Below are 81,939 nucleotides of genomic sequence, written 5' to 3'. Positions count from 1 at the left end.
CAGCAACTCTCCTGCAACTCAAGAGAATTGAATCAGCAGCCAAAGCATCGCTCAAGCAGAGTTTTTCAACAGTATCTCCGCTCAGCGGACCCCCATGAGATTAACAGAGAATGCCCGGTTCGAACCCATTCGGACTTTACTATGTTTCTGTGCTAGTTTGGAAATGTTGTGCGCGCCGTCGCATTGGAGGTTATCCACATGGCACACATTGCGCTGCTGCGGTCCATGTATTCGATGAAGGGTCGCCCAGTTGTTGATATCGGAGCGGGGGATGGCGTGTACTCAAAGCAACTTCATGCGGAGGGTGCACATGTAACCGCCATCGAAGTTGACCCCGCCAAAGTATCGAATGCGAAATCAAACTTGCCACCCGACGTTGATGTTCGACTAGGAACGGCAGAAAACTTGCCTTTGGAAACAAACTCACAGCAGTTGGCCTGTTTCTTCTTTTCTCTACATCACGTGCCAGCCAATCTGCACGAAGCCGCCTTCGATGAAGTTCGCCGGGTTTTGAGGCAAAACGGTCGATTGCATGTGGTCGAACCTTATCCGTATGGAACAATGTTTGACGTAGTTCGGATGGTCGAAGACGAGACGTCTGTGCGTACAAACTCCCACAACGTTTTGAATCGACTCGATAAAGACCAAAGCTACAGCTTGTTGGCCAAAAATGAGTATGTTTTGACCCGGGAGTACCCAACTTTTGAGTACTTTTTGGATAAGATCGTGCGACCTGATCCTGACAGGTATTCACAGTACGAAGCAGTGGCTTCTGATATGCGGCAAACTTTTGAAAGCGTCATCGAAAGCGTCGATGGCAAGCGCGTCCTACATCAACCGTGCGCATCATATCACTACCAAGTTTTCACCTAGAGTTTTGACGGCCCAGTGTCCTAATTGTCCGCAAAGTTGACGCTCCGAACTAAAACACCCTCGCAGCATTCAGCGAGGGTGTTTTCTTTGTAAGAGCTCGTTACGTCTTGCGTCGTTCTTGACTATGCAACGCCTCCGGTAAGAGGCGTGGCGAAACGCCTGCGCCCTTTTCACGTTCCATAGACAAGATTTAGGTTCTTGTGTTCGCAATTACCGCCGCCGGTCGCGGCGCGAGCTCATGGGTTGGAAGGCCACGCCCACATGCGCCTCGCAATAGGGTTTGCCTGCCTCAACCGGCAGTCCGCAGAACCAGAAATCCTCGGTCGCGGGGTCGCCCACGGGCCACTTGCAGGTTTTCTCGGTCAGTTCCATCAGCGTCAGCTTCTTGGCCTTCTTCTCGATCTCGTTGACCTTGGCCAGCGCCTCGGGGCTGATCTCGTTGGCCGAGGGCTGCGGCGGCAGCGGCTGACCGGCCGGGATGATCTGGCGGCGGGCCGGAACGGCGGGTTTCGCCTCGGCAGCAGCAGCCGGGCGCGCCGGTTCTGTCTTTGGCATGGGTCTGGGCTTGGCTTCGGCCTTGGGCGCGGGTGCCGGTTTCTCTTTCGGTTCGGACTTGGCCGGGGCTGCGCCTGCTGTCCGGTTGGACAGGCCGAGGCGGTGGACCTTGCCAATCACCGCGTTGCGGGTCACGCCACCCAGTTCCTTGGCGATCTGGCTGGCCGACTGGCCTTCGCCCCACATCTTCTTCAGCAGTTCTACGCGCTCGTCTGTCCAGGACATCGTCAGCCTTTCAAAAGCGGAAAGCGGCCCCGGATTCGGGCCGCCTTGGGAATTCGTCTCAGCCCCCTATTCTAAACACTGCGGCCCGAGTTACAAGCTGTCTTCGAATCAGGTTGAGGGCAAAGCATGCAGAATCCCGCAGAACAGACCGCACGCAGCTTTGGAGCGGTCAACTGGATGGGGCTTTACACGCTGGCGCAGCGCGAAATCCGGCGCTTTCTTTCGGTCTGGACCCAGACCGTTCTGGCGCCTCTGGTCACGGCTGGCCTGTTCCTGCTGATCTTCACAATCGCCATTGGGCCCAGCCGCCCTGACGTCATGGGCGTGCCGTTTGTGGTGTTTCTGGCACCGGGGATCCTGATGATGACGGTGATCCAGAACGCCTTTGCCAATACCTCCTCTTCGATGGTGATTGCAAAGGTGCAGGGCAATATCGTCGACACGCTGATGCCGCCGCTGTCCCCGCTCGAGATCCTGCTGGGGTATCTTGCCGGTGGCATCGCCCGTGGCCTGATGATCGCGCTGGTGATTTCGATTGCTTTGCTGGTTTTGCTGTCCATCGCGCCCCAGCACCCGTTGATTGCGCTGATCTTTGTTGTTCTGGGGGGCGCATTCATGGGCGCGCTGGGCCTCTTTGCCGGGATCTTTGCGAACAAGTTCGACCAGATGGCCGCGATCACCAACTTCATCGTCACACCTCTGGCCTTCCTGTCGGGCACCTTCTATTCGGTCGAGGCGCTGCCTTCTGTCCTGAACCGCCTGACCCACCTGAACCCGGTCTTCTACCTGATCGATGGGCTGCGTTACGGCATGATCGGCGTGTCCGACAGCTCTCCGTGGTTGGGCATGGCGGTTTGTGGTTTTGCCACGCTGGCCATCGGGCTGATCACCTGGCAGATGCTGCGTACCGGCTATCGGCTTAAGGCTTAACCGGGCTCTGCCAGCCTATCGGGCGACAGGGCAGGCTTGGGTTCGCCCAGCCGCGGATGCAAGCGGGCCGAGACAGCCCATGCCCCAAACAAAGCAATCCCGCCTGCCGCGAACACACCGGCCACCGGTGCCGCCAGCAAGACCAGAGCTGCAATACCGGGCGTCAGAATGCCCGAGACATCGCGGTAACTGGAATAAATCGCCGACATCTCGGTTCGCTCAGACGGTTTCACGGCCATTAGGAAGGGCAATCCGGCGCAGATATCCAGAACGATCAGCCAGACAGACCCCAGAACCAGCGCAGCGACCGAGGCGACCGGCCATCCCGCGACCAATCCGGCTGCGAAGAAGCAGCCCCCCGCGGCGGCAAACCCGATGCGAACAGCAGACCTGAGCGACCGCGTCTGGACCCAGCGCAGGATCAACGGGGCGGCCAGCAGCATGGCGTTTGTGCACGACAGAAGGATGCCGCCCAGTTGTTCTCCCAGCCCGTTTTGGATGGCGAAAATGGGCAGGTAGACCACATATATCCACCACCCGCAGGACCGGATCATTGCAAACAGATATCCGGCAACCAATCTGGGTTGAACAAAGAACCGGGGAAGAAAGGCCAACGGGTTGTTGGCCGGACCACGGGCCTTGGTGATCAGCTTGCCATTGCCCAGACGCATGCGCCAGAACTGCGCCAGCATGACCAGCGCTGCACCGGCACTGATGACAAACGGGGCAGGGTGCCACAGCTCCATCAGCAGGACACCGGCCATTGGGCCGCCCGTCCATCCCAAAGCGCTGTAGAACATGCGGCTGGTCTCGCACCGGCCAAGTTCGATCTTGCTGATGTAATCCAGCACATAGGTGTTGAAGCAGATGAAAGTGACAACCGTGGCCATGGTATTTAGGGCCAATGCGCCGACCACGGCCTCGGGGCTGCCCTCGATCGCCAGCGATGCACCACAGATGAACATGACACAACCGGTGGAATAGGCCCATCTGCGCGGTACAAAACGGATCAGGAACGGCACCATCAACCCGACCAGCAGGGACAGGATGCCAATCAGGAAATACAGGAATGACACGGACGAGGCATCGCCCAGCGCCCGGTACATCGCCAGCGGAAAGACTGAAATCAGGATGCCACGCACGATGGCTTCAATCCCGGCCAGAATCCCAAAATCGCGAACTGATGCGGCAGGCGCGTGGCGGACCCATTCAGGTATTCGGCGTTCATGCATGACAAACTCGCAAATCAACTCAGCCCAGAATGCGCCTGCTGCTTTGCCGTTCATGGGGGTTTGCGACACAAAGGTCGCCCCTGAACCGCAAGGACGGTTTTTTCTGTCAGGTCCGGCGGTTTACTGCCTCGCGCCAGACCAGGATCAGCCCTCCGGTCAGAATCGTGACCGCGCCAATCAGACTGATCCGGTCGGGGATCACATCAAACACCGCAAAATCGTACAGCGCGGCGAAAATCAACGTGGCATAGCTGATCGGGGCCACGAATGACGCGTCCGCCCGTGCCATGCCGTTGATGAAACAAACCTGCGCGCAGGCCATCAGCAGGCCGATCCCCACCAGTGCAACCCATTGCTGCGGCGTAGGCATTTGAAACACAAAGCTGACCGCGACCGTAGCGATCACCAGCCCCATCGTGTTGTTGATCAGCAGAATCTGGATCGGAGCCTCGCGCCCCGACAGTTTCTTGATAAAGATCAGCTCCATCCCGATAAACGCCGCCGCAGCCAGCGCCAGAAGGGCGGCGGGCTGAAAACTTGCAGGTGTCGGGCGCAGCAGGATCACCGCACCCACAAGGGCCACGGCCGCCGCCAGCCAACGCCACCGGCCGACCCGCTCCCCCAATAGCGGAATGGCCAGTACCATACCAAAGACAGGGTTCAGAAAGGAAATCGCCGTCGCATCCGCCATCGGAATGAACGCAACAGACGCGAACATCAACGTCACCCCGGCCCAGCCAAAGCTGGTTCGCCCGACATGCAGCCCCCAATGGGGCCGTCCCAGCCGGGGGCGAAGCACTGCGACCGCCGACAGGATGGCAAACAGAGCAAACAGAAACCGCCCGTGACTGATCTGCATCGCGTGCAAGGGAGGCCCGAGTGTCTCCGTCCCCAACGCCTTGGCCAACAGCGTCGTCGCCGCGATAAAGGCGGTCGCGACAAAGATCAGCCCTGCGGCCACAGCAGGATTTTGCGCCTTCGGGGTGAACATGGGCGAAAGCGGTGCGCCAAAACGTGTGCCTTGGCAAGACGCAAATCTGCGCTCAGCGCAAAACCGGAGGGGCAGCCAGCGCCGCCTTGGCTTGTTTGAGGCTGTTCAAAAACCGCTCTGCCCGTGCGATCCGTGCTTCGACCTCGTCAATCCGGTCCTGCAAAAACGCCTCGCCGTCAAAGCTGTCGGGATCGGCGGCTTCCAACTGCCCCAGCAACATGACCAGCTCTGCAATGCTGATGCCTGCCGCCTGTGCATCTGCAACTTGCTCCAGCGTGATCAGCGCTTCTTCGGGATAGTCGCGATAGCTGTTGGTGTTGTCCGGCCCCGGAGCTGACCGGATCAGCCCTTGGCGTTCATAAAACCTCAGCGTGTCACGGCTCAGCCCGCTGCGCCGCGCAAGTTCCCCGATCCGCATGTTTCAAAACCGTTGACTCAACTCCATGGTTTTGATCCTATGTCAGACAGTTATTCTCTGCAAGGACAAGCACCATGGGTCCCAAATGCCAAAGTTGCGGCATGCCGCTGTCAAAAGACCCCCAGGGCGGCGGGTCCGAAGCTGGCGGCGGGCGCAGCACGCGTTACTGCTCGCTGTGTTACGAAAACGGTGCGTTCCGCCATCCCGACGCATCGCTGGAAGAGTTTCAGTCTCACTGCGTCGATGCCCTTGTCGCCAAAGGCATGCCCCGCATCCTTGCCTGGGCTTTCACCCGCGGCATGGGCAAGCTCGACCGCTGGCGCTCGGCGTAATGATCCGGTGGCAATTTTGACCCTGCGGCAATAATGGGGTTTTCAGGCTGTCTTTTCACGTCTATAGAGCGGCCATGATCAAACGCGCACATATCCAGTTGCTCCGACGCCGACGCCGCTCTGCGTAATCGGCCTGTTTGATCCCATGTGCCTGCCAAATTGGCACAATTCTCACCAAATCTGTTGACGAAGCGGGCCTTCGTGTATCACTCACGAGGCTCAAACGACCCGAAAAGGATGATCCCATGATCCCGTCCGTTCTGCCGACCTATAACCGCGCGCCCTTGTCATTTGTAAAGGGCGAAGGCGCCTGGCTGACTGAAGCGGATGGCCGACGTTTTCTGGACCTCGGCGCAGGGATCGCAGTGAACGCGCTGGGCCATGCCCATCCGGCGCTGGTGGCCGCCCTGACGGAACAGGCCCACGCGCTGTGGCATGTCTCGAACCTCTACAACATCCCGCAACAGCAGGCACTGGCAGACAAGCTGGTCGAACACACCTTTGCGGATACGGTATTCTTCACGAATTCCGGCACCGAAGCCTGTGAACTGGCCGTGAAGATGGCCCGCAAGTATTTCTATGACAAAGGCCAGCCCGAACGGGTTGAGATCATCACCTTCGACGGCTCGTTCCATGGCCGGTCGTCGGCGGGCATCGCAGCGGCCGGGTCCGAGAAGATGACCAAAGGCTTTGGCCCGCTTTTGCCGGGCTTTGTCCACGTCACCTTTGGCGATCTCGACGGTGTCACCAACGCCATCACCGAAAATACCACAGCCATCCTGATCGAACCGATTCAGGGCGAGGGCGGCATCCGCCCCGTGCCCGATGCCGAGCTCAAGGCCCTGCGCGCCATTTGCGACGAACACGGTCTGCTGCTGATCCTGGACGAGGTGCAATGCGGCGTCGGTCGTACCGGCAGGCTCTTCGCACATGAATGGGCGGGGATCACCCCGGATATCATGATGGTCGCCAAAGGCATCGGCGGTGGTTTCCCCCTCGGCGCCGTGCTGGCAACCGAAGACGCGGCGTCTGGCATGACCGCAGGCACGCATGGCTCCACCTATGGCGGCAACCCGCTGGGCTGTGCCGTGGGCTGTGCGGTGATCGATCAGGTCGCCACACCCGCCTTCCTCGAAGGTGTCAACCGCAAGGCTGGTCTGTTGCGCCAGAAACTCGAAGGTCTGGTTGCCGATCACCCCGAGGTTTTCGAAGAGGTGCGCGGATCGGGCCTGATGCTCGGCCTGAAATGCAAGGCGCCAAATATCGACGTGGTCAATGCGGGCTATGACAATCTGGTCATCACCGTCCCTGCCGCCGACAACGTCATCCGCCTGCTGCCGCCCCTGACCCTGACCGAGGATGACATCGCCCAGGCCATGATCCGCCTCGAAAAGGCCGCCAATCAGATCGAAACCCAGCTCGCAACTGCCTGAGCTTCATCTTTTCCCAAATACTCCGGGGGTGTGGGGGCTGGCCCCCACCGCCCGACCAGCCAAAAGCGAAGCGATATGAATCACTTTCTCGACATCCACAAAACCGATGCCACCGCGTTGCGGTCCATGATCGATCAGGCGGGCGCGATGAAACAGGCGCGTCTGGGCCGTCCCAAGGCCGCCCCTGACGACGAACAGCCGCTGAAAGACCGCATGGTCGCGCTGATCTTCGAAAAGCCCTCGACCCGGACGCGCGTGTCCTTTGACGTCGGTGTACGCCAAATGGGCGGCCAGACCATGGTGCTGTCGGGCAAGGACATGCAGCTGGGTCACGGCGAAACTATTGCCGATACCGCCCGTGTGCTGTCGCGTTATGTCGACATGATCATGATCCGCACCTTCGATGAGACCATCCTGACCGAAATGGCCGAGTATTCCGACGTGCCCGTCATCAACGGTCTGACCGATCGTACCCATCCCTGCCAGATCATGGCCGACGTGCTGACGTTCGAGGAACACCGCGGCCCCATCGCCGGCAAGAAAGTGGTCTGGACCGGTGATGGCAACAATGTCTGCGCCTCGTTCCTGCACGCGGCGGGTCAATTCGGCTTCGATCTGACCTTCAGTGGCCCGGCCCAGCTTGATCCGGAAGAAGAATTCTTGGGGTTTGCCCGCCAGAAGGGTTCCAGAGTCGTCATCGAACGGGACCCACACAAAGCGGTCGAGGGCGCGGATCTGGTGGTTGCCGACACCTGGGTTTCGATGCATGACAGCCAATCCGCCAAGGAACGTCGCCACAACATGCTGCGCCCCTATCAGGTCAACGCTGAACTCATGTCACATGCCAAACCCGACGCGCTGTTCATGCACTGCCTGCCCGCGCATCGTGAGGAAGAAGCAACCTCCGAGGTCATGGACGGCCCGAACTCGGTCATCTTCGATGAGGCCGAAAACCGCCTGCACGCACAAAAGGCCGTAATACGCTGGTGTCTGGGCGTTTAAGATCAACTTGCAGTTTCGAGAGGGCCATCAGGCTCTCTCATGACCCCCGGAGCATTCAATGCCTCACGTTACCCTGGAATTCTCCAAATCTCTGGACGACACCCATGATTTCCAGATGATTTGCGAGCGGCTGCATACCGTTCTCGCAAAACATGATGAAATCGACGCCTCAGCGCTCAAGATCCGCGCCGCGCCGATTGCCTATTCCTACGTCGGAACGCAACCGCAGACCTTCGTGCATGCCACGCTGCTGTTGATGCGCGGACGGGATGAGGCCACGCGGGCCGAGCTTAACGCGATCATTCTGGAAGTTCTGGCCCAGACCATGCCCGAGGTCGGCAGCATCACCGTGCAGGATGTCGAGATGACCCGCGCCACCTATGCAAAGCGGCTGGCAGGTTGACGCGGACCCGGTAGCGTGCCTCGGGGGTTTAACGCCGATGCACCTCCCAAATCCGCAACTTGGCGAGTGTTCCCACGCTCACCAATACCACCAGCGCGCACAGAGCGACCTTGGTCATCGTCTCCATCGTACCTTCGATCAACAGTGCGTGAATGACGCTACCCAGAATGGTTACCATGGCCAGTCCTGCATGGCCCAGGCGCCAGACGCGAAACCGCAAGTTTAGTCGCTGCCAAAAATTCCCATTGCCGCCGCCGCAAAACCCGCCCACATGGCGATGACCCCCCATGTCGAAAAAGGTGTTGCAGACACGAAAAGCAATGCGTCCGCCACATCAGGCGGGCTTGTGATCCACAAGCCGGTCACATGGATCATAATGCTTGCAGCAAGGGCCAAGCCACACCGCCTGTGCCAATGGCGGCTGTTGACCGGAGAAAGTCCGGGCAACCAACGCCCGGCCAGCAAGGGTTGCAGCAGAAGAAGACACATCCCGATGATACCTGCGAAACCGGCGACGATGTAAACCGGCTCTCGCCACGCCAGATAGGGGCTGAAAGCCGCTGCTACGACCGGTACCAGAAGTGCGGCGATCAATGCCGCCCAGATCGCAACGCGCTTTAACACCTGTCAGACAGGTTGCAGCACGAAATGTGCAGCAAGGGTTTTGTCCTTCGCACTCGACATCACAGGGCGCAGGAACACAGTCTCAAATTCACCGCTGTCATAGGCCAGATGCCCGTGCGGTTGACCAAAAGCAGGCACAATCTGAGGCATTTCCAACCGGAATTCTCCGTTCGCATCGGTTAGTGTCGCCCCATGGCTGCGCTGGTCACGTTCATGCCCCTCGGTCGTGTGGGCCCATATCTGGATGCGCTGGCCGGGCAGGGGGGCTCCGTCGCCCGCGCGCCGCACAGTGCCGGTCATCCAGAACCCGCCGCCGCCGATGCGCTTCACGATCGGCGCACCGGGCCTGTAATTGTTCGACCCGCCCCGCATCGACGGTGTCGGCGCAAGACCGGCGGCGTGCGCAGGTGTGAAAATGCCGGTCATACCGGCTGCAAGTGTACCAATCCCTGTCGCAACAAACTTGCGGCGGTTGATTTCGAGTCGGGCCATTGCATCCACTCCTGTCGGTTGAATCCCATCTTCGACTGGCTTCCCTGAACCGGCGACACCCGATGTCCAAAGATAGCACGATTGTTCATGATTCCGAGAGTCGCGAAGGAGCGTGCCAAAATACGCCATTCCACGCCTTTGTGAGTATCTGCAAATCGTTCCAGGGGCTTCACGATCATTGTGCAAAAATGCACTTTTCATGCGATACTTTCCCAATACCTTCAGCATGGGCGAACATGAAGCCGTCTCGCAGGACCAAAAAAGGAGATCAGGATTGAGTTGGAACCCCACCCATGACCCCGAATGCGCCTCCGAAAAAAACGCGCTGGAAACACTCATCATTCCTCGCGCCCGCGATCTGGGCGGGTTCGAGGTGCGCCGCGCGCTGCCCTCGGTCAAACGCCAACTGGTTGGCCCATTCATCTTCTTCGATCAGGTCGGCCCGGCAGAATTCGTCACCGAAGGCGGCATTGACGTGCGTCCGCACCCCCATATCGGGCTGGGAACCGTCACTTACCTCTATCAGGGCGAATTCGAACATCGCGACAGCCTCGGCACTCACCAGATGATTTACCCCGGCGAGGTCAACTGGATGGTTGCAGGCCGTGGCGTGACCCATTCCGAGCGCACCAGCGAAGAAACGCGCGGTAAAGGCCACAAGCTTTTCGGCATTCAGACCTGGCTTGCCCTGCCCGAAACGCAGGAGGATATGGCCCCCGAGTTCGAACACCACAAGCAAGGTGCGCTGCCCCATATCCAAGACAGGGGCGTCAGCGCACGGCTGATCCTCGGCACTGCTTATGGCGAATCCAGCCCCGTGACGATGCTGTCCGAGACCTTTTATCTGGATGTTGAACTCGCCCCCGGCGCGACTTTCCCGCTGCCCGACGACCATGAGGATCGCGGTGTCTATGTCACGCAAGGATCAATCGAGATTGCTGGCGACACATTCGACGAAGGCCGCATGATGGTGTTCCGCCCCGGTGACAGGTTGTCGGCCCGAGCGGGTCCGCAGGGTGCGCGGCTGATGCTGCTGGGCGGCGCTACCCTGAATAAGGATCGCTATATCTGGTGGAATTTCGTGTCATCCTCGAAAGAAAAGATCGAGACGGCGATTCATGAGTGGAAAAGCGCCGATTGGGTCAGTGGCGCGTTCCACCTTCCGGCAGGGGATAACCGCGAATTTATTGCCATTTCGGAACAGCTTGAGCGCACAAAGCCCCGGCTGGCCCGCCCGCGAGCGGCGTCAGGGGCGGGTGGGCTTGTGTAACCGTCCGTTTGCGGTGATCCTTTCTGGTATACCAGAGGGGGTATCATGAAACTTGTCATCGCAGGCGCGGGCAGCATCGGCTGCTACTGCGGCGGTTTACTGGCCCGCTCGGGGCATGCGGTGACCTTGCTGGGCCGTGCCCGTGTACTGGACCCCATCCGCGAACATGGGCTGACGGTCACGAATTACGATGGCCTCAATTACCATGTTGCGGCGGAAGCCCTGACACTCAGCACGGATCCCGCCTGCCTGGATCAGGCCGAGCTGGTCATTGTCACCGTCAAATCCGGGGCAACGGCGGATATGGCCGGTCATATCGCGGACGCCGCCTGTCGGGATGCGCCCGTCCTGTCCTGGCAAAACGGGATCGAGAATGCGGCGACCCTGCGCAAGGCGCTGCCCGGTCGCGATGTGCGCGCGGGAATGGTCCCCTTCAACGTGGTCCCGAACGGCCCCGCCACCTATCACCGGGCCACATCAGGCGAAATTGTGATCCAGAACGGCCCCGGCGACCTGGCCACCGCCCTCAGCAGCCCGGACCTGCCCGTTATCGCAAGTGACCGGATCGAGGCGGTGCAATGGGGCAAGCTGGTGATCAACCTGAACAACGCGCTGAACGCGCTGTCAGGCCTGCCGCTTGTGGATCAGCTGCTCAGCCGTGACTGGCGCAACCTCATGGCCGACCAGATGGCCGAGGCGCTGTCCGTTCTCAAGGCGGCCGGGCATCCGGTGGCCTCGACAACGCCGCTTCCGGCGTGGCTGACGCCGCATATCCTGCGCCTGCCGACACCTTTGTTCAGCCGGATCGCGGCGCGGATGCTCACCATCGACCCCACCGCCCGGACCTCGATGGCCTACGACCTGATGGCCGAGCGGCAAACGGAAATCGACAGCCTTCAGGGCCATATCATTCGGCTGGGACATGAAACCGGGGTGCCCACCCCCCTGTGCACAAAAGTGTCAGACCTGATCAAACACGCGCCTGATCATCCGCTGTCCCCGGAACAGATCAGGCTCTGATCCCGGTCGTCAGACGAGGCCGGTCAGTATCCAGAAAATCATGGCCGACATGGCGGCGGCGGCGGGCACGGTCACGACCCAGGCTGCAATGATCGTCATGAAATGCGACCGCCGCACCAGCTTGCGCCGCCGGAATTCTTCCGGGGCCAGCTTCTGCGCTGTCGCGTTTCTCCCATTGTTCTGTTTCCGCCTGCGATCCGCCTGCCATTCGCGATAGAACCCGACGCCAAAGATTGCGCCAACGGCGATATGCGTGGAACTGACCGGCAGGCCCAGCCAGCTGGCCACAATGACAGTGATCGCCGCCGACAGTGCGACGCAAAAGGCCCGCATCGGGTTCAGCTTGGTGATCTGGCTGCCGACCATCCGGATCAGCTTAGGCCCGAACAGAAACAGGCCGAACGATATCCCGAACGCGCCGATGATCATCACCCATAACGGGATCGAAACCTTTTGGGCGAAATCTCCGAACTCAGCCGCGTGTACAATCGCCGCCAGAGGGCCGACCGCGTTGGCCACATCATTGGCGCCGTGGGCAAAACTCAGAAACGCGGCCGATATCACCAATGGCAGGCCGAACAGGGTTTTCAGCGACCGGGTCCGGTTCTCCATCCCCTCGGATTTGCGGCGTACCCAGGGAACCGTCAGCGCCCAGACCAGCACGCCGCTGCCCAGACCGATCAGCAGCGCCACCTCCAGTTCGATCTTCACGATCCGCTTCAGACCCTTGACCGACAGATAGGTGGCAAACGCTGCCGCCATCACCGCCACAAGGATCGGCACCCAACGCCGCGCGGCGGCGATCTTGTCGTCCTGATACTGGATCTTGGTCTTGATCAGCGCCAGGAACCCAGCCGCGATCACGCCGCCAAGAACCGGAGAGATCACCCAGCTGGCCGCAATCGCGCCCATCGTGCCCCAGCTCACCGCGCTCAGACCGGCAGCGGCAATCCCCGCGCCCATGACCCCGCCCACAACCGAATGCGTTGTCGACACCGGCGCACCGATCCAGGTCGCCAGATTGACCCACATGGCGGACGAGATCAGCGCCGCCATCATGGCCCAGATGAACACATTGGTGTTCTGCACCGAGGCCGGGTCGATGATCCCCTTCGAGATGGTCGAGACGACGTCGCCTCCCGCAAGCAAAGCGCCCGCGCTTTCGGCAACGGCGGCGATCACGATGGCACCGCCCATGGTCAGCGCGTTCGCACCCACCGCGGGACCCATGTTGTTGGCCACGTCATTGGCACCGATGTTGATCGCCATATAGGCTCCGAACGCGGCGGCAGCCACGACGATATAGGTGCCGTCGGCCCGACCGAACAGCACCGCCGCCATCAATCCGGCAAGCACCATGAACGCCAGTGCAATTCCCGGCGCCAGCAGCGGGCGGGCGACATGAAGATTGGCGATTTCTACGCGCGAGATGCGTTGCAGGTCGCTGTCAAGCGACTGCCAGCGCGGTTTTGAATTTGTGTCAGACATGGGCTTGGTCAAAGTTTCGCAGATCGCCCGCAGCTAACGGTTTCCCGGTTCAGGGGCAAGCGCGCAGCCATCAAATTGTTGCGAAACGGCTACATCTGTCGCAGCAGCGCCTGCAACTCGAGCTCCTGCACCCGTTTGGCGGCTTCTGCCGGTGAAAACCACTGACGTTTGCGCTTATCCACTTCGGGAAAATCATCGGCAAGTTCTCGCACGGAAACCCGGTAGACGCGAGTCAGGACCGACTGTGCTGATCCCCCCTTGAAGATCTTGTCATAGGTGAATTGGCCGATGGGCTCCTTGTCGACCGCTTCTGCACGCACGCCAGCCTCTTCCCACGCCTCCAGCAGGGCCGTCTCCAACCCGTCCAGACCATTGACAGGCCAGCCCTTCGGGATGATCCAGCGCCCGGTTTCGCGGCTGGTGATCAGCAGAACCTCGTCCTGATCCTCGTGCTTGCGCGTGCACAGGGCCGCAAACTGCACCCTTTGGGGACGCAGGAATAAGGGGCGTCCGACCTCTTCCCAGATATTTTGCAGCCAAGCACTCATGATATGTTCTTCAAATCCTGTTTCTGTCTTCGAAACCTGTGTGACGTAACAACAATAATGCCAGACTTCAATGAAATGTCCGCTTATTTCTGATTATGACCGGTTCTTCGGTCAATCTACTGTGATTTGTGAGATTTCGTGCAACAGCCCCGAAAGCCTGAGCCGCTTGCCGGAAGCAACGCGGCAATGGGTCTATTCCTGCCTGCGTTTGGCCCTCAGCGTCGGGTCGGCCTGTGTCGGGTCTTCGGGCCATGGATGTTTGGGGTATTGCGCCCGCATATCCTTGCGCACATCCGCATAAGACCCGGCCCAGAACCCCGGCAGATCGCGGGTAATCTGGATCGGGCGCTGCGCCGGGGACAGCAGCGTAATCTTCAGGGGCTGTCCGCCAACCACCGGATGCCGGGTCACTCCGAACAGCTCCTGCAACCGAACCGAGATTTCGGGGACCGCCGCGCCATAATCGATTGGTACCTTGCGCCCCAGGGGTGTTTCAAACGATCCCGGCGCGCGCCGGTCCAGTTCCTGGGTCTGGACCCAGTCCAGCCGCGCGCGCAAGGCGGGCAGCGGGTCGAACCGTTTCCAGTCCTCCGCGCTTTTGACACCGGACAGCATCGGCAACAGCCAGTCGTCCAGCTCGGCCATCAGACCCTCGACCGAAAAGTCGGGCAGGTCCACCCCGTCGGCGCGCACCAGTTCCACCCGCGCGGCCAGCCGTGCGGCGGCCCCGTCCAGCCGCAATCCCAGATCGCGCACCCCGTCCAGCATCGCACGCGCCACGGCGGCGTCCGGGACATCCTTCCAGATGCGGTCGTCCAGCGTGATCGCCCCAAACCGCTCCTGCTGTCGTGACACAACTCGCCGCTCACGTTTTGACCAGGCGCAAACCTCGGCCCAATGGATCTGGTCCGCGAACAGTTCGCGGATCTCGCGTTCCGAAATCTGGGTGGCCATCCGCACTTTTGCCTCGCGCGGGTTTCCATCGGTGTCGGTGACAACCAGAAAAGGCGCCGCCGCCAGCGAATCGCCGCTGTCCAGCACGACACCTTTGCCCCCCGACAACACATAACGCGGCGCATCGCCCTTGCGCCGCTGCCCGATACGGTCGGGATAGGCGAGGGCGGCCATGGCAGCAGCGCTCAGATCATCCGTCTTGCTTCCGGCCTGTTTCCTCAACCGCTTGGCCTCGGCATTGATCCGATCCACGGCGCCCATGTTCACCTGCCAGACCCGGTTGCGCTGAAAGGTGCGCACATCCCGCAGTGCCTCTTGCCGCAAGGCGATATCCACCGGCGCGCCGCGCAGGGGGTCGCGCTCGGCCATCAAGGCGGCCAAAGGCGCGGCACTCGGTCCGGCCCGCACCAGCATATGCCCCAGCCGGGGATGCAACGGCAGCGCCGCCAGCGCCCGCCCGTGTTCGGTGATCCGCCCCTTGCCGTCCAGCGCGCCCAGCATCGCCAGAAGGGCGCGCGCCTCGGCCATCGCGCCTTCGGGTGGCGGGGTCAGAAAGGCCAGATCGGCGGCATCCGCGCCCCACAGCGCCAGCTCCAGCGCCAGCCCGGTCAGATCGGCGGCTTCAATCTCGGCAGGCGGGTACGCGGCCAGCGCGCCATCCTCCCCCTTTGACCACAGCCGGTAACACAGCCCCTCTGCCACACGGCCCGCACGACCCGCGCGTTGCGTGGCCTCGGCCCGTGTCACCCGCTCGGTCACCAGTCGGGACATGCCCGAGCCCGGATCAAACCGTGCCCGCCGCGCTTGCCCCATATCCACCACCACCCGGATATCGGGGATCGTCAGCGAGGTTTCGGCAATCGACGTCGCCAGCACCACCTTGCGCCCGGTCTCAACCGGGGAAATCGCTGCGCGCTGGGCCGCAAAGGGCATGGCTCCGAACAGCGGGCGCACCGTGCAACTGGCGGGCAGGCGTCCGGTCAGGGCTGCTTCAGCCCGCCGGATTTCACCTTCACCGGGCAGAAACACCAAGATCCCGCCACCGGTGGCGCGGGTCTCGCGCTCGGCCTCAACGACCAGATCGACCAATGCATCCAGCCGCCGTGCCTGAGGCCCCAATGGCCGGTCCAGCCAGCGCATCTCGACAGGAAAACTCCGCCCTTCCGACGTAACCAGCGGCGCGGCCATCAGGCGCCCCACCGGGTCCGCGTCCAATGTGGCCGACATGGCCAGCAGAATCAGATCGTCCCGCAGCGCGCCCGTGACCTCAAGGCACAGGGCCAACCCCAGATCCGCGTTTAATGAACGTTCGTGGAATTCATCAAAGATCACCGCCCCGATGCCCGGCAGGTCAGGGTCCGATTGCAGCATTCGGGTCAGAATGCCCTCGGTCACCACCTCGATCCTTGTGTCTTTTGACACTTTCGCATCGCCCCGCACGCGGTAGCCAACACTCTGGCCCGCGCGCTCTCCCAGCGTCTCTGCCATCCGCTCTGCCGCGGCCCGTGCCGCCAGCCGCCGCGGCTCCAGCATCACGATCCTGCCGCCGCACAGACCCGCCTCCAGCATCGCCAGCGGAACCCGCGTGGTCTTGCCCGCACCGGGCGGTGCTTGCAGCACGGCCCGCCCCTGCGTCCGCAGGGCGTCCAGCAGGCCGGGTATGGCATCGTCTATAGGCAGGCGTAGGGTCATCCGGCCCTTATCCGCGATCCCGCAGGTGGCGTCCAGTTTCCGCGCGCACATCAGCAAATCGCCCCGCACGAAATGACGCAGGCTGCGCGATCTTCGCACTTCCTGCCGCCTCCGGTCTGGACAAACGCCCCCCAAGCACGGCAACTGTTCCTGCCTCTAGGAACGGGACAAGAATGCAGACAGACAGCCTGAGCGACAGAATTCTGAAGGGCGAGCGCCGGGCGCTGGCGCGTGCGATCACCCTTGTTGAAAGCAATCGCGCCGATCACCGGGCACAGGCCAGCGACCTTCTGGCACAGCTTGCCGGTTCGGGGCGTCAGGCGCTGCGCATCGGTCTGTCTGGCACACCCGGCGTGGGCAAGTCCACCTTCATCGAAAGCTTTGGCATGATGCTGACAGGGCAGGGGCTGCGCGTTGCGGTTCTGGCGGTCGATCCCAGCTCGGCCCGCTCGGGCGGCTCGATCCTGGGCGACAAGACCCGGATGGAACGCCTGAGCCGCGAGCACAACGCCTTCATCCGGCCCTCTCCCAGCCAGAGCCACCTTGGCGGCGTCGCCCGCCGCACCCGCGAGGCCATCGCCCTGTGCGAGGCCGCAGGCTATGACGTGGTGTTGATCGAAACCGTGGGCGTGGGACAGTCGGAAACTGTGGTGTCCGAACTGTCAGACCTGTTCCTGCTGCTGCTGGCCCCGGCGGGTGGGGACGAGTTGCAGGGCGTCAAGCGCGGCATCATGGAAATGGCGGACATCATTCTGGTCAACAAGGCCGATGGCGACCTGAAAGCCACCGCCACCCGCACCTGCGCGGATTATGCCGGCGCACTGCGGCTGCTGCGCAAACGCCCGCAGGACCCCGAAGGCTTCCCCAAGGCAATGACCGTTTCCGCCGTCGAAGAACACGGGCTGGAACAGGCCTGGGACGAAATGCAAACCCTGACCCAATGGCGCCGCGACACCGGTATCTGGGAGGCAAACCGCGCTGCCCAGGCCCGCTACTGGTTCGATCAGGAGGTCCGCCACGCCCTTCTCGCCCGTCTCGATACACCGCAGGCCCGCGCCGAGATGGAGCGCCTGAATGACGAAGTCTCGCAGGGACGACTCAGCCCGGCGGTTGCTGCCGGACAACTTCTGGACACGCTCGGCTGAAGGGCCGTCATGGCCGCTTCACCTTTTGCCAAATACTCTCGCCAACGGCATGGCCCGTCCGGGCCATTCCTGCATGGCAGGCAAAATGAAAGATTTCGCGCGGCCCGTCTTGACCCTCCGCGCGATTCCCACTACACGCATCCAACCAGTTTTCGGGCGCGACTTCGGGTTGCGCCCCTTGTGATTTGGCCGCGGGTACCTAGCCCGGCCTCCAGAAACAAAGGAAGAAACCATGTCGCGCCGTTGCGAACTGACCGGAAAAGGCCCGATGACTGGCAACAATGTCAGCCACGCCAAAAACAGAACTCGTCGTCGTTTTCTGCCGAACCTGAACGACGTTACCCTGCAGTCCGAAACTCTGGGCCGTGGCGTCAAGCTGCGCATCTCGGCGGCTGCGCTGCGTTCGGTTGACCACCGCGGTGGTCTGGACGCGTTCCTGGCCAAAGCCAAGGACGATGAGCTGTCGGCAAATGCTCTGAAAGTGAAGAAAGAAATCGCCAAGGCGCAAGCTTCGGCCTAAGGTCTTTCACTTAACAGTTTTTCAGGCCCTGCACCATATCGGTGCGGGGCCTTTTCTGTTGGGCCAGTCCCTTTCGGCCTCCATTGTTTTCAATATGGAACTAATTTTTCGCCATTGGTGAACTTCTTCACATACAGGTTTCCGAATCTGACCTAACGTCACTGTCATCCATCAGGCGGGGGCCAAATTATGACGTTAAAAAGTTTTTATCTTTTCCTGTTTCTGGCCGCGGTATTCCGCAAGGCGATTACAACCTGCACACGGATGCAGCGCTGGGTGAACCGGTCCCATACCAGCTTCACCACAGACAGGGTGAAAAGACCCGGACTGGATTATTGAAAAACAGCTTCAAGCGCGACCCTTTGGCGCTTGAAGCTTTTCCCGTTGCTGACCTATAGCTGGGTCAGAATGAGACCTTCTGTTACCAGATTTCTGCCTTATGTGCTAACCCTTCTGCTGGTTCTGACCGGGCAGGGGCTGGCCATGTCGCGCGGTATGGACAAGGCGGTGGGTCAGATGGTGCTGTGTACGGGCACCGGCCCGGTTGTCGTCTATATGGACGAAAACGGGCAACCGACCGCCCCGCCGCATTACTGCCCGGACTACGCAATATCCTTGCTGGGGGCCGTTGCGGTTGCCGAACAGGCACTGCCAGCCGCGCCGGAACAGGCGCAACCAGCACCGCTGCGGCATCTGGGCAACCAGATCGCCCTTCCGGTTCCCGCAACCCCGGCCCGCGCGCCTCCTGTCAGCGTTTGAAACCCACCCTTTTCAAACCTTTATACAGGAGAGGCACGATGTCCCTCAAAACCACTCTGCTCGCAACCCTGGCCTCCGTGTCGCTGGCCATCCCCGCCTTTGCCGAAGGCACCATCACGGTTGACGACGCCTATGCCCGGTCCTCGGGCAAGACCGCCATCGCCGGTGCTGCGTTCATGATGATCCATAATCAGGGTGACGCGGATGACCGGCTGATCGGTGTAACCTCGGACGCGGCAGCGCGTGTTGAATTGCACACGCACCAGGTCGATGAAAACGGCGTGGCCAAGATGGTGCATGTCGAAGAAGGATTTGCCATTCCAGCCGGTGAAACCCACATGCTGAAACGCGGCGGCGACCATGTGATGTTCATGGGGCTGACGGCCCCGTTCGAACAGGACGCCAAGGTGCAGGTCACGCTGATCTTTGAAAAGGCAGGCGAGGTTGAGATCGAGATTCCCGTGGATCTGGAGCGTCAGGACAAAGGCGGCCACGGATCACATTCGAACTAAGGCAACGCCTGTCTTCGGGCCGCGCGGCAGCCCTCATCCATGCGTCAGGCCGGGCTTTGCCCGGCCTGTTTTCCATGCGGCCGCGGATGGCGTTATTTGTTGATGGTTTTCAGGCCGACACGGTCGCCCGCCTGATGGAATCGCGAGGCCAGCCAGAACATGACAGCGGCCATGGCCAGCGCCGAGAATGCGATACCCCAGCCCAGCGCAACCAGCGCCACCGCAGGCCAGATCATCAGGACAAGCCCGACGACAAGCGCGACAAATCCCGAAACGCGCATGGAACCGCGTTGCGGGTCACTTGGATGCATCTGCCCGGCAGCCGCCAAGGATCCGATCCCGATGATCAGCGCCCATGCGCCCAACAGGAAAAACGCCAGTTTCACCGTGCCTTCCGGCCAGATCAGCAGGACAAGCCCGATCAGAAGCGCGCCGATCGCAGCACCTCCCAGCACCCCGCGACGGCCAACACCCAAAAGCGTCAGCCCACCGTCGAGGATCAGCAACACACCGACCAGCCGCAGCAGCAGCGCGATGCTGCCCGATGGCCAGAACAGGGCCGCGATGCCCACAAGCCCGGCCAGCACCCCGCGCAGCAGAAAAGTCCACCACAGGCTGGACAGCTGTTCCCCCAGCATGTCACGCCCGGCCATGCTGCTGTCATCCAGGATTTCACCGGTGCGGGGGTCTTGATCAGTCATGGCACATCCTCCAGTCGCTATTGCAGATAGTGTACACAAATTAAGCCAGCGTTGTCTGTAGCTTAAGAATTTCCCGCAAGAAGCTGCCCGACCCATCGCGGAACCGTTTCGGATGCCCTGCCGACAATGCGCTCGTCAAAGCCCGACGGCCCGGGCGTCGGCTCCAGATTGATCTCGACCGTCCGCGCACCCGCCGCCTGCGCCTCGTGAACAAAGGCCGCCGCCGGATAGACCTGACCCGAGGTGCCGATGGCGGCAAAGATCGACGCGCTGGCAAGGTGGTCGTAGATGTCGTCCATGTAATAAGGCATCTCGCCGAACCAGACCACATCGGGCCGGGCGGTGGGCTGGCCGCAGGCGGGGCACGGCTCGGCGACGGCCATCTCGGGCGGGGCGGGCCAGCGATGATCGCACCCGGAACACAGGGCACCCGCCAATGTGCCATGCATGTGGATGACACCCGTCGCACCGCCTGCTTCATGCAGGCTGTCTACGTTCTGGGTTACGATCACGACCTCTGCGTGCCAGCCCTGCTGCAACCGGGCCAGCGCCATGTGGGCCGCGTTGGGCTGCACGGCGGCGGCCTGAACGCGGCGTGCATTGTAAAACCCCTGCACCAAGGCGGGATCGCGGACAAAGCCCTCGGGTGTGGCCACATCCTCAATCCGGTGCTGTGCCCACAGCCCGCCTTCGTCGCGGAAGGTGCTCAGCCCGCTTTCAGCAGAAATCCCGGCCCCGGTCAGAATGACGATCTTTCCCATATCCCCTCCGCGCGTTACACCTTGGCCATGACACACCGTATCCTCTTTGTCTGCCTGGGCAATATCTGCCGCTCTCCCGCGGCCGAGGGCGTCTTTCGCGCCCGCGCACCGCATCATGCAACCGACAGTGCCGGAACCATGGGCTGGCACGCGGGCAATCCGCCCTATGGCCCAATGCAGAAGGCTGCAAACTGCAGAGGCATTGACCTCGGCGACCTGCGCGCGCGCCAGTTCACCGTTGCTGATTTCGACCGGTTCGACCTGATCATCGGTATGGATGCCCAAAACATCGCCGATATCGAAGACCTGCGCCCGTCGGGCAACGGCACGCCGGTTCGCCTGCTAACGGATTTCGCCCCTCAGACCGGTGCCGATCACGTACCCGATCCGTATTACACGCGGGATTTCGACGGCGCGCTGGACCTGATCGAAGCGGCGGTTGACGGGCTTGCCGCCCATCTGGACACCTAGCCGCCGGTCACCCGCAACTGGCCGCTCAGCCAGGGCAGCTTGGCAACCGCCGGGTCCACGATCTGGTTCTGCATCAGACGCCGGGTCATGCCCGCAACCTCCTGCGGGACCTGATCGGACCACTCGGTGCGCGCCAGCAGCGATATGTTGCGCGAGAATTCCCCGAACGGGGCAGGGTGCGCCTCCAGCCCCTCATGGAACCGCGCCGCGCGCATAAAGCCCAGCGGCGTGGTGATTGCCCAGCCCAGACCCCGCGCCACCATGGCCATCAGCGCCATGTGCGAGCCGATCTCGAACCGTTCCTCGAACACCTGCGACCGGCGCGCCAGATGCGCCTCGATCTGGCGGCTGATCAGCTGCTCGCGGGCATAGCGCAGAAACGGCAGCCGCTCCTGCACGGCCTCGACCCCGCCCGATCCCTGCGGCGCCACCAGAATGAACGGATCATGGACCAGCGGGTATTCGACCACCCCCTCCAGCACTTCGCCGCTATGGGCGGTGACCGCCATGTGCAGGCGCTGCTCGGCCAGCGCCTCGAACAGATCAAGGCTCGACAGGGTGATCAGCTTGAATTTCGACCGCGTCAGGCTGTCGGCCAGCAGGGTGGCCAGCCGGGGCGTCAGGTCATTGTCGAAATCGTCGATCAGCCCGATCGACAGCGTGGTCAGATGCCCCAGATCCATGACCGACAGCTCGCTCTGGGCCATGTGCAGCTCGGCCAGAACCGCCTCGGCCCGTGCAAGGAAACTGCGCCCGGCCTGCGTCAGCCGCATCGGCCGCCGCCCGTGATCGACCAATTCGGTCCCCAGCGCGTTTTCCAGATTGCGCAATTGCTGCGAAACGGATGGCTGGCTGAGTCCCGTGATCTCGGCGGCCTGCGCCACCGATCCCGTCCGCGCCAAAGCCTCGAACACTTCAAGGCCCCGCAGAGTCAGCCCTTTCATTACCATACAATACACCTTTCGCTGCGCCTTTCTGGGGCGCAGCGTGGATCAGGTCAAGCATTCTGAACGGGTTAGCTGCAGATCGCCTGCGCCATCTGGCCAAAGTTCTGGTACCGGTCCCACAGCGCATCATCGCGCGCGGATTTCGACATCTTCAGCACCTGCGCCTGATGGGGGTCCTTGAACCATTTCGCCACGGTCTTCTGATCGCTGCGCGTCAACGCCTGATCCGCCACGCGCTGAATGCAGCTGCACCGGTCCCGCGTCGCGGCCGAGCGGTCCGACGCCATGCACGCCTGCCTGATCTGCGCCGCATCCGCGACCTGAGCCACCGCCGTCAGCGATGCCGCACAAAATGCGATAATGAGGAACTGTTTCATACTCGAGCCTCGTTTTTGCCTGCCCGGACGGGTCTGACGCCCCTCTCGGTCTGCGGCGGAGTATGAATCAAACGGGCGCGCGGATCAATCATACGTTGCGAAAAAGTGATTACACGGTCCGGAAACGATACATCCCCACCACCCCCGTAGGCCGGGCTTCAGCCCGGCACCGGTCAGGACAGGAACGGCAGCCAGTCTTCGATGGCTTTGATCAACGCTTCAATTTTCTCTGGATAATTTGCAGCATACCCTGCTCCTGTCGCAGGAATACCCCACTTGATCAAAGTATCTACCGTAAGATCGCCTTTGCCTGCACACCATTTTAGGAATCCTGCCAATCCAGCTTTGAGTTTGCCCAGAATTGCTTCAATCCACTCACGAGCAGGGCATTCCTCTTCCAAAGCCGTCGAGAGTTCTTCGGCAGCTTCCCAGATCAAGGTTATAGCGCCGGACAAACGTTCATCTTCGATGCTCTCAGGAGGGTTGTTCCCTCCGATACCGTGGCGTGCTGAGGTTCGAACCGTCAGGCTGCCTTTGATGTCCGATAAGGCTTTCTCGACTTCCCATCGCGCCCGAATTTTTTCGATTTCGTCTGAAACCGCTTTAGGTCCGTCTTTCCAAATTGTATCGTGAATCTGAGCTACTCTCCGCTGGAGTTCCAAATCAACTGGCGAGCCATCCACAAATCCTCGATACCAAGTTTGCCAAAATGCCCATTCTGGTTCGTCGTAACTCCAGTAGCTTAATAGCGGTAGATATTCGGGCTGATTGGAGAGTACCCATTGATCAGGCTCTTCTGCTGTAGCGTCATTGTTGGCCCAAAGCGGCACATTGAAGTCGAGGTCAGCTTCCGGCACAAAATGGATAAGTTCGTTGTTGCTATAGCGGAGAGATTCCCAACCAGAAGAACCGGTTAAGATTAATGAAATCCCGTCTGCAAGTGCAGCCACCGCATCATCTTGATCGGAAATAATGCTGAAACCCGGGGCGCAGATACCAAGTAACACTTCTTCTGAAAATCGGGCTAAGGAATCCATGTCGGCCAAAGGCCCTGTGCTCGATGTGTTCTTACTGGCTTTTTTTGCCACCTCACATGCTCCAAAGCGAAGAAACTTGAGTCTTCATCTCCAGCTACGCAATTGACCAGTGCACGTAGAACAACAAGCAACCACTCATCGAATTCTTTTTCGCTGACAACACTCGATCGAACCGGTGTTCTGGATAGACCTAAAGCGCGCAAGCTCTCTCTACTTGCGACCGTTCTTGCTTGCTGAAAAACTAGATCGTCAAATGCAATCATCGGACCCCCATTTTATACGAATAACTTGCTAGGCTGCGGCTAACATGATGCCTTGACCAACCCACGATTCCTCTACATATCCCCAACCCATGACAGACCTCGCTCATATCCGCAATTTCTCCATCGTCGCGCATATCGACCATGGCAAATCCACCCTTGCTGACCGGCTCATCCAGGAGACCGGGACAGTGCAGGATCGTGACATGAAGGAACAGCTGCTCGACAGCATGGATATCGAGCGCGAGCGTGGCATCACCATCAAGGCCAACACGGTTCGCATCGACTATACCGCCGATAATGGCGAGACATATGTGCTGAACCTGATCGACACCCCCGGCCACGTGGATTTCGCCTATGAGGTCAGCCGGTCGATGCGCGCGGTCGAAGGCTCGCTGCTGGTCGTTGACAGCACCCAGGGGGTCGAGGCGCAGACGCTGGCCAACGTCTATCAGGCCATCGACGCCGATCATGAGATCGTGCCGGTCCTGAACAAGATCGACCTGCCCGCGTCCGATTGTGACCGCGTGGCCGAACAGATCGAGGATGTGATCGGCATCGACGCAAGCGACGCCATCCGGGTCAGCGCCAAGACCGGGCAGGGCATCCACGAGACGCTGGAAGCGATCGTGCACAAACTGCCCGCGCCGCAGGGCAATCTGGACGCGCCGCTCAAGGCGATGCTGGTGGATTCGTGGTACGACGCCTATCTGGGCGTCATCGTTCTGGTCCGGATCATGGACGGCACGCTGAAAAAGGGGATGCGGGTCAAGTTCATGTCGAACGGCACTCTGCACCATGTCGACCGCGTCGGTGTCTTCCGCCCGGAAATGCAGATGATCGACAGCCTCGGCCCGGGTGAGATCGGGTTTCTCACCGCCTCGATCAAGCAGGTCCGCGACACCCGTGTGGGCGACACCATCACCAATGACCGGGGTGGCGCCGAAGTCGCCCTGCCGGGCTTCAAACCCGCACAGCCGGTGGTGTTCTGTGGCCTCTTCCCGGTGGATTCATCCGAATTCGAAGACCTGCGCGACGCGATCGAGAAGCTCGCGCTGAACGACGCCTCATTCTCGTATGAGATGGAAACCTCGGCCGCGCTTGGCTTTGGCTTCCGCTGCGGCTTCCTTGGCCTGTTGCACCTCGAGGTCATCCGCGACCGGATCGAGCGTGAATACGATATCGACCTCATCACCACCGCGCCCAGCGTGATCTATCACGTCTACATGAAAGACGGCGTGATGATCGAGCTGCACAACCCCGCCGACATGCCCGACCTGTCCAAGGTCGACCATCTTGAGGAACCGCGCATCAAGGCGACCATTCTGGTGCCCGACGAATATCTCGGCGACGTGCTGAAACTCTGCCAGGACCGCCGCGGCATCCAGATAGACCTGACCTATGCGGGCCAGCGCGCCATGGTCGTCTACGACCTGCCCCTGAACGAGGTCGTCTTTGACTTCTACGACCGCCTGAAATCGGTGACCAAGGGCTATGCCAGCTTCGACTACCAGATGACCGGCTACCGTCAGGACGCGCTGGTCAAGATGTCGATCCTTGTGAATGACGAACCGGTCGATGCGCTGTCGACCATGGTTCACCGCGACCGGGCCGAGATGCGGGGCCGCGCGATGTGCGAAAAGCTCAAGGACCTGATCCCGCGCCACATGTTCAAAATCCCGATCCAGGCCGCCATCGGCGGCAAGGTCATCGCCCGCGAGACCCTGTCCGCCCTGCGCAAGGACGTGACCGCCAAATGCTACGGCGGCGACGCCACCCGGAAACGCAAACTGCTGGACAAGCAGAAGGCGGGGAAAAAGAAGATGCGCCAGTTCGGAAAGGTGGATATCCCGCAGGAGGCGTTTATTTCCGCACTAAAAATGGACAGCTAAGGCTGTCCATTTTTTCTCGTTTGATGCCTTTAGAAATTACAGCTTAGTTACCATTCTCAGAATCGTTTAACGCCATTTCGATTTCTTCAACCTTGGATGGGTCGATTGGTATAGGGCCGACGGTTTTTTCGTATCTTTCAAGGGCTTTCGAGATCGTAACCGCTAGTAGTTTTAGTGTTCGATGCGTCATGAATACGCCAACTTGAGGGTGTTGTTGGCCATCGGTTCCTTCTAACGAGAACACCATCTTACAGCTGTTGTCGTTTAAGTTGAATCCGACTCCGTCAGTCGGATGAAAGCGAAAGTCGGGGTTTTGGTTTTCAGTGGACATATATTTGTTTTGCCTCGGTTGAAGACATTGTTGCGGAGATTGTTGACTGGTTTGGCTTAGTCTTGGGACGACCCGAATCAAGGTAAAACATCTTAGTACGTTGTACGGGGGTCGCAGTGCTAATCTGAATCTTTTGGTCGAGTTTCAGGTTGTCATCAGGGAATGAAGAAACTTTTTTATCCAGACGTTCCGTGCGCACTTCTTCTACCAGCTCGCTAAAGCTGACTAGCTTGATGCTTACCGCCACGTCCAATGCTGACGCGATACGCCGCAATGAGCTTATTGATACGTTTGTGCACGAGTTCTCCAAGACCGATATTCGCGCTTGCTTCATGTCTGCGGCTTCCGCTAGTTGAGACTGCGTCCAACCTTTTTGATTGCGCAACGCGTTGATTTGTGCTGCGAGCCGATTGCCAATTGTGTTTTCGACGTATGCGTCTCTGTAGGCTTTGGATCTAAGGCGTTTCCAGATCACCTTCATCCGGCCAATAGTCTTTTGTTGATCCATAGCCGTCCTCAAAATCCTTCTTTCGCTGTTCTGCACTTTTTATGTCTCCCTTAGGTATCTGCCCGCCTTTTTCTATAGCGCCAACTAGAAGAATTATTCGTTTTTCTCGTTCTATAACGCAGAGAGGTCTGAGTTGCTTTTTCTGGCCTCTGACTTTCAATTCGCGAACTGATGAGGTTTTGTATTTTTTGACCCATTCAGGTGGTAGTGCGTCTTGAATAGCTTCGATTGCTTCGATTTTCGCGTCCAGCGCGGCTCGGTCGCTGTCAGTCAATTTGTTTGACGCTGCCCATTCGTCAAACGGGCATTTGCCGTTAGGCAGTACATACTTTTCAACCCTCCAAGTTGTCATCTTCGCCTGTATATTATGGGTTCAGCTGCCTATTGTGAAGGGATTATAATAATAAAGTGATAATGTAAAGGTCGTGCTGTGCTGCCTAAGTAAGGTGAAAAAGTAGAACTGACGCGCCAATCCACCACTCCCCAATTTCCCGACCCCAAACAAACACGCATGGACAGGCTGTGTCCGGTGGCGGGCTGAAGCCCGCCCTACGGGGTGGGGCTGGTTGGGCGGTTGTACCTGCGCTTGCGCCGTTAGGGTTCTGGCCGTTTGGGGCCCTCAAGTCTGCGGGTCAACCGTCGGACCCACACCTCACCCGCGCGGCACCAGATGCAACCACTGCATCGGAAAACCGCGTCCCTCGGACAGGATCGGCCATTTGAAATCATCCCCCAACCGGATGATTTCATCCATCTCGGACGTGTCGCGCACGCTTCCGTCCACATAGGCGACATCAAAATACCCGGCGCAGAACGCTTCGATCGCTTTCAGTTTCGCATCGCCATCCTCGACCATCTGGGGGTGCAGTTCGATCAGGAATTCCGATCTGCGGAAATGCGTCAGAAAATCTTCGGTCAACAGGCGGAATTCAACGCCCTCGATATCGATCAGAAAGAAGATGTCCGCCGGGTCGGGGGCCACGCTTGCGATATTTTCAACCGTGTCCGTCAGCGCATCCCCAAACACCGTCACGCGGTCGCCCACGCCGTTATGTTCCGCCGTTTCCCGGATCACATCCCGGCCTTTTGCTGAAACCTCAAAGCACACGCTTTTTTCAAACTGCCCGGCGGCCACCAGCCCGACGCCCCAAAAGCCGTCCGCCGCCCCGATATCCACCAGCACCGGCTTGTCCGAGTTGCTCAGCACCTTCAGGTTCTGCTGCTCATACAGGCCAAAGATTTTAGTGGCCGTATCCGAATGCCCGCCCCAGAATGCGTTTTCGACAAAGCGAAACCCCTTCATCGGCCCGCACAGCACCTGTCCGCGGCTTTGTTCCAGCACGAACAGCGAAAACTCGTTGCGGAACCTGCGCACAATGCTCTTGAACTCTCGATGTTGTCGCTTTGGAAATCGCATCTTGTGTTTAGGGCTTTTCATGTTGGATCGGGCGCCCCGGATGAGGGCAGTTGCCTGAAATCCCTGTTTAAGTTGTGGCGGGCGGTGTTGGAAGGAAAAACGCAATGCGCAATACCGGGCAGGATGGGGATTTCTTCTTGTCCACCTTTCCCGCGCATAAACCCTTGATGAAGTTTCCTTCACGCAGGTTGCAACCGCCGCGCGCGCATCCAATCTCAATAACAGGCCAGCACGGCCTGCACCCCAAAGAAGGGTGCCGATCATCAGATCAGAGAATTCCGTAGCCTGCGCACCGGGACTGTTTTCGACCCCGTTCCGGCCCGTCAGGTGAACCGAAGCGTTTCCGGCCCGGTCGGGTTGTTAAGGGGTATGAGCCGCGGTTGCTCACGGATTGCGGCGGAGGGGGTGTTGGTACCACCGCCGGGCCGGAACGCTTCTCAGAAACGGAACCAGCGTCTCCATCGTGCGGAGGCAGGCCGGGCGGCCAGTTCACCGCCTGCGACAGGATCCAGACCGCCCCGCGCCAGAATGCGGCGTTCCTCGGCGCGGGTCATCTGGATCTCGCGGACCTTCAGCGCGGCCTCGCGCGCGGTGACATAGCGGCCGTCCGGTCCCGGTTCCATACCGGGGATGTTGCGCCCCTTCGACCACATCCCGCGCAGCCCCGACAGCGGGTGTTTCCATCCGATCTCCTCATCATCCTGCAACTGCCAGATCCGGTTGGCCTCGGTCATCGAGACCAGCGCGGCCAGCGGCTTGCCGTGTCGGGTCAGGATGATCACCTCGCGCGGGTCCTGGGCGCGGGTGATCAGCGGCCCCAGATGGGCGCGGGCATAGGAAATGGTGCAGCGCATCGGCGAATCTCCGTCTGTACGATTCGTAAGATTGGGGGTCCGAGCGTTGTACAAATCGCACAATTTTGGCCTAACGGGCCGCGCGGAGCGTTTTGCACCCGCAGCATCGCCCGGATTTCGGGGATGAGGGTTATGTCCGGATTTTTCCGCCCTCAACCCTTCGCGGGATGGGCATTTCTCAGGTTATCCACAAAATTCTCCCGCCGGATATCAACATCTTATCCCCGTCTAATTTTCATGCTGCAGTGCTATTTTCTTGTCCGATGCAGGGCGTGGTGCAACAGTCATCTCACCGCACAGGGTCTTCGGAACCGGGGCGGGACGCAAAGGCCAAGGGGGTCTGGGCAGAGGAAGGCGGATCTTAGGATTTGCGTTTAACTGCAAAGGCTTACCGGTGGGTGATCAGCCAGATATGGGTCTCAGACCCAGGTCGGGTGGCCATCTTCTCAGACGGCCAATGCATGTCGCGATGAACCTTAGGGGACAAAGCGGCGGCTACAGCCTCTCAGGGGGCTGGGGCGACTGGATCGGAGTGCTCCTCGGGGTACGTCGACCCGGTAAGGCGTCAGGGCGTATCCGAAAGGGTACATGCAAAGACCGCGTCTGCGCACCTGACGCCTTTTCCTTTGCCGAAATTCGGTTTCATACAGGCTACCACTCACCCCTGCCGAATGGGAACGGGGCTCTCCTGCGTGCGCGAAAGAGCCCCGATTTTGTGTCAGATATGCAATGCCGCGTCTATGCACCTGTAGGGCTAGACTACTGCGTATGGGCGCACTCTTCAACCATATATTGCGTTAATGTTCGGCCCGCCCGCAAGATAAGCGTGTATTACAGGCTTTCCTGCACGTCCGAAGCTGCGTTCTGGATTGCATCCCCGGCCTTTTCGATATCTTTGCCCGCGCCTTTGGCGGTTTCGCAGGCGGTCAGTGCAAACAGGCTCAGGCCAATCAGAATTACGCGGATCATGTGTGTCTCCTCAGTGCTCGATACGGATTCGGTAGCACCTTTCTCGACACCAAGCCAGAGCTAGCCTTTGTCCTCACCGCAGAACAGCTCGTACACCACCTCAAGCATCCGGCGCGGGCGGTCATCGGCCAACCGGTAGAAGATGGTTTTGCCCTCTCTGCGCGGTATCACAAGCCCCTCCAGACGCAGGCGGGAAAGCTGTTGCGAAACAGCGGCTTGTCTGGCGGACAACAGCTCCTCCAGCTCGGTAACCGACTTCTCACCGGATACCAGGTGGCACAGGATCATCAGCCGGCCTTCGTGACTGATTGCCTTGAGGAAGTTGGACGCGCGTGTCGCATTATCGACCATACGATCCAGGTCGTGTTGCGACATGTCCTGAGACAGCTGTGGAAGTGCCATCGAAAGTGTTCCTTGTGAACCCGTTGACCGGGCGTAGTTTCCGTAACGTAAAGTTCGTCGCCTGCGAGCCACTTCAGTACATGTTTCGATCAATTATTGCTATATGTATGAATCAAAAAACCGTGATTAAAAAAGGGGAACCCGCAGCCGTTTTCCCCGCAGCCCCTTTAGCGGGCGCAATCATGGATAGGGTACTGCTGCGGGACAGCGGCAGGTGTGACAATCTTATTGACGGCGATCCACATTCATTCCGCGTTCTCACCGACACCCCCTTGCAGCCCCCCGGAGCCAACACTAAGACTCAGGTAACACTTGTTGGGATAATGTCCCGATCCACAGCAAAACAGGCAGGTTACGAATGTTCGATCCCGTAGATACCTACATGAATACGCTTGTCCCCATGGTCGTTGAACAGACCAGCCGGGGCGAGCGCGCGTATGATATTTTCTCCCGCCTGCTGAAAGAGCGGATCATCTTCATCAACGGCCCGATTCACGATGGCATGAGCCATCTGATTGTGGCGCAGCTGCTGCACCTTGAGGCGGAAAACCCCAACAAGGAAATCTCGATCTACATCAACTCGCCCGGTGGCGTGGTGACCAGCGGTTTGTCGATTTACGATACAATGCAGTATATCAAGCCGAAATGTTCCACATTGGTGATCGGTCAGGCGGCCTCGATGGGATCGGTTCTGCTGGCCGGTGGCGAGAAAGGGATGCGCTTTTCGCTGCCCAACAGCCGGATCATGGTGCACCAGCCCAGCGGCGGATATCAGGGCCAGGCCAGTGATATCATGATCCACGCGGCCGAGACGCAAAAACTCAAGGATCGCCTTTATGATATCTATGTACGTCATACCGGGCAGACGAAAAAAGCAGTTGAAAAAGCGCTGGACCGTGACAATTTCATGAGCCCGGAAGAGGCCAAGGAATGGGGCCACATCGACGAGATCGTGGAAAACCGCGCAAAAACGGACGCGGATGAGGTCTGAGTTCCGGAGCCTGCGTTACCGGCGCAGGAACCATTTTGAGATTGTAGCGGCCAAAACGCTGGCCTAAGCTGCACGAACAGGCGAAAACGCATCCCCGCCGGGGGTGCTGGGATGAGGCCCGAAAGGTAGATCATGGCGACGAATTCAGGCGGTGACGGGAAAAACACGCTCTACTGCAGCTTCTGCGGCAAAAGCCAGCATGAGGTGCGCAAGCTGATCGCAGGCCCGACCGTTTTCATCTGTGATGAATGTGTCGAACTTTGCATGGACATCATCCGCGAAGAGACCAAAGCCAGCGGGCTGAAGTCTTCGGACGGCGTTCCGACGCCCAAGGATATCTGTGAGGTGCTGGACGATTACGTGATCGGCCAGTCCACCGCAAAACGCGTCCTGTCGGTTGCGGTCCACAACCACTACAAACGTCTGAACCACGCCCAGAAGGCGGGCAATGATATCGAACTGGCGAAATCCAATATTCTGCTGATCGGCCCCACCGGCTGTGGCAAGACGCTGCTTGCGCAGACACTGGCCCGGATACTGGATGTTCCCTTTACCATGGCCGATGCCACCACGCTGACCGAAGCCGGTTACGTGGGCGAGGATGTTGAAAACATCATTCTCAAGCTGTTGCAGGCCAGCGAATACAATGTCGAACGCGCGCAGCGCGGCATCGTCTATATCGACGAAGTCGACAAGATCACCCGCAAATCCGAGAATCCGTCGATCACGCGCGACGTGTCCGGTGAGGGCGTGCAGCAGGCTCTGCTGAAACTGATGGAAGGCACCGTGGCCAGCGTTCCGCCGCAGGGCGGCCGCAAACACCCGCAGCAGGAGTTCCTGCAGGTGGACACCACGAATATCCTGTTCATCTGTGGCGGTGCTTTTGCGGGTCTGGACAGGATCATTGCACAACGCGGCAAGGGCTCGGCCATGGGCTTTGGTGCCGATGTGCGTGACAATGACGAGCGCGGCGTGGGTGAGATCTTCAAGGATCTGGAACCCGAAGATTTGCTGAAATTCGGCCTGATCCCCGAATTCGTGGGCCGTCTGCCGGTTCTGGCAACGCTTGAGGATCTGGACGAAGAAGCGCTGGTCACCATCCTGACCAAGCCAAAGAACGCCTTGGTCAAGCAATACCAGCGCCTGTTTGAGCTGGAAGATGTTGAGTTGGGCTTCACCGATGACGCGCTGAAGGCAATTGCCAAGAAGGCCATCGAGCGCAAGACCGGTGCACGCGGCCTGCGATCTATTCTCGAGGATATCCTGCTGGACACCATGTTCGAACTGCCGGGCATGAAAAATGTCAGCGAGGTTGTGGTGAACGAAGAGGCGGTGATGTCCGACGCGCAGCCGCTGTTCATCTATGCCGATGCGGCCAAGGAATCGGCCTCGGCGGGTTGAGGCCGGGCTTTTTGCCGCGACGGTGGGACTTCAGTTGAACCGGTTCAGGGGGCTCTGCCCCCGCCGCCCTTCGGGCATCTCCCCCGGGATATTTATAGCCAGATGAAGCTGGGGATCCGTCGCTCGCACGCGAAGGCATGCGCGGTCAGGCGGCGGGAGCTTAAGCAAGTTTTCGAACGACAAAGGTGACAGGTTATGACTGTGAAACGCATTTCTTCGGGCGGTGAGTTTGAGGCGAAAGTCGGCTATTGCCGCGCGGTGGTTGCGGGTGGCTGGGTTCATGTCGCCGGGACCGTCGGGCAGGGCGACGACGTGGTGGCGCAATGCCGGTCTGCGCTGGATGTCATAGGTAAGGCGCTGGCTGAGGCAGGCGCGGGTTTCGAAGATGTGGTTCGGGTCACCTACATGTTGCCGGATCGCAATGAGTTCGCGCCGTGCTGGCCGGTTCTGGCCGAGACGTTTGGCGCCAATCCACCGGCCGTGACGATGATCGAATGCGGTTTGATTGATCCGAAGTACCGGATCGAGATCGAAGTGACCGCCTTCCTGCCGGAGTAACACTGGAAGCCCAAGGGGCACTGGACCTTGGCGAGCCTTTGGTCCATACCTTCTCTCGACCGAAATGCCGGAGGCAGCCGATGGGAATCCTGAACAGTCTTTTACGAGCCGTGACCTGGTGGAACGGGTCAACACTGAACACGCAGCTTTATACGGCGCGCAAGGGTGTGAAAGTGGGCGAAGACAATGAAGGCAATGTGTTTTATCGCACCGCCGACGACAGCAGGCGCTGGGTGATTTTCAATGGCGAGGCCGAAGCCAGCCGGATTGACCCGGAATGGCACGGCTGGATGCATCGCACCTGGGATGAACCCCCGACCGACAAGCCGCTGCCGCACAAAGCCTGGGAAAAACCGCATCAGGAGAACCTGACAGGTACGGCACTGGCCTATGCGCCTGCCGGGTCGCTGCGTCGGGCCAAGCCGGTTGAGCGCAGGGATTACGAGGCCTGGAGCCCGGAATAAACGAGGCGAAGATGTCGACCCATAACTGGACCGAAGTTCTTGTCGGAGGCGTCGTATTGGCCGGTGCCATCGCGTTTGGCGTCTATGCCAGCCAATCGACCGGCCTGTCGCAAGGTGCTGCGGGCTATGAGTTGGGCGCCTCGTTCCGGTCGCTGGAAGGGGTGGGCGTCGGCACCGATGTCCGTCTTGCCGGTGTGAAAATCGGCACTGTTACCGGGGTCAAGCTGAACCCGGACACCTATCGTGCTGACACGACTTTCTCTGTTGCGGAAGGCGTTCTTGTGCCCGATGACAGCGCCATCGTGATCTCGTCCGAAGGGCTGCTGGGTGGAAACTTTGTCGAAGTCATGCCCGGCGGTTCGCCCTTCTTTTTTGAACCCGGAGATGAGATTCAGGATACCCAGGGTGCGGTCAGCCTGATCTCGCTGCTGGTCAAGTTCGTGGCCGGAGATGGCGGCGAATGATGCGCGCCGGCCTGATTGCCCTGTTGCTGGCTGGAACCGGCGCCGCCGCGCAGCAGAAAGTCAACTCTGGCCCCGGCGCCATGCTGCGGGGGCTCGACAAGGTTAGTGGCCAGACGGTTGATATCGAATTGCAGACAGGTCAGACCGAACCTGTGTTCGGGCTGGATGTGGCGCTGGGGGATTGCCGGTATCCGGTGGACAACCCGACAGGCGATGCCTTCGCCTATCTGACCATTTGGGAAACGGGCAAGGCGGATCAGCTGTTTGACGGCTGGATGATCGCGACCTCTCCGGCGCTGAATGCGCTGGATCACGCGCGGTATGACGTTTGGGTCATCCGCTGTATCACACCTTCTGCGGACTGAGTGATCGGCGCGGCAAAGTCGGCGCTCTGGTTCAGGGCTTCTTCCAGTTCTTTCTTGTAAGCACCACGCGGGATTTCGATCGCCCCAAGGGACGCCAGATGCGCGGTCAGGAACTGCGTGTCAAACAGGTGAAAGCCGGTTTGCCGCAGCCGGTCCACAAGATAGGCGAGCGCGATTTTCGAGGCATCCGTGCGACGCGAAAACATGCTTTCGCCAAAGAACGCGGCCCCCAGCGTCACGCCATATACGCCGCCCACCAGCGCCGCTCCGTCCCAGACTTCCAGTGAATGCGCATAGCCTGATTGATGCAGCTGGCGATAAAGGGCGTGCAGTTCCGCGTTGATCCAGGTGTCGGACCGGTCAGCGCACCCGTCGACGACGCCGGAAAAATCCCGGTTGATTGAAATCCCGAACCCGCAGTTCCGGATGCGGCGGGCCAGACTGCGCGAGATGTGGAACCCGTCCAGCGGAAATATCCCGCGAAACTTGGGGTCAACCCAGAACAGTTCAGGATCGTCGCGGTGTTCGGCCATCGGGAAAATACCGATGGAATACCCGTGCAACAGCAGTTCGGGGGTCAGGCTCATGCCGGTGATAGGGCGACCAGAGGGCGCGGGCCCTCTGGCACATGGCCCTTATTTTTCCATGTTCTCCGCAAGCCAGCGCTCCAGCCAGTGGATGTTGTACGCGCCGCTGTGCAGATCGGGCTCCTGCAACAGGGCGTGGAACAGGGGCACGGTGGTGTCGATGCCGTCTACGATCAGCTCTCCCAAAGCCCGCTTCAGGCGCGCCAGCGCTTCGTTGCGGTCGCGGCCGTGCACGATCAGCTTGGCAATCAGCGAGTCGTAATAAGGCGGGATCGAATAGCCGTCATAAAGCGCCGAATCCATCCGCACGCCCAGACCGCCCGGCGCGTGATAGGCCGTGATCTTGCCCGGGCAGGGCGAAAACTTCGGCAGCTTCTCTGCGTTGATCCGGACCTCGATGGCGTGACCGTTGATCTTCAGATCGTCCTGACCGAATGACATCGGCTCACCTGCGGCAACAAGAATTTGTTCGCGCACCAGATCGACGTCAAAGATGCCCTCGGTCACCGGGTGTTCCACCTGCAGGCGGGTGTTCATCTCGATGAAATAGAACTCGCCCTTTTCATACAGGAACTCGATGGTGCCCGCGCCGATATAGTTGATCTTGGCCACCGCGTCGGCGCAGATCTTGCCGATCCGGGCACGCTCTTCGGCGGTGATGCAGGGGCCGGGGGCCTCTTCAAAGACCTTCTGGTGACGGCGCTGCAACGAACAATCGCGCTCGCCCAGATGCACCGCATTGCCCTTGCCGTCGCCAAAGACCTGAATCTCGATATGGCGCGGCGTGGTCAGGTATTTCTCGATATAGACCTCGTCATTGCCAAAGGCGGCCTTGCCTTCGGCGCGTGCGGTCATAAAGGCGCTTTCCATCTCGTCCGCGTTCATCGCGACTTTCATGCCGCGCCCACCGCCGCCAGCGGTGGCTTTGATGATGACGGGATAGCCGAATTCCTCACCGATGCGTTTGGCGTCGGCCAGCGTGGGAACGCCACCGTCCGAGCCGGGAACACAAGGCACACCCAGCGCCTTCATTGTGTCCTTGGCGGTGATCTTGTCGCCCATGACGCGGATATGTTCCGCGGTGGGACCGATGAACGTGATGCCATGATCTTCGACGATCTGCACGAACTCGGCGTTTTCGGACAAAAAGCCATAGCCGGGATGGATCGCCTGCGCGCCGGTAATCTCACAGGCCGAGATGATGGCGGGCACCGACAGATAGCTTTGCGGGCTGGGCGGGGGGCCGATGCACACCGATTCGTCCGCCATGCGCACATGCATCGCGTCGCTGTCGGCGGTGGAGTGGACGGCAACCGTCTTTATCCCCATCTCGCGTGCGGCGCGGATGACGCGCAGGGCGATCTCGCCTCGGTTGGCTATCAGGATCTTGTCGAACATGGGCCCGCCTTACTCGATGATGACCAGAGGGGTGCCGAACTCAACAGCGTCGCCATCGCCCACCAGCACGCGCTTGATGGTGCCTGATTTGGGGGCGTGGATGTGGTTCATGGTCTTCATCGCTTCGACGATCAGCAGCGTGTCGCCTTCGGACACTGTCGCGCCGACGGAAATGAAAGCGGGCGCTCCGGGTTCCGGCTGCATATAGACCGTGCCCACCATAGGCGAGGTGACAGCGCCGGGATGGCTGGCCGGATCTTCGGCGGCAGCAGGGGCCGCCGCGGGGGCCGCAGCCGGTGCCGCTACGGGGGCGGGCGCTGCTGCAGGAACAGCCATCTGAACCGGAGCGGCCACGGTCTGTGTCATACGGCTGACGCGCACGTTCAGACTGTCTTCTTCGCCATATTCGCGTTTGACCTGCAACTCGGTCAGATCGTTTTCGCGCAGCAACTCGGCCAGAGCCTTGATGAATGCCACATCCGCTTCGTGTTTAGTGTCTGTCATGAGTATCCTCGACGGTTCCCCTTTGGCCCGTCTGTTTCTTGCGGGCTCTGATCAAATTACGCAGGGTTATAGGCTAAGCGGCGGTGCATGAAAAGCGCCGACTCGCACCATCTGGCATGCGTTTCACGCGTAATTTAAAGGGTCGGACAGCTCACAGGGGCATCCCCGATAATTTGGCGACCAGTTCAGACAGCTTTCGCGCGCCGAATTTTTCAAGCAAACGGGCGCGGTAAGCTTCGATTGTGCGATAACTCAGTCCCAGCTCTGCTCCGATTTCCTTGGCCGATAGGCCACGGCAGGACAGGATGGCCACTTCGCGTTCACGGATGGTCAGTTCAACCAGCGGTCGTTCCTCGGATATGTCGGAAAAGCTCCAGATGCCGTGGCGGAACGGGTCGTCCGGCGTCAGCGACCGGCCCCGGGCGCGGCACCAGAACAGGTCCCCGCTGCGGCGGCGCATGACGCGCTCATCCGTGTAATACCCGGTGCCGCGCATCACCTGCAGGCTGCGCTCACCGATCCTCTCCCAATCAGCGACCGAAGGGTAAAGGTGCAACAGTGGCATGTTGCGATAGTCGTTTTCTTCTCCGCCAAAGGTGCGGGCAAATTGCAGGTTGCAGCGCCGGATGATCCGGTTTTCCAGCTCAACAAGCCCGATCGGCGCATATTCAAAGGCGGGGTCGCTCATGCGTGTATGGTGCCGGGAAAGCGCGCGGAAATGAAGGGGGGATGCGATGTCTTGCGCCAGATTGACGCCCGAAACAGATGCTGTGGTCTGCGCCAGTTTGTGAAAGTTGTAAATGCCGGTTGAAAAGAAATGATTAACCTACAGAAACAGATGTTATAATCTGAAAACGAATGTGAATTCCGCCGGATCTGAATTCAGGGAAAGTAGACATGCGCGACACGTTGACAGGCAGCCGCATTCGCGAAAGACGCCAGATTGCCGGACTGCGGCAGGCGGAACTGGCGCGGCAGGCCGGCGTATCGGCGTCTTATCTGAACCTGATCGAACATAATCGCCGCAGGATCGGGGGCAAGTTGCTGGTCGATATCGCGGCGGCGCTGGGCGTTGAACCTTCGGTCCTGACACAAGGGATCGAGGCAACTTTGGTTTCCGCCCTGCGTGAAGCGGCCGAAGAAGCGGTCGGGCAACAGGCCGAGGTTGACGGGCTTGAGGAGTTTGCCGGTCGTTTTCCCGGCTGGGCCGGTGTTCTGGCGCAGATGCATCGCCGTGTCGTGTCTTTGGAGCGGAACGTCGAAACCCTGTCCGACCGCCTTACGCACGACCCGCAACTGGCCGCGTCGATGCACGAGGTTCTGTCAACCGCCGCGGCCATACGCTCGACCGCCGCGATCCTTGCGGATACGCAAGATATCGAGGCCGAATGGCGCGAGCGTTTCCACAAGAACCTGCATCAGGATGCCGAACGGCTGGCAGGCAGTTCCAAGGCGCTGGTGACCTTCCTCGACGAAAGCGACTCGGCGGTTGATCCACGTGCCGTTCCCCTGGAAGAGGTCGAAGCCTTCTTTGAAACCCGCGGCTACACGATTTCCGAACTGGAAGACGGTGGCGATGTGGACGCGGTTGACCTGAGCGGGCTCAATACCTCGGCGGCGCGCGCAGTTGCGCGCGAAGTTCTCAGAATCTATCGCGCAGACGCGCAGGCCCTGCCGCTGGAGGCCGTCAAAGCGGTTGTTCAACAGGGTGATCCGAACCCCATCGAACTGGCGCAGCGGTTCTCGGTTGATTTTGCCACCGTCCTCAGGCGGCTGGCCTTTCTGCCGGATGGCATCCTGTCACAACCGGTTGGCATGGTGCTGTGCGACGCGTCCGGAAGTATCCTGTTTCTCAAACCGATTCAGGGGTTTACCTTGCCCCGGCATGGCGATGTCTGCCCGCTTTGGCCGCTGTTCACAGCCCTCAGCCGTCCGCTGGTGCCGGTGCGCAAGCAGGTCGTCCTGACCGGCAGGTCCTCGGCCCTTTTCGACTGCGTTGCCTATGCCTGGCCGCATGCAGTGTCGGGATACGATCAGGACCCGGCCTATCGCTCGGTCATGGTGGTGCGCCCGGTCAGGGACCCGTCAGACGCGGTGCCGGTCACTCAGGTGGGGCCGAATTGCCGTGTCTGCCCAAACCGCGATTGCAAAGCGCGGCGCGAGCCGTCGATTTTGAGCGAAGGTTTTTGACACGTTCATGACAGACCGCTTAATCTGGCGGGAACCGGTCCCGGGATGGAAGGCCGGTTATGGGAGGAATTGAACATATGAGCCGAAAGGTTCTGCTGATTGAGGACGAACCGAACATCGCCGAGGCTATCCGGTTCCTGCTGTCGCGCGAGGGATGGCAGGTCGAAACGCATGGCGATGGAACGGATGCGGTTCAGGTGATCCAGGGGGCGCAGCCCGATCTGGTCATTCTGGATGTCATGCTGCCGGGCAAGAACGGTATGGATATCCTTCGGGAACTCAGAAAAATGGAGGAACTGGCAGGCTTGCCGGTTCTGATGCTGACCGCACGGGGTCAGTCGCGCGACCGGGAAATGGCCGAAAACGCAGGCGTCAGCCGCTTCATGACTAAACCGTTTTCCAATGCCGAAGTTCTGACAGCCGTGCGTGATCTTCACGCGCAGGCGACGCGCATTTGATGTCCGGCGAGGGCAACAAGACCAAACCACCGGGCGCACGCCCTTCGCTTTTTCTGGAACGTCAAAGCTATCGCCGTCACAGGTTGACGGATGCTGCCCGGATTTTGCCCTTTCTGGGCGCGGCGCTGCTGGCCCTTCCGTTGCTGTGGCCGGATCGGTCTGGCGGGGATGCGGCTGTGCCCTTGTCTTCGGCGATGTATTACATATTCCTCTGCTGGGGCGCGCTGATCCTGGCCGGGTTTGTCTTTGGGCTGGCCGCCCGCCGCATGGCCGCGCGTGAAGGATCGGACACGGGCGCTGAGTGATGGCCACCATAAATATTCTGATTCTGGTTTGCCTTGGCTATGTCGTGTTCCTGTTCGCGGTGGCCTTCGCCGCGGATCGCATGGCTGCGGCCGGGCGTGGCAAATGGTTGCGTTCGCCCGTGATCTACACGCTGTCCCTGTCGATCTATTGCACTGCCTGGACGTTTTATGGCGCGGTGGGCAACGCCGCGCGGTCGGGGCTGGAGTTTGTCACCATCTACCTCGGTCCGACGCTGGTGATGGTCGGCTGGTGGTGGGGGCTGCGCAAGCTGGTGCGCGTCGGGCGCAGCCAGCGGGTCACCTCGATCGCCGACCTGCTGTCGTCCCGGTATGGCAAGTCGAACACGCTGGCGGTCTGCGTGACCATTCTGGCGGTGCTGGGCGGCACGCCCTATATCGCACTGCAACTGCAATCGATTACCCTGTCCTTCTCGATCTTTGCCGAGGCTGACCCGTCAGGCCTCTACCGTGAAGGGTCCAGCGTGTTTTGGGTCGCGGCTGGTCTGGCCGTGTTTGCCATCCTGTTCGGCACCCGCAATCTGGACGTGAACGAACGTCATCATGGCGTGGTCACGGCCATCGCGGTCGAGGCCGTTGTCAAACTGTTTGCGCTGATCGCCGTGGGCGTTTTCGTGGTGTGGGGGATCGCGGGCGGCATTGGCCCGATGATGGACCGGATCGACGCCTCGGAAATCGGCCAGTGGAATGTCGATGCCGGGCGTTGGACGACGTTCATCTTTCTGTCCGCCGCCGCCTTTATCTGCCTGCCCCGGATGTTTCAGGTGATGGTGGTGGAAAACGATGACGAAGGCCATCTCAGAACCGCTGCCTGGGCCTTCCCGCTCTACCTGCTGTTCATGAGCCTGTTTGTCGTGCCCATCGCCGTAGTCGGTCTCGACCTGCTGCCCCAGGGCGCCAACCCGGACCTGTTCGTGCTGACCGTGCCGCTGTCCCAGGGCAATGACTGGCTGGCAATGCTGTCCTTCATCGGCGGGTTTTCCTCGGCAACCTCGATGGTCATCGTCAGTGCGATGGCCCTGTCGACAATGGTGTCAAACCATGTGGTCATGCCCATCTGGCTGAACACGCAGGAAGGCACCGGCTCGGTATCGGGCGATGTGCGCAACATTGTCCTGATGGCACGCCGTGTTTCCATTGCCGCCATCATTGCGCTGGGCTTTTTCTACTACCGGCTGTCCGGGGGCGGTGCGGCGCTGGCCTCGATCGGGTTGATCGCCTTTGCCGGTATCTCGCAGATTCTGCCGGCGTTGGTCGGGGGGCTGTTCTGGCGCAGGGCGACCCGGACCGGGGCGCTGGTCGGGCTGACCGTCGGCTTTGTGCTGTGGATTTACACCCTGCTGCTGCCGGGAATGGGCGGGGCGTGGATGCCCGAAACCGTGCTGCAAAACGGCTTGTTCGGTCTCGGCTGGCTGCGCCCTCATGCCCTGTTCGGGATCGAGGGGATCGATCCGATGGTGCATACGGTGATGTGGTCCTTGTCCCTGAACACGCTTGCCTTCTGCGTCGCGTCCCTGCTCAGCTTTCCCAGCCCGTTGGAACGGTTGCAAGGGGCGCAGTTCGTCAACGTCTTCGATCACTCGGTCGCGCCGCGCGGTTGGTCCGGGTCAGTGGCGCAAAGCGAAGACCTGATGATCATGACGCAGCGCATTCTGGGCACCGGCCCCACACAGGAATTCTTTCAGGCCGAGGCGCAAAAACAGGGTGGCCGTTCGCACCTGCCGGAACCGACGCCGGGCTTTCTCAACCGTCTGGAACGCGAGCTCAGCGGCTCGGTCGGCGCGGCCATGGCCCATGCGATGATCGGCCAGATCGTGGGCGGATCGTCGGTCTCGGTCGAGGATCTGCTGGCCGTGGCCGACGAATCCGCGCAGTTGCTGGAATATTCCGGCCAGCTCGAGGAAAAGTCCTCCGAACTCAGCCGAACCGCACGCCAGCTGCGCGAGGCTAACGCCAAGCTCACCCAGATTTCCCAACAGAAGGACAGCTTTCTGAGTCAGGTCAGTCATGAATTGCGCACGCCGATGACCTCGATCCGGGCGTTTTCGGAAATCATGCGCGACACCGATGGCCTCAGCCGCCAGGAGCAGACCCGCTATGCCGCGATCATTCATGACGAAGCCCTGCGCCTGACCCGGCTGCTCGATGATCTGCTGGATCTGAGCGTGCTTGAAAACGGGCAGGTCAGCCTCAATCTCAGTGATGACAGCCTGCGCTCGGTTCTGGACCGCGCCGTGCCCAGCGCTCTGGCCGGGGCGGACCGAAAGATCACCGTCCGCCGGACCCGCACGGCCGAACGTATCTTTCTGCATACGGATCTGGATCGGTTGGGGCAGGTGTTCATCAACCTGATCTCGAACGCGCAGAAATACTGTGACGCGGACGATCCGGTGCTGGTCATTTCCGCCCATGATGTCGGCGGGCGGGTCATCGTCGACTTCATCGACAATGGCAGCGGCATCCCACCGGGTGCGCGCTCGATGGTGTTTGAAAAATTTGCCCGCGTGGGCGGCGACAAGGCTGGCGGAGCGGGGCTTGGTCTGGCCATCTGCCGCGAAATCATGCAGCGGCTGGGGGGAGAGATCACCTATCTGCCGGGGCAGGGCGGCGCGGCCTTCCGGATCAGCCTGCCACAGGCCTATCAGCAGGCGGCGCAGTGACGCGGCCATAAAGGACTTGGTAACGCCCGCGGGTGTAAACCGGTTGCCAGGTGCTGGAACAATTGGTGATCGGGCGTCATGTCACAAGATGTCAATGCCGCGTTGGCGCGCAAACTGTCCGTCGGACAAAAGGATCTGGGGGATCGCCCGCGTTCGGTTCTGCGGGCGCTGCGCCTTGGGTTCGCGCGGGCTGCGGGCGACCGGCTGAACCTGCCGCTGGCGGTTATCGGGGCAAAACAATCCAGCCAGTCGCAGGACGTGCCGGGGGACGCGGCGGGGCAGGATTGGCTGCTGCTGGTGTTTGACGGCCCTGAAGGCCGCGCCGCGGCCTGTCTGAACCCGAATGTGGTCTCGGCCATTGTTCAGGCCCAGACCATTGGTCAGGTTCTGCCCGGTGACCCCGGCGCACGCACGTTCACGGATACGGACGCCGCCATCGTGGCTCCCTTGATCGAAGCCGCGTTGGCCGGTTCCGCCGCTTTGTTCGACGCCTCAAGCGATCAGATTTGCCTTGAAGGGCTGGAATTTACCTCGCGCGCCAAGGATTTGCGCACCCTGTCGCTGGCGATGACGGAAGAGGTGTACCGCATTTTCGAACTGACCGTCGATCTGGCGAACGGAGAGCAGCAGGGTCGCATCTCGGTCTTTCTGCCGGAACATCCTGCCGTCCCGGATGTGGCAGAAGATACCGGGGAAAAGGCTGACCTGCGTATGGATCAGTGTTCAGGCGTGATGCGGGCGGAACTGACCGCCGCGCTGTGCCGCATGTCGCTGCCGCTGTCCGAACTATCCGGAATGCGGATCGGGGACATTCTGCCGTTGCGCGGGGCGCGTCTGGACCGGACCGAGGTTCTGACGATCGACCGAACGCGCGCCGGTATCGGTCGCCTTGGGCAATGCGGTGGTCTCCGGGCCGTGCGGTTGAATGAAACCGCTGCATTCCCAGCCCTGACTGGTTCTGACGCGCAGGACTTCATCGCCAGCAAAAGTGGAACACCACCGCAAGATCACCCGGTTGAACCGGCTGTGCATGATGCGCACGCCCAGACCGTCCCGGCCGGGGTGTCAGATCTCACAGATAGCGATCTGATCGTGAACGATTCAGAACGGATGGTCGCGGAAATCACGCAGCTGGCGGGGCTGGCGCCCCCGGAGTCCGCCAGCTAGGTTAAGGGGCACCTAGCCGCCATTGTCGCGCATCTGTTCCAGCATGGGGCGCAGATTGTCCAGCTGATACCCGGCTTTGCCGGTCGCACTCAGGATGTCGTCCGTGCTCATGTGGTCGCACTGGCCCAGCGCCCAGACAACCGAACACCGCGTGCCCGAGGCACAATAGGCCAGAACAGGGCCACTGCCGTTTTCCGCCATGTCGCGCTGCCGCTTCACGTTCTCAGGTGTCATCGTCTGGTGGGTCAGCTCCAGCACCTCATATTCCATACCGGCGGCCCGCACCGCTTCGCCGATCGCATCGGATTGCATGGCCGGGGGAACTTCGGCATTGGGCCGGTTGCAGATCACCTTGGCAAAGCCAGCCTCGGCGATGGCCGGAACATCCTCGACCGTGATCTGCGGCGAGACAGCATAGCGGGGGGTAATCTGACGAATCTCCATGCCAATTCCTTAGGCCGCGTTTGCCGCCCTGTCCAGCTGCGCGCCCAGCGGTGGTGCCACGAACATCCCAGCCGCCATTGCAACCAGAAAGACCAGCCCGCCCAGCCCGCCATAGCTCAGCGAGGCCATTGCCGGTCCGGGGCACAGCCCGGCCAATCCCCAGCCCATCCCGAACAGAACCGAACCCACGATCAGCCTGCGATCAACCTCGGGCTTGGCAGGGGGTGGAAAGGCTCCGCCGGTCAGGGCGTTTTGGCGACCTGTAGTCATCCGCCATGCCACAAGCATCGGCAGAATGGCACCGGCCATCACAAAGGCCAGCGTCGGATCCCAGTTGCCAAACACATCCAGCCAGCCCTGAACTTTTGTGGTGTCCGTCATGCCCGAAATCAGCAACCCGGCACCGAACAGTGATCCGGCGATCAACGCAATGATAAGACGCATCAGATCACTCCCATCACATGACGCAGCAGCACAAGGGTCACGCCCCCGGCAAGGATATAGAAAACGGTGGCCACGATGCCGCGCAGCGAGAACCGAGAGATCCCGCACACCCCGTGCCCCGAGGTACAGCCATTGGCGATCCGTGTACCGATACCGACCAGCAGCCCGGCCAGAATGACAACACCCAGATTGCTGGTAAGATGCGTCTGAGCCTCGGGCAGGATCAACGGGCGCAGAAGAAGGGGCATTCCGACAAGCCCCGCAATAAAGGCCAGCTTTTCGGCCATGCTCCCCTTGGCGCTGCCATCGACAAGGCCGCCCAGAATGCCGCTTGCGCCCATGATCCTGCCATTGCCCAGCAGGTAAACCGCCCCGGCCAGACCGATCACCAGACCGCCGCACAGCCCCCAGATCCACTCTATATTCATGTGGGAATTCCCTTTGTGATTTGTTGTTCCCGCTTCACAGCTTGTTGACCGGCAATTTCAGGAAAACATCGCCCTGTTCATCCGCCGGGGGCATCTGACCGGCCCGCATGTTAACCTGCAAAGACGGCAGGATCAGCCGCGGCATGGCCAGCGTGGCGTCCCGCGCGTCGCGCATTTCCACGAATTCTTCGATGCTGCGCCCCTGTCCGATATGGACGTTTAGCGCCTTTTGTTCACCTACCGTTGTCTCCCACGCGTATTCGTCGCGGCCCGGAGCCTTGTAATCATGCCCGACATAGATGCGGGTGTTGTCCGGCAGCGACAGTATCTTCTGGATCGACTGGAACAGCGTAGCCGACGATCCTCCGGGGAAATCACAACGTGCGGTACCAAAATCGGGCATGAACAGTGTGTCACCGACAAATGCGGCGTCGCCAATCACATAGGTCATGCAAGCCGGTGTGTGACCCGGCGTATGCAGCACGTCGCCCCGCATCTGGCCGATGTGAAAACTGTCGCCTTCCTTGAACAGCGCATCAAACTGGCTGCCATCGCGCTGAAACTCGGTTCCTTCGTTGAAAACCTTGCCGAACGTGTCCTGCACGGTGACGATCTGATCGCCAATCCCGATCTTGCCGCCCAGCTCCTGTTGCAGATAGGGGGCCGCCGACAGGTGATCGGCATGGACATGGCTTTCCAGAATCCACTCGACCTTAAGGTCCTGCGCGCGCACAAAATCGATGATCTTGTCCGCCGAGGTTGTCGACGTCCGCCCCGAGGCATGGTCGAAATCCAGCACGCTGTCGATGATGGCGCAGGCCCGCCCCTGAGGTTCATGAACCACATAGGAAACCGTGAAGGTCTGCTCGTCAAAAAACGCTTTCACTTTCGGTGTCATGATCTTCTCCGTTTCGGTCACGCATATCATATATGTGAATTGGAATGTGATGCAATATCGAACCTGCATTTGATGCCGGTCAAAGCAACCGCTGAAATCCTGGCTTAATCTTTAGCCTATCCGCGTCAGATTGCCGAAACTTCGACCATGGCAGGCAATTTCCCGCACAAGGTTACGATATTATCTGCGGGTCGCAATCCCGTTACGTATATTGGGGATACTGGCGCCACTTGGGAGGATGGTTATGACACCGACTGGTCTTTATTCCGAAGCCGAGCAGCTTGAACGTAAGCTTGTAAACGCGGGTCTGGAAACGCGTTTGGCGCTTCAGCCGAGTGTAAGTAAGGTTGTTGACCGAATGCGGCAGCAGGGGATGGAGGTGCCTTCGCGCTTGCGTCGTCTGGATGCGGCCTTGTGCGAAGACGCGATTGAAGCGCAGTTTGATAACTTGCCGGTGTGAACCGGATGGTCATCCAAGGGATATCCCGAGGATGACCAGCATCAATCCAAGCACGGACAGAAACAGCGAGGCCAGGTTCCAGGGCAGGACCCCCTGAACCACCGCGCGCAGCTCGTCATCCGACAGACCGGCCTTGCGTGCCCGCATCACGCGAAGAATGCACCAGACCAGACCGGCAAGCCCGGCCACAGACAGGGCCGCACCGCCCCAGGTGATGAATTCAAACATGGTTCCCCGCAAATCCTCGTGAACTGATCACGCGCTTAACGGATCGGTTGGGGTCATACAAGTGCGCCGGCCCAATGGGTGCTTGCGACCCGGGCGGCAGCACTGTATCCGGCATTCCACACCAGGGTTTCAGCCTCGGGAACAGGCGCGTTTCGAAGGTGCCCCCGATGATCGGGCCACCGCCGTTCACTGCCAACAACAGGCTGTCCTCTTCTGGTTGCAGGTCCATAACCGGGAACAAAAAAGATGAGCATGTCTGAAGAAGCAGAAGCAAATTACAAGGTCACCGCGGGCGAGCTACGCCAGTTTGTGGAACGTATCGAGCGCCTTGAGATGGAAAAGAAAGACATCGCCGACCAGATCAAAGAGGTCTACGCCGAAAGCAAGTCGCGCGGTTATGACGTAAAGGCCCTGCGCAGCATCATTTCCCTCAGAAAAAGGGACAAGGATGACATCGCCGAGCAAGAGGCCGTTATCGAAATGTACAAAGAAGCGCTGGGCATGACCTAAGCCCGACCGCCACGAAACACGCTCCGCCGCAGTCCATCCCCTGGTCTGCGTAGCGGAGAAATATCGGGGTCAGACTCCCCTGTTCCGGGGCCTTCAACCGCAGCTATCATTTCATTTTGCGTGGTCGGTTTCGTCCGACGCCAAGTGATCAGAGCCGTCGCGCGATCCCGCAGGCACTGCACTTGACGCCTCCGGGCTGTATCGAACCGCCCATAAACTAAACTCGAACCACAATAGCCTCTGAAACGCCTATGGCCAAAGGCGCCGACCCGCGTGATGAACCTGATCGGAACACCCGCATTGATTGCCGCAATGAAGGCATAGGCGGTTTCTACGGCCGGAAAACCAGCCGCCGCACCGGTCCCATCAACCTGGACGGGCCAAAACAGCCACTAAGGTCGTTTTGCAACCGAAACTGAGAAATCTAGGGAAAACTCCGCGCCAAGACTCAAATCCTCAGAAACAGACAGAATACTGCGCGTTTCCACACAGCCTCCGGACAATGCAGACGTCTTTCGACTCGGATGAATTAAATAAAAGTGGTCAAGCTGGGAACTCTACTTGATTCAGAACCATACCACTTGGCAACTAACTTCATTGAGTTGCGTGGCGCTCTTTTTCCGGCCAGAATTCATCCACAACGACATATGCGATAATTACAAAGAAGGCGGCACTAGCAACTTGTAATACTCGAGTGATGCTCTTGACGTCAGCCTCGTCTGAAAATGGTGCAACAGACCCACCATACACAATCAGAGCCGTTGTAATAGCAGAGCCGGCGGCAGCTGCGAGCGGGACTTGAGATTTTCCAAGTGCTCCGAGGGTCAGACAGAAGAAAAAACATAGCAGAACGGGCGTCAGAATAACCGGAGCTATTACGTTTATTTCATAGCATATGATGGATACTGCCGCCCCAAGAAGGTTTGCCGTCAGCATAGCTTTTGCAACGGTTTTGCCTGCGGCAGGCATAGCCGCAAGTTGCTGGCTCAGCAGAGCGACAAAAAACAGAACCAGCAATGCGGACGCTCCGGAAATAAAGAACGCCATAGCAAACGGAACTGTTACAAGCGACATCCTGACAATTCGGCGATGGGGGTCGAAGTCCGGCGACGTTGCTGCCTTCTTTTGAGCCGCCGTTTGAGGTTCAGCGGGTATCAACACGAACATCAGCGTCGATACGAAGCCTGCAAAAAGCAGGTTCAACGGTATCCAATACACGAGCACCAAAGCCAGATTCTGAGATTGCAGAACCAGGTTTGGAATCATCAAGGCCCCCATGAGGGCGATGACACCCGGCAATACTCCGGCACCAGAAACTGACCAAATGAACGACAGGATTATTCCAATGGCCACGAGGATGAGGAACACAAGAGGATATGGCGAGAAGATTGACGAGACCAGGAAGGAAATGAACATCAATCCAATTGAAAAGACAAACAACTTAGCAAATGCTGCCAAAGGCAAAGCGGCAGGCGCTTGAAGAAAAAGGGCAGTGAAAACCGCCCCGACGACGGCGAGTGGCCACCCGAGAAACAGGCCCAATGTAAATACACCGGTAACACCTAGCGCAAGCCGGGTGACAGAGCGCCGGTCCTCAGTACGCATAGGACAGAATTGATACCACGCGGATGTAGGTACGGCCCACGAGGTTCAGCAACGAGTTGTCACTAAGATACATAATCACATCGGCCTGCCCGTTCAGTTGGAAACGAAGATCATCTTCAGCACTACCAGCTTCATAGCCGGGCAAGATAATCCTGACCGGGAACCTTTCCGGCTCACGCAAAAATCCCTTTGTGCTTGGTGGGCTAGCCAATTTTCCGGGTTCATCACCGCCACTCAAAGACACAGCAGCACTGAAGCTCTCAATGACGCCCGTAACAATTTGACCGGGATGCATATCCAACACTACATCAACCGGAGACCCCACCGAAGCTCTTCCCAAGTTGTTCTCGGTAAAGTACGCCTCGATCCAAATGTCGGTTGCATCCAGAAATGTCAGAAGATCTTGGCCGGATCTCGCATACGTTCCGGGGGCTATCAGCAGATTCGAGATTATACCTGTCGCCGGAGCACGCAGTTCAGTCCATTCAAGGTTTAGTTCTGCATCCGCCAAGGCCGCCAACGCGCGCTGGATTTTCGGGTTATCAATCCCGTCAACACCAAGCCGCTGCTTCGCCTTTTCAAGATCTGCTTTTGCGTTCTCAAAGTTCGCCTCGGACTGTGCCAGTTGCCCTCGGGCATCATCGGCCTTTGAGACGGCAATCAACCCTTTCTTTTCAAGCGCAAACACACGCTCCGTCTGCAGACGCATGGTGTCGAGATCACTCTGCGCCCTTGCCAGTTTGGCTTGCGCGCCGCTTACTTCCGCTGACGACGCTCCCACTTCCTGAGTGGCTGCCTCGAGATCGGCTTCGGCTTTGTCGCGATCAATTTCGTAAGGTCTGGCATCAATCCGAACTAGAACGTCTCCTGCCGAAACGACCTGACCGTTTTCAACAAGAACCTCGGTCACCGTCCCAGTGACCTGCGGAACGATCTGGGTCGCCACGGCCTTTACTCTGGCGTTCCCGGTGAAAGGTGTCTTGCGGTCAGCGACCAGATACCAGACGAGAAAGATGAGAATGACAGCCAATGTAGACCAGATCGTTTTCCTCATTTCGCCACTCCTTCAGCGGCGTTTTCGGTGCCCGGTGAGGCGTCGATCCAGACTTTGAACAACTCATAGAAGACAGCAAACAAAACGGGGCCCATGAAAATGCCGATTAAGCCATAGGCCATCATGCCTCCTAGCACCCCGATGAGGATCACAAGCATGGGCGTATCAAGGCCTTTTGAGATAAATACGGGCCGCAGGAAGCTGTCCATAATTGTTACGGGAATCGCCAGTATGGTGAAGATCAAAGCTGCACCTCCGGACATGGAACTCCATGCGTAGATGATAACAGGCAAAAGAACCAAGCCGGGTCCGATCTGGATGATCGAGAGGATCAGGCAGATGAACGCCAGCGTGGCGGCCGAGCCAATCCCGAACAGCACCAACAATACCCAAACGACCACCGCTTGAATCGCTGCAACGCCGATTACACCCTTTGTTACATTACGGATCGTTGCCCCCGCCAATGTTACGAATTCACCGCCACGCGGCGCAAATACACGGTTTGCAAAGTGCTGAAGGCCCTGAACCAGATTCGGCCCTGGGCTAAACAAAGCCCCCATTATCAATACCGACAATGCAAGGCCGAGAAGTCCAATTCCGATCCCCAGCACCTTTCCAAATAAGGATTTAGTGATCTCAAGAATCTGGGCGCCGTATTTTGCAAGCGCACCGTCCAGATTCCGTTCGAACATTCCCCAGAGATCGGCAATTTTTCCTCCGACTAGCGGTAGTTCCTTGATACCTTCGGGCGCTGGGGGGATTTTCAATTCACCCCTGTCTGCTTGTTCCGCGAATTCAGACCCAAGTTCTGCGGCACCAGACACCGCAGTTGCGACTGGCCCGAGGGTCAGAACAAGACCCATCAAAACCAAGATCGTCGCTGTAAGCTTCTTTCGGCCTCCTAACTTGGACTGCATCCAATTAAATACCGGGTAAAGCGCCACACAGAGGATCGTTGCCCAGATAACTACGCTTGCAAGCGGGGCCACCATGACCAGAGCGCTGTAAAGGAATAGTCCGAGAAAGAGCAATCGTATCGCCAGATCGACAATCTTCGCGTCCTGGGTCTTTTCCATTCCATCCCTCCACTAGCTGTTTTCTGAACATTACACTCAAAAAGCAAAATATGTATATATGTTTTAGTTTTATGCGTCCGCCTATCAGCTTGAAGACACAAGTTAATCTGGGGCGCGGCCTGAGGTGCCTAGTCAAACTAATACCTGCGCATGAACTCAGTTTGGCTGAATTGGGTATAATCTATTTATCCGTTTTTTCGTCGTCTTGAGACAAGATCGTATCTGCCACCGTGGTAGCTGCTGTCACGAAGACACCGAGGCCCACGATGATGTATACCATTGTGAAGATTTTTCCTGCCGCAGTTTCAGGGGAGAAGTCACCAAACCCCACGGTCGAAATTGTCACTACAGAAAAGTAGATTGAGTCGAGCCAACTCCAACCTTCGACAAAGTGGTAAAAGACCGAGGCCCAAAAAATCATTCCAATTGTGAAGGCAAGGATGCCCTTAACTCTACCGTCCTTGAAAGCGACGCCTATCCCTCGTGTTATTCTGGTTAGTGAATTCATCTTGTCCTCGTTGATTGAAGAATTCACATATAGCAGTAATTACATGAATGTGGGGAATAGAAGGAATCTGATTGCCTGTAGTTTGGAAGATGTGTCCAGCAGCCATAGTCAAAGCTCATGCAACGTGTCCGTTTCTGGCTTTTGAAATCCACTTCAAACCAGCTGTTTAGAAACTGGGTGTGCCGGGTTTTGTTGCACAATTGCGCTTAGGGGTTCACTCCATGAATCCAAGTTGATAGCTGGAGAGTATGAGCAGTTGGTCCCCTACGAAGTACAAGACCAAGAACTGACCGTCGTACAACACGGCGTTGAAGCAGCGCGGTTCACTATCGATCTGGTTTGATCCTGAGATGGCAAGGTATGCGCCTGCGACGGGCAAGTGCGGTCGTCAGCCAGAGTTCAGCGATGCAGCGATCCAGGTTTGTCTGATGCTGAAGGTGCTGTTCGGCATGCCTCTTCGCCAGACGACAGGGTTCGTTGAAAGCCTGTTGCGCCCAGCAGGGCTTGACCGGAAAGTTCCGGACTTCTTACCCTCTGTCGTCACCAGAAGACGTTGAACGTCTCTATCCCATACCGCGGTGGAACTGGGCCGTTGCACCTGTTGATCGACGCGACCGGGATCAAAGCTGAGGGCGAAGGTGAGTGGAACGCCCGCAAACATGGCGGCAGTAAAAAAGCGCCTGTGGCGTAAGCTTCATCTCGGAATAGATGAAGAAACACTGGAGATCCGCGCGGTTGATGTCACGACAAGCAACATCGGCGATGCCCAAAGCCGCGCAGAGACAAAGATGAACTGCGTCAAACTCCTTGGCCAAGGCATCATGGCCCGAGACTTCAATCGGCAGGTTGCCGAGTTCTAGGTCCGGATTGCGGTGCTCAACCGCTGCACAGCTCTTGGCATAACCAACACTGAGCCCGTAGCATAAATCCGTCCGGGGAAAGGGGAAGTGTGCTCACCCCCTGATTTGTGCAACAAGGCCGGTGTGCCGCACAAACAGAGCGTTGGTCATTTACCCGATTCTTAGACGTTCGACCAAATCGGCGAGAGTGCCAGCTATACGGTCAAGGTCATTTACAGTTCAGAATAGTAGCCGACCATATATTTCATTAACTTATTGATCAAATGGTCTAGGTTGCCCACGGGATGAAACGGAATATTAGGAGAAAGCCTTGCGATACGTTGCGAAAGGTATGTTGATTTGTTGCGCTGTCGCGTTTGTCGCTGTGTTGGCAGCTTGGCTTTTCCTGTCTTCCGCGTTGTTTTCCTCTGTCAGGAAAACTTTCGTTGAAAATCTGATCTCTAAGAAACTTGGTCAAGAGGTTAGAATTGAAGATGAAGTGCGTCTGGGTCTTGGTCGGCAATTGCAGGTATCAGCAGCGGGGCTGGTATTGCCTGGACCTCCGAATGCTGATGTGAACTTGGCAGCAATCGATGAAATTGAGTTTGAAGTTTCCGCGCGCGACCTCTGGAACAGTAAACTTTCGCTGAGTGACCTTTCTCTCTTGGGGGTTCACCTGAACCTGATCACAGACAAAGCAGGCGTCGGAAACTGGCAGTCCATTTCCCAAGCGGACGTTAATGCCGGGAAACCTGCAAAATCTCCGAAACTGCCAGTAGCTGGAATTCTATCGGACCACAAAATTGACCTGACTAATGTTGCCGTTCTTTACCGGAACGATCTAAACGGGCTTGAGTTGAATCTGCAGCTGCCTGAGTTGCTTTTGAAGCGTGATACGGAAACCGACGTTGCGACCGCAGTTGGGACTGGTTCGCTAAACGGAGAGAGTTTTGATCTGAACGGGACATTTCCCGCGGAAGACCCGTTTCAGGTTGCAGTGAACTTCGAACAGATCTCGATTGCCGCTCAGGAAGTCCCTCAAGAGAACGGGTTACAAGTGAAAACGACCTTAGATGTTGCCGAACTTGGCCAGTTTCTCGATATCCTGAAGCTAAACCGCGTTTTGGAAGGTACTGGGAATATTGGTGCAACGTTCAAATCAGTTGACGGCGTAGCACGAATTGACGACCTATCTGTATCGGCTGAATTAGAAGGCGGACAAAGCCTTTCGCTGACGGGGCAGGTCGGAGAATTGGGAAACCCGGAAGACGTATCGCTGACAACCCGCATTAGGTTGTACCCTGAAGATGCTGAACCAGCCCCTGCCGCATCGCGATATGATCTTAAACTTATTGCGGTCGACATGGTTATTGACAGCGTGCCCGGGCAGGTTCCGCAGCGACAAATGGTTATTGAGACCAACGGCTTCACGTTGGACACGTCTGGCGAAGGCCCGCCCCCGATAGAGTTCTCCGAGCTCTCTAGAACACCCGAAGGCGCCTTAAGGGTCGGGAGCATCAACCTGAGAATTGGGGAACCCGCCAATCCGTTTATCATTTTGAAAGGTTCGGTCGATGACGCGCTTCTGGTGCAAGGAATATCAGCCGAAGGCCTAATGGATATTCATGCAAGCAGTTTGATCTCACCAGAACTCCTAGGACCGGACGACCAACTCGGCAGGTTTTCCGGCGGCTTCCATTTGAACGGTGACATCAATCAGCTTTCGCTGACGAATTTGGATGCAAAGACAAGCGAAACGGAAGTCTGGAACCTCGAGGTGCATGGCACTGTTAAAAACGTACTTAAATTCGAGGACCTGGATTTGGCCATTGATGTCGCAGTCCCATCCGGAGCGGACCTATTGGAGGCTCTATCGCTTGAACGCGTGGAAACTGGGCAGGCTCGCCTTGAAATAGACATCGTTAGTGAAGGCACCGATTGGAACGCGAGTGCCAACGTCGAGGTTGCCGACTCGGTCTTGCAAATTGTGGCCGATCTTGATGATGCGACAAGTGACCCTGTACTGCAGGGTTCCATAGAGAGTGACCTGATAAAGGTAGATCAGATCCGAACCATCGTTCAGGCTGCTGCACAGTTGAGGAAAATAGGCGGTCCAGAGCCGGAAGAGAAAGAAACTAAGCAAGAAGACGAGCGCGACCAAGGTGCGCTAAGAGATGTAACGCTTAAACCTATCGGGCGTTCAATTCTCTTGTCCGGTATGGATATGGATGTCGACATCGACCTTCGGCACATAGAGGGTGCCAAGGGCATCAGCAGTTTGCAGAGCGAACTGACGCTCAACAAAAACGAGCTGAAGGCTGGGCCTTTGAAGTTTGAATACGGGGGCGCAAATTTTGACGTCAGCGGGCAAATGGATCTATCAAACGACGCGCACCTGCTCACGTTGACCGGCAAAGCAGGTGGCTGGCAGTTGGAGGATATTCTTCACAATCTGAACTTCAAGAAAGGCGCGAGCGGTAAGATCTATACAGACTTTTCGGTGACAGGGGGAACCGATTCACCTAAGCATTTTACTAACACTATGAGCGGCAACGCCACAGTGTCACTGCGTGATGGCTCGATCGAAACTCAGCTTTTAGATCTGGCAGGGTTAGGGCTGCTACCTTGGGTGTTTACCAAGGAAAAACAGAAGGTAGCTCCAATTGTATGTTTGCGAGCGCCGATTAGTATTTCCAATGGGAACCTCTCGACGAAACAAACCACGTTGGAAACAGATCACGTCCAGGTTGTCGTCTTTGGTGCTGTTGATTTGGCGGGCAAGGCCTTGGACCTAAATCTACAACCCCGCAAAATCGGAGAGCCTCTTTCGAGAAGTCCGTGGCCAGTGACTTTAAAGGGCCCGCTGGCTAAGCCGAAGGTTAAGGTCAAAGACGGACCAAAAAGACTGAAACGATCGGATGGTGCGGACAAAATGCCGACAAAAAGAAAGCTATGCGTTCCGGATATCTTGCAATTGCAGTAGCGGCGGGGGCCGACAGAGAAAGAACAAATCTAGGGTTTAAGAAGCAGACAATTCTTCCGAAAAACCGCACGTTCTTTATCACTTTAACCAATGCCGAAAGCAACGATTCCGCATTCTGCGTCTGGCTGAACTTTGACCCAAACAGCTCAATTGATGTCTCGGGGCAAAGTTATGCGTTCCAGGTTGCCATGTCCCTACGGTCAGGACTCACAACCAAAAGATGACGGTCGCGGCAAGGCATATGGCGGACAGGAACAAGTCACCGCACCTGTCATAGCGCGTCGCGATACGGCGCCAGTCTTTCAATCTGGCAAACAGATTCTCGATGCGATGGCGCTGACGATATAGCTTGGCGTCATGTTCAGCCGGATTTCTTCGACCACGTCGCGCCAGTATGCAGGCCTCGGTGCCGCGTTCGGCAAGCGCCTCACACAACCAGTCTGCATCATACCCTTTGTCTGCCAAGAGTGATTTGGCTCGTGGAAGGTTGCCCAGCAACACCATAGCACCCTTTGCATCGCTCATCTGGCCAGATGAGAGGAAGAACGTCAGTGGCCTTCCACGTCTGTCGCAGACCGTGTGCAGTTTGCTGTTCAAACCGCCCTTTGTGCGACCGATGGCACGCGTTCGAGCCCCCCCTTTTGAGAGGCTTGACGCTGTTCGGTGTGCCTTCAGGTGAGTGCTGTCGATCATGATGGTTTCACCATCCTGTCCTAGCTGAGCCAGTTCCCTAAAGATACGGGCAAAGATACCCATGCGGGACCATCTCACAAAACGATTGTAGAGCGTCTTGTGCGACCCATAATCCGCCGGAGCGTCTCGCCACCGAAGGCCGTTTCGAATGACATGGATGATACCGCTAAGCACCATTCGGTCGTCGGATCGTCCACCCCCGCGAGGTTTCGGGAAAAGGTGTTTGATGCGGTTCACGTGGTCTGACTTATGCCAAAACAGATGCGACATGTGCATTCCTCCCGTCGCCCTTGAATCACGGGCTTACGCCGGTTGGAACCGCCATATCGAACGTCAAGAATGCCGACTTTTCCGCCGTCTGACGGAAGGGGCAACCGTTAGCAAAACACAGCGCCAATTTCCAAAGCCCGCGTTCGGTTGGAGCTCATTTAACGGAGAGTAGAGCGCTAATCCCCTGCTCGATGCGTCCTGCGACAGGCTCCGCAAGCGGGATCGAACGCAGGAAATATTCTGGGTCGACCCCGGCCTCGAAGAATGCCGCCAGAGCCTTTTTCCCCATATCTATTCGCCCGGCCATTGCATGCATGGCGGCAATCAGCATCCAGTCGTACAGATTGTCACGGCCATCCACCTCGCTGATCATATCCGAGGCCACCTCGTATTCGCCCCGCATGAAGGGATCGAGCGCACAAGGGATGTTGATCCAGATTGGCAGTAGCGGGTTGTGTTCTCTTGCGCCTTCGATCATGGCTGTCGCTTCTCGCGTGTCCCCGATTGCGGCGAGCCAACCTCCCACCATCGCAGTCAACAACGTGGCATTCGGGTTCGCCTCGATAGCGCGCTCTATCAGGTTTGCGTACCGGGTGTTCTCACCGTGGAATCGCGCGAAACTCGCAGCGGCGTAGAGAGCTTCCTGACAGTTAGGTGCCAACGCGATGGCCGTTTCTGCATGGCTCCTTCCATCGGAGACAACATCTTCCGCAGACCGGGCGCCCAAAGCTGCTTCCTCGATTAGTGCAATGGCCTTGAGCGCGTGGGCCAACCCGCTCGAAGGATTGTCGCGTAGCGCGGTGTCGATGAGGTCACTGAACTCTTCGAGACTGGATCGGCGTGAAGTCCGCATGTGTGCGTGAAACGCCAGAAGGGCCTCAAAGACACCTGCATCTTCCGCACGCCTCCCGGAGTATTGCGCATTGAGATCTTCGGCGACTGCGCCGTAGGCGTCCGCCATACGGGTCGCGCATTGCCGCGCAATTTGTTCCTGCACATCGAAGGGATCTTCTGAATCGCCGGAAACGCGAAACCTGTCGGACCAGACTAAAGCTTTTCCAGGGTTTCGGTCGAGTTGAACTGACACACGCAGGCTCCCACCAGCCTCCCGGACATTGCCTCTCAAGATGTAGTCTGAGCTCTCTATAAGTTCTTGTTGCCCTATCTCCCGCGTTGAGTGGTCGGTGTGCCAACCTGACAACACTTTGATCTGGCCAAAGCGGGCGAGCTCGAGCGCGATCTCCTCAGGCAACCCTTCTCGGAAAATCAGGGCTTTTTCGGAGTCCGCACCTTCAAACTGCAAGATTGCGAGTGTTGGTAGTCCACGAGGGATTCTTTTTTGGATTTTGCTTTCTTCTACCGCGCGCCGCACGAACTGCGGGCGATACCTGCCCTTCGGAACGGTGATTATGATCTCGTCGGCGACACCAGCCGTCAGGTAGTAGTGTTCAATTGCCTTGCGCAGCTTGATCGCTTCGATCCGGACAATGGAGTCATTGTTTGAGTCAAAATCGGCGCCGCGTCCGAAGATATCCATCGCAAGAGCAGTGCCCTTCAGGTATTCGCCCCGACCCTCAAGTTCTTCGGTAACAATGTGGGCGAGGAATTTCTGTATCCTTGGGCCAGCCGTGAAGTCAGGCGACGCCAGGATTTGCTCAAGTTGTTGGGCTATCTCTTCGTTGCTCGGTTGGTCTCTCATGGTCAGCCTCTGTAGCTTCAACCCCTAAACTCTAAGCCGCAAGCCCGCGCTTGCAACCTGTTTGCAAAATTGCTCCCCATCGGGTGGATCGGTTGGCGTTCGGCTCTGATCGCCCAACTGTTGTTAACAGTTGTCGACGTCCCGCTTCATCACACCGTTGGCTAAGTCCCAATCATCGAAAACGCGGACAGATCCGCAAAAGCCGAAGGGAAACAGAAAGATGAAAGCCTCCAACACCAAGAACCGCTCCTGGACCTCCACCGCCATCACCGCCATCCTGGCTGCCACTGTGACCACCACTGCCGTCACAGCCAATGCTTGTTCGCGCTTCGTTGCCGACACGGACCATGGCACAATCGTGACCCGTTCGCTGGACTGGGGCGGCAGCCGTCTGGGCGCCTATGCCCGTGTCCACCCGGAGGGCGAAGCCCGCGTTTCCTCTGATGTTGCCGAATACGCCAACGTAAAGGAATGGACCGTCAAGTATCACACGGTTGCCATGGAAGAGCACGAGACATTCCACGGTGTCACCGCCGAGGCAATCAACGACCAGGGCCTGAGCGCCATGGGCCTTTACATGAACGACTCCAAACCGTTCGTTACCGAGCACAAGGATAGCGGTGCGCCAGCGGTCAACATGGCAGACCTGACGACATTCATCGCCGAGAACTACGCCACCGTGGCCGAGGTCGTCGCCGGACACGAGGCCGGAGATTTCCAGATCGCCTGGGGAGCAAAGATGCGCGGCAGCGACAGCTACCACGGCGTGCACTTCTCGGCGGTCGACAAAAGCGGCCATATCGCACTCTTCCAGCTCAACGAAGGTGGCTTGGAGGTCGTCTACACCGGCGATACCGACAGCGATCTGCGGGTCATGGTCAACAGCCCGCTCCAGCAGGACCAGCGCGAGTACGCCGCCCAATTTGATCTTGCAAACAATCCGTCGGGGCAAGGCATCCCTGCCGACATCGGGTCGGCCAACCGCAATGTCCGGATGCTCTGGACGTCAATGAACCAGGATTACAGCGATCTGAACTACGCCGAAACGCTGGGCCGCATCCAGCAGGCCTTCGATTACTCGGTGACCGTGCCCTTGAACATCCAGGACCCGCAGGACAACGGCGCAGGCGATGACTACCCCACCTGGGTAAGCTTCCAGTACAACTTGGACAATGGGGATATTCGCACCCGCGCCATGGATACGGCTCAGACGATCACTTTCAACATTGAGGACACGAAGGCCTTCGACGGTCCTGTCTGCGCCGACCTCATCCAGCAGGCCAATGATGGCAATGGCGACGTAAAATGGGGGACCTGCAACGCGAACTCCTGAAACTTAGACCGACCCCTCCAAGTATCACATGACAACCGCCGCTCCGGAAATCCGGGGCGGCGGAACATTGCGAGCCTAAATCCCCTGAACCAAGGCAGACCTCCGCCCGAATTGAATAGTTGCAGCTCCTCGCAGCCAGCCGATCACTTTATACGAGCAAGATTTGTAGGTCCTGAGCCTAAGACACGACCATTAATACCAACCCTGGCGCTGTCACCACTTACACTGAATTGATCTAGCCAGAGGGCCTTTCACCCAACTTGTTATATACACCGAAATCAATAACGATGACGGCATAAGTGGTTCTTTTGATCCGAAAGCCCTGTTTCAATCAAACCAATCCAACAACCGCAGTAATGCATTTGTGTAGTTTCGTAGATGAACCAGATGAATTGCTATGACCTCACGCTTATTCCAATCCACGTCAGACAACTTGGCGTAGCCGCCGATAAAGCTTGGATAGGTGTTCGCGGGCGAAGGTTTGCACCAGTGGCTTTTTCGGTAGCTTCTTCAAACTTCGCTCAAAATCCCGCAATCCGTTCAATTACCCAAAAGGCGGCTAGACTACCAATGCAGTAACTTGTCACGTGTTCAAGCTGGACCGCTCGCTCTTTTACTGCCGGATAGAGAAGCCGGGCCGCGAACCCAATGGTCAGTACCACAACGATAAACAGGATCTGACCAAGCTCTACCCCGACGTTGAAAGCAAACAGGGCCAGTGGAATGTCCCCTTCAGGCAAGCCGATCTCTCTCAGTGCCCCGGCGAACCCCAGACCATGTATCAAGCCGAATGCGAAAGCGACGATCCAGGGGAAACGCACGGCCAACGGGTCACGGTTCTCCGGTGAAAGCGATAGCTCATGGGCGAGGAACACGATTGAAAGCGCAATCACGGCCTCGACAGGTGGAGGAGGGAGGTTCAGCCAGCCGAGAGTGGCCGAAGCCAACGTGATGCTGTGCGCAACTGTGAACGCCGTGATCGCCCAGAACAACCGACTGCGATCGCGTATCAGCAGCACAAGCGCGAAGACAAAAAGCAGGTGATCAAGGCCTTCGAGGATGTGTGTCACTCCGAGCGCGACATAGCTCGAAAGGATGTCGAGAACCCCAGGATCCTCAGGTACAGTGAATGCGGTTTCGGTCCATGTCAGGCGACGCACCTGCGTCTGTCCGGGTTCCAATTCGTACCGCACTAAGGTTTCCGTTCTGGTCTGCTCCAGCCCGACGATCTCGATCACACCGCCCTCAAGGCCTCCTGGACAGGTGGTTACCCATGCGGTTGTCCAGGCACGTCCATCAAAGGACGGTGACGGAGGCGGCTCATGTGAACAGTTCCCTGGCAGGCGAGCCTCTATGGGCATCATTCGACCGTTCACGTCAGGTGCGCGCCAGGTCACGCGCCAGCGCTCTTGCCCCATGGACGCGAGATCGAGATACCCTGGATCAAGCGCGTGGGCCGGCGCGTATCCCGGCAGACAGATGGCGGAAATGGCGAGCAGAAGTAACAGCAGCCGTTTCATCTGTTCAACACCTCTTCGGCGTTGGGCAAGATAATGGTGTAGCGATCCAGCAGCGCTTGACCGAAGCTTTCGCGCATCTTCTTTGTCTCAGCGGCGAGCCATTCGGCCTTTACGCGGTCGCGGATTTCGGACAGCGGTGGCAGCACGGCGTCCATTCTCTCGATTACCCGCACGAGATGCAGGCCATAGCCGCTCTCGACCGGACCCTGCCATTTTCCGACCGGCAGGTCCGCCAGCGCCTCGTGGAACCCCTCTCCAAATGTGCGGTCGATCACCGGCGAAGGCGTTATCGGAAAGGACTGTGGCAGTAGAGTAGCCGGTCCCAGCGTCGCCGGGTCGGCACCGTTCTCCAGCAGCGCCAGAAGTTCTAAGGTATCCCGATCTCCGGGCACAACGATCTGTTCCAGAGCCATTCGAGCGGTTTGCGTGAACCGTTCCGGGTTTTGGTCCAGATACGTCTGAAGCATGGCCTCATCTGGTTCCACCATCGCGGCGCCGGATTCTGCGAGGAACTTCATCTTCTGGTTCAATCGCTGGCGTATGACCACGTCGCCTTGATCAAGTCCGAGGATCAGCGCCTCGCGGACATAGGCCTCTTCCAGCGCCCACGATTGCATCAAGTTCTCCAACTCCCGGATCGTGGGGGGGCGGTTCCAGGTGGCAATGAAGTTCTGCACCAGTCGGTTTGCCTCGCTCTCGGTCAAGCTGATCATATCGGGGCTGAGCGCAACTGGCTCATCCTCGATCGCCGCGTATGCGGCAAAGATCAGGGCACCAAGCGCGAAGAAATGGACAAGCGGGGAAAGAAGAAGCGTTCGCATGCGTATCATCAGGCCTTCGGGTATCAGTCGCCACAAGGGGGTAAGCTCTACGGTCGGCGATGTGATTGCAAGCTATTACACAAAACCCAAGTAATCTTGAGGCATATACAATCGCCAACCTCGCGACGCTTGCCGCCGGATTCCATGCATTCTACGATGAGCAAGGGTATCATGGCACGGAAGCTTTGACACCAAACAGGCGCCCTTAATCAGGCCAGATTGCCCGCGCCAAATCTCTATACCAAGCACGACGTCCGTTTGATCTCGGTCATGGCTACTGTTCGACCAAACCGCTAAAATATGGTTTTATGCTAAAATATGGTTTTATGCTAAAACAGAAGCGTTGGGAGGAGAAGACATGGAACAGCAGAGACACGCCGCCGTAAAAAACGCGATTGCCTTGCTCGCAACGACTGTCCTCACTACGGCAATGCCAGCCCATGCGCAGGAATGGACCCCAGCTTCGGAACAGCTCGCCGATACCTATCCAGCGCCGGCCTATTCACCCTATGCTGGTCGAACTTTCCCGGAACGGCCACTTTGGGGAGAGACGCATCTTCATACGGGACAATCTATGGACGCCGGAGGTTTCGGTGCGCGCCTTGACCATGAGGATGCTTATCGTTTTGCGCGCGGAGAAGAGATCATCGCGTCCTCTGGCCAGCCTGTTCGCCTGTCGCGCCCATTAGACTGGCTGGTTATTGCAGATCACTCGGATGGTATGGGCATGATCTTCGACGCTCTTGCAGGCAATCCGTCGGTTACGCGCTATGAACAGGGCAAACGTTGGTCCGACGGGTTCCGCGCGGGCGGACAGACAGCAGTGGATACAGCGCTTGACCTGATCGGAAGCGTTTCTCAGGGCGCCATCGAAGAGGAAATGTTCAACAATTACATGCCCGGCTCGCGAAGGTTCGCAACGATTTGGTCGGACAACCTCAAGACCGCCGAGCGCTTCTACGAGCCCGGCATCTTTACCCCAATGCTCGGGTTCGAATGGACTTCGCTCGTCGCGGGCAACAACATGCACCGCAACGTGATTTTCCGCGATGGGCCGGACCGCGTTGGGCAAGTTGTTCCCATGGTGATGACGCCGCCCTGGGGCAGTCCCGATCCCATGGATCTCTATGCCTATCTCGAGGCCTACGAGGAGAAGACCAACGGCGCGGTGCTGGCACTTGCACATAACGGCAACCTGTCCAACGGCGTAATGTTTCCGATCGACATCCGGTTCGACGGCTCGCCTGTGACTCAAGAGTACGTTGAAGCCCGGGCCAAATGGGAACCGCTCTATGAGATCACTCAGATCAAGGGCGACGGCGAGGCACACCCGTTTCTCAGCCCGAATGACGAGTTTGCCGACTATTACAATTGGGATGTCGGCAACCTCGATCTATCCGAAGCCAAGACCGAGGATATGCTGGCGCGAGAATATGCCCGCGAAGCGCTGAAGAGCGGGCTGGCGCTGGAAGCTGAGTTCGGGACAAATCCTTACAAGTTTGGGTTCAGCGGCGCGACAGACAGTCATACCGGTCTTGTGACCGCCGAAGAAGAGAATTTCTTTGGCAAGCACACCGGGTACGAGCCGTCCGCAGAGCGGATGCAGCATCCTTTCATGAAGAATGAAAACGGTGAGCTGTTCGCTTGGCAGATGGTCGCTGCCGGTCTCACGGCGGTCTGGGCCGAGGAGAATACCCGCGAAAGCATCTTCGACGCCATGGCGCGCAAGGAAGTCTACGCCACGACCGGCCCTAGAATATCGGTTCGTTTCTTCGGTGGCTGGGACTTTGACGAGGCCGATATCGCATCTCGTATTCCGTCAACCGTAGGGTATTCGAAAGGCGTGCCAATGGGCGCTGACCTGTCCGCTGCACCCGACGGTGCCGAGGCGCCAACATTCATGGTGGCCGCGCTAAGGGATCCGATTGGCGCCAACCTCGACCGCATCCAGGTCGTGAAGGGCTGGCTCAATGAGGACGGCACGACCAGCGAAGCCATCTATGACGTCGCCTGGTCCGACGGGCGCGTCCCCGGCTCGGATGGCATGCTGCCCGCGGTAGGCGATACGGTGAATGTGGCAACGGCGAGCTGGGCCAACTCGATCGGGGCATCCGAGCTTGCGACCGTCTGGACCGACCCGGATTTCGATCCGGCACGCCCGGCCTTCTACTACGCCCGGGTATTGGAGATCCCCACACCGCCTTGGTATGTCTACGATGCCTATCGCTACGGGATCGAGATTCCTGAAGGTGCACCAATGTCGCAGCAGGAGCGCGCCTATACCTCGCCGATCTGGTACACGCCGGCAGGCTGACGGAAGGCGGAAGTTTGGATGACAGTAATCCTCGACAGCCCCTTTGATGGCGCTGCTGTGCTACCGGAAGCGTCGCAAGGCTTCGAGAAAACCAATATCGTATACTACAGTTGGTACTCGCGCCGATTTTTCGGATAGCAAACAACCAAATTGAGAATGGTATTTCCATAAGGTGGGCCAAGGAGTAAGCCTAAAATATATTCAAAAGCGTAATATATTGATAACTAAGTGAATTTTTAAGGGATATGGTGCTGCTGGAGAGAATTGAACTCTCGACCTCTCCCTTACCAAGGGAGTGCTCTACCTCTGAGCTACAGCAGCGCTGTGGGCGGGTGATTAGACTCAAACGAAACGCGGCGCAAGGGTGTCTGGACGGTTTTTTTCGCCTCCTGTAGAGAAAGATCATGACGGAAAAAAATTCACCCAAAAAACAAGGTAAATCCGGCGATGCGCGCGAGGCGCGGCTGAAGGCGGCGCTCAAGGCCAACATGGCGCGTCGCAAGGCGCAGGCCAAGGCGCGCGCGACCGCGGGGGACAAGCCTGACAAGGACAAGGGATAAGAGCAGATGGATTCGATTTTAGTAACGGGCAATGGCCCGCTGAACGGTCAGATACCGATTGCGGGGGCCAAGAATGCGTGCCTGACGCTGATGCCCGCAACATTGCTAAGCGAAGAACCGCTGACGCTGACCAATGCGCCGCGGCTGAGCGACATCAAGACCATGACCGCGCTGCTGCAATCACTGGGGGCCGAGGTGTCTTCGCTGCAAGACGGTCAGGTGATTGCAATGTCCAGCCACAGCCTGACCAGTCAGACCGCCGATTATGACATCGTGCGCAAGATGCGCGCCTCGAACCTTGTGCTGGGCCCCTTGCTGGCGCGGTTCGGGCAGGCGGTCGTGTCACTGCCAGGCGGTTGTGCGATCGGCGCGCGGCCAATGGACCTGCATGTCGAAGGGCTCGAGGCGCTGGGCGCCGAGATCGAGCTGAAGGACGGCTATCTGCACGCCAAAGCTCCGGGTGGTCTGAAAGGGGCCGTGCACCAGATGCGCTTTGCCTCGGTCGGGGCCACCGAAAACATCGTCATGGCCGCCACGCTGGCCAAGGGCACCACGGTGCTCAAGAACGCCGCGCGCGAACCCGAGATCGTCGATCTGGTTGAATGCCTGCGCAAGATGGGTGCCCAGATCTCTGGTGAAGGCAGCTCGACCATCGAAATTCAGGGCGTCGATCGGCTGCATGGGGCCACACATCAGGTTGTCACCGACCGGATCGAGCTGGGCACCTATATGCTGGCCCCGGCGATCTGTGGCGGCGAGGTGGAATTGCTGGGCGGGCGCATGTCGCTGGTCGAATCCTTTGCGGCCAAGCTGGATGCGGCAGGCGTCAGCGTTTCAGAAACCAAAGGCGGTCTGAAAGTGGCCCGCAAAAACGGGCGCGTGCGCGCGGTGGATGTGGTGACCGAACCTTTCCCCGGCTTCCCGACCGACCTGCAGGCGCAGATGATGGCGCTGATGTGTACGGCTGAGGGCACCTCGGTTCTCGAAGAACGCATCTTCGAAAACCGCTTCATGCACGCCCCCGAACTGGTGCGCATGGGCGCGCATATCGAGGTGCATGGCGGCACCGCCACGGTCGCCGGTGTTGAACGCCTGAAAGGGGCGCCGGTGATGGCGACCGATCTGCGGGCTTCGGTCTCGCTGATCCTTGCCGGATTGGCGGCAGAAGGGGAAACAACGGTCAGCCGGGTCTATCATCTGGACCGCGGATATGAACATGTGGTGCGCAAGCTGGAAGGCGTGGGTGCAAAGATTGAACGGATCAAGGGCCAATGACAGACGCAAGTTTTGAAGACGGGCGCGAGGCGCCGCTAAATCTTGGGGCCGAGGATGCAGATGACCTTCAGGTAATCTCGACCCTCGCGCAGGATGCCGTGTTTCCTGTGACCGAGATGAAGTGGCAACCGGCGCAGCGCCGCTTTGGCCTGCTGCTGAACCGCTTCCGCTGGGAAGACAAGGATGCCGCCGCCCGCCGCGACCGCCCGTTTGAACGAGTGCAGTCGGTGCTGGTCTTCGGTTCGGTTCTCTCGGTGTCCAGTCAGGGCATTGATCGCGGTGACACCGACATGGTCATGTCGCTGATGTCAGTTGTTTTCGAACCCGGCGAGGATGGCGCGGGCCATGTCCTGCTGACGCTGGCCGGTGACGGCGCGATCCGCCTGACGGTCGAGGCGCTGGATGCCACCCTCAAGGACGTCACGCGCCCCTATCAGGCCCCATCCCGTCAGGCCCCGCATCACCCCGAATAGATGCAGAACAAGCGCGGGATTTCTCAGGCGTTTTCAAAGGTGTCCGAAGGGATCTCCCTGCGTCCGGCCACCGTGTTCGACGTGTTCGACCTCAGCCGGGTTCTGATCCGTTCGATCACGCAGCTTTGCGCGGCCGATCACAAGAATGACCCGGACCATCAAAGGCGGTGGACCGATAACAAGGACCCGACCACCATACGGGGCTGGTTCAGGCCCGGATCGCAGATCTGGCTGGCCGAACACCGGGGGCAGGTGGCCGCCGTCGGGGGGCTGTTGGAAACTGGGACGGTCACTTTGCTCTATGTCGATCCGGATCATACGGGGCAGGGGGTGGGGCGTGCGCTGCTCAACCGGCTGGAACGGCAACTGACTGTGTGCGGCTGTGCCGAGGCGCATCTGGATGCCACCCAAACGGCGCACGCGTTCTATCTGAAACAGGGATGGCAACCGGCAGGCCGGCCCGGTGACTGGCACGGCATTCCGCAATACCCGATGCGCAAATCGCTGCACTTTGGGGACTGAGGGTTGAGGCCGCGCGCTCCGGGCGATATGTCCCAATGCGCAACGCCCGGAGTGCCAGATCATGCCCGTTTTCCTTGATACCACATCGCCCGAATTCGAACCCGCCTTCCGGACCCTGCTCTTGGCCAAGCGCGAGGACAGCCCGGATGTGGATGCGGTCGTGGCGCAGATCATCGACGATGTGCGCAACCGGGGCGATGCGGCGGTGATCGAACTGACAGCCAAATTCGACCGGCTGACGCTGACACCCGAAACACTGGCCTTCAGCGCACAGGACATCGCGGATGCGGTGGCGCAGGTCTCGGACGAAGATCGCACGGCGCTGGAACTGGCGGCTTCCCGCATCCGGGCCTATCACGAAAGGCAGATGCCCGAGGATCAGGAATGGACCGATGCAACGGGCGCAACACTCGGCTGGCGCTGGTCTGCCGTCTCGGCCGCAGGGCTTTACGTGCCGGGTGGGCTGGCCTCGTACCCGTCATCGGTGCTGATGAACGCGATCCCAGCCAAGGTGGCCGGTGTGGAACGGCTGGCCATCGTGGTGCCCACCCCGGACGGACAGGTGAACCCGCTGGTGCTGCTGGCAGCAAAACTGTCTGGTGTGGATGAGGTTTATCGCATCGGCGGCGCGCAGGCCGTGGCGGCGCTGGCCTATGGTACCGACACCATCGCGCCGGTCGACAAGATCACCGGGCCGGGCAACGCCTTTGTCGCCGCCGCCAAGCGGCGCGTCTTTGGCAAGGTCGGCATCGACATGATCGCGGGCCCCTCGGAAATTCTGGTCATCGCCGACAAGGACAATGACCCCGACTGGATTGCGCTGGACCTGCTCAGCCAGGGCGAGCATGACGAAAGCGCGCAGTCGATCCTGATCACCGACGATGCCGCATTCGGCCAATCTGTCGCGCAGGCGGTCGAAAAACGGCTGGAAACCCTGCAACGCCGCGCCATCGCCGGGGCCAGCTGGCGTGACTACGGCGCGGTGATCACCGTGCGCAACCTGGACGAGGCCGCAGCCCTGTCCAACCGCATTGCTCCGGAACATCTGGAACTTTGCGTGGCCGACCCGCGCGCGCTGAGCGAAAAAACCATCCACGCCGGAGCCATCTTTCTGGGTCAGTACACACCCGAAGCCATCGGCGACTACGTCGGCGGTCCCAACCACGTGTTGCCCACCGCCCGCTCAGCACGGTTTTCGTCTGGCCTCAGCGTGATGGACTTCCTCAAGCGCACCACGCTCAGCCAGATGACCCCCGAAGCCCTGCGTGCCATCGGTCCTGCCGCCGAACAGCTGGCGCGCTCGGAAAGCCTCGAGGCGCATGGCCTCTCGGTCACCGCGCGCCTGAACCGCTTGAATGGCTGAAATGACGCAAAGACCGGGCGCATATGGTGTTTCTGTGCGTTGCCCGTTGAATATCATTGTTATAGGTCTGTGCTGACGCAAGGAATGTGACTGTAAAGATGACCCGCATCTCGCATATCGAACTGGATGATAGAAATCTGCCGCCGCCAACGCCCGAGATCGAGCAGGAGCGCAAGGTCGCCATCTATGATCTGCTGGAAGAAAACAGCTTCTCGCTGCCCAAACGCGACGACCGCGTTGTGCCCGAGGGCCCCTATCACCTCCAGCTTTCGATCCGCGACAAACGGCTTGTCTTCGACATTGAAACCGAGGCCAACGAAAAAGCGGCCGAGTTTCACCTGTCGCTCGGCCCCTTCCGGCAGGTGGTCAAGGATTACTTCCAGATCTGCGAAAGCTATTTTGACGCGGTGAAATCGCTGCCACCCAGCCAGATCGAAACCATCGACATGGCCCGCCGGGGTATCCACAACGAAGGCAGCCGTGTTTTGCAGGAACGGCTGGAAGGCAAGGCAGATGTCGACACCGACACCGCCCGCCGCCTGTTCACGCTGATCTGCGTTCTGCATTTTGGGGGCTGACGCGTGAAGCCTCTGCCGCAGTCGGTCCTGTTCTGTTGCGACCACAACGCGGTTCGGTCCCCGATGGCCGAGGGGCTGATGAAGAAATTCTATGGCACCGGCACCTATGTCCAGTCCGCCGGTGTGCATAACGATCTGGAAATCGACGGCTTCAGCATCGCGGTCTGCCACGAGGTCGGCGTGGAACTGTCCCGCCACCGGTCGCGCTCCTTTGACGAGATGCAGGAATGGGGCGATGACCTCAGCTCGTTCGATCTGGTTGTGGCGCTTTCACCCGCCAGCCAGCGTCAGGCGCTGGAACTGACCCGTGTTTTTCACCTCGATGTCGATTATTGGCCAATAATGGACCCTACCGGGATGGGCGAGACCCGCGAACAAAAGCTACACCACTACCGACAGACCCGCGACCAGATCATTCAGCATCTGAAAGACCGCTGGGGCGAACCAACGGAGGGGACATGAACCAGACCGTCAAAACCTATTTCGATGCCTTCAACGCCGGTGACGTCGATGGCATGCTGGCCTGCCTGTCCGATGACGTGGCCCATCACGTGAACGAAGGTCAGATTCGCGTCGGCAAGGACAAGTTCGCCGCCTTTTGCGCCCATATGAACCGCTGCTACCGAGAAAACCTGACCGACATCGTCGTGTTCGAGGCTCAGGGCGGCACCCGCGCCGCGGCCGAATTCATCGTCAACGGCACCTATCTGGAAACCGACGAGGGCCTGCCCGACGCGCACGGCCAGACCTATCGCCTGCCTGCCGGGTCGTTCTTTGACCTCAGGGACGGCAAGATCACCCGCGTCACCACCTTCTATAACCTTGCAGACTGGACCAAACAGGTCTCGAATGGCTGACGTCACCGACGTCCGCCCCCTGACCGGAGCGGCACTCGGGGCCGCTCTGGATGATGTCGCCCGCCTGCGGATCAGGGTATTTCACGCCTGGCCCTATCTCTATGACGGCGATCTGGAATACGAACGCAATTACCTGCAATCCTACCGCGACAGCGACAAGGCCATCGTGGTCGGCGCCTTCGATGGCGACCGCCTGATCGGCGCCTCGACCGGTGCGCCGCTGACCGACCACGCCGACGATTTCGCCGCGGCCTTCGCAGACACCGGGCTGGACCTGTCGCAGATCTTCTATTGCGCTGAATCCGTCCTGCTGCCCGACTATCGCGGGCAGGGCGTCGGCCACAAATTCTTCGACACTCGCGAGGGGCACGCCCGCGATCTGGGCTTTGCCAAATGCGCCTTTTGCAGCGTGCAACGCCCCACCGACCACCCCCTGCGCCCCGACCACTACCGCCCACTGGATACCTTCTGGCGCGCCCGCGGATACAAGCCCTTACCCGGCGCAATCGCCCAATTCTCGTGGAAGGATATCGGGGAAGAGGGAGAAACGCTGAAGCCGTTGCAGTTCTGGATCAGGGATTTGTAGGGTTCGGGTTGGGGGCGGCGCAGCAGGGTTTTTCTGTGTGTTGCCGGAAGTGAATGGAGGCCAGCAAAGCTGCCATTCGCTGCAGGTGCAGTGTTGATCATTTTAAATGGCAGCAGTGCGGGACGAAGGAGCCATTGCCTCCAGCCGCGCGCCTTATCTGTCAGGCATCGAGAAAACCCCGGAGCGCCTGGATAAACACATCGAATGTGGGGTGGCCGGGGACAGGCAGGTGGTTCGCGCTTTCCAACACCAACAGCTCCGAGCCGGGAATGCCTGCAGCAAGTTTCTTCGCCTGCACCAAAGGATGTATTGAATCGTTGCGACCTTGAATGATCAGAGTCGGGCATTCGACATTCTTCAATACATCGATGATTGATGCATTGTTGGACCGGTCGCGGTGATCGAGCATGAATTTCTGAGAGGCGCTTTCCTGCATTAGTCCCACCATTTGCCGCACGCCTTTGGCCGGACCCTCGGGAAAATAGGCCGTGAGAAAGGCAGTGGCGATCCCGCCTTCATGCTGGTCCCAACCTGCCTCCATCATAGCCTTCAAGACCTCGGGCTGGCCTTGCGCCTCACGAATCCCGCGGCCCTCTGCATACCCGCCAACGATGACAAGGTGTGTGAGCCTCTCAGGATGCGTTGCAGCGAATAGGACGGCTGGCAAACACGCACCAGATTCGCTCATGAGAGCAAATCGGTCTAACCCGGCGGCATCGGCAACGGCGACCATATCCTCGACATTCTCTTCGATGCTAAGCGCTTCATCCAACGCCTCCGACAGACCCGTTCCGGCCCAGTCCATTTGAATGAGCGTACGACCCTCTCGATAGGCATCATAGCCATCCCGCAAGATCGGTATGTGCCACGCCTTCTCCTTACTAAGCGGCGGGCCATCAAGCTGAAACAGCGGTGACCCGGAACCGGAAACAAGATAGGCCAAAGAGTGCCCGCGCTTTGAGATCGTGTATCGCACCTTGGGAGCCATTGGTTTTTCCAAATTTGGTCGGTCGGTGGCGTCGCCGCCTGCAACAACAGCAACCATTTCCAGACCTCGCCCGTGATGTGTCCGAATTACCTTCTGCTGCTTTCCGTCGTCTCCAATCGCACGGCGTGCTGCAGCGATCCGGGCGCTGACGGCACTTTCGGAAACGACGCGCCCGCCCCAGACGGCGTCAATGATCTCATCTTTGGTCACTAATTTCGAAGGGTTCTCCGCCAGAAGCCGCAGCAAATCGAAAACTTGCGGTTCGATGGCAACTTCCAGACCGGCGCATTTCAGTCGGCGGCTGGCAGTGTCGAGTTCGCAATCTCCAAAACGGTAAAACAATGAGACAAACCTTTGATCCAAGCTGATCTTTGAAATTCTAGACAAATCCAAATGAATTCACAGGGATTTCTAAGGGCTGTCTTCAAGCGAAGATCTTTTACCCCTGTCACAGTGGCAACAGGAACAAGGAGAAAGACGATGAATGCCCCTTTTGATACCGCCCTGCTAAAGCATTTGCCCGATCACCTATCCCCGCTGACCGAAGCTGATCGCGCTGCCGAAAAACTATCGCGACCCTATCGCCCAACGCTCCATGAGTTCGCGGCGCAGGTTTTCTCCGCGGTGCCACGGCATCGAAAATCTGAGTTGCCACGAACTGCGGCGACTACGCGGCTGTGAAAATCGAAAGACCAATTTGGGCTCTTCCCCCCCTTCACCCATCCCCCAGCACCAGATTGATCTGTACACGCGACGGCTCTCACGGTTTAGTGCCTCGACACATCGGCTCAGGGGACTCCATCAATGAAAGTCGCAACCGCAGCGTATAATCTCGACTGGCTCGACAGCTGGGCGCAGTACGAGGACAAGCTGGACCGTTGGGTTGCCGAAGCTGCCGGGCAGGGGGCCGGGCTGCTGGTGTTTCCCGAATACGGCGCGATGGAGGTGTCGACGCTCGATGGTGCCGAGGTGGCGGGTGATCTCGAACGCTCGATCCGCGCGGTTTCCGACCGGTTCGAGGATGTACAAAATTTGCACTCGCGCCTCGCAAGCACGTACAAAACGTACATTCTGGGTGCATCGGCCCCGGTTGTGGATGGGTCCGGCCGCCCGGTGAACCGCGCCGCGTTCTACGCCCCGGACGGTGGCCGCGACCATCAGGACAAGCAGATCATGACCCGCTTTGAACGCGAGGACTGGGACATTGCGCCGGGTGGACCGCTCAAGCTGTTCGACACCGCGCTGGGTAAAATCGGTGTTCTGATCTGTTATGACAGCGAGTTTCCCCTGCTGGGCCGCGCACTCAGCGACGCAGATATGATCCTTGTCCCGTCCTGCACCGAAGCGCTGTCAGGGTATTGGCGTGTTCGCATCGGGGCAATGTCAAGAGCCTTGGAAAATCAATGTGTTACAGTCATGTCATCGCTGGTCGGAGCCAACGGCTGGTCCGTAGCTGTGGACATGAACACCGGCATGGGCGGCGTTTTCGGCCCGCCGGACAAGGGGTTTCCAGCCACCGGAGTGCTGGCCGAGGGCACTCTGAACCAGCCCGGCTGGACCTATGCGGATGTCGACCTGTCCGCCATCGCCGAGGTCCGCGCCGATGGCCACGTGCTGAACCGGACCCATTGGCCAGAGCAGGACGCCCGAGTCGAAACGGTCACATTATCCGCCCTTTAGATGAATCCGCCCTTGAAATAAGGGAAAAATAGGCTCATTTAAGCGCACATCCCCGCAGATTCTGCGGGCGCAACCTAATGATGGAGACAACATGGCCAAGGAAGATACGCTCGAATTTCCCGGTGTCGTGAAGGAACTCCTGCCTAATGCGACGTTTCGGGTCGAGCTGGAAAACGGCCATGAAATCATCGCACATACGGCAGGAAAGATGCGCAAGAACCGCATCCGTGTTCTGGCCGGCGACAAGGTTCAGGTCGAGATGACCCCCTACGATCTGACCAAGGGTCGGATCAACTACCGCTTCAAATAACGCCTGCCGAGATGGCGTTTATCCTAGGATCAGGCAGCCCAAGGCGGCTGGACCTGCTGGCGCAGCTTGGCGTGCAGCCCGACGCCATCCGCCCCCCTGATATCGATGAAACACCACTGAAAGGTGAGCTTCCTGTTCCCTATTGCAGCCGCATTACGCGTGAAAAAGTAATGGCAGTTCAATCGGATAGCGGTGACATCACGCTTTGCGCGGACACGACAGTTGCACTGGGGCGGCGTATTCTGGGCAAGCCCGAGGATGAGGGTCAGGCCGCAGAGTTCCTGTACGCTTTGTCCGGTCGCCGCCACCGGGTGATCACCTCGGTCGCCGTTCGGCGCGGGGATCGTATCCTGCAACGTGATGTCGTCTCACAGGTCAAGGTCAAACGCCTGTCGGACGTTGAAATCAACGCTTATCTGGCGACCGGTGATTGGCAGGGTAAAGCCGGGGCCTACGCGATCCAAGGCCCTGCCGGCGCATTCATCCCATGGATTTCGGGCTCGTTCACTGGCATCGTGGGGCTGCCCCTGTCCGAGACCGCCGCCTTGCTGCAAGGGATCGGCTACCCACTATATAGCGAGGCATCATGAAGGGTCGAACCATCGTTCTGGACCATATCCAAGACCGCGAAGCCGCGGCATTGATGGTCGACGGAAAGCTTGATGATCTCCTGATCGCCACCGACGCACCCGCGCCCGGCACCATCTATCGCGCCCGTGCCGATCGACCGGTCAAAGGGCAGGGCGGCATGTTCCTGGTTACACCCGACGGCCCAGCTTTTCTGCGACAAGTCAAAGGGTTAGCGCCGGGTGCCACGCTTTTGGTGCAGGTTGGCGGATATGCCGAGCCCGGCAAGGCCATCCCTGTAACCAACCGTATCCTGTTCAAAAGTCGCTTTGCCATTGTCACGCCCGACGCGCCGGGCCTGAACATCTCGCGCAGCATCAAGGATGAAGACAGGCGGGATCAACTGCTTGAAATCGCGCATGAACAAATGGGCGACAGCCCCTACGGGTTGATCCTCCGCTCCTGCTGCATGGATGCGGATGCCGGTGACATTGCCGACGACATTTCGGCCATGCTTGTGCAAGCTGAACAAGTGATGAACGACGAGGGGTCCGACGTCGAACTGCTCAGCGAAGGTGACAGCCCGCATATCCTCGCATGGCGCGACTGGACCGATCCTGCCGAGGTTGTGACTAAAACCGGCAGTTTTGAAACCCATGGTGTGCTGGATGCGCTGGATGTTGCCCGTGGCATCTCCGAACCTCTACCCGGAGGCGGACACCTCTATATCGAACCGACCCGCGCATTAGTGGCCGTAGATGTGAACACAGGCGCGGATACGTCGCTGGCGGCAGGAACAAAAGCCAACTTCGCTTGTGCCAAAGCTTTGCCACGTGCGTTGCGTGTGCGTGGGCTGGCAGGGCAGATCACACTGGATCTGGCCCCAATGCCCAAGAAAGACCGCCGAGGGTTCGAATCCGCCCTGCGTGCCGCCTTCAAGTCGGATCCGGACGAGACGATATTGGCGGGGTGGACACCTCTGGGGCATTTCGAGTTGCAGCGCAAACGCAGCCGGTTACCTGTCGCTGAGATCCTGAAATGAGCTGCCCGATCTGCGGAGAAGAAACGCAAAAGAAGTTCCGCCCGTTCTGTTCGAAACGCTGCGCAGACATTGATCTGGCCAAGTGGCTGAATGGCTCTTACGCGGTCCCGTCTCAGCGTGAAGACGACCCTGAGACCGAGGGCGATACGGACGAACACAATACAATGCGACCGCACTGAAAAAATGTAAAAAAGCCTCTGGACACTGCCGGTAGCAAGTCATAGAACGCCTCCACCCAACGACAAACGTCGTTCCCGTGCCCGGGTAGCTCAGGGGTAGAGCAGTGGATTGAAAATCCTCGTGTCGGTGGTTCGATTCCGCCCCCGGGCACCATTTAATCTATTGAATTTTATAGAACAATTCTCAATGGGGCTTCGCTTCTATTTCGCTACAATTGCTCCTGTACCGTCTCTGTACCACTTGGCCTCATTTTAAATGATGTTTCCAAAAGCTTAAGCGCTCCTTTATGGGTTCATTTGTGCAAAATGTGTGTTGGTACAATGCGAATGGGTGCTGGATATGAGCTTACAGGTGGACTGTCTAGAGGCCTGCAAGCTGAATAGAAACGCCGCTGCATATGGGGTGTTCGCTTTATTACCAAAGGTTAGAGCACAAGCGTGTTGCAAAAGTGCAACCTCACTATCCTTGGCTCTCAGCATCTATTCTTGTCACTATTCTTGGCTATCCTTGGAAAAGGCGACTAACTTTTTAATTAATAAAATCAATGCAGTATGTGAGTTTTTGGCATTGAAATCCTCTCGATTGTTGGAAATCATGACGTCACTTCGAAACGTTATGAGCAGGACAGAAATGGCAACTGAAAAACTACAACGCTCACATGCGAGAGCCCACATCCGGGCCCAAAGAAACTCTCAGGCTTCAAGGCTGGCTGTAAATAGTGGCTTTGCTGGATTGGTGATTAAGCCTTTTGGGCTAAACGGGCTTTGGCTAAACAAGCCAGTTGGTTTGATTGAACTTCAAGTTGGAGCGGTCGTTTAATGACAAACTATTTGACAGAGAGCCTTGGCTATATCACTCGAATGTCAGACGCGGATAAGGCGGTGCTCCCTCCAAACCATCTGAGTCACGTCTTGAGCTTTGCGAGGGATGTCACGGAGAGTGCAGAATCCTACTTCTTCGAAGGTTCCGCTCTATCCATGGCCTCAGATCTTAGGATCAGAGACCCTGAGGGCCTCCGCAAAGTACTGCTTTCGGTTTTCGACGCACCAAAGACTTTTTTTCTAGAAGCTGGCGGGCGTGAAAGGAACCTTCTCCTAAATCCTTTGCGCGAACACATTCCTCAAGACGTGCTTCCCGGAGAAGCAATCGCGAACCGGGTTGGGGTTCGGGTCAAGGTTCTCGCACCTGGTCTGGCAAAGTACTCGGTATGCTGGAATTTGCCGGTCTCGCACGAGGAGTCTCGGTGGGCTCGTGCATTTGCCAAGGAAACCATGGAGGCCTCATACGCGGTGAGGAGAACTAAGTTGGAGGAAAGGGCATTGTTTGAGTTCTGGCGCTTGGGTCTCAATTGCTACGACGGTGTAATCGATGTCAGGAACAAACCTTCGTTCATTACACCCGAGGAACTCTGGCGGCGATATAACAGCGGTCATCAAGACCTTAGCGATAATTTTAAGGACTTGTTTGGGCCAACAGACCGAGATTTTCTAAGGGTTCCTCACAAAAAGAAACTAAGTTTTGCAACTTGGGTCTACAACACTGCCATGATGGAAGAAATCTCACTTAGCGAGACAGGAAGAAGTTACGTAAACGAACTAACGAAGAGCAATCCGTTCACAGCAGAGGAGCTATACCATAACGACCCTGAGGATCTAAGTGGAGAGATTTCCAACATCGCAGCCATGTTGGCCATTTTGTTGGCCAATGATGGAGACGCCGTCGTTCGGCAAGAGAAGCCTGTCTTTGCTGGCCTTGTAAAGCAAAGAACCAGACGAAGACCAACCATACAAAAAGACAGCGAACCCCGGGTAATCAACGTAGTTAAATTAAAGATCTCTGACAAAACCGTTGAAAAGCTATACTCTGGGGAGCCAACTGAAAAAGTTTCTACTGGACGTCGAAGGGGACCTGTCAGGCATTTGGTACGTGGTCATATGTTCTTGGCGAGAAACGGCAAAATGGTTTTTCGACGACCTCACTGGAAAGGCAAATCAGATCCCGACAAGCCTACAGTTGTCCACGTGCATAGTTCTTAGGTAACTAAGCGTACGGTCGGATATCTAGTGCTAGGAGTCGCAACGCAAATCCCCCTATTTCTTTTTGTACGCCACTTCTTGCCGCCCGATGATCTTGAAAGCGGGTGGGCAGGCGCGCTAAGGAGTTTGAAGTTGGCAGGCTGCACAAAATGGTGGAGTCCGCCCAATGGCGGGTCCACAAACATAAGTCAGAACTAGCTTACTATCTCGCACAGACAGTATTCAGCGCTCTTTGGCGCCGGGAAAAGGGCCTGTTCATTTGCTCATTTCTTATACGCCTTTCTCGGCGTTCAGCGTTTGTTGAATGAGGTCTCGTAGCTTCTCTCGTCGATAATGTTGATTTCCGCTGAGAAGTGACCCGGTAGGCCCCAAAATTTTCACTGAGAATTGACCCATGTGAACAACTTGCCCCGACGGTTTCGTTTGGGGAGATTTGGAGTGATCGACATGGGATTTTTGAGTGTCATACGACGTTGGGCATTGCGTGACAAAATGCCAATTCGCGAGATTTCACGGCGCACTGGGCTGTCTCGCAATACCATCAAAAAGTATCTGCGTGAGGGCGCAGTAGAGCCGAAATTCAAGACCCCCGCACGACCGAGCAAGCTGGATCCCTATTGTCGATGGCATGCCTATTTTGGCGCGGACGTGAAGGTTTTCCGGACGCTCAATCGCGGTGATGGCCAACATGTCGGGCTCGAGCGCGATCCAGGTATTGCGATCCTCGCGCCTGCGTGGATTCTGGATGCTTCAGTTTGTCAGGGTTTCGAGCTTGGCGCACCATTGGCGTCCGCGGATGCGCTTTTCGAACTTCATTCGGTTCTCGGGCACCTTGGTTTTCGGCGAGGCTTCAAGGGTGACGATTCACCCATGGAGGCCCCGAATGAAGCATCGCGAGATCCTGACACCAACCCAGTTGCCACTGCCTTTGACACAGCCGGTGTTGCTGACGGAACCGGAATACCGTTCGATCGTGACAGCGCTGGCCCAGGTGCTCCTGACCGCGGCAAGAACCGGTCCGGGAGGGCAAAGCGATGAATGACATGGCCCTCACGTTTCTACCGGAGCTGCTGAAGCGTCAGGCTGTGATCTACGTGCGCCAGTCGACACAGAGTCAGGTCATGACGAACCTCGAAAGCCAGCGCCGGCAATACGATCTTGTCGAGATGGCCCGTGGCTATGGCTTTGCCGGGATTGATGTCATCGACGACGATCTTGGTGTATCAGCCAGCGGCTGCCAGGCCCGGCCCGGCTTCGAACGGCTTGTCGCCATGCTGTGCTCTGGGTCGATCGGCGCGGTCTTCTGCTTGGAAGTGTCGCGTCTGGGCGCATCTGCAAGCGCACGCTTTGGCGGGTCCGAGACGATGAGTTCCTTCTTCTTTTGCATCAGTTCCTCGCGTTTCGTTGATTCAGGCATTCGCTACTTCAACTTCATTCGGGTATAGGCGAAGTGGACTGTTGGCATGGCATCCCTTCATTTTCGGCGTTCTGAACTTCAGAGCTGTCCTGCGAAAAAACTTGCGGGGTATCGTCTTAGGGACTTTGGTCAACGAGATCGATATTCTCCCGCGTTGTCCGCGAACCCGAGTAAAGATGCCGCAATTGGGCCTCGGATACCCCATCGGCCTGCATCACAAGCTGCACCATTGGGTCTGCCAGCATTTCTTCCAGAAAAACATCAGACAGCTCTCTTCCTGAAAGCTTGTCCTTCGCGCGGGCATTGTCGAGATCAATCAATGAAACGGTTAGGCTCCGGGCTAATCCCGGATGGGAAATGCGTGGATGCAGGTGGACAACAACCGAGGCCTTCCAAGCTTCAGGGTCTTGGTGATCCGGAGGCGAGGCGAGTTCGGTCTCGATTTCATACTCGCCGGCGGGGAGCGTTTCTGCAAAACCGGGCACTGTGAATGGCCAGTCGAAAACTGCGATGGTCTTGCTGAATTGGTCATCCATTGCGGTGGTCCTTTCGATTAAGGGCCAGGTAGGGCTCGCCAGCCCGCTCCGGCGCGACTCCCGGGGTTTTTCGAGATTGGCTGAACCGGCCTTTGCCGCCATGATTGTCGGTTTCCTTATTCGACGGTTCAGCAGGACGGCAGACCTAAAGCGTTTCGATATTAACCTGAGACATATTCGGCAGCGTTGTAGTAGTTCCAGCACTCTGCTGGGTCGTAGAGATCGCAGATTGCTCCAATGGCCTCGAAGACTTCTATGAAGCTCCTCGCCCTGACCCGTCGCAGGTGGGCTTTCAGTTTTGAGTAGGCCTGTTCGATGGGATTCAGGTCAGGCGAGTATGGTGGCAGGTAGAGGAACCAGCAGCCGTGGTCGCGCAAGGCCTGTGTCGCTTCCTTGTTCCGGTGGGTCGCGAGGTTATCGAGGATGACGACGGTGCCGGGAGCGATCTCGGGGACCAGCACTTCGCGGATATAGGTGGAAAACGCGGGGCCATCCATCGCGCCCTTGATGACCCATGGCGCGATCAGCGCGTCCGGGGTCAGACCCGCGATCAGCGTTTGCGTGCCCCAGCTGCCAAAGGGTGCGTCCATTGTCAGGCGTTCACCCCGCTGCGCCCTGCCGCGCAGACGAGTCAGATTGGTCTTCACGGCCGTTTCGTCAATGAAGACAACGCGTTCGGGCAAGGCCGCAATGGCAGGCAGCCGATGTCTGAACCAATCGGCGCGCTGCTGCCTTACCCTGGCGCGACGGCGCTCGGTGGCGACCAGCGACTTTTTTTGTACGTGAACCCGAGCCGGGACAGCAGGTTGGCGATGGAGGAATGATGCACCCGCACGCCCTCGGCATCGGCCAGTGCATCGCGCAACTCAAAGAGCGTGATGTCGGGGTCCTGCGCGACCAGTTCCTCGAGGAAGGCTTGGTGTGGTGCCAGCTTTCCCTTGCCGCGCGGCGGCCCCTGGGGCGCCGGTTCCGCATGGCCCTTGGTCCTCACCTGATGTGCCCATCGTGCGCCAGTGGCAGGTGACACCTTCAGACGCAACGCCGCCGCGCGCCCGCTTAACCCTTCCTCAATCAGTCTCTGAAACCGCGTTCGAAGCGCCGCTGGCAAAGGTGCTGACATGATCCATCCTCCCAAACAGGATGAATCACATCTGACGTCTCAAGGGAATCCCCCGCGACTCAAGTTCAGACCGAAACGCTCTAATAGCCAGGTCATTGAAAGACTTGATCCCAATCGATTTCGGATTTTCCACTGAGACCTCGGTGCGTCGGTCAGACCCGAAAATTCGCACGTAGCCTATCAGTATATGGGGTTTGAAGGGCCGATTTACTACGGCGCGTTGCCAAGCAAATCAGCACATGACGCTCGGTATCGGACCGCGGAGCGCTAGTTGAGAAGTTACAACAACTTCAAATTTAGGCAGGCTTCGCTATCCCCGTTAGTTTTGGCAAGTTTTCCTTGCATAGTCGAATTCTCGCGACATCCGGCGCGTTTATTGCCCCCATAAGAGCGTTGTAGTTCATGCCTATTTTCATTTCTCGTCTGACGGGCCCGGTGAGTTTGGCTGAGCCGGTGTGATCGCTTGTTGCGCCGCGGTAGATTGTACCTGAGGGAAATTTCAGACTGCTTCCATCGGTATCCCGCTTTCTAACATCAAGGGTCGAACAGGTTCCATGGTCGCTTTCCAGTTGAAATCTAAACATCCCACTGACCGTAGCAAACCAGTGTGAATTGACGAGGGCGGCCTTGACGCAATCATATTAAGATGCATCAAGGTTCAGCCCTTCTATGCACGCTTTGGCGAGATCGCGGTTCGGAGAATCGGAACCAGGCATGGTTGCCCAACCCGCATCCATCACGGCGTCGCGTCGCTTGTACGACGTGGCTGCCTGGATCGTCGCGAGCTTTGCTAAACGCTGATTATCCGTGCGGGACATGTCGTGGCAAATTGGCACGAGCGCCGCGATCACCTGGTCCCGCGCCATTTCGCTTGCCAACTTGTTCGCGCTTCCGCCAGTCATCCAGCCGCCCCAAGAAAATCCAACGACGCCGACAAACACCGCGCCGAGTAGCGCGCCATACATACCAGGTTTCAGCCATTCAGGATTGGTCATATCAAGTCCTCCAGCGGAGAAAGCGCCGCTTCGCTATGTTGAATTGTTTCACAACGGGCCTAGTCGCAGGCAATGGCGTGCTCCAGATCCTTTTGTGTTGTCATGTGCATCGTTGTTTGACCGGCATGACTCCCTCGACCCCTGACCATCAGGTAGGTCGCGGTGCGTCGGTAAGCCTCAAAGCTGACGCCTTGCAGCAACTCCTCCTCGAAGAGAATTTCATACGCGCCAGCCGGAAACACGATGTCGCTGTTTCCCAACCTGAAGGCATTGGTGAACGTCACCTTTGACCTGATCGAACGCGTGAGCATCCCATACCTCCGTTGAATTGATCGCTGGATTTCCGGTACCGACCATGGTCGGCCGCATCAGTCCAGATGACCCGTCAAGTCACAGAACTTAGGGCTATATTATTCCCAACTCACGGGCTTTATGCTGATCGAAGTTAGTACCCATCAGGTTCTTTACTGTCAGGATGTGTGCAACAGCCTCACTCCCGACAATCGGGGCTAGAAGGTGGCGCATCCAGGCGGATGCAAGTCTTTGCGCCTTGCAGCAATCAAGCAATATTGAATGCGGTATCCAACGGGTTGGTCGGTATCTTTGTCCCAACGATTTTTGTCGAGCGTCGCTCCCGTAGTCCGAAAGGAAAAATCATGTCTGTATCAGATGTTCTTCGCCCGGATGGCTCAGACTACGACCCTTTCCTGCTTGCAGAAGTGGGTGAAGACAAAACCGGTGCAACAGTCACGGTTTTGTCAGCCCTTGCGCGTCTCGAGCTCGAGCCTTGGACCGAGGCTCGTGAGCTTACACTTCTGGGCCGAGATGCATCGCATGCCCGGCTGAAAGCGC

General features: G+C 58.5%; 94 protein-coding genes, 2 tRNA genes and 2 pseudogenes (1 of these 98 cut by a window edge). 54 read left to right on the top strand and 44 right to left on the bottom strand.

Annotated features, from left to right (window positions below):
* Positions 1-198 precede the first annotated feature (198 nt).
* Positions 199-873: a class I SAM-dependent methyltransferase gene (locus AC2FLU_RS05070; RefSeq protein ID WP_480518914.1), complete on the top strand. Its 675-nt coding sequence runs from the start codon at positions 199-201 to the stop codon at positions 871-873.
* A 210-nt stretch (positions 874-1,083) separates the two neighbouring features.
* On the opposite strand, the gene AC2FLU_RS05065 is transcribed toward AC2FLU_RS05070, so the two are convergent.
* A complete protein-coding gene (locus AC2FLU_RS05065; protein WP_267363457.1) occupies positions 1,084-1,653 on the bottom strand; it encodes a GcrA family cell cycle regulator in 570 nt (189 codons plus the stop codon).
* Between the two features lie 126 nt (positions 1,654-1,779).
* Between AC2FLU_RS05065 and AC2FLU_RS05060 the strand changes: the two genes are divergently transcribed.
* Positions 1,780-2,583, top strand: a complete 804-nt coding sequence (locus tag AC2FLU_RS05060; protein WP_480624044.1) for an ABC transporter permease — start codon at positions 1,780-1,782, stop codon at positions 2,581-2,583.
* On the opposite strand, the gene AC2FLU_RS05055 is transcribed toward AC2FLU_RS05060, so the two are convergent.
* From AC2FLU_RS05055 to AC2FLU_RS05045, 3 genes are all read right to left on the bottom strand, one after another.
* Positions 2,580-3,815: an MFS transporter gene (locus AC2FLU_RS05055; RefSeq protein ID WP_496809082.1), complete on the bottom strand. Its 1,236-nt coding sequence runs from the start codon at positions 3,813-3,815 to the stop codon at positions 2,580-2,582. The two genes, AC2FLU_RS05060 and AC2FLU_RS05055, sit on opposite strands and share 4 nt — an antisense overlap.
* A gap of 106 nt (positions 3,816-3,921) precedes the next feature.
* Positions 3,922-4,806, bottom strand: coding sequence for a DMT family transporter (locus AC2FLU_RS05050; RefSeq protein ID WP_480473653.1), 885 nt, complete (start codon positions 4,804-4,806; stop codon positions 3,922-3,924).
* 52 nt (positions 4,807-4,858) lie between these two features.
* Positions 4,859-5,224 carry a MerR family transcriptional regulator gene (locus AC2FLU_RS05045; RefSeq protein WP_480473652.1) on the bottom strand — a complete coding sequence of 122 codons (366 nt, stop codon included), beginning with the start codon at positions 5,222-5,224 and terminating at the stop codon, positions 4,859-4,861.
* A gap of 74 nt (positions 5,225-5,298) precedes the next feature.
* Between AC2FLU_RS05045 and AC2FLU_RS05040 the strand changes: the two genes are divergently transcribed.
* The 4 genes from AC2FLU_RS05040 (at position 5,299) to AC2FLU_RS05025 (ending at position 8,394) form a co-directional block, all read left to right on the top strand.
* Entirely contained in the window at positions 5,299-5,556 is a 258-nt protein-coding gene (locus AC2FLU_RS05040) for a zinc ribbon domain-containing protein (RefSeq protein ID WP_480495119.1), read from the top strand.
* Positions 5,557-5,801: 245 nt separating this feature from the next.
* The gene (locus AC2FLU_RS05035; RefSeq protein WP_496809003.1) at positions 5,802-6,989 is read left to right on the top strand and encodes an aspartate aminotransferase family protein; all 1,188 of its coding nucleotides are present in this window, start codon (positions 5,802-5,804) and stop codon (positions 6,987-6,989) included.
* Between the two features lie 75 nt (positions 6,990-7,064).
* A complete protein-coding gene (gene argF / locus AC2FLU_RS05030; RefSeq protein ID WP_496715378.1) occupies positions 7,065-7,991 on the top strand; it encodes an ornithine carbamoyltransferase in 927 nt (308 codons plus the stop codon).
* Between the two features lie 58 nt (positions 7,992-8,049).
* A complete protein-coding gene (locus tag AC2FLU_RS05025; protein WP_496715377.1) occupies positions 8,050-8,394 on the top strand; it encodes a 5-carboxymethyl-2-hydroxymuconate Delta-isomerase in 345 nt (114 codons plus the stop codon).
* Between the two features lie 28 nt (positions 8,395-8,422).
* Here the strand turns inward: AC2FLU_RS05025 and AC2FLU_RS05020 are convergent, their stop codons facing one another.
* From AC2FLU_RS05020 to AC2FLU_RS05010, 3 genes are read right to left on the bottom strand one after another with little or no spacing between them, the layout of a single operon-like run.
* Entirely contained in the window at positions 8,423-8,572 is a 150-nt protein-coding gene (locus AC2FLU_RS05020) for a hypothetical protein (RefSeq protein WP_496809004.1), read from the bottom strand.
* Positions 8,573-8,616: 44 nt separating this feature from the next.
* Complete coding sequence (locus AC2FLU_RS05015; RefSeq protein WP_496809005.1) at positions 8,617-9,018, bottom strand: hypothetical protein; 402 nt, start codon at positions 9,016-9,018, stop codon at positions 8,617-8,619.
* 3 nt (positions 9,019-9,021) lie between these two features.
* Positions 9,022-9,510: a peptidase associated/transthyretin-like domain-containing protein gene (locus tag AC2FLU_RS05010; RefSeq protein ID WP_496809006.1), complete on the bottom strand. Its 489-nt coding sequence runs from the start codon at positions 9,508-9,510 to the stop codon at positions 9,022-9,024.
* A 274-nt stretch (positions 9,511-9,784) separates the two neighbouring features.
* On the opposite strand from AC2FLU_RS05010, the gene AC2FLU_RS05005 reads away from it, so the two are divergent.
* Positions 9,785-10,780, top strand: a complete 996-nt coding sequence (locus AC2FLU_RS05005) for a pirin family protein (protein WP_496811897.1) — start codon at positions 9,785-9,787, stop codon at positions 10,778-10,780.
* 45 nt (positions 10,781-10,825) lie between these two features.
* Positions 10,826-11,800, top strand: coding sequence for a 2-dehydropantoate 2-reductase (locus tag AC2FLU_RS05000; protein ID WP_480518930.1), 975 nt, complete (start codon positions 10,826-10,828; stop codon positions 11,798-11,800).
* Positions 11,801-11,809: 9 nt separating this feature from the next.
* On the opposite strand, the gene AC2FLU_RS04995 is transcribed toward AC2FLU_RS05000, so the two are convergent.
* The 3 genes from AC2FLU_RS04995 to hrpB form a co-directional block, all read right to left on the bottom strand.
* Complete coding sequence (locus AC2FLU_RS04995) at positions 11,810-13,288, bottom strand: inorganic phosphate transporter (RefSeq protein WP_496811896.1); 1,479 nt, start codon at positions 13,286-13,288, stop codon at positions 11,810-11,812.
* A gap of 89 nt (positions 13,289-13,377) precedes the next feature.
* Positions 13,378-13,836, bottom strand: coding sequence for an NUDIX hydrolase (locus AC2FLU_RS04990; RefSeq protein ID WP_496715372.1), 459 nt, complete (start codon positions 13,834-13,836; stop codon positions 13,378-13,380).
* A gap of 192 nt (positions 13,837-14,028) precedes the next feature.
* Positions 14,029-16,482 carry an ATP-dependent helicase HrpB gene (gene hrpB / locus AC2FLU_RS04985; RefSeq protein ID WP_496809083.1) on the bottom strand — a complete coding sequence of 818 codons (2,454 nt, stop codon included), beginning with the start codon at positions 16,480-16,482 and terminating at the stop codon, positions 14,029-14,031.
* Positions 16,483-16,655: 173 nt separating this feature from the next.
* On the opposite strand from hrpB, the gene meaB reads away from it, so the two are divergent.
* The 5 genes from meaB to AC2FLU_RS04960 all read left to right on the top strand — a co-directional run bounded on the left by meaB (position 16,656) and on the right by AC2FLU_RS04960 (position 19,418).
* A complete protein-coding gene (gene meaB, locus AC2FLU_RS04980; RefSeq protein WP_480473639.1) occupies positions 16,656-17,627 on the top strand; it encodes a methylmalonyl Co-A mutase-associated GTPase MeaB in 972 nt (323 codons plus the stop codon).
* 232 nt (positions 17,628-17,859) lie between these two features.
* Complete coding sequence (rpmB, locus tag AC2FLU_RS04975) at positions 17,860-18,147, top strand: 50S ribosomal protein L28 (protein WP_008756960.1); 288 nt, start codon at positions 17,860-17,862, stop codon at positions 18,145-18,147.
* A 189-nt stretch (positions 18,148-18,336) separates the two neighbouring features.
* The gene (locus tag AC2FLU_RS04970) at positions 18,337-18,486 is read left to right on the top strand and encodes a hypothetical protein (protein WP_480555992.1); all 150 of its coding nucleotides are present in this window, start codon (positions 18,337-18,339) and stop codon (positions 18,484-18,486) included.
* A 69-nt stretch (positions 18,487-18,555) separates the two neighbouring features.
* Positions 18,556-18,906: a hypothetical protein gene (locus AC2FLU_RS04965; protein WP_480495098.1), complete on the top strand. Its 351-nt coding sequence runs from the start codon at positions 18,556-18,558 to the stop codon at positions 18,904-18,906.
* Between the two features lie 38 nt (positions 18,907-18,944).
* Positions 18,945-19,418: a copper chaperone PCu(A)C gene (locus tag AC2FLU_RS04960; RefSeq protein ID WP_496809010.1), complete on the top strand. Its 474-nt coding sequence runs from the start codon at positions 18,945-18,947 to the stop codon at positions 19,416-19,418.
* A gap of 92 nt (positions 19,419-19,510) precedes the next feature.
* Here AC2FLU_RS04960 and AC2FLU_RS04955 read toward each other — a convergent pair whose 3' ends face one another.
* Both AC2FLU_RS04955 and AC2FLU_RS04950 read right to left on the bottom strand, forming a co-directional pair.
* The gene (locus AC2FLU_RS04955) at positions 19,511-20,119 is read right to left on the bottom strand and encodes an HdeD family acid-resistance protein (RefSeq protein WP_480495095.1); all 609 of its coding nucleotides are present in this window, start codon (positions 20,117-20,119) and stop codon (positions 19,511-19,513) included.
* A gap of 62 nt (positions 20,120-20,181) precedes the next feature.
* Complete coding sequence (locus AC2FLU_RS04950; protein ID WP_496809011.1) at positions 20,182-20,880, bottom strand: NAD-dependent deacylase; 699 nt, start codon at positions 20,878-20,880, stop codon at positions 20,182-20,184.
* 27 nt (positions 20,881-20,907) lie between these two features.
* Between AC2FLU_RS04950 and AC2FLU_RS04945 the strand changes: the two genes are divergently transcribed.
* Positions 20,908-21,351, top strand: coding sequence for a low molecular weight protein-tyrosine-phosphatase (locus AC2FLU_RS04945; protein WP_496809012.1), 444 nt, complete (start codon positions 20,908-20,910; stop codon positions 21,349-21,351).
* Here AC2FLU_RS04945 and AC2FLU_RS04940 read toward each other — a convergent pair.
* The 3 genes from AC2FLU_RS04940 to AC2FLU_RS04930 all read right to left on the bottom strand — a co-directional run bounded on the left by AC2FLU_RS04940 (position 21,348) and on the right by AC2FLU_RS04930 (position 23,763).
* Positions 21,348-22,301: a LysR family transcriptional regulator gene (locus tag AC2FLU_RS04940; RefSeq protein WP_480473633.1), complete on the bottom strand. Its 954-nt coding sequence runs from the start codon at positions 22,299-22,301 to the stop codon at positions 21,348-21,350. The genes AC2FLU_RS04945 and AC2FLU_RS04940 overlap by 4 nt on opposite strands.
* 65 nt (positions 22,302-22,366) lie before the next feature.
* The gene (locus tag AC2FLU_RS04935; RefSeq protein WP_480473632.1) at positions 22,367-22,675 is read right to left on the bottom strand and encodes a hypothetical protein; all 309 of its coding nucleotides are present in this window, start codon (positions 22,673-22,675) and stop codon (positions 22,367-22,369) included.
* 173 nt (positions 22,676-22,848) lie between these two features.
* Positions 22,849-23,763, bottom strand: a complete 915-nt coding sequence (locus tag AC2FLU_RS04930) for a hypothetical protein (RefSeq protein WP_496715365.1) — start codon at positions 23,761-23,763, stop codon at positions 22,849-22,851.
* 301 nt (positions 23,764-24,064) lie between these two features.
* Between AC2FLU_RS04930 and lepA the strand changes: the two genes are divergently transcribed.
* Positions 24,065-25,864, top strand: coding sequence for a translation elongation factor 4 (gene lepA / locus AC2FLU_RS04925; RefSeq protein ID WP_496811895.1), 1,800 nt, complete (start codon positions 24,065-24,067; stop codon positions 25,862-25,864).
* 320 nt (positions 25,865-26,184) lie between these two features.
* Here the strand turns inward: lepA and AC2FLU_RS04920 are convergent, their stop codons facing one another.
* The 6 genes from AC2FLU_RS04920 to AC2FLU_RS04895 all read right to left on the bottom strand — a co-directional run bounded on the left by AC2FLU_RS04920 (position 26,185) and on the right by AC2FLU_RS04895 (position 30,345).
* A complete protein-coding gene (locus AC2FLU_RS04920) occupies positions 26,185-26,703 on the bottom strand; it encodes a helix-turn-helix domain-containing protein (RefSeq protein WP_496811894.1) in 519 nt (172 codons plus the stop codon).
* Entirely contained in the window at positions 26,651-27,055 is a 405-nt protein-coding gene (locus tag AC2FLU_RS04915) for a type II toxin-antitoxin system RelE/ParE family toxin (RefSeq protein WP_496811893.1), read from the bottom strand. The genes AC2FLU_RS04920 and AC2FLU_RS04915 overlap by 53 nt, the downstream gene beginning before the upstream one ends.
* A gap of 300 nt (positions 27,056-27,355) precedes the next feature.
* Complete coding sequence (locus AC2FLU_RS04910; RefSeq protein ID WP_496811892.1) at positions 27,356-28,078, bottom strand: hypothetical protein; 723 nt, start codon at positions 28,076-28,078, stop codon at positions 27,356-27,358.
* A 479-nt stretch (positions 28,079-28,557) separates the two neighbouring features.
* Positions 28,558-28,974, bottom strand: coding sequence for a type II toxin-antitoxin system Phd/YefM family antitoxin (locus tag AC2FLU_RS04905; RefSeq protein ID WP_480518955.1), 417 nt, complete (start codon positions 28,972-28,974; stop codon positions 28,558-28,560).
* A gap of 831 nt (positions 28,975-29,805) precedes the next feature.
* Positions 29,806-29,943 (bottom strand): entericidin A/B family lipoprotein, encoded by a 138-nt coding sequence (locus tag AC2FLU_RS04900; RefSeq protein ID WP_209505735.1) that lies wholly within the window; start codon positions 29,941-29,943, stop codon positions 29,806-29,808.
* Between the two features lie 60 nt (positions 29,944-30,003).
* On the bottom strand, positions 30,004-30,345 hold the full coding sequence (locus AC2FLU_RS04895; RefSeq protein WP_480473625.1) for an ArsR/SmtB family transcription factor: 342 nt from the start codon (positions 30,343-30,345) through the stop codon (positions 30,004-30,006).
* A gap of 358 nt (positions 30,346-30,703) precedes the next feature.
* On the opposite strand from AC2FLU_RS04895, the gene AC2FLU_RS04890 reads away from it, so the two are divergent.
* From AC2FLU_RS04890 to AC2FLU_RS04865, 6 genes are all read left to right on the top strand, one after another.
* Positions 30,704-31,336: an ATP-dependent Clp protease proteolytic subunit gene (locus tag AC2FLU_RS04890; protein WP_496811891.1), complete on the top strand. Its 633-nt coding sequence runs from the start codon at positions 30,704-30,706 to the stop codon at positions 31,334-31,336.
* A 132-nt stretch (positions 31,337-31,468) separates the two neighbouring features.
* The gene (gene clpX, locus AC2FLU_RS04885) at positions 31,469-32,737 is read left to right on the top strand and encodes an ATP-dependent Clp protease ATP-binding subunit ClpX (RefSeq protein ID WP_480473623.1); all 1,269 of its coding nucleotides are present in this window, start codon (positions 31,469-31,471) and stop codon (positions 32,735-32,737) included.
* Positions 32,738-32,932: 195 nt separating this feature from the next.
* The gene (locus AC2FLU_RS04880; protein ID WP_496715359.1) at positions 32,933-33,295 is read left to right on the top strand and encodes a RidA family protein; all 363 of its coding nucleotides are present in this window, start codon (positions 32,933-32,935) and stop codon (positions 33,293-33,295) included.
* Positions 33,296-33,375: 80 nt separating this feature from the next.
* On the top strand, positions 33,376-33,759 hold the full coding sequence (locus tag AC2FLU_RS04875; protein WP_496715358.1) for an NADH:ubiquinone oxidoreductase subunit NDUFA12: 384 nt from the start codon (positions 33,376-33,378) through the stop codon (positions 33,757-33,759).
* An 11-nt stretch (positions 33,760-33,770) separates the two neighbouring features.
* Positions 33,771-34,223, top strand: a complete 453-nt coding sequence (mlaD, locus tag AC2FLU_RS04870) for an outer membrane lipid asymmetry maintenance protein MlaD (protein WP_480488409.1) — start codon at positions 33,771-33,773, stop codon at positions 34,221-34,223.
* Positions 34,220-34,588, top strand: a complete 369-nt coding sequence (locus AC2FLU_RS04865) for a DUF2155 domain-containing protein (RefSeq protein WP_496715356.1) — start codon at positions 34,220-34,222, stop codon at positions 34,586-34,588. Before mlaD ends, AC2FLU_RS04865 begins: the two co-directional genes overlap by 4 nt.
* Here AC2FLU_RS04865 and aat read toward each other — a convergent pair.
* The 4 genes from aat to AC2FLU_RS04845 all read right to left on the bottom strand — a co-directional run bounded on the left by aat (position 34,534) and on the right by AC2FLU_RS04845 (position 37,765).
* Positions 34,534-35,175, bottom strand: a complete 642-nt coding sequence (gene aat / locus AC2FLU_RS04860) for a leucyl/phenylalanyl-tRNA--protein transferase (protein WP_496715355.1) — start codon at positions 35,173-35,175, stop codon at positions 34,534-34,536. The genes AC2FLU_RS04865 and aat overlap by 55 nt on opposite strands.
* Positions 35,176-35,223: 48 nt before the next feature.
* Complete coding sequence (gene accC / locus AC2FLU_RS04855) at positions 35,224-36,573, bottom strand: acetyl-CoA carboxylase biotin carboxylase subunit (protein WP_480495078.1); 1,350 nt, start codon at positions 36,571-36,573, stop codon at positions 35,224-35,226.
* 9 nt (positions 36,574-36,582) lie between these two features.
* The gene (gene accB / locus AC2FLU_RS04850; protein WP_480473619.1) at positions 36,583-37,077 is read right to left on the bottom strand and encodes an acetyl-CoA carboxylase biotin carboxyl carrier protein; all 495 of its coding nucleotides are present in this window, start codon (positions 37,075-37,077) and stop codon (positions 36,583-36,585) included.
* Positions 37,078-37,228: 151 nt separating this feature from the next.
* Positions 37,229-37,765 carry a LuxR C-terminal-related transcriptional regulator gene (locus AC2FLU_RS04845; protein ID WP_209505755.1) on the bottom strand — a complete coding sequence of 179 codons (537 nt, stop codon included), beginning with the start codon at positions 37,763-37,765 and terminating at the stop codon, positions 37,229-37,231.
* Positions 37,766-37,974: 209 nt separating this feature from the next.
* Between AC2FLU_RS04845 and AC2FLU_RS04840 the strand changes: the two genes are divergently transcribed.
* From AC2FLU_RS04840 to AC2FLU_RS04820, 5 genes are all read left to right on the top strand, one after another.
* Positions 37,975-39,267 (top strand): helix-turn-helix domain-containing protein, encoded by a 1,293-nt coding sequence (locus tag AC2FLU_RS04840; RefSeq protein WP_496809018.1) that lies wholly within the window; start codon positions 37,975-37,977, stop codon positions 39,265-39,267.
* A 77-nt stretch (positions 39,268-39,344) separates the two neighbouring features.
* Positions 39,345-39,725 (top strand): response regulator transcription factor, encoded by a 381-nt coding sequence (locus AC2FLU_RS04835; RefSeq protein WP_480473617.1) that lies wholly within the window; start codon positions 39,345-39,347, stop codon positions 39,723-39,725.
* Positions 39,725-40,030, top strand: coding sequence for a hypothetical protein (locus tag AC2FLU_RS04830; RefSeq protein WP_480518966.1), 306 nt, complete (start codon positions 39,725-39,727; stop codon positions 40,028-40,030). Before AC2FLU_RS04835 ends, AC2FLU_RS04830 begins: the two co-directional genes overlap by 1 nt.
* Positions 40,030-42,708, top strand: a complete 2,679-nt coding sequence (locus AC2FLU_RS04825) for an ATP-binding protein (RefSeq protein ID WP_496811890.1) — start codon at positions 40,030-40,032, stop codon at positions 42,706-42,708. Before AC2FLU_RS04830 ends, AC2FLU_RS04825 begins: the two co-directional genes overlap by 1 nt.
* 78 nt (positions 42,709-42,786) lie before the next feature.
* The gene (locus AC2FLU_RS04820; RefSeq protein ID WP_496811889.1) at positions 42,787-43,875 is read left to right on the top strand and encodes a flagellar motor switch protein FliM; all 1,089 of its coding nucleotides are present in this window, start codon (positions 42,787-42,789) and stop codon (positions 43,873-43,875) included.
* A gap of 12 nt (positions 43,876-43,887) precedes the next feature.
* Here the strand turns inward: AC2FLU_RS04820 and AC2FLU_RS04815 are convergent, their stop codons facing one another.
* From AC2FLU_RS04815 to AC2FLU_RS04800, 4 genes are read right to left on the bottom strand one after another with little or no spacing between them, the layout of a single operon-like run.
* Positions 43,888-44,319, bottom strand: a complete 432-nt coding sequence (locus AC2FLU_RS04815) for a protein tyrosine phosphatase family protein (protein ID WP_480518972.1) — start codon at positions 44,317-44,319, stop codon at positions 43,888-43,890.
* Positions 44,320-44,328: 9 nt separating this feature from the next.
* Positions 44,329-44,763 (bottom strand): DUF6691 family protein, encoded by a 435-nt coding sequence (locus AC2FLU_RS04810; RefSeq protein WP_480518974.1) that lies wholly within the window; start codon positions 44,761-44,763, stop codon positions 44,329-44,331.
* Complete coding sequence (locus tag AC2FLU_RS04805) at positions 44,763-45,191, bottom strand: YeeE/YedE family protein (RefSeq protein WP_480495067.1); 429 nt, start codon at positions 45,189-45,191, stop codon at positions 44,763-44,765. The genes AC2FLU_RS04810 and AC2FLU_RS04805 overlap by 1 nt, the downstream gene beginning before the upstream one ends.
* Positions 45,192-45,225: 34 nt before the next feature.
* Positions 45,226-46,089 carry an MBL fold metallo-hydrolase gene (locus AC2FLU_RS04800; protein WP_480473612.1) on the bottom strand — a complete coding sequence of 288 codons (864 nt, stop codon included), beginning with the start codon at positions 46,087-46,089 and terminating at the stop codon, positions 45,226-45,228.
* A 244-nt stretch (positions 46,090-46,333) separates the two neighbouring features.
* On the opposite strand from AC2FLU_RS04800, the gene AC2FLU_RS04795 reads away from it, so the two are divergent.
* Positions 46,334-46,549 (top strand): hypothetical protein, encoded by a 216-nt coding sequence (locus AC2FLU_RS04795; RefSeq protein ID WP_480473611.1) that lies wholly within the window; start codon positions 46,334-46,336, stop codon positions 46,547-46,549.
* 9 nt (positions 46,550-46,558) lie between these two features.
* Here the strand turns inward: AC2FLU_RS04795 and AC2FLU_RS04790 are convergent, their stop codons facing one another.
* Entirely contained in the window at positions 46,559-46,777 is a 219-nt protein-coding gene (locus tag AC2FLU_RS04790; RefSeq protein WP_209505778.1) for a hypothetical protein, read from the bottom strand.
* A 246-nt stretch (positions 46,778-47,023) separates the two neighbouring features.
* On the opposite strand from AC2FLU_RS04790, the gene AC2FLU_RS04785 reads away from it, so the two are divergent.
* On the top strand, positions 47,024-47,287 hold the full coding sequence (locus tag AC2FLU_RS04785) for a DUF2312 domain-containing protein (RefSeq protein ID WP_209505782.1): 264 nt from the start codon (positions 47,024-47,026) through the stop codon (positions 47,285-47,287).
* Between the two features lie 594 nt (positions 47,288-47,881).
* Here the strand turns inward: AC2FLU_RS04785 and AC2FLU_RS04780 are convergent.
* From AC2FLU_RS04780 to AC2FLU_RS04765, 4 genes are all read right to left on the bottom strand, one after another.
* Positions 47,882-48,892 carry a DUF2955 domain-containing protein gene (locus AC2FLU_RS04780; RefSeq protein WP_480518976.1) on the bottom strand — a complete coding sequence of 337 codons (1,011 nt, stop codon included), beginning with the start codon at positions 48,890-48,892 and terminating at the stop codon, positions 47,882-47,884.
* A complete protein-coding gene (locus tag AC2FLU_RS04775; protein ID WP_496809021.1) occupies positions 48,882-49,838 on the bottom strand; it encodes an HlyD family secretion protein in 957 nt (318 codons plus the stop codon). The genes AC2FLU_RS04780 and AC2FLU_RS04775 overlap by 11 nt, the downstream gene beginning before the upstream one ends.
* Positions 49,839-49,942: 104 nt before the next feature.
* The gene (locus tag AC2FLU_RS04770) at positions 49,943-51,022 is read right to left on the bottom strand and encodes an AI-2E family transporter (RefSeq protein WP_496809022.1); all 1,080 of its coding nucleotides are present in this window, start codon (positions 51,020-51,022) and stop codon (positions 49,943-49,945) included.
* A gap of 181 nt (positions 51,023-51,203) precedes the next feature.
* Positions 51,204-51,530: a potassium channel family protein gene (locus AC2FLU_RS04765; RefSeq protein ID WP_480518982.1), complete on the bottom strand. Its 327-nt coding sequence runs from the start codon at positions 51,528-51,530 to the stop codon at positions 51,204-51,206.
* Between the two features lie 350 nt (positions 51,531-51,880).
* Between AC2FLU_RS04765 and AC2FLU_RS04760 the strand changes: the two are divergent.
* The 3 genes and pseudogenes from AC2FLU_RS04760 (at position 51,881) to AC2FLU_RS04750 (ending at position 55,352) form a co-directional block, all read left to right on the top strand.
* Positions 51,881-52,221: pseudogene (locus AC2FLU_RS04760) on the top strand (transposase).
* Complete coding sequence (locus AC2FLU_RS04755) at positions 52,169-52,390, top strand: hypothetical protein (protein WP_480622849.1); 222 nt, start codon at positions 52,169-52,171, stop codon at positions 52,388-52,390. The pseudogene AC2FLU_RS04760 and the gene AC2FLU_RS04755 overlap by 53 nt, the downstream one beginning before the upstream one ends.
* Positions 52,391-52,700: 310 nt before the next feature.
* Positions 52,701-55,352 carry an AsmA family protein gene (locus AC2FLU_RS04750; protein ID WP_496811888.1) on the top strand — a complete coding sequence of 884 codons (2,652 nt, stop codon included), beginning with the start codon at positions 52,701-52,703 and terminating at the stop codon, positions 55,350-55,352.
* 207 nt (positions 55,353-55,559) lie between these two features.
* Here AC2FLU_RS04750 and AC2FLU_RS04745 read toward each other — a convergent pair whose 3' ends face one another.
* Both AC2FLU_RS04745 and AC2FLU_RS04740 read right to left on the bottom strand, forming a co-directional pair.
* Positions 55,560-56,315 (bottom strand): IS5 family transposase, encoded by a 756-nt coding sequence (locus AC2FLU_RS04745; RefSeq protein ID WP_496811887.1) that lies wholly within the window; start codon positions 56,313-56,315, stop codon positions 55,560-55,562.
* A gap of 154 nt (positions 56,316-56,469) precedes the next feature.
* A complete protein-coding gene (locus AC2FLU_RS04740) occupies positions 56,470-58,014 on the bottom strand; it encodes a hypothetical protein (protein WP_480518988.1) in 1,545 nt (514 codons plus the stop codon).
* Between the two features lie 220 nt (positions 58,015-58,234).
* Between AC2FLU_RS04740 and AC2FLU_RS04735 the strand changes: the two genes are divergently transcribed.
* Positions 58,235-59,347, top strand: coding sequence for a linear amide C-N hydrolase (locus AC2FLU_RS04735; protein ID WP_480518990.1), 1,113 nt, complete (start codon positions 58,235-58,237; stop codon positions 59,345-59,347).
* Positions 59,348-59,868: 521 nt separating this feature from the next.
* Here AC2FLU_RS04735 and AC2FLU_RS04730 read toward each other — a convergent pair.
* Positions 59,869-60,867, bottom strand: coding sequence for a HupE/UreJ family protein (locus AC2FLU_RS04730; protein WP_480518992.1), 999 nt, complete (start codon positions 60,865-60,867; stop codon positions 59,869-59,871).
* Positions 60,864-61,688 (bottom strand): peptidyl-prolyl cis-trans isomerase, encoded by an 825-nt coding sequence (locus tag AC2FLU_RS04725; RefSeq protein ID WP_480555608.1) that lies wholly within the window; start codon positions 61,686-61,688, stop codon positions 60,864-60,866. The genes AC2FLU_RS04730 and AC2FLU_RS04725 overlap by 4 nt, the downstream gene beginning before the upstream one ends.
* A gap of 358 nt (positions 61,689-62,046) precedes the next feature.
* Here AC2FLU_RS04725 and AC2FLU_RS04720 point away from each other — a divergent pair, with 358 nt between their 5' ends.
* The gene (locus AC2FLU_RS04720) at positions 62,047-64,002 is read left to right on the top strand and encodes a DUF3604 domain-containing protein (protein WP_480555606.1); all 1,956 of its coding nucleotides are present in this window, start codon (positions 62,047-62,049) and stop codon (positions 64,000-64,002) included.
* 246 nt (positions 64,003-64,248) lie between these two features.
* On the opposite strand, the gene AC2FLU_RS04715 is transcribed toward AC2FLU_RS04720, so the two are convergent.
* A tRNA-Thr gene (locus AC2FLU_RS04715) sits at positions 64,249-64,323 on the bottom strand.
* An 83-nt stretch (positions 64,324-64,406) separates the two neighbouring features.
* Here AC2FLU_RS04715 and AC2FLU_RS04710 point away from each other — a divergent pair.
* From AC2FLU_RS04710 to AC2FLU_RS04670, 9 genes are all read left to right on the top strand, one after another.
* Positions 64,407-64,562 (top strand): hypothetical protein, encoded by a 156-nt coding sequence (locus tag AC2FLU_RS04710; RefSeq protein ID WP_480555605.1) that lies wholly within the window; start codon positions 64,407-64,409, stop codon positions 64,560-64,562.
* Positions 64,563-64,568: 6 nt separating this feature from the next.
* Complete coding sequence (gene murA / locus AC2FLU_RS04705) at positions 64,569-65,837, top strand: UDP-N-acetylglucosamine 1-carboxyvinyltransferase (RefSeq protein WP_496809026.1); 1,269 nt, start codon at positions 64,569-64,571, stop codon at positions 65,835-65,837.
* Positions 65,834-66,310 carry a DUF2948 family protein gene (locus AC2FLU_RS04700; protein ID WP_480607764.1) on the top strand — a complete coding sequence of 159 codons (477 nt, stop codon included), beginning with the start codon at positions 65,834-65,836 and terminating at the stop codon, positions 66,308-66,310. Before murA ends, AC2FLU_RS04700 begins: the two co-directional genes overlap by 4 nt.
* Before the next feature lie 39 nt (positions 66,311-66,349).
* Positions 66,350-66,832, top strand: coding sequence for a GNAT family N-acetyltransferase (locus tag AC2FLU_RS04695; protein WP_496811886.1), 483 nt, complete (start codon positions 66,350-66,352; stop codon positions 66,830-66,832).
* A gap of 61 nt (positions 66,833-66,893) precedes the next feature.
* Positions 66,894-68,195 carry a histidinol dehydrogenase gene (gene hisD, locus AC2FLU_RS04690; protein WP_496809028.1) on the top strand — a complete coding sequence of 434 codons (1,302 nt, stop codon included), beginning with the start codon at positions 66,894-66,896 and terminating at the stop codon, positions 68,193-68,195.
* Positions 68,196-68,293: 98 nt separating this feature from the next.
* Positions 68,294-68,773 carry a UPF0262 family protein gene (locus AC2FLU_RS04685; RefSeq protein WP_480520976.1) on the top strand — a complete coding sequence of 160 codons (480 nt, stop codon included), beginning with the start codon at positions 68,294-68,296 and terminating at the stop codon, positions 68,771-68,773.
* Between the two features lie 3 nt (positions 68,774-68,776).
* The gene (locus tag AC2FLU_RS04680) at positions 68,777-69,235 is read left to right on the top strand and encodes an arsenate-mycothiol transferase ArsC (RefSeq protein WP_209505795.1); all 459 of its coding nucleotides are present in this window, start codon (positions 68,777-68,779) and stop codon (positions 69,233-69,235) included.
* Positions 69,232-69,630: a ketosteroid isomerase-related protein gene (locus AC2FLU_RS04675; protein WP_480488382.1), complete on the top strand. Its 399-nt coding sequence runs from the start codon at positions 69,232-69,234 to the stop codon at positions 69,628-69,630. The genes AC2FLU_RS04680 and AC2FLU_RS04675 overlap by 4 nt, the downstream gene beginning before the upstream one ends.
* The gene (locus tag AC2FLU_RS04670) at positions 69,623-70,216 is read left to right on the top strand and encodes a GNAT family N-acetyltransferase (RefSeq protein ID WP_480624008.1); all 594 of its coding nucleotides are present in this window, start codon (positions 69,623-69,625) and stop codon (positions 70,214-70,216) included. Before AC2FLU_RS04675 ends, AC2FLU_RS04670 begins: the two co-directional genes overlap by 8 nt.
* Positions 70,217-70,376: 160 nt before the next feature.
* Here the strand turns inward: AC2FLU_RS04670 and AC2FLU_RS04665 are convergent, their stop codons facing one another.
* Complete coding sequence (locus tag AC2FLU_RS04665; RefSeq protein ID WP_496809029.1) at positions 70,377-71,546, bottom strand: alpha/beta hydrolase; 1,170 nt, start codon at positions 71,544-71,546, stop codon at positions 70,377-70,379.
* 462 nt (positions 71,547-72,008) lie between these two features.
* On the opposite strand from AC2FLU_RS04665, the gene AC2FLU_RS04660 reads away from it, so the two are divergent.
* The 11 genes and pseudogenes from AC2FLU_RS04660 (at position 72,009) to AC2FLU_RS04610 (ending at position 78,464) form a co-directional block, all read left to right on the top strand.
* Positions 72,009-72,884 carry a carbon-nitrogen hydrolase family protein gene (locus AC2FLU_RS04660; protein WP_496809030.1) on the top strand — a complete coding sequence of 292 codons (876 nt, stop codon included), beginning with the start codon at positions 72,009-72,011 and terminating at the stop codon, positions 72,882-72,884.
* A 91-nt stretch (positions 72,885-72,975) separates the two neighbouring features.
* Complete coding sequence (infA, locus tag AC2FLU_RS04655) at positions 72,976-73,194, top strand: translation initiation factor IF-1 (protein ID WP_005978431.1); 219 nt, start codon at positions 72,976-72,978, stop codon at positions 73,192-73,194.
* 11 nt (positions 73,195-73,205) lie between these two features.
* The gene (locus AC2FLU_RS04650; protein WP_496809031.1) at positions 73,206-73,784 is read left to right on the top strand and encodes a Maf family protein; all 579 of its coding nucleotides are present in this window, start codon (positions 73,206-73,208) and stop codon (positions 73,782-73,784) included.
* Entirely contained in the window at positions 73,781-74,803 is a 1,023-nt protein-coding gene (locus tag AC2FLU_RS04645) for a ribonuclease E/G (protein ID WP_496715736.1), read from the top strand. Before AC2FLU_RS04650 ends, AC2FLU_RS04645 begins: the two co-directional genes overlap by 4 nt.
* Positions 74,800-74,982, top strand: coding sequence for a DNA gyrase inhibitor YacG (locus tag AC2FLU_RS04640; protein ID WP_480520993.1), 183 nt, complete (start codon positions 74,800-74,802; stop codon positions 74,980-74,982). The genes AC2FLU_RS04645 and AC2FLU_RS04640 overlap by 4 nt, the downstream gene beginning before the upstream one ends.
* Before the next feature lie 79 nt (positions 74,983-75,061).
* Positions 75,062-75,136 (top strand) — tRNA-Phe (locus AC2FLU_RS04635).
* 186 nt (positions 75,137-75,322) lie between these two features.
* On the top strand, positions 75,323-75,802 hold the full coding sequence (locus AC2FLU_RS04630) for a hypothetical protein (protein ID WP_496811885.1): 480 nt from the start codon (positions 75,323-75,325) through the stop codon (positions 75,800-75,802).
* Positions 75,802-77,019, top strand: coding sequence for a hypothetical protein (locus AC2FLU_RS04625; RefSeq protein ID WP_496811884.1), 1,218 nt, complete (start codon positions 75,802-75,804; stop codon positions 77,017-77,019). The genes AC2FLU_RS04630 and AC2FLU_RS04625 overlap by 1 nt, the downstream gene beginning before the upstream one ends.
* A 447-nt stretch (positions 77,020-77,466) precedes the next feature.
* A pseudogene (locus tag AC2FLU_RS04620) lies at positions 77,467-77,637 on the top strand (helix-turn-helix domain-containing protein); the annotation flags it as partial.
* Positions 77,638-77,902: 265 nt separating this feature from the next.
* Positions 77,903-78,061: a hypothetical protein gene (locus AC2FLU_RS04615; RefSeq protein WP_496809085.1), complete on the top strand. Its 159-nt coding sequence runs from the start codon at positions 77,903-77,905 to the stop codon at positions 78,059-78,061.
* On the top strand, positions 78,054-78,464 hold the full coding sequence (locus tag AC2FLU_RS04610; protein ID WP_496809045.1) for a recombinase family protein: 411 nt from the start codon (positions 78,054-78,056) through the stop codon (positions 78,462-78,464). The genes AC2FLU_RS04615 and AC2FLU_RS04610 overlap by 8 nt, the downstream gene beginning before the upstream one ends.
* Positions 78,465-78,552: 88 nt before the next feature.
* On the opposite strand, the gene AC2FLU_RS04605 is transcribed toward AC2FLU_RS04610, so the two are convergent.
* The 4 genes from AC2FLU_RS04605 to AC2FLU_RS04590 form a co-directional block, all read right to left on the bottom strand.
* On the bottom strand, positions 78,553-78,972 hold the full coding sequence (locus AC2FLU_RS04605; RefSeq protein WP_496811883.1) for a hypothetical protein: 420 nt from the start codon (positions 78,970-78,972) through the stop codon (positions 78,553-78,555).
* 161 nt (positions 78,973-79,133) lie between these two features.
* Positions 79,134-80,092 (bottom strand): IS630 family transposase gene (locus tag AC2FLU_RS04600; RefSeq protein WP_496809047.1). Its coding sequence is split into 2 segments (ribosomal slippage): positions 79,134-79,748 and positions 79,751-80,092, totalling 957 coding nucleotides; the frame shifts between segments, so codons are not numbered across the junction.
* A 641-nt stretch (positions 80,093-80,733) separates the two neighbouring features.
* Complete coding sequence (locus tag AC2FLU_RS04595) at positions 80,734-81,087, bottom strand: hypothetical protein (RefSeq protein ID WP_176865328.1); 354 nt, start codon at positions 81,085-81,087, stop codon at positions 80,734-80,736.
* A 59-nt stretch (positions 81,088-81,146) separates the two neighbouring features.
* Complete coding sequence (locus AC2FLU_RS04590; protein WP_480606764.1) at positions 81,147-81,398, bottom strand: hypothetical protein; 252 nt, start codon at positions 81,396-81,398, stop codon at positions 81,147-81,149.
* Positions 81,399-81,743: 345 nt separating this feature from the next.
* On the opposite strand from AC2FLU_RS04590, the gene AC2FLU_RS04585 reads away from it, so the two are divergent.
* Positions 81,744-81,939, top strand: partial view of a hypothetical protein gene (locus tag AC2FLU_RS04585; RefSeq protein ID WP_496809048.1) — the start only. It continues 221 nt past the right edge of the window; 196 of the gene's 417 nt are visible here — the first part of the coding sequence; its start codon is at positions 81,744-81,746; the stop codon falls past the right edge of the window.

The sequence above is a fragment of the Ruegeria sp. SAZD013 genome (genome assembly GCF_059612525.1).
The sequence above is the reverse complement of the archived record's forward strand: the minus strand, read 5'-3'. Positions and strand labels throughout refer to the sequence as shown.

Excerpts from the sequence above, each read along its gene's own strand:
- AC2FLU_RS04945 (WP_496809012.1), top strand. The coding sequence starts at position 20,908 with ATGACACACCGTATCCTCTTTGTCTGCCTGGGCAATATCTGCCGCTCT.
- AC2FLU_RS04640 (WP_480520993.1), top strand. The coding sequence starts at position 74,800 with ATGAGCTGCCCGATCTGCGGAGAAGAAACGCAAAAGAAGTTCCGCCCG.
- AC2FLU_RS04865 (WP_496715356.1), top strand. The coding sequence starts at position 34,220 with ATGATGCGCGCCGGCCTGATTGCCCTGTTGCTGGCTGGAACCGGCGCC.
- AC2FLU_RS04805 (WP_480495067.1), bottom strand. The coding sequence starts at position 45,191 with ATGAATATAGAGTGGATCTGGGGGCTGTGCGGCGGTCTGGTGATCGGT.
- aat (WP_496715355.1), bottom strand. The coding sequence starts at position 35,175 with ATGAGCCTGACCCCCGAACTGCTGTTGCACGGGTATTCCATCGGTATT.
- AC2FLU_RS05000 (WP_480518930.1), top strand. The coding sequence starts at position 10,826 with ATGAAACTTGTCATCGCAGGCGCGGGCAGCATCGGCTGCTACTGCGGC.
- AC2FLU_RS04890 (WP_496811891.1), top strand. The coding sequence starts at position 30,704 with ATGTTCGATCCCGTAGATACCTACATGAATACGCTTGTCCCCATGGTC.
- AC2FLU_RS04950 (WP_496809011.1), bottom strand. The coding sequence starts at position 20,880 with ATGGGAAAGATCGTCATTCTGACCGGGGCCGGGATTTCTGCTGAAAGC.
- accB (WP_480473619.1), bottom strand. The coding sequence starts at position 37,077 with ATGACAGACACTAAACACGAAGCGGATGTGGCATTCATCAAGGCTCTG.
- rpmB (WP_008756960.1), top strand. The coding sequence starts at position 17,860 with ATGTCGCGCCGTTGCGAACTGACCGGAAAAGGCCCGATGACTGGCAAC.
- AC2FLU_RS04615 (WP_496809085.1), top strand. The coding sequence starts at position 77,903 with ATGAAGCATCGCGAGATCCTGACACCAACCCAGTTGCCACTGCCTTTG.
- AC2FLU_RS04740 (WP_480518988.1), bottom strand. The coding sequence starts at position 58,014 with ATGAGAGACCAACCGAGCAACGAAGAGATAGCCCAACAACTTGAGCAA.
- AC2FLU_RS04710 (WP_480555605.1), top strand. The coding sequence starts at position 64,407 with ATGACGGAAAAAAATTCACCCAAAAAACAAGGTAAATCCGGCGATGCG.
- AC2FLU_RS04650 (WP_496809031.1), top strand. The coding sequence starts at position 73,206 with ATGGCGTTTATCCTAGGATCAGGCAGCCCAAGGCGGCTGGACCTGCTG.
- AC2FLU_RS05020 (WP_496809004.1), bottom strand. The coding sequence starts at position 8,572 with ATGGTAACCATTCTGGGTAGCGTCATTCACGCACTGTTGATCGAAGGT.
- AC2FLU_RS05065 (WP_267363457.1), bottom strand. The coding sequence starts at position 1,653 with ATGTCCTGGACAGACGAGCGCGTAGAACTGCTGAAGAAGATGTGGGGC.
- AC2FLU_RS05055 (WP_496809082.1), bottom strand. The coding sequence starts at position 3,815 with ATGCATGAACGCCGAATACCTGAATGGGTCCGCCACGCGCCTGCCGCA.
- AC2FLU_RS04815 (WP_480518972.1), bottom strand. The coding sequence starts at position 44,319 with ATGGAGATTCGTCAGATTACCCCCCGCTATGCTGTCTCGCCGCAGATC.
- AC2FLU_RS04955 (WP_480495095.1), bottom strand. The coding sequence starts at position 20,119 with ATGACTGATCAAGACCCCCGCACCGGTGAAATCCTGGATGACAGCAGC.
- AC2FLU_RS04970 (WP_480555992.1), top strand. The coding sequence starts at position 18,337 with ATGACGTTAAAAAGTTTTTATCTTTTCCTGTTTCTGGCCGCGGTATTC.
- AC2FLU_RS05050 (WP_480473653.1), bottom strand. The coding sequence starts at position 4,806 with ATGTTCACCCCGAAGGCGCAAAATCCTGCTGTGGCCGCAGGGCTGATC.
- AC2FLU_RS04630 (WP_496811885.1), top strand. The coding sequence starts at position 75,323 with ATGAGCTTACAGGTGGACTGTCTAGAGGCCTGCAAGCTGAATAGAAAC.
- AC2FLU_RS04825 (WP_496811890.1), top strand. The coding sequence starts at position 40,030 with ATGGCCACCATAAATATTCTGATTCTGGTTTGCCTTGGCTATGTCGTG.
- AC2FLU_RS04995 (WP_496811896.1), bottom strand. The coding sequence starts at position 13,288 with ATGTCTGACACAAATTCAAAACCGCGCTGGCAGTCGCTTGACAGCGAC.
- argF (WP_496715378.1), top strand. The coding sequence starts at position 7,065 with ATGAATCACTTTCTCGACATCCACAAAACCGATGCCACCGCGTTGCGG.
- AC2FLU_RS04935 (WP_480473632.1), bottom strand. The coding sequence starts at position 22,675 with ATGAAACAGTTCCTCATTATCGCATTTTGTGCGGCATCGCTGACGGCG.
- AC2FLU_RS04660 (WP_496809030.1), top strand. The coding sequence starts at position 72,009 with ATGAAAGTCGCAACCGCAGCGTATAATCTCGACTGGCTCGACAGCTGG.
- AC2FLU_RS04900 (WP_209505735.1), bottom strand. The coding sequence starts at position 29,943 with ATGATCCGCGTAATTCTGATTGGCCTGAGCCTGTTTGCACTGACCGCC.
- AC2FLU_RS04990 (WP_496715372.1), bottom strand. The coding sequence starts at position 13,836 with ATGAGTGCTTGGCTGCAAAATATCTGGGAAGAGGTCGGACGCCCCTTA.
- AC2FLU_RS04785 (WP_209505782.1), top strand. The coding sequence starts at position 47,024 with ATGAGCATGTCTGAAGAAGCAGAAGCAAATTACAAGGTCACCGCGGGC.
- accC (WP_480495078.1), bottom strand. The coding sequence starts at position 36,573 with ATGTTCGACAAGATCCTGATAGCCAACCGAGGCGAGATCGCCCTGCGC.
- AC2FLU_RS04920 (WP_496811894.1), bottom strand. The coding sequence starts at position 26,703 with ATGGATCAACAAAAGACTATTGGCCGGATGAAGGTGATCTGGAAACGC.
- AC2FLU_RS04965 (WP_480495098.1), top strand. The coding sequence starts at position 18,556 with ATGAGACCTTCTGTTACCAGATTTCTGCCTTATGTGCTAACCCTTCTG.
- clpX (WP_480473623.1), top strand. The coding sequence starts at position 31,469 with ATGGCGACGAATTCAGGCGGTGACGGGAAAAACACGCTCTACTGCAGC.
- AC2FLU_RS04880 (WP_496715359.1), top strand. The coding sequence starts at position 32,933 with ATGACTGTGAAACGCATTTCTTCGGGCGGTGAGTTTGAGGCGAAAGTC.
- AC2FLU_RS04670 (WP_480624008.1), top strand. The coding sequence starts at position 69,623 with ATGGCTGACGTCACCGACGTCCGCCCCCTGACCGGAGCGGCACTCGGG.
- infA (WP_005978431.1), top strand. The coding sequence starts at position 72,976 with ATGGCCAAGGAAGATACGCTCGAATTTCCCGGTGTCGTGAAGGAACTC.
- AC2FLU_RS04605 (WP_496811883.1), bottom strand. The coding sequence starts at position 78,972 with ATGGATGACCAATTCAGCAAGACCATCGCAGTTTTCGACTGGCCATTC.
- AC2FLU_RS05035 (WP_496809003.1), top strand. The coding sequence starts at position 5,802 with ATGATCCCGTCCGTTCTGCCGACCTATAACCGCGCGCCCTTGTCATTT.
- AC2FLU_RS04800 (WP_480473612.1), bottom strand. The coding sequence starts at position 46,089 with ATGACACCGAAAGTGAAAGCGTTTTTTGACGAGCAGACCTTCACGGTT.
- murA (WP_496809026.1), top strand. The coding sequence starts at position 64,569 with ATGGATTCGATTTTAGTAACGGGCAATGGCCCGCTGAACGGTCAGATA.
- AC2FLU_RS04610 (WP_496809045.1), top strand. The coding sequence starts at position 78,054 with ATGAATGACATGGCCCTCACGTTTCTACCGGAGCTGCTGAAGCGTCAG.
- AC2FLU_RS04915 (WP_496811893.1), bottom strand. The coding sequence starts at position 27,055 with ATGACAACTTGGAGGGTTGAAAAGTATGTACTGCCTAACGGCAAATGC.
- AC2FLU_RS04830 (WP_480518966.1), top strand. The coding sequence starts at position 39,725 with ATGTCCGGCGAGGGCAACAAGACCAAACCACCGGGCGCACGCCCTTCG.
- AC2FLU_RS04765 (WP_480518982.1), bottom strand. The coding sequence starts at position 51,530 with ATGAATTCACTAACCAGAATAACACGAGGGATAGGCGTCGCTTTCAAG.
- AC2FLU_RS05040 (WP_480495119.1), top strand. The coding sequence starts at position 5,299 with ATGGGTCCCAAATGCCAAAGTTGCGGCATGCCGCTGTCAAAAGACCCC.
- AC2FLU_RS04840 (WP_496809018.1), top strand. The coding sequence starts at position 37,975 with ATGCGCGACACGTTGACAGGCAGCCGCATTCGCGAAAGACGCCAGATT.
- hisD (WP_496809028.1), top strand. The coding sequence starts at position 66,894 with ATGCCCGTTTTCCTTGATACCACATCGCCCGAATTCGAACCCGCCTTC.
- AC2FLU_RS04645 (WP_496715736.1), top strand. The coding sequence starts at position 73,781 with ATGAAGGGTCGAACCATCGTTCTGGACCATATCCAAGACCGCGAAGCC.
- AC2FLU_RS04675 (WP_480488382.1), top strand. The coding sequence starts at position 69,232 with ATGAACCAGACCGTCAAAACCTATTTCGATGCCTTCAACGCCGGTGAC.
- AC2FLU_RS04940 (WP_480473633.1), bottom strand. The coding sequence starts at position 22,301 with ATGGTAATGAAAGGGCTGACTCTGCGGGGCCTTGAAGTGTTCGAGGCT.
- AC2FLU_RS04595 (WP_176865328.1), bottom strand. The coding sequence starts at position 81,087 with ATGACCAATCCTGAATGGCTGAAACCTGGTATGTATGGCGCGCTACTC.
- AC2FLU_RS04770 (WP_496809022.1), bottom strand. The coding sequence starts at position 51,022 with ATGGAAAAGACCCAGGACGCGAAGATTGTCGATCTGGCGATACGATTG.
- mlaD (WP_480488409.1), top strand. The coding sequence starts at position 33,771 with ATGTCGACCCATAACTGGACCGAAGTTCTTGTCGGAGGCGTCGTATTG.
- AC2FLU_RS05025 (WP_496715377.1), top strand. The coding sequence starts at position 8,050 with ATGCCTCACGTTACCCTGGAATTCTCCAAATCTCTGGACGACACCCAT.
- lepA (WP_496811895.1), top strand. The coding sequence starts at position 24,065 with ATGACAGACCTCGCTCATATCCGCAATTTCTCCATCGTCGCGCATATC.
- AC2FLU_RS04720 (WP_480555606.1), top strand. The coding sequence starts at position 62,047 with ATGGAACAGCAGAGACACGCCGCCGTAAAAAACGCGATTGCCTTGCTC.
- AC2FLU_RS04820 (WP_496811889.1), top strand. The coding sequence starts at position 42,787 with ATGTCACAAGATGTCAATGCCGCGTTGGCGCGCAAACTGTCCGTCGGA.
- AC2FLU_RS04905 (WP_480518955.1), bottom strand. The coding sequence starts at position 28,974 with ATGCGCTGCACCATTTCCTATGCCCGCGCCCATCTGGGGCCGCTGATC.
- hrpB (WP_496809083.1), bottom strand. The coding sequence starts at position 16,482 with ATGACCCTACGCCTGCCTATAGACGATGCCATACCCGGCCTGCTGGAC.
- AC2FLU_RS04960 (WP_496809010.1), top strand. The coding sequence starts at position 18,945 with ATGTCCCTCAAAACCACTCTGCTCGCAACCCTGGCCTCCGTGTCGCTG.
- AC2FLU_RS04730 (WP_480518992.1), bottom strand. The coding sequence starts at position 60,867 with ATGAAACGGCTGCTGTTACTTCTGCTCGCCATTTCCGCCATCTGTCTG.
- AC2FLU_RS04895 (WP_480473625.1), bottom strand. The coding sequence starts at position 30,345 with ATGGCACTTCCACAGCTGTCTCAGGACATGTCGCAACACGACCTGGAT.
- AC2FLU_RS04790 (WP_209505778.1), bottom strand. The coding sequence starts at position 46,777 with ATGTTTGAATTCATCACCTGGGGCGGTGCGGCCCTGTCTGTGGCCGGG.
- AC2FLU_RS04700 (WP_480607764.1), top strand. The coding sequence starts at position 65,834 with ATGACAGACGCAAGTTTTGAAGACGGGCGCGAGGCGCCGCTAAATCTT.
- AC2FLU_RS04725 (WP_480555608.1), bottom strand. The coding sequence starts at position 61,688 with ATGCGAACGCTTCTTCTTTCCCCGCTTGTCCATTTCTTCGCGCTTGGT.
- AC2FLU_RS04685 (WP_480520976.1), top strand. The coding sequence starts at position 68,294 with ATGACCCGCATCTCGCATATCGAACTGGATGATAGAAATCTGCCGCCG.
- AC2FLU_RS05045 (WP_480473652.1), bottom strand. The coding sequence starts at position 5,224 with ATGCGGATCGGGGAACTTGCGCGGCGCAGCGGGCTGAGCCGTGACACG.
- AC2FLU_RS05070 (WP_480518914.1), top strand. The coding sequence starts at position 199 with ATGGCACACATTGCGCTGCTGCGGTCCATGTATTCGATGAAGGGTCGC.
- meaB (WP_480473639.1), top strand. The coding sequence starts at position 16,656 with ATGCAGACAGACAGCCTGAGCGACAGAATTCTGAAGGGCGAGCGCCGG.
- AC2FLU_RS05010 (WP_496809006.1), bottom strand. The coding sequence starts at position 9,510 with ATGGCCCGACTCGAAATCAACCGCCGCAAGTTTGTTGCGACAGGGATT.
- AC2FLU_RS05060 (WP_480624044.1), top strand. The coding sequence starts at position 1,780 with ATGCAGAATCCCGCAGAACAGACCGCACGCAGCTTTGGAGCGGTCAAC.
- AC2FLU_RS04875 (WP_496715358.1), top strand. The coding sequence starts at position 33,376 with ATGGGAATCCTGAACAGTCTTTTACGAGCCGTGACCTGGTGGAACGGG.
- AC2FLU_RS04590 (WP_480606764.1), bottom strand. The coding sequence starts at position 81,398 with ATGCTCACGCGTTCGATCAGGTCAAAGGTGACGTTCACCAATGCCTTC.
- AC2FLU_RS04795 (WP_480473611.1), top strand. The coding sequence starts at position 46,334 with ATGACACCGACTGGTCTTTATTCCGAAGCCGAGCAGCTTGAACGTAAG.
- AC2FLU_RS04845 (WP_209505755.1), bottom strand. The coding sequence starts at position 37,765 with ATGAGCGACCCCGCCTTTGAATATGCGCCGATCGGGCTTGTTGAGCTG.
- AC2FLU_RS04810 (WP_480518974.1), bottom strand. The coding sequence starts at position 44,763 with ATGCGTCTTATCATTGCGTTGATCGCCGGATCACTGTTCGGTGCCGGG.
- AC2FLU_RS04735 (WP_480518990.1), top strand. The coding sequence starts at position 58,235 with ATGAAAGCCTCCAACACCAAGAACCGCTCCTGGACCTCCACCGCCATC.
- AC2FLU_RS04835 (WP_480473617.1), top strand. The coding sequence starts at position 39,345 with ATGAGCCGAAAGGTTCTGCTGATTGAGGACGAACCGAACATCGCCGAG.
- AC2FLU_RS04780 (WP_480518976.1), bottom strand. The coding sequence starts at position 48,892 with ATGCGTACTGAGGACCGGCGCTCTGTCACCCGGCTTGCGCTAGGTGTT.
- AC2FLU_RS04745 (WP_496811887.1), bottom strand. The coding sequence starts at position 56,315 with ATGTCGCATCTGTTTTGGCATAAGTCAGACCACGTGAACCGCATCAAA.
- AC2FLU_RS04625 (WP_496811884.1), top strand. The coding sequence starts at position 75,802 with ATGACAAACTATTTGACAGAGAGCCTTGGCTATATCACTCGAATGTCA.